The organism is Chryseobacterium sp. Leaf394, from assembly GCF_001424105.1.
In the GTDB taxonomy this organism is placed as follows: Bacteria; Bacteroidota; Bacteroidia; order Flavobacteriales; family Weeksellaceae; genus Chryseobacterium.
Genome location: NZ_LMQH01000002.1, coordinates 62,005 through 158,373, shown reverse-complemented (window position 1 = coordinate 158,373; position 96,369 = coordinate 62,005). Strand labels below are relative to the sequence as shown.

The window sequence follows — 96,369 nt, the reverse complement described above, 5'->3', positions numbered from 1 at the left end:
TCAAGATTAATAATTGGTACGGGATGCGGAATAAGAGGTTAAGGTTAAGGTTAAGGTTAAGGTGGGATTTGAGGGATACGGGTTTCGGGATGCGGACAATTGTGTAGATCTGTTTCGTAGCGAACTGCTATTACATGGGTAGCGAGAATGCTAATAAGGCTTACATTAAATATCATTTATCAATCATCAATCATCATTTATCAATTATTACCTATTGCTCATTACTGATTACCCATTACCCATATTTTGGCTATACCTTGTTTTCAAATACATTTTTCCGGCATACAAAATCCCATAGCCCTGATAGCAANTTCTAAATTTTTATAAAGAGCCGGCGACAAAAAAGATACAGCGGATAGCAGGAAAAAGCTCCTACTAATACATCTTTTCTGTATTTAAATTAGAGCAGTTTCTGAAAATAATCATTCTTTTAGAATCTTGTTGCATCTCTGGCACCGAGTCCGCTCATTTTTAGGCCGTATTTCCATTGAACGTATGCGAAGACCTGGTAAAGCCTGTACTCGAACTTGATGCCGTATTTTTCGGTCGGATCATATTGTATTGATGATTCTATGATGTTTCTGTAGCGGCCTGATGTGAAATATGAATTCCATTCTGTGACAAGGAAGGTGTTTCTGTTTTTCAGGTAACTTTCAGAATACTGCGAAATGGGTTGAGCAATTGCATTGAGAAAGTAGTCATACTGTGTATCTATGACTGTAAGTTCCCATTCGCCATCATCGTTTTTTTCAGGTTTCATCACTGCTTCATCTTCGTTTTTCTGCGGCTTGTTCTGGGAGTAAGAAAACATCGGAAAAAGTGTGAGCGTAATTATTATAATTAAGTTTTTCATTTTGACTGTATTAAATAAGGAAGGCACTCCAATAAGAGTGCCCTTTATGCTTTAAATTATGTTTTTGTTACGGTTCCTTCTGCAAAACTACAAAAGCGGGGAAGTGATCACTGTAACCGCCTGTAAACTGGTCGCCGTTCCATGAGCGGAAAGGATAACCGCGGTAGTTGCCTTCTTTATTGACTAAGTAAGGTGGTGCAAAAACCTCTGCCTTGTACACAGAATACTCTTTGGTTACCTCTTTTGATGTGACATTTTGCGACACGATTATTTGGTCAAAAAGGTTTGGAGCGTCCTGATAAGCCAATGAAGCTACTCCTTTTTTGTAAAGCGGATACATCAAGTTCAGATAAGGCGTTGCCTCACTTAGGTCTTTTGAATTTGCCTGGGCTTTAAGGTGATTTTTTAAACTTGAACTTACGGGGTCATCATTGAAGTCACCCATTGCAAACAGTTTCACAGTTGGATCTTCAGCTCTTACACTGTCCATCTGCTTTTTGAGTAGTTGTGCTGCTGCAATTCTTTTTGGAAGAGAAGCTGCCTCGCCACCTCTTCTTGATGGCCAGTGATTCATGAAAACGGTAATTTTTTCGTTGTCAAGAAGTCCGCTCACTACAAGGATGTCTCTGGTGTATTCTCTTTTTCCCTGTTCGTTAAAAACTTTAAGTTCTTTTTTGAGTGAATTCGTTACCTTAAATCTTTTTTTCTGGTAAATAAGTGCCACATCAATTCCTCTGTAGTCATAAGAGTTGTAATGCACGATTCCGTAATCGTACTTGGCTAAAGTAGGATGTTTTACCAAATCTTCGATGACCTGACGGTTTTCTACTTCGATAAGTCCTACAACTGCCGGAGCTGTCTTGGTATATTGCGCTCCCAGTTCTGAGATTACCTTGGCTTCGTTGGCTAATTTCTGCCTATATACCTTTGTGTTGTAATTTTTTCCGCTTGAAGGAGTAAATTCTTCTGCACCACTTTGGTAGCGGACTGCTTTTTTTCCTTTTAGTGATTCATCATTCCATACTCCCTCATATTTTTCTGATTCAAGAAATTTTATACTGTCTAAAGGGATGCTGCGATGAAAAGCAGGGTTTTTTATATCTTTCGTTCCGTCTATATAATCCGCAGATTTTATGGTGTCCCAAAGATTTTCTACGTTTAAAAATCCTACTGTCGCAACTTTTCTAAGCTTTCCCTGCTGTGCAAAACTCCATGTTGTAATTACAAGCATCAGTATGCTCAATGATTTTTTCATTTCTGATATTACGTTTAATTAATGTGCAAATTTAAATTATTTTAAAACACTGCGTTTTAAATATTTGTAAATTTATATCGCTAATTTTTATGACAAGGTATACTGTATTATCAAAATTTAACAATGTTAATAAAAAGTAACATTAAAATAATTTTTAAATAAATAATTTAATTAAATTTGTGCCCCAAAAAGTTTTTAACTTCTTGAGAATTAAGCTAAAAAGTATTAAAAAAGTATATACATGTTTAAAAAGCTATCATTAGTCTCTTTATTTACATTACTTCCCGCATCATACTATTATGCGCAGACTACAGTCTATGCATATCTGAAAGATGCCGATGGTAAGCCCATCGAAAAAGCGGAGGTAGATCTTAAAGGGAGCGAAAATGATGTAACGGCAGATAAGATTGGATATTTCCAGTTTGTGGATCTTCAGCCGGGCCATTATCAGATGGTAATCACAAAACCTAACTACGAAACTAAGGTGGTAGATTTTGATGTAACCAGCGATGAAAAAAGAAAAGATTTAGGTGTGATGGTTCTTGGTTCTGCTCTTACCGGTGCAGATCAGGGATTGGCAATCATCGACAGTGATGACGATGAGGATTCAGGCAGCCAGGCATCTACAGTAGGACTTTTACAGTCTTCGCAGGATGTTTTCAGCAGAATTGCTTCTTTCGACTTAGGTTTCTATTGGTTCAGACCAAGAGGGATCGATGGCAGAATGGGTGAAAATATGCTGAATGGTGTTTCCATGGTAAAATCTGACAACGGAAATGTTGATTTCGGAAACTGGGGCGGTCTGAATGAAATTACAAGATATCCTGAAATTTCCCAGAATCACGCTCCGTCAGAATATGCTTTCGGTGGAAACTCCTCGGTAATCTACAAGAATACCAAAGCCAGCGAGTACAGAAAAGGATTCCAGGGAACATATTCTATTACCAACAGAAACTACAGAAACCGTTTTTCTTTGCGATATACTTCAGGGATGAGCAAGAAAGGTTGGGCTTTCACGATAATGGGAGCAAGAAGATGGGCAGAAGAAGGAATTCAGGAAGGTACTTTCTATGATGCTTACGGAGCTTATCTCGGAATTGAAAAGAAATTTAATGACAAGCACACCATGACGTTTAACTTCATTGGTGCGCCGTACAGAAGATCTACTGCGAGCCCAAGTACACAGGAAGTTTATAATTATAGAGGTGTACATTACAATTCTTACTGGGGTTATCAGAATGGCGAACAGAGAAGTGAAAGAGTGAGAAGGGGATTCCAGCCAATTTTACAGCTTCAGGATTTCTGGAAGATCAATCCTAAAACCAATCTCTGGACATCAGTTTCCTATCAGTTTGGAAAAGATAAAGGTTCGCGTTTAGACTGGCAGAATGTTCAGAATCCATCGCCGACTTATTACAGAAACCTTCCGAGCTATTATGATTTCCTGAATCCGGATGCATCTGTTGTTAATCCTGATGGTAGTCAGACTACTGCTCAGGAGGCTTATCAGACGTCATTGGCTGCATGGCAGAATGGTGATGCGAATGTTACTCAGCTCAACTGGGACAGACTTTACAGAAGAAATATGTCTCAGGCGCCGGGCAATTATTACGGTCAGACAGGCAGAAGAGCTTTGTATTACATGGTGAATGATGTAAGTGATGATAAAATCTTTAACGCATCTACTCACCTGACGCATAATTTTAATGATACTTCAAAGCTGATTTTAAACGTATCTTATCAGAATTACCGTACTGAGCAGTACAGAGAGGTGAATGACCTTTTGGGAGCAGATTTTGTTTTAAACAGAGATCCTTTCGCAGCAACCAATCAGCCTGGAAAATCAGGATTGTTTAACGAGCTTGATGATAATGTTACGAAAAAAGTAGGTGATAAAATGACCTATGACTATATTTTCAGAAGACAGGAATTTAAAGTGAATCCTGGTTTTAAATTTACTTCAGGAAAGTTTGATGTTTTTGTTTCTGCACTGGCAGGATACTCATCTTCAAGCAGAGAAGGTCTTTTCAAACATTATTTATACAACGATTCTTACGGAAAAGGTAAAAATTACAATTTCCTGAATTTTGGTCTGAAGGCTCAGGCTATCTACAGAATGAACGGAAGAAACTTCTTCGTTTATAACGGTGCAATGTACAATCAGGCTCCTTTCCTTGAAGATTTGTTCTTCAACCCGAGGGTAAATGGCTCTGTAGCTCCGAATATCAAAAGTACTGTTGTAAATGCGAATGATTTAAGCTACGTAGTTTCTACACCTTTCGTGAAAATGAGACTGACAGGTTTCCTCGTTAATACCGAAAATGAAACAACAGTACAGAGATTTTTTGCAGATGGAATTCCTTTGGCGGGTGTGGATGCAGACGGTAATGCTACCAACGTGCAGAGTGCATTCGTAACGCAGGTAATGACTGATGTGAAAAGAAGAAATATGGGTGGAGAATTGGGTGTTGATGTAAAAGTTTTACCAACATTATCTTTGCAGGGTGTGGCCAGTTATGGGGAATACACTTACCAAAACAATCCTACAACATATTTTGCATCTGATGCAGTAGGTGCTTTCTCAAACGGACTTTCTTATACCAATTTAGGAAAATCTTATATCAAAAATTACAGACAGGGAGGAACTCCTCAGCAAGCGTATTCATTAGGTTTAAGATACAATTCACCTAAATATTACTGGATTGGTGCCAACTGGAATTACCTGGATGATAATTTCATAGACCCTGCAGCTTTGGTTCGTACAGAATCTTTCGTTCAGGGAGATTTTGGAACTCCTTTCAGCGGTCTTACACAGGATCAGTTGAGAACTGTTCTGCAGCCCAACAAATTGCTTTCAGCACATTTCTTTAATGTAAATGCAGGTAAATCCTGGATTATCGGAAAATACTACGTGCTTATTTCAGCATCGGTTAACAACGTTTTTGACAACACTAAATACATTACCGGTGGTTTTGAGCAGGTTCGATATTCTAAATACAACACTTTCCAGCAGGATTACAGCAGAGAATTCACATTATTTGCACCAAAATACTGGTACACTCAGGGAAGATCATATTTTGTAAATTTACAGTTTAGATTCTAACATAAATTATCTTTAAAAATTACGACAATGAATATAAAAAAATACTTAAGTCTGGTAACAGGAGTTGCATTATCTGCAATTGCTATTACTTCCTGTACGCAAAAAGATGAGTGGGAAACTCCACCAATCAACTGTGAAAACAGATTTCCTAATACAAATACTACACTGGCTGATTTTAAAGCTATGACTCCATCTACAGGTTTTTTACTGATTACGGACGAAAAAATCTTTGATGGATACGTAGTATCATCTGACGAAAACGGAAATTTTTATAAGACGATTTCCATTCAGGATAAGCCTGAAAATCCTACTGCTGCAATTCAGATGGAAGTAGACAGAGCGAGCAACTACGCAGATTTTCCTGTTGGTGCTCATGTACGAATCAGTGCAAAAGGTCTGAGATTGGCATTGGACAGAGGTACGGTAAAAATTGGTTCTGTTGATCCAAGTTTCACAGTGGGAAGAATCCCAGCGTCTCTTCTTAGCAGATATATTGCGGGAGTCTGTAACGGAAACGGTCTTGAAGTGGCTACAATCAAACCGTTAGATTTGCCAAATCTTGCTGCAGCGAAAAATGATCAGTACCTTAATATGTTGGTAAAAGTTCCTGCATCACAGTTTGCCGATGGTGAACTGGAACCCACTGTGAAAAACTTCATCGACTATGTTGCCGGTGCCGGTGTAGATACAGACAGAACTATTGAAGATGCGTTCGGAAATACAGTTGCAATTAGAAACTCTGGTTTCTTTGCTCAGGGTTCATCAAAACTGCCTACTGGAAGTGGTTCTGCAACTTTTGTAGTTAGCAAATACAATTCTACATGGCAAATGTTGATCAGAAATACGGCTGATCTTAATTTTACCGCTACAAGAGTAGACCCAGCTCCTCCGAAAGGAGGGACGGCAATCACTTATTCAGGTGCATTCCTTGAGAATTTTGAGAGCTACCCAACAAATCCTACTAATCTGGAAGTTTATCCTAAATATGTAAATGATCCTGCAAAAGGTAACCGTTACTGGCAGTTGAAGACTTTCAGCAACAATAAATATATTCAGTTGGGAGCAAATGGCGGTTCTGGTAACTATATAACTTATTTTGCAGTTCCTATCGACTTTACAGCGGCAAGCCAGTTTAAATTTAACGTAAATGTTGGATTCTGGAATGCGAATGTACTGAAAGTTTATACTACTACAAATTACACTCCGCTAAGTGATATTACTACGGCTACAAAAACAGATATTACTTCTGCGTTCACAATTCCTCAGGCTCCATCAGGTGGTTACGGTACATTGGCTCCAGCCGGTACATACGATATTCCTGCAACACTTACAGGAAATGGATTTATCATCTTCGAATATTCGGGTAATGCAGCTACTGCGTCTACTACAATTCAGTTAGATAATATTCAGGCTTTGTAAAAGAAGTTTTTCTAAAAATATCTAAAGGAGCTATTCGTAAGAGTAGCTCCTTTTTTTTGGTACATTATTTAATTGTCTTTCATGAATTTTAAATCTGAGAACAACTCCAAACATCATGATCACATTAAATCGGTTTAAAGAGCTGAGTAATTTTAAAATGAATCTCATCAAACCTACAGACACAAAAAAACCACTGAACATTCAATGGTTTTATAGTATTAAAAAGTAAATTTAAATTTAGAAATCAACTTCGTTAACCTCTTTGCCACGCTGGAAATTCATTGTTTTCTGGCTACCTTTATAGGCTATGTTTACAAGATTGATCTGCTTCGGAAATGCTCCGAGTAATATTGTATTTTTAATTTTTAATGAGTTGATATCTGAAACACCGTTTGTTTCAAAATACACCCAAACTGTTTCTCCGCTCACCTGGCTTCCTGTAAAAGTCAATGTTTTTGGTGATCCGTTTACGTACACATCGAAATTGTTATTTACATATTTCTTTACTTCAGCTTCAAACCCTGCGGTGTTTCTGTTGATTTTAATAGCATCAGAAATGTGGCCGGTATTTATTTTTGTGGTAAATTTTAATGTTTTACTGCCTTCGATATAATCTGCCTTAGTCATTGAAGAGTAAAAGTCAAAGACTGCGAAACTCATCAGAGAGACCAAAGCTAAAACTCCTGTTAAATATAAAATTTTTCTCATTTTATCTGATCATTTTTTTCGATCATTTGTGTTCGGGTTAAATTCTCAAATTATGTGCCAATCAGAAGTTTACGGCCACCGAATACTTGTCGTAAAATGCTTTGATATGTTCAACGGCTTCATCAGCAGTATCTACCACACGGTACAGATCGAGATCCGGCTCAGAAATCATTTTTTCTTTCAGCAAAGTTTCTTTAAACCAATCCAGAAGGCCGCCCCAAAATTCAGAGCCCACGAGTACAATCGGAAATTTACCGATCTTATTGGTTTGAATTAAAGTTAAAGCTTCTGTAAGCTCGTCCAAAGTGCCAAAACCTCCCGGCATCACAATAAATCCCTGAGAATATTTAATAAACATCACTTTCCGGACAAAGAAATAATCGAAATTCAGAGAATACATTTTGTTGATATACGGGTTGAAATGCTGCTCAAAAGGCAGATCGATATTCAGACCGATGGATTTTCCCTGAGCGGTGAAAGCACCTTTGTTTCCAGCTTCCATAATTCCGGGACCACCGCCGGTGATGACGCCAAAACCGATTTTTGTAATCTTCGCAGCAATATCTACCGCCATATTATAATATTTGGAGTCCGGCTGCAGCCTTGCTGACCCAAAAATAGAAACACAGGGCCCTATTCTCGCCATTCTCTCGTAGCCGTCTACAAATTCTGCCATTACCTTGAAAACCATCCAGCTGTCTTTGGTGATGGTTTCATCCCATGTTTTCTGTTTTAGGCTGTTGTGTAATTTTTCTTCGTTGATATCTAATTCAGGATTCTGTAAACTTTCATCCCTGCTCCCTTCAATTCCCATTTATTTTATCTCAAATTATAGTTAAAATTCCTTTTTTTCTTTTTAGTGCCTGTTTAAAAATGATTAAAAAACAAATTTTCAAGTCATTTTTCTTTTTCCCAACCCTAAAGAGTGTAAAAATGCCTCGAAGATTTCATCAAAATTAACTCCCTTTAGGATCGGGGAAAATTAATTCTGATGAAATTTAAACAGGCTCTTAAATCCCATCTACAAACACATTTTTTTAATTTAAATTGTTGCGATACACTGTTTGAATATTTTTTTATTTAAAATATTTCTCTGCTTCAATTACAGATTCCGGTCTTCCGACATCGATCAGAATGCGGTCGTGTAAAAATCCGTGGATCTGCTCTGTCTGCATCAGATCAAGATACTCTTCCATCACCGAAAACTTTCCTGTCCTTTTAATTTTGTCGAAAATAACAGGATTGATACAGTGAACTCCACTGAATGCAAAAGGTTTGAACCCTTTGTTGAATTCTGCAAGTCTCTGTTCGCCCGTCTGTACATTTAGCCATCCTTTCAGCACAAAATCGTCATTGAAAAGCAGTTTTCGTGAGCTTTCCCGATCTGATACTGCTAAAGTAGCAAAATCTTTCATCTTTTTGTGATATTCCACCAAATCATTGATGTTGATTTCTGTAAGAATGTCGGCGTTCATAATAATAAAATCTTCACCGTGATCCAAAAATCTTTTGGCAAAGACCAATCCACCGCCGGTTTCGAGAAGTTCTTCAGACTCGTCGGAGATTTCGATTTTAGCATTAAAATTATTATTTGATTTTAAAAAATCCACGATCTGATCACCAAAATGATGAACGTTGATTACAAAATCACTGATTCCGAAACTCTGCAGATATCTGATATTTCTTTCTAAAAGCGGTACATCATTCACCTTTGCCAAAGCCTTTGGATGATGATCTGTAAAGGGTTTCAAACGGGTGCCTTTTCCTGCTGCAAAAATAAGTGCCTTCATGTAATATAGGTAATGAGTAATTGGTAATGAGTAATGTAAAAAATATAAGTAATAACAGCGAAGCTAAAGATATTACTTATTGCACATTACAAATTACTTATAATTAAGTTGGTGCTGCTCATCATGGTGCAGGCTGATTTCTACCTGTTCGCCGTATTTTTCTTCGATAAAATGAGCAATTTTAATGGCTGAATATACAGATCTGTGCTGTCCGCCGGTACAACCGAAATTGATCTGTAGATTTTCAAAACCTCTGCCTAGATAATTGTCGATGTTGATAGAAACCATGCTTTTTATAAGTTCTAAAAACTTAGGCATGTCTGTTTTTGTTTCGAGATATTCCTGTACACCGATATCGTTGCCGGTCTGAATTTTATATTCTTCCACTCTTCCGGGGTTTAAAATTCCGCGGCAATCGAAGGTAAAACCTCCGCCGTTACCAGATTCGTCTTTTGGAATTCCTCCTTTTTTGTATGAAAAACTGTGAATGTCTATGTGTAACATAATTTATATTTAAAATTAACCATTAAGGCTTAGTTAAGTTGTTAAGGTTCATTAAGGGTTCTGATAAATCAAAACTTTAGTCTGGAAGCATTTTGAAATATTCGTTTATAAATGGTTTTAATGATTTGGTAATATTTGTAGTGAAAAAATTTATCAATAAACCTTGAGGTTTTTTAAGTACCTTCATGTAAGTAAGTAATTGTGCTTCATGGATTGGTAAAACTTCTTCAATTGCTTTCAGTTCCAAAATGATACAGTCATTTACCAGTAAATCGACAATTAATTTCGTATTTATTTCTACGCCCTCATAGTTGATCGGAACATATAACTGCTGTTTAACATCGAAACCGTTTTTAAGAAGTTCAATTTTTAGGCATTCTTCGTAAACACTTTCCAGTAATCCCGGCCCAAGATTCTTATGAACTTTAATCGCCAAGCCGGTGATTTCATAAGATAATTGAGTAACACTTTTCTTTGTCATCATCTTAATATTCTTAACTTCTTAATTAAGGCTTAAAGGTTCAAAATCTCTTCAATTTTTAATCTTGTCTTTTCAGAATTGAGTTGTATAATTACATTTTTCAACTCAGGATATTTTGTCATCTCTTCCCAGTTTTCTGAGAATTCTGTGATGTTTTGAATCCCCTTTTCTAAACTTGAGATGAAATGTGCTTTTCTCTGAACCAATCCCCTTAAACCGTAAGCACCCAAAACCTGTAAAAATCTCATCAGCTGAATTGGTTTTACCGAATTCTTTAGTTGAGCTTTTATTTCTTCGTTATCACACTGTTTGATGTAGAAATCAAGCATTTCATTTTTAAAACTCTCAGGGAAATTGGCTTTTGCCTGAAATAAAAATGAAATCACATCATACATCAACGGCCCTTTCATTGCCGATTGGTAATCTATAAATGAAACTTTATCTTCATCATTCACCATAATATTTCTTGCCTGAAAATCGCGGATCATCAGACCTTTTGGCTCCAGATTTTCGATGAGTTTCACAATCTCTTTAAACTCTTTCAGCAAAGTTGACTTATGATATTCCAGGTCAAGAACATCTGCGATAAAGTTTTTGAAATAGTACAGATCGTGTGTTACAGGAAGCTCATCATAACTTTCATATTCGAAAGTTTGGGTGTAGTCGATTTTTTCTGCAGTTTTAATTTGGAGTGTGAAAAGCTTTTCAAGGGTTTGTTTTACCAGACTTTGTACTCTTTCCGAAAGTCCTTCCTCTGCAATAATGTCGGATAAAGTTTTTGTTCCTAAAAACTCCTGAATGTAAAACTTTCTGTCTTTTGAAATGGCAAAAATCTCAGGTGTATTTAAATTAAAATTCCCGAATACGTCAGAGAAATATAGAAAAGCTTCGTTTTCCCTAAGATTTTCGTTGAAGGTAATAATGTAATCTCCAGTTGGGTTTGAAGCCTTGAAATTAACCCTTGCAGAACCGCTTTGAGCTAAAACTGTAAACGCATCTGCGGGTTGGCCGAAATGGTTTTCGAAAAAATATTTTGCTTGTTCCTGAGTCATAATAAGGTAACAAATATAACGATTTACCACCGAATATTTTATCTTTGTGCTATGCTAAAGGACTTTAAACCTGTACTCGGGATTCTGCTGCGTTTCATCATCATTTATGTGGTGTTTATTTTGGCGTATCAGTTTTACCTGAACAGTTTTCAGGCGGAAGGGCTTGATCCTTATTCCCGAATGGTGGCAGATCAGGCGGCTTTTTTACAGAATCGGTTTGGGTATGTGACGCAGTTGTACAATGATGTCCCGAATGAACAAGTTTGGTTTTATGTGAAAGAAAAATACGTCAGCAGAATGGTGGAAGGCTGCAATGCGATTTCCGTGATTATTCTGTTTATGGCGTTTGTGTTTGCTTTTTATAAAGGTGCTAAAACTTTTTTGTTTACGCTGGCCGGTTTTGTTTTCCTGTACATCATGAATGTTTTGAGAATTGTCGGACTTAATGTTGTGGTGAGAGATCATCCACAATACAGCAAGATTGGGCATGACTACGTTTTTCCGGCGATCATTTACGGATCAGTTGTTGTGCTTTGGCTGGTCTGGATTAAATTTTTTGCTTTAAAGAAATGAAAATTGTAAGCTGGTTTTTGGTTTTGGTCGGAATGGCGGGAATTGTTTCTGTGAGAATTTTCGAAGATTCATTATTCTATGATCCTTTTCTGAACTACTTTCACGATGCTACAAAAAATGCCCAATTTCCCGAGTTTGACTGGTTAAAATTGATTTTGAGTCATCTTTTCAGATTTATTTTAAATCTAATATCATCCTGTATTATCATTCATTTTATATTTAAAAATAAGAGCTGGACGGTGCAGGGAGCGATTTTAATTGCGATTATTTTTTCCATTACTTTTCCGATTTATCTTTACTGTGTTTCAGACAGATTTGAAGTCGGATATCTTTTTTCTTTTTACATAAGAAGGTTTGTGATACAGCCTTTGATTTTACTTTTGATTATCCCTCTTTTCTATTACCGGAGACAGCTGCAGATGAGAAACGATGATTAAACAACTGAGTTCGGGTTAAGTTATAAGTTTAAATTTTACAGAGTTAAATTAATAGCGTCGGGCTTTAGCCCGACATTTAATATGATGAGCGTTATATGGCTTCAGTCAAAACTTGAAGTTAAATTTTAGCTGAAGCCAAATGTGTATCTCTTCACACAAGCCCAATCTTTTGATTGATAGAAGCGGTATTTATCCTGAACGCAGATTTAATAAAGTAAAAAAGGACTTCCGTGTTCCTAGCCCAGATCGCAGCGGATACCCCACAGCAGGCGTTGGGCAAGTGGAGGGATTCAGCGGTGGCATGTGGTGGCGCGAGGAGTATGAGCGGAGAGCTGGAAATAGCTCCTAAAAAAATCATTGCTGATTGCGGGTTGTTTTAAATGTTTTAAACTAAATGACCGTGTGTTTATCTACACTTGTCACATTTTCCGGTGTCCATTTTACACGCTGAACGAAAGGTAATTCTCTCACGGGGCAGTCGAAAATCTGACAAACCGGACACGAGATCGTCTTGCAGTCATCCATGTGAAAATTAAATTCAACGGTTCTTTTGGTGTTTTTGGCCAGGAGAAGAATCACTTTTTCCATTTCCTGATGGGCTTCGCGGAGGCTGTAGTAGTAGGGAAGGGTGATGTGCGCATCGATGTGGAGTGAGGAACCGAACTGCTGGATTTTCATGTTGTGAATGTCGATCCACTCGGTGTGTCTGTTTTTTTCTAAAAGGTCGATGATGTTTTGGAGAAGTTCAGGATTCTGTTCATCCATAATCCCGCTCAGAGATTTTCGCACAATTTTGTAGCCTACAAAAATAATGTAGAGCCCGAAAATAAGGGCAACTACGGAATCAATCCAGTAAATTTTAGTGAAGTAAACGATAATCAAACTGATGACAACCCCTAAAGTCGTGATCGTGTCGGACTGCAAATGTTTTCCGGACGAAATGAGAACCAGGGAATTTACTTTTTCTCCTTTTTTAATGGAAATATACCCTAAAATATAGTTGATAACAGCAGTGGCAGCGATAATGGCGATTCCCCAGTCGATGCTCTTCAGAATTCTGCCGGTCACCAAACTGTTGATGCCTTCGTAAATGATCATGATTCCGGCAATGGCGATAAGGGCACCTTCAATTCCAGCAGTGACGAACTCTACTTTCCCGTGGCCGTAAGGATGATCTTCGTCCTTCGGTTTTGAAGCTAAGTACAGGGAATACAGACCCATGAAAGCACTGATCACATTGACGATACTTTCCATTGCATCAGAAAAAACAGCATCGGAATCTGTGAGTTTCCAAGCAACAATTTTTCCCACAAAAAGTATAATCCCAAAAGTCGCGATGAGTTTTTGGAAACCTATTTTGTCTTTGTTGATTTTTTTTGTAATCATTATTATAACGGTAATTTGTTATAAAAAGATTTTTTAAATTATTTCCCCGACCCTAAAGGGAGTAATTTTAAAAACCTTTTCAGAAAAATTTGCTTCTTAATAAAGAAGAAGCCATAATTTCAAATTAGTAGCCAACAGCTTTAATATTCGATAAAAAAAAGAATCTCTTTTGGAGACTCTTTTTTGTTTTGTTAGCTTATACTAAGTTGTTTTTAACCAGGTATTCTGCAATCTGCACTGCGTTGGTAGCAGCTCCTTTTCGGAGGTTGTCTGCGACAATCCAGCAGTTGAGCGTTTTGGGTTGTGATGAGTCTCTTCGGATTCTTCCGACGAAAACTTCATCTTTTCCTTCTGAGTAGAGTGGCATTGGGTATTCGTTGTTCTTTACATTATCCATTACAACTACTCCAGGTGTTTCAGATAAGATTTTTCTTACTTCGTCGAGATCAAATTCGTTTTCAAATTCGATGTTTACGCTTTCAGAATGGCCTCCCTGTACCGGAACTCTTACTGCAGTTGCCGTTAAATTGAATGTATCATCACCTAAAATTTTCTTAGGCTCTTTCATTAATTTAATTTCTTCTTTAGTATAATCATCATCTGAAAATACATCGCAGTGTGGCAATGCATTTTTGAAGATCTGGTAAGGGTAAACTTTCGCAACAGAATCATCTCCTTCTATTTCTCCGTTCAATTGATCAACAGCAGCTTTACCTGTTCCTGTTACCGATTGATAAGTAGAAACGATCACTCTTTTCAGGTCGTACTTTTTATTTAAAGGTCCCAATACCATCACCAGCTGAATGGTAGAGCAGTTTGGATTTGCAATAATCTTATCTTCTTTAGTCAAAACATCAGCATTGATTTCCGGAACCACTAATTTTTTAGTTGGATCCATTCTCCATGCAGAAGAATTGTCGATGACGGTGATTCCGGCTTCGGCAAACTTTGGAGCGTATTCCAGAGAAGTTGATCCACCGGCTGAGAAAATTGCGATATCAGGTTTGGCAGCTATAGCGTCGTCGATGCTTACGATAGTATAATCTACCTGTTTATACTTCACCTGTTTTCCAATAGACCTCTCGGAAGCTACGGGAATTAATTCTGTTACAGGGAAGTTTCTCTCTTCGAGAACTTTAAGCATCACTTGTCCAACCATTCCTGTTGAACCTACTACAGCTACTTTCATTGTTGTTTAAATAAAATTTAAGTTAATATAATTATGCACCGAAGACTCTCGCCCACGGAAATGCGTATCCAAATAATGCTACAGCAATTAGCCCCATTACCACAACCGGTACTGAAATTCTGTCGCTAGTTTTTACTTTTTTGTTTACTATTGTCATTAAAACTGCCGCTACCAACATAGAAAACGGATGTTCTACATACTGAAATCTAAGTTCTGCATTTTTCATCACTCCGCCCATATCTAAACCTTTGCTAAAGTTGATGATCAGCATAACAATTCCAATCAAAAACTGAACGTGGAAAAAGATCATTGTGAAAAGAGTCGTTTTCTTTAGAAACTTGTTTACCTTTCCGCTAAATCCGAACATTGTTGCCAAAAATGCGATCATGAAAAGTGCCACCAAAAGCAGTTCCAGATAGGCAAAACCTTTGTGTGCGCTGAGTAAAATTTTGTAAAAGTCCATTGTTTATTTATTTCTAATTTTTCAAGCACAAAGATAACAAAAAAACCCGGCTGTGAAGCCGGGTTTTGTATGTAATAAAAGTGAATTTATTAGAAGTTGAAAGATAGAGTTGCAGACCAAGTTCTACCGTATCCAAAGTATACTTGGTTTTGCTGACTGATACCGTTCCAATTACCTGCAGCTTTGTACGTGTTGTAACTGTTTGTTAAAGTTGTAACCTGAGCAGCTGTCAAAGGTGTAGTCTGGATAGGCTTATTGATTTCAATATATTCATTTAAACCAAGGTCTGCATGAATATTTGAGTTAGATTCAGCAATGTAAGTTTTATCTAACAAGTTGTAAACATTTCCTCTCAAAGTAAAGAATTGAGATGGGTTTTTCAGTTTAACTTTAAATGAAATTCCTAAGTCTACTAATCCAAATGAAGGTAATAATAGAGATCCTCTGTTTTGAGATGCCTCATTTGAGAAGTTCAATACATTTAAGTTTGCATAAAGTTTATCTGCTCCTCTGTAAGTAGCATCAAATGAGAACCACTCAACTGGTTTGATTGTAAATCCTCCAGCGATTGTCGTCTGTGCAGAACTTCCTACTTTTACACCGTCCAAATAAAGTATCTGAGAATCAGATCCAATCTGTTCGTTGTTTTCAGTGAAGATATTTCCTTCCGCATTACCTTTATAATAGTAATCATTGAAAGAAACCATACCAAATAGTTCAAGCATTCTGTGAGGTCTTGCAGTAAGTTCTAATTCAACACCCTGATGGATTTCAGTGATTCCCTGAATGTTTGAGTATGCCTGAGTTGTTGTAATAGTATTTCCTGGATTTGTTGGATCTGGGTAAGTTTGAGTAAGACCTCCTCTTCTTTGGAATCTGTCTCTCCATTCAGTTCTGTAAACATTTAAGTTTGCATTAAAAATTGATGAACGGAAACCATAACCCCCTTCGATACCGAAGATTTTTTCGTTAGTCAAATTAGGATTCAGGAAATTCTTGTTATTTGGATAAACTGCATTTAAAAATGGCTGTTTAGAATAATATCCTACGTTTGCGTAAACGTTGTGATGATCATCAATATTGTAGTTAGCACCGGCTTTCACATTGTATCCTAAAATGTCTTTAAATCCTGTCTTAGTATTTAATGCTGGATTTGCAGCTGTAGGTTGAGCAATTGTTGCAGCAGATGTGTTTCTGAATCCAGCTTGTTGACCATTCAGCAAAGTTACTCCATCGATAATAAAGTGATCGATTCTTTGGAATGATTGGTTTGAAACAGCTCCCTGTACAAAAGCAGAAAGCTTATCATTAGAATATTCAATCTGACCAAAGCCTCCGTACCATAGTACTTCTCCGTCGTTATCGTAACCGATTTTGTCTTCTCCATTATTTAATTTACCACCGAACGGGTTTCCTGTAGCTCTAGGAGCAAATACATTTGAAACAACTCTAGGAGTTACAGTGTAAAGGTTACCTGGCGCTGTATAGAAGTTTTTGTTGGTATTATCTTTATATCCAGAAGCTCCGTATAGATCTGATATAATCTGGTAATGGTAGCCATAATAATATCTGTTATCAGTACCGATGGTAAAGTTAATATTATCATTAATCTTGTGATTAAAACTGATAATTGCACCAAACCAGTTGTGAGAGTTGATAGATGATCTTCTGATAAGCGTACTTTGAGTTGCTGTTGCAGGATTATTTACATCTACTGCAGCATTCCCAGTGAAAATTGCATTGTAATCAATCTGACCTTCTGGAGTTACAAACCCAGTTACACCAGCAGTAGCTGTTCCAACACCAGTACGGATTCTACCTAAATCACCAGTACCACCACCTCTACCGAAAGAAGCATAAAATACTGAGTTTAATTTAGATTTTTCATTAAATTTCCAATCCCAGTTAAGAGACATTACTGGCTTATGATAGTAGTTTACTCTATTAGATAATTGGTCACCGTTTCTATCAAATCCCCAATCTGCATTATATCTTCTGTTAGGCGTTCCATCCTGATCAGCATTGTATCTGATGTAATTTTGAATCGTTGAAGAAGTGGATCTTTGGTTGTGCCATTGTGGAGCACCAGTGATTGTAAACTGTAAATCATGCTTTTTATTTGGCTGATATCCTAAAGCAAAATAATAGTTATATCCTTCAAAGTCAGTTCCGTTAGCATACATCGCTCCTGCTGCTCTCCCCATTAAAAATGATGAAGACCAACCTTTTTCAGATTTTCCTGTGTTGTATGAAAATACCGTTTTTAAATAACCCTCATTCGCTACCCCTACTGATACTTTACCACCTTGTCTTTTATCAGCAGCTCTTGTAATATAGTTGATTGTTCCTCCAACTGATGCGATTGCCAGTTTAGAAGATCCAAGACCTCTCTGAACCTGCATTGCTGAAGTAACATCAGATAGACCTGCCCAGTTAGACCAGTAAACGGCCCCATTCTCCATGTCATTTACAGGCATACCATTTACCATTACGGCAATGTTTTCCTGCGCGAAACCACGAATGTTGATTTTTGAATCTCCAAAACCACCACCAGACTTTGTAGCATATACAGAAGGTGTAGTGTTTAAAAGCTCAGGAAGCTCCTGGTTTCCTATTCTTTCCTGAATTTGTGCTTCTTTAATTGTTGAAACAGCAACCGGTGTTTTTCTATCTTTTGCGATATCTGCAACACCTGCAATTACAACAGTTTCGATATCTCTGGACTTATCGTCTTTCAAAGTATCCTTTACCTGTTGTGAATAATAAACACTAGCCGTTGATAAAGTAATCAGGACAGTTAATGTCGATCTGTTGATTAATTTCATAATCGTTGTAATAGTTAGAATTAATTTGGTGCAAAATTCATAAAATAATTCCTAACTATTGTTAACGCAATGTTAATTTTTAATCAGTCAAAATACTATGCAAGTCATTGTTTTTCAGGTTAATATAAAGTTTTTGAATTTGGACGTGAAAAAAATCATATTATTTAATTTTTAACAAAATAGCGTTGTTTTTATTAAAAATGTAATGTTCTATTTAACCGCTTTCAAGCTTAAATCTATATTGGAAGCCGAGTGGGTAAGGGCCCCCGCAGAGATATACGTTACTCCGGTCGACGCAATTTCCTTAAGCTGATCTCTCGTAATTCCACCTGAAGCTTCGCTTTCGCAAACTCCGTTGATCAGCTTCACAGCTTTCTTCATTGTCGCAACATCCATGTTATCAAGCATAATTCTGTCAACTTTTGCACTGATGGCTTCTTTTACTTCTTCAAGATTACGGGTTTCGACTTCTATTTTAAGTTTTTTCTTTGATTTTTTCACGTAATCTTTTGCCATTTTCACTGCATTGGTAATGCTTCCGTTATAATCGATGTGATTATCTTTGAGCATGATCATATCATAAAGGCCGTATCTGTGATTGGTTCCGCCACCGATTGCAACTGCCCATTTTTCACAAACTCTGAAATTCGGCGTTGTTTTTCTTGTATCTAAAAGCTTTGTTTTTGAACCCACCAATCTGGAATCCCAATCCTGCGTTAAAGTCGCAATTCCGCTCATCCGCTGCATGCAGTTCAGTACCAGTCTTTCAGTGGAGAGAATGGATCTTGCGCTTCCGGTTACAATAAAAGCTGTATCACCAACTTTTGCCACCTCGCCATCTCTGATGAATCTTTCTACTTTTAAATTTTTATCAAACGTTTTAAAAATAATTTCTGCCAGTTCAACTCCGGCCAGAATGCAGTTTTCTTTTACCAAAAGTTTGGCGCTCTGCTGAAGATCTTTGGGAATAGTAGACAATGTAGAATGGTCACCATCCTGAATATCTTCTTCCAAAGCATTTTTGATGAATTGTTTTAAAACTTTATCTGTTGCGTATTCTGGTCTTTTCATTATTGTAATTTTTTTAGTTCGTTTTCAACCTCTTCAATTGATGGAAGATGAGATTTGAAATTTTCGGGTAATATTTTTTTGAGTTCGTAAGAAGATATTCCTAACGGTTTGTGAAGATCTGTAAGCGAATATTCGGCAATAATCTCATTTTTGTCTTTACAGATAATCATTCCTACGGTGGCGTTGTCGTTTTCATCCCTCATCTTTTTATCGACAGCAGTAACGTAGAAATTGAGTTTTCCGGCAAATTCGGGCTCGAAATGTCCTGTTTTAAGTTCTATGACAACGTATCTCTTTAATTTGATATGATAAAAAAGCAAATCTATGAAAAATGACTGATTGCCTACAGTGATTTCCACCTGTTTACCAACAAATGCAAAACCGCTTCCCAGCTCGATTAAAAATTTTGAAATATTTTCTGTCAAAGCATTTTCAAGTTCTCTCTCTTTATAATTTTCTGTAACATTTATAAAGTCGAAAATGTGTGGGTCTTTTAATGTTTCCCGGATAAGATCACTTTCGTAATCGGGAAGAGTGTTTGAAAAATTATTGATCGCTTTTCCTTGACTATCAATTAGTTTTCCTGAAATCATATTCAGCAAAACTGAGCGACTCCAGCCATTTTCTATTGCTTTTTTGATGTAAAAATGAGCCTCTTCTGATGTGGAGCATTTGGTCATTAAAGTAATATGATGACCCCATGGAATTTGAAAAATTTTATTTCTCAAATCGTCAACAGCTTGTTGACGATTTTGTTTGTCATCATTCCTGAATTCGTCAGAAACTTGTTGACGAATTATATTTGATTCATTATAAAAGAGATAGAATCTTTTACAGTATTTTAAATTGCTTTCAGAAAAACCCTTTATTTCGGGAAATTCTAAACGTAAATCTTTGCTTAGCTGAGAAAAAAAGCCTGAACCATAGGTGTTTTCAAAATTTCTTTCTGTGATTTCCTTTCCCAAATCCCAATACATTTCTATCAAAGCAGAATTCACCTGAATGGCCGCTTTGATCTGGCTTTGCTGAATTTTCTGTTTTAAATCTAAAATCCAGCTGATGTACTGTTCATTGCTTTTTTGCAGCATGTCTAAAATTTAATGAAAATTCTAAATTTCGATTTGAGAATTCTAAATAATAATCAATTATGCCTGCACTAAATCTTTATTGTAAAATGCTCCTTTATTTTGAGTCATTTCCATAGATTGGATGATAATCAAATGGGCAACTGTTGTTAAGTTTCTTAATTCTGAAAGTTGAGGTGATAAAATAGAGTAGTGGTAAATTTCATCAACAGCGGCAGCGATTTCTGCATGTTTCTGTAATGCCATTTTTAATCTCCGGTTGCTTCTCACGATTCCAACTAAGTCACTCATCATTTCTTGGAGCTGTTTTCTGAGGTAAGAAACAATCACCATTTCATCGATAATCTTCATTCCTTCTTCATTCCATTCCGGAACAGCTTTTAAATCATCAAAATCAAAATTGTTCTCTTTTAATAATTCTATGGTTTTGATGGCTGCGTTGTGTCCAAAAACCAAACCTTCAAGTAAAGAATTTGAAGCAAGCCTGTTCGCCCCGTGAAGTCCGGAATTGGTGCATTCTCCAACGGCGAATAAATTATTTAAAGAAGATTGTCCGTCCTTATCTACATCAATTCCGCCCATTAAGTAATGACAAGCAGGAACTACCGGAATTAACTGTGTGAAAGGATCAATTCCTTCATCTTTGCATTTTTTATAGATATTTGGGAAGTGTTCCAGAAATTTTTCCTGACTCATGTGGCGACAATCCAAACCTACAAATTCATCTCCCGTAACTTTCATTTCGGCATCAATAGCTCTCGCAACGATGTCTCTGGAAGCCAGTTCTTCACGCTCATCATATTTGTGCATGAATTTTTCGCCTTTTTTGGTTCTCAGTTTTGCTCCGTCCCCGCGAACTGCTTCGGAAATTAAAAACAACATTCCGTCGAGTTTGCTGTACAAAGCTGTCGGGTGAAACTGGTAGTATTGCATATTGCTTACTTTTCCCTTGGCACGGGCAACAAAAGCAATTCCGTCTCCGGTTGCGATGACAGGATTTGTGGTGTTTTTGTAAACATGTCCTGCTCCGCCAGTGGCAACTAAAGTGATTTTCGAAGTAATTTTTTTTATAGATTTCGATTTTTCATCTAAAATATAGGCACCGTAGCAATTGATTTCACCTTCATTCAGTTCTTTTCCGGGAACGTGATGTTGGGTGATGATGTCGATAACGTAATGATGATCAAGAATCTCAATATTCGGACTGCTTTTAGCGGTTTGAAGTAAAGCTCTTTCAATTTCAAAACCTGTAATGTCTTTGTGATGTACGATTCTGTTTTCGGTGTGACCACCTTCTCTGCCTAAAGCAAATTCTCCGTTTTTCATATCGAAATTAGCGCCCCATTCCACGATTTCGTTGAATCTTGCAGGTGCCTCTCTCACGACCATTTCCACAACGTCTCTTTTATTTTCTCCATCTCCGGCACGCATGGTGTCTTCGATGTGTTTTTCGAAATTATCATTTTTAGAATCGGTAACTACTGCCAGACCGCCCTGAGCGTACTTTGTGTTGCTTTCATCTTCATCAGATTTGGTAACGATGATTATTTTGGCGTCGGGAAACTGCTCTGAAACTTTTATGGCATAAGAAAGTCCGGAAATTCCCGAACCGATCACTAATACATCCGCTTTTATCATATTCTTGCTTTAAGACAGTCGTCTAAAATAATTAAATAAATTTAAACAATTTATCGTTGGGTTTTCTTACTTTTTTCATGTGCTGGAACTCATCTTCCTCTGATCGGTAGCCTAAAGCCAGCGTCACGGTTACTTTTTCGTTTTCAGAATCAATATTTAAAATTTCTTCAATCAAATCCTGTCTGAAACCTTCCATGGGGCAAGTATCGATCTTTTCAATGGCAGCTGCATACATCAGATTGGCTAAAACAATGTAAGATTGCTTTTCTGCCCAGTTGAGAATATCATCATGCTCCTGTGTGTTGAAATGTTTAGTAATGCTTTTTCTGAAAAGATCTAAATTTTCCACCGGATGCTCACGGACTTCTGAAATATGCTTAAAATATCCATCCAAGTACCCTTCTTCAACATTTTTTTTTGAAACTAAAACAATAATATGCGAACAGGTAGAAATCTGTGAAGGATTGTAAAAGGCGGGAATGAGTTTTTCTTTCATCACGCTGCTTTCCACTACAAATATTCTGTAAGGCTGAAGTCCCTGTGAGCTTGCTGCAAGTTTGCCGGACTCGAGTATATTTAAAAGCACATCCTGAGGAATGCGCATTTCTGGGTTGAATTTTTTTACAGAATATCTTCTGCTTAAAGCTTCCAAATAATTCATATAACAAATTTAAGAATTGAATATGAATAAACTGTCTTTTAAACGAATTATCTATTTGGAAATTGTCTAAACAAAAAAGCCGCTCCTTTTTATAGGAGCGACTTCGCTAATTAAGTATGAAAAAAAAATTATTCTCTGTTTTTCACCACGATCCATCCTGAGAATTTCACCGGTGTTCTGTTTTTATTGTTTTCTGTCCATGTTACAGAGTACCAGTAGCTGCCGGTAGGAACTTTTCTTCCGTTGGCGGTACCGTCCCATTTGTACTGATTGGTTTTGTCGCCCTGATGAATTTTGGCTCCATATCTGTCATAAACATTGAAGATGAGATTAATCTTATTTCCTAAAGCTGAATAATCAATATAATCATTCATTCCATCTGCATTCGGAGTGATTACATTTACCAGATTCGGTACAGTTACCACAACCTGAATTGGCTCACACTTATAAGCATCTCTTACATAAACTGTGTATTCTCCACGTGCGATATTTTTAAACTCGTTAGAATCCTGCCAATTATTGATATTGTCTAATGAATATTGATACGCTGGTGTTCCTCCTGCAGCATTTACAATAATTGTATTGTTTGAAATTTCAATATAATTAATCACCGGCTGATCTGATGGTAAAATTTTCACTGTCTGAGTAGCCCAGCAGTCACCAGACTTCAGTTTCACCCAATAAGTTCCTACGCCAACTCCACTGATGGTCTGTGTAGTTTCGCCGTTGCTCCATTCATATCCGTCGAAACCAGAGCCAGCATCTAATGTTGTTTTATCTTCAAAACAGATTACTTTATCCTGTAGGACTGTAGAATAAACCGGAGGGATTACCTGTAAAGTGATTTTGGCAACTCCATAGCATTGGTTGTTGCTGTCGCTTACTCTCACATAAACTACACCTGTAGGAGCCACGTAACTGTTAATCAGTGTAATCTCATTGGTATTGTTGACAGCATCAGTAAGTGATGGATAGAATTTTTTTTCAGTTCCCGGCTGCAAAGTTACAGATGCTGAAGTCAGATTAAACAGTCCCATTGAAGGATTGTCCTGTATAGAGCATGCTCTGAGAATGGCATCATTTACCGTAACGACAGGGTAGTGATTTAAGGTTATTTTTGCATTATCAATACATCCCTGCGGAGTAATTACTTTCGCAAAAACTGTGGCTCCGTTCGCTGCAGGATATGCAGGCCAGTTCATAATCTCATTGGTTCCGGCATTAAGGGCTGCAAGCGTTGGATAATAATGTTTTGTTACACCAGGTACGGCAGTTACTGCAGCATCATCAAGGTTAAAAATACCGACGCCGGCATTGTTATTATTACATTCTGTAAGTGTAGCATCCGCAGCATCAAAAGGTTGTGGGTCTAAAACAATTCTTCCGTCGCCGTTGTCGCAGAGCGTTGATGAAGGGTCACTTACAATGACAGTAATATTTGTTGGGCCTGTGTAGGTGAAATTCGAAGGGTTGACAATCGGTGTTCCGCTTCCGGTTACAAAATAAGTAATGGTGTAGTTCCCGGGATTGTTTACAAACTGTGGCGCATAGGTTGTAAGGTCTATTGAGCCGTTTCCTGTAACAGGATTGATACAGACGTAAGGCGTAACAGTATTGGTGAAGATTGGAACTTTATCTACAAATATTTTTACATTTTTAATAGATTGTCTAGCACTGGCGGCACCGGTCGCTGATGAGAAACCAAAATATCCGGTAGTCATTCCTATAGCACCCCCTGACGGAGCAAAGGACTGATTTGTAATCGTCACACCATCAATTCTGATGTGAATAAGCCAGTTATTTGGATTGTTGGGATCAGTTTCACCGTTTACTTCAACATGCTTATAGTTAGCTCCTACAAAAGGTTGAGTAGGATTTAGATCAGCTGAGTGATAGGTGCTGTTAGCGGTTGTATTGTATTCAATATTAGGATTTCCTGCAGGTAGATTATTGGTTCCGTAAAGCAGGTGTACTTTACTCATCTGTCCTTCTGTGGAGTTGTTGAAAATATCAAATGCAACCATTAATCCGTTGGCATTGGCAGGAATTCCGAGTCCACCTCCGGAGGTAAATCCAGTTGGAGGATTTGAAAGGTACCAAAATGTCAATCCGTCTCCTCTTCCGTAAGAGGTCGTTCCGTTTCCGTCGATTCTGAAATCAAATTCAACTTTCCATTTATCGCAGTATTTCAAATTGATTGGATCTGAAAGTTTGATAGCCCCAAACTGACTCGTCTGGTCAGGAGTTAATCTGATAAAGTCTGTGCTCACAGCTGCTGCAGAAACAAGATCCCATCCGGTAGTTACCACGGGATTTCCCGTCAGCTGATACGTCTGAGCTTTGTTTAAATTAAAGAGAAAGCATAAAGTGATACTAAAAAATAATAAAGTTTTTTTCATTTAATTATTAGATTTTTGATTAGGTAAATGTATAGGTTTTGTCAAACAATAAATTGCCTGAAATAACTTTAAAGTATCAAATGTGTAGCTGAAAAGCTTCTTTCTGCGGTAGAGAAGCGTTAATAAAAATCACTCCTTTTGTTGAGGAGTGATTTTTTTCAGGAATTACTCCCTGTTTTTTAATAAAACCCAGCCGTTGTAAACAGTCTGCGTATTGTTTTTATCATTTTCGTTCCAGGTGATAGTGTACCAATATGTTCCTGTAGGAAGTTTTTTGTTGCCGGAAGTTCCGTCCCATTTGAAGTTTCTTATTTTGTCTGCTTCAAACTTTTTGTTACCATATCTGTCAAACACAGTAAAGACAAGATTCTTTTTATATGCAAGCGCTGTATAATCAATCACATCATTTACATTGTCTCCGTTTGGCGTGATGGCATTTACAAGATTCGGTACAGTAACCTGAATCTGAACTGGCTCACAATCGTAAGAATCTTTAACGAAAATCTTGTTTTCGCCTCTTGGTAAACCGGTAAATACATTAGAAGTCTGCCAAGTAGTACCATTTACAGAATACTGATACGCAGGAGTTCCTCCCGTCACATTTACAGTGATTGTATTGTTTGTAATGTCTAAACTTGAAATTGTAGGGTTTCCGGCTGCTTTTACGTTTACCATCTGCATGGTGAAGCAAGTTCCGGTCTGAAGTCTTACCCAGTAGTTTCCTACAGGAACTCCTGTGATAGATTGCGTTGTAGCACCAGTGCTCCACTCGTAACTCGCAAAGCCAGGTCCTGCATCCAGGGTCGTTCTGTCTTCAATACAGATAATCTTATCTTTTAAAACCGCAGATCTTGTAGGCGGAATCACAGTCAGTGTAATTTTTCGGATGACCCAACAAGAATTTGTTCCTGTAATTTTCACATAAACTACCGAATTGGATGCATCGTGAGCAGTGGGATCTGCAATAGGGTTTGTATTGTTTACAGCATTGTCTAATGTTGTATAATATACTTTTGTAACCCCCGGTTGTGAAGAAACATTTGCTGTGGTAAGGTTAAATGTTCCCACTAAACCTACCTCTGTTTTAAAACACGTTTGCAAAGTGGCGTCTGTGGCTACAGGGAGAGGGGAGAAGCTCAGTGTTATCTCAGCGTTTCCTGTACAGCCCTGTGGAGTGGTTACTTTTACATAAACTTTTCCGGGAGCAGAAACGTAAGCTGCAGGATTCGTGATTTCGTTTGCGTTGTTATTCAGATCCTGTAGTGTTTTGTAGTATTTTTTTGTAGCTCCGGGAGTAGAAGTTACTGCGGCAGATGTAAGATTAAATGTAGCTGTCGTTGCATAATTATTATTACACGTTGTCAGTGTCACATTGCTGGCAGTGAAATCGCCAAGGGTTAATTGAATTCTTCCGTCCGCATTGTCGCAGAGAAGCCCGGCATTATCTTTAACTCTAACGATAATAGTCGTATTGGCGTTATACTGAAATGTCGCAGGAGCAGCAATCGGTGTAGGATTTCCCTGAACGAAATAAGTAAATGTAAAGTTCGCCGGATTGGCTACAAACTGATTGTTAAATGATGTTAAATTCACTGTTGCAAAACCAGTCGTTGGATTCGGACAGTTGGATTGTGTAATCGTCGGCTGAAGAAGTGGAACTTTATCTGTATAGATTTTTACATTTTTAATAGAATGTCTTGATCTGTTCCCTCCTGTTGAGGCTGAAAAACCAAAGTATCCCTGCGTCATAGTTGCCGCTGTTCCGGATGGTACAAAAGGTTGGTTACAGATTACGGTATTGTCAATTTTAATCTGAATCGTCCATCCCGTCGGACTTGCGGTGCTTACTTCGGCAGTTACTTCTACATGCTTGTATGTAGTTCCCTGGAAAGGCAATGTTGTATTGAGATCCGGTGAGTGAAATGAACTTCCGGCAACGTTGAAATACTCAACATTATTCTGGTCGGTGGTATTGGCAACCTGCCCGTAAGCCACGTGAACTTTACTCATCACAGCTGTCGTGGTATTATTGTACGTATCAAAACCAACAATTAAACCTACAGCATTTTGCGAAACGCCTAATCCTGAGCCTAAAACACTTGCCACAGGTGGATTCTGAAGATACCAGAATGCAAGTCCGTCACCGTTCGCAGTTTGATTAGAATCCATTCTGAAATCAAATTCTACCCTCCACTTGTCACAAAATTTAAGGTTGATGGGATCGTTTAGCCTGATTGAACCTGATTGGTTATTGGTATCTGGTGTGAGCTGTACAAATGCGTCTGTGCCGTTAACCTGTGTTGTTGTAGGAGCTACGATAGTCCATCCTGTTGTGTTTACAGGGTTTCCGGCGAGCTGATATGTTTGGGATTTGAATAAGGCACTGAAACAAATGAGAAAAAGCGCTATATAAGACAATAGATTTTTATTCATATACAAGGGAACTTTGGAATTGAGCCGTAAAGATATAAATAAAAAGTGTATATAATGGAAATATATTATTAATTTTATGATAATTGGTGGTTATTTTTCAAAGAATATCAAAGAAGATGGCGAAATGAATAACAATATATTTTTTCATTTTGATTCATTAAAAATAACAGAATTTGATTTCTTATCTAAATTACTGTAAATCAGTATTAATCAAAATTTAGAAGAGTCCGCTGTTTTCAGGATTTTCAAAATGATGATCTTTTTCAAGGTTTGCGCCTGCAGCTGCAGCAACAGCTAATTTATCGCAAAGCTCGTTTTCAAAATGTCCCGCATGACCTTTAATCCAGTGGAATTTTGGCTGATAAGTATTGTAAAGTGGGATCATCCTTTTCCAAAGATCAGGATTTTTTACATTTTTCCATCCCCGTTTTACCCATCCTGAAATCCAGTTTTTATTGATGGCATCTGAAACGTATTTGCTGTCTGTGAAAATATGAATATCATTTTCTGCTGATTTCAGCTTTTCGAGCGCAACGATCACGGCAAGAAGTTCCATCCTGTTGTTGGTGGTTTTTCTGAAACCTTTGGAGAATGTTTTCTGATAATTTTTTTCGGGAACGCGCATTAGAATTCCGTAACCTCCTTTTCCGGGGTTTCCGCTGCATGCACCGTCAGTGTAGATTTCGATTCTCAAAGTATCAGGTTGAGGTTAAGGCGAGGGTTGAGGTTGAAAGTTATGAGTTTGATTTTCAATTTTGGATTAATTTTAAATTAGATTTAAAAAGGAAAATCTTCTTCATCATCAAAATCATTCATTGAAGAACCTGAAAGTTTGGAATTATCTGGTAAATCAAATGCTGCACCCGGCTGAATAGTGGTTTTGATTTTTTCGAAACCGCTTGGTTCATTAAAATTACCTCCTCCATGCATATTGAACGCCTCTTCAACATCTCCAAATTTTGCAAAATGCTTCAGGAACGACAATCTTACGTCTGCCGTGGCACCATTTCTGTGTTTTGCAATGATCAATTCCGCCTGATTTTCGGTTGATGTTTCTGCGCCTTCCTCATCATTATCCCAGGTTGTAATTTTGTAATACTCCGGTCTGAAAATGAAAGATACGATATCTGCATCCTGCTCAATAGCTCCTGATTCCCTCAAATCTGAAAGCTGAGGTCTTTTCCCCGGACGTGTTTCCACACTTCTTGAAAGCTGTGAAAGTGCAATCACAGGTATGTTGAGTTCTTTTGCGATGGCTTTTAAAGATCGGGAAATCATTGAGATTTCCTGCTCACGGTTTCCACTTCCTTTTCCGCTGCCTCCACCGGCGGTCATCAGCTGAAGATAATCGACCATCACCATCTTTACGCCATGCTGCATTACCAGTCTCCGGCATTTTGCACGGAAATCGAATATAGAAAGCGATGGGGTTTCGTCTATATAGAGCGGTGCATTTTCAAGTTCAGAAACGTTGGAGAATAATCTCTGCCATTCCTCATCATCAAGTGTTCCTTTCCTTAATTTTTCTGAAGAAATTCTGGTTTCTGAGGCAATCATCCTGGTAATTAACTGTACAGACGCCATCTCCAGAGAGAATAATGCCATCGGAATTTTATGACCTACCGCAATATTTCTTGCCATTGATAGAATAAACGCCGTTTTCCCCATCGCCGGACGTGCCGCAATGATAATAAGGTCAGAATTTTGCCAGCCACCGGTTTCTTTGTCAATATCCCGGAAACCTGAAGGCACACCTGAAAGTCCTTCTTTGTCTTTTAAAGATTTAATGGTTTCGATCGCCTGTTTTACTAAAGAGTTCGCCGTATCAAATCCTTTTTTAATTGTACCGTTGGTGATTTCAAAAAATGACTGTTCTGCTTTGTCTAAAAGTTCGAAAACATCGGTAGATTCTTTGTATGAGGAATCGATAACATTGGCTGAAACATTGATGAGGCTTCGGAGAATATATTTTTCAAGAATTACTCTTACGTGATATTCGATGTGTGCGCTTGAACTTACTCCCATCGTCAGTTCGATGATGTAATGATCACCGCCTGCCAGATTCAGTTTTTCTTCTTTTTTAAGTTCCTGAATAATGGTCATAATGTCAACCGGATGGTTTCCTTCGTAAAGCTTAAGAATAGCTCTGAAAATCACCTGATGTCTGGGATCGTAAAAAACATCGGGCGTCAGTAGGTCAATAGAATGATCCAATCCTTTTTTATCAATAAGAAAAGTTCCGATTACCAATCTCTCAAATTCTAATGCATTAGGAGGCATTTTCCCATCTGAAATGGAAAGCTCTCTGGCAAAGTTGCCCTGGGTAAGTGATGATAATGTTTCTTTCTGCGCCATGATGCAAAGATAATTTTTTTAGCAATGAAATAATAAATACTAATCCCCAATTTGCAATGATAATATTCATAAAGCCTTTTGTTACCGTGTTTTTGATGTTAATAAAAAAATCACCTTCAAACTTGAAGGTGATTTTAAAAATCATTTCAGATCAATTTATTCTCTGTTTTTAACAAGAATCCATCCGTCGTATTTAATCTGGGTCTTGCTTCTGTTATCCTCAGTCCATGTGATGCTGTACCAATAAGTTCCCGTCGGGATTTTTTTACCTCCCGAAGTTCCGTCCCATTTATAGTTCCGGATCTTATCTCCTACATATATTTTATTTCCGTAACGATTGTAAACTGTAAATATTAAGTCTTTCTTGTAAGCTAAAGCGGAATAATCTACTGCATCATTTATGTTATCTCCATTTGGTGTTATTGCGTTCACCAAATTTGGAACTGTAATTGTGACAGTTACAGGATCGCAGTCGTAAGAATCTTTTAAATAGAAGGTGTTTTCACCCCGAGGTAGTCCTGCGAAAACATTGGAGGTTTGCCAGTTCGTACCATCAGTCGAATACTGGTAAGCCGGGACTCCGCCGTTAGCAGTTATTGTTACAGTATTATTGGCAATATCAAGAGAAGAGACAACAGGCTGGTCACTTGCGTAAACATTAACATCCTGAATAGTATAACATTTTCCTGTCTGAAGTTTTACCCAGTAAGCTCCTACAGCAACTCCCGAGATACTCTGTGTAGTCGCACCAGTACTCCATTCGTAGCTTAGGAAACCAGGACCCGCATCTAAAGTTGTTCTGTCTTCCATGCAGATGGTTTTATCTTTCAGAACAGTAGATTTTACAGGTGGTAGTACAATTAGTGTGATCTTTGTAATAGCCCAGCATTGGTTTGTGTCAAAAACTTTAACGTATACATCAGTACTTGCTGTTATAAAATTATCAGCAGGGATAATTTCATTCACGCCATTATTGGCATCCGCTAATGTTCTGTAAAACTTTTTAGTTAATCCTGACTGAGATGTCACTACAGCCGAAGTAAGATCGAATTTAGCTGTTGTAATTGCGGTTTCTATAAAACAAGATTCTAATGTTGCCGGATTTACAACAATCGTAGGATAAAATTTGAGTTGAATCTGCGTAATAAATGAACAGTCATATTGATTTGTAGCCTTTACATAGACTGTCTTTTCTGCTGAAGTGTAGTTCCCAGGATTCAAAATCTCATTCGTACCGGCATTAAGATCTGCCATAGACGGGTAATATTTCAGAACGAGATTTGGAATTGAAGTTGGATTTATAGCTGCTGCAGTAAGGTTATAAACTGCAGTACCTTTATTATTGTTGTTGCACTCTGTAAGTGTTGCAGTACTCAGTTTAAATGATCTGTCGACAAATGTTACTGTTCCGTATTCCCTGCATTGGTTGAGGAAACTGACAGGATTTATCGGATCAATATAGCTTACCGCATAATAATAAGTAGTATTTGCACTGACAGCAATAGGTGTTGTAATTGGGTTTTGTTCATCCAATGCATTGGAAGCATTCAGATAATACTTAACTTGAAAATTGGCATTTCCGTTGATTATACCTGGGGAAAGTGTGTTAAAGTTAAATATTGTAGGGTCTATACAAATTTTAATAGGCAATGGTGCTACAAAAGGGTTCGGTTGATAAACATTTGCGAACTGATGATCAAAAGGTGTAAGCAAAGAGGCTGTACCACCAAAAGACAGTGAAAATCCATTTGCGGTACTCTGAAAGTTATCTACTAACAAATAGTAAACTTCACCGGCAAGTACATTAAGTTCTGCTTCAAAATAAGTATTTGTCTGTGCGGCAAGACCGGTATTTCCTGTTGGAGATGATCCCGCGTAGTTGCATCTTATCGGATTAAGCAATTCGCTGCAGACAGGATTAGGTCCATATACTGCAAAATCGTAGTCATTAGAATCAACATTAGCATCAATGACAAAATTCAATGTACCTGGTGTTGCAATTGTAAACTTATACCAAACGGAAAAATGTTCGCCGCTTTTTAAGCATAGACTTGGTGGAACATTACTCGTAGGCAATTCTTGTGAACCATGACCATTTGGGGTATAAGAAATATCCAAATTACCACAGATCGGTATCGCTGAAGTACAATCTGATTGCGAATAAAATAATTGTGATGATATTAAAATAAAAAGGAGTAGTAATTTTTTCATTTTAAAATAAATTTTAACAAAGTTAATTAATTTTTACTTAAAGAGTTGTGATTGCAAAAAAGAAAATAAAAGCCGCATAAATATGCGGCTTTATATGTTGTCCTCAGCAAATTATTCTCTGTTCTTCAGCATTACCCAGCCTGAGAATTTTACAGGTGTGCTGTTTCTGTTGTTTTCGTTCCAGGTTACAGAATACCAATAGGTTCCTGTAGGTACTTTTTTCCCACCAACGGTTCCGTCCCATTTGTAGTTATTCAGTTTATCTGCCTGGTGAATTTTCGTTCCGTATCTGTCGTAGATATTCAGAATTAAATTCTTTTTATTCGATAGTGCAGAATAGTCTACAACATCGTTTACGCCATCACCATTAGGTGTGATTACATTGATAATATTTGGAACCACTATATTCACTACAATCGGCTCGCAGTCATAGGCGTCTTTTACATAAACTGTATGATCACCTCTACTCAGATCTTTAAAGATATTTGAATCCTGCCAGTTGTTATTATCCAGTGAATAGCTGTATGCAGGCGTTCCTCCCACTGCAATTACTGTAATCGTATTGTTTGAAATTTCAATATTTGAAACTACCGGTTGATCTGATGGGAATATTTTTACTTCCTGTCTTGCCCAGCAGTCACCTGTCTGTAATTTTACCCAATAGGTTCCGACACCCACACCAGAAATTGATTGAGTAGTTTCGCCGTTGCTCCATTCGTATCCGTTGAATCCAGGTCCTGCGTCGAGCGTGGTTTTGTCTTCCATACAGATTACTTTATCAACCAAAACTGTTGAATAAACAGGAGGAATTACAATTAAAGTCACTTTAGCAACAGTGTAACACCCGTTTCCGTTCATTACTCTCACGTAAATAACACCATTTGGAGCTGTGTAAGTTCCGAAATTAAGAATTTCGTTGGTCTGATTAATTGCATCTGTTTCTGAAGGATAATACTCTTTTGTCATTCCCGGATCTAAGTTGACTACAGCATCTTCCAGATCGAACAGTCCTGTTGATGGATTTCCTTCAATAAAACATGATCTCAGTGTAGCCTCCGTTACAGTTACTGTTGGGTGGAATGTAAGTTTTATTTCAACAATCGTTACACAATTAAACTCATTCGTCGCTTTTACAAAAACAGATCCGGCTGCAGATGTGTAAGCATAAGGAACTGCTATCTGACTGGTACCAGCATTTAGCGCTGCCATCGATGGATAGTACTGTAATGTAAGGTTAGGCGTAGCACCTATTGCTGCCGCAGTAAGGTCGTAGGTCGCTGTTCCTGTATTATTGTTACTGCATTCTGTAAGTGTAACAGGAGTCAACTGGAAGGATTTGTCTAAAAAATTAATCGTGTTAAATTCCCGACATTGGTTCAGGAAGCTTGTAGGCTGTGTAGGATCTACGTACGAAATTGCATAAGTGTAAGTATTAGCAGCATCCACAACAATAGGAGTTGTGATAGGATTGAAATCATCTAGTGCATCTGTTGCAGATCTGTAATATTTAACAATAAAATTGGTATTATTATTTAAAATCTGAGCTGACAAAGTAGAAAAATCAAATGTTGCCGGATTGCTGCAGATTGTAATTTCACCATCCTGATTCGCACCTGGTTCCAAAAACGGATATGGCTGATAAACCTGTGCAGAGCTGTTATCAAAAGGCGTAAGCAAAGTTGCTGTACCTCCGAATGATAAAGAAAATGGCGCTATGGTAGGAGAGAAATTATTCAGTAGTAAATAATAAACCTGCCCTGGCAATACATCAATATATTTTACAAAACCGTCACCAGTTGCATTTTCTGTAGTGTCTGTAGCGGTCATATTCAGTCCGGTGAGTGGGAAGAAAGCACTTCCGGATCCTGCGTATGAACATCTCAGAGGTGTTGCGTTTACGTTGGCGCAATTGTGATTGGGGCCATATAATGCCCAGTCATAATCAATATTGTTTGCACCTGGTCCTGTAGGAGTAATTACAAAAGTTAAAGTACCTGCAGTTTCGACACTGAAAGTTAACCAGAGAGAATTACTTTCTCCGAAAAGACAGCCACCCGACTCCGCTTCTTCCACATTTCCCACTCCTCCAGGTGTAAGAGCGATATCAGAATCTCTACATACCGGAATTGCCGTTGCGCAGTCTTGCTGTGCAAACATCAGTTGAGTAACGAGAAAGGTGAAAATAAATAGATATTTTTTCATTTTTGTTAACGTTTTAATGTTAATCCAAAGATTATTTAGTTAAATAAATCAGCTGTTTGCCCCAGTTGGGAGAAGTTTCAGCTTCAAAATCATTTACGGCTTTCGCATACAGCTGAGCAGAGTTCAGATTGTTGAATTTCAGGTCAGAAAATTTTGCTGTCATTCCTGCTTTCAACAAAGTAAGTCTGGGGTTGTTAGGTGACAAAGCTTCAGATTCTGTAATAATTTTTATGATAAGATCTTTGTCTTTCTGAACATCTGGTGAATTATTAAGATGAATTCTCTGCAATCTCGCAAGCCCTACCAGAACTTTTACATCAGCATTGTTTGGTTGTGTCGCCAAGATGCTTCCTGCGTATTTTAACGCCAGAGCATTAGATTCAAGGAGGGATTGGCCAGAAGATTTTTTAAGCTGACTCTCAGTTTTTAAGTATTGAGCAACCCCTGAATAATAGTGAGCCTGCCACCTTTCAAGAGTTGTAGATTTTGAAAATTTTGCAAACAGAGCATCATAATCCGAAATGTTTTGTGCAGCATTGATCTGTTCAATTTCGTTTCCGGGCTTATTATTTTTTATGCTTTGTGCAGACATCCCTGTGTACGCCACAAACGTACAGAGAATGAGTAAAAATCTATTCATAATTTCCGTATATATCAAAAACAAAGTTATATAAATTGTTAAGACTGAACAAATTTTCAATCTGTTATTTAAGAAATTGTTAATGAAAAGGGCCTGTAATTGAAAAAAATAAATTTTACTGAATTAATATTGCATTTTTCTCAATTTCGGATTTGTGCTTCCAACCAAAACAGCAATCAGCACTGTCAGGCTTCCTCCAACAACTACAGATCTTACTGCGCCAAGAAGTTTTGCTGCAAGTCCGCTTTCAAACTGTCCCATTTCATTGCTCGACATGATGAAGATTGAATTTACACTCAGCACCCGTCCGCGGATATGATCTGGAGTCTTCAGCTGTACAATTGTCCCACGGATAACCACCGAAATTCCGTCAAGCATTCCGCTCATCACCAAAAACAAAAACGACAGCCAGTAATAATTCGAAAGTCCGAAACCGATGATGCAAAGACCAAATCCCGCCACGGCAACCAGCAATATTTTACCCTGATTTTTACGTAAAGGTACCAATGCCAGAGTCGTAATAATAATCATGGAGCCAATATCTGAAGCAGCATTCAGAAGACCCAAACCGTCAGCTCCCGATTTTAGAATATCGGTTGCAAATACAGGAATCATCGCCACTGCACCTCCAAAAAGTACTGCAAACATATCCAGATAAAGTGCTCCCAGAATTTCTTTGGTTTTGTAAATGTAAGAAACGCCTTCCCGAATGCTGTCCATCACTTTCACGCTTCCCTTTTTCTGTTCAGAAAACTGTTTGTTGAGCTGCCAGAAGAAAATGGATGAAACTGTGATTAGAATGACTACCGTTAAAACCGTCCATTTAATTCCGTAAAATTCAATTAAAAATCCGCCGGCTGCGTGTCCGCAAACTGATGATATCAAAAATGTTGCCTGATTTAATGTGATTGCGTTAGGCAGATTGATTTGCTTCACAATTTTTGGAATCATCGATGGGACGATGGGGCCGATAAATGCTCGGGCAATACCTGTAAAGAAAATGACAGCATAAATGAAATAAGTAATCTGATGACCTGTGAAATGCAGTTCGGCATTAAAAAATGCTGGAATCAGCAGGAGTCCGATAAGGAAAACGTAAGCGTATGTACAGATAAGAAGAAGTTTCTTTTTCTCATTGGTATCAATCACATGACCGGCGTACAAAGCGCAACTCACCGCAGGAATTACTTCAGAAAGTCCGATAAGTCCGATGGAAAAAGGATCTTTCGTGAGCTGATACACCCACCATCCCAATAATGTAGCAAGCATTCTAAAAGCCAAAACAATAAAAAATCTTCCGGTAAGAAGATTTCTGAACTCAACATTTTTCAATGTCTGCAGCGGAGAAAGTGAAATCATATGCAAAAGTAGCCCTAAAAATTAATTTAGAGCTACTTATCATTTATTTTAATAAAAATTAAATCATTTTTAATCTGCTCTGTTCGAACTGATCACGATTGCTGCCGCTGCTGCTGCACCAATTACGATGGCACCACCGGTTACTCTCGCTGTAGAGCGGTCTTTCACAGAGGCAACAGCACTTTTCGGAATAGTAACTTCTGTACTGTCTTTTTTACCTTTTGTACCTACGATGTTATCGCCAACAATGTTTTTGAAAAGGATTTTTTCTTTTGGCGAACCGTCTTTTTTCTCAACAATGTAGATTTTCCCGGTTTTAAGATTAGAATAATTGTTTTGAGAAATATCTTCACTATACTTTGTAGTCGCACATGACGAAATCACGAATAATGATGTAAGCAGAGAAGATTTTATTAGTACAGATGCTCTCATTTTAATTTTTTAGTTTTTCAAATTTATAATTTTTTTCGAATATATCTTTTCATTAAAGCGAAAATATCATATTTTTTGAAATATTTAAACGTAAATCAATAAATTCTATATTTTAAAAACAATATTCTTAAGTTTTCACACAATTAATTTGTTCCACTTCCTACAGCGGCAAAAGTATCTACCAGATCCTCTGAGGCTTTAACAGTTGCAGAAATAATTACCGCTGCTCCCGCAATTCCTCCGGCTGCAATAATTATTGCTAACCCAGAATTGTCTTTTCTGATTTCTTGAATGTCGTTCTTTGCGATAGAAATTCTGTCTTTCCTGCTGGTTCCGATAATGCTGTCTCTTGCAATAGAAGTAATTGTAATTTTTGTTTTGCTGCCATTATTCTGGTGAAAGATATATTTATTTCCTGCTTTTACATTTTTATAATCGTCAGGATTTTCTACTGCACTATATTTTAACGAAGTACATGATGCGCAGAAAATAAAAACGGAAAAAAGGATAGTATTCTTCATGTGTAAAATTGATTTGTTGGTTTTATTTCCTGTAAATTTCTATCTTCTCTGCCAGTTTTCTGTCATTTGCAAGTCTCGGAATTTTATTTTGTCCACCCAGTTTACCCTGAGATTTGGCATATTCATTAAAAGCATTCTTTCTGAGTTTCGAGATTTTAAGCTTCTGCAAAATATTTCCTGTAATCAAATCATCGTAATAGGTATTTCTGCTTCTGAGCTGAACGTCAAGTTCTTCTGTAAATAAATTTAAATCTGAAGGCTCTTCTTCAAACTCTACAAACCACTCATGATAAGGAAGTTCGCCTTCTGCATTTACCTGCGGTGCAAGATGAAATTCCGTAATTTTTGCAGGATATTTCTGAACGGTAGATTTAAGAGCTTCTTCCACCTCAAAAGCAATTACGTGCTCGCCAAATGCTGAAGTGAAATGCTTTGTTCTTCCGCTCACCAGAATTCTGTGGGGTTTTTTATCAGTAAATCTCACTACATCACCGATCGAATAAGCCCAAAGTCCTGAATTGGTAGTCAAAATTAAAGCGTAATCTTTATTCACTTCTACATCCTTTAAAGTTAGTCTTTCTGCATCAGGTTTTCCATATTGTTCTAAAGGAATAAACTCATAAAAAATACCGTGATTGGTTAAAAGTAAAAGTCCGTCTTTAGTGTAATCATCCTGAAAGGCAAAAAATCCTTCCGAGGCTGGAAAAGTCTGCACAATATCTACCTGTCCTCCAAGCAGAAATTCCATTTTATCTTTGTACGGTTCGTAGTTTACACCGCCGGTTACAATCAGTTGAAGATTTGGGAAAAGTTGTTTGATTTTTTTGCCGTGTTTCTCTGTCAGTTTTTCGAAGTACATTACCAGCCACGGTGGAATACCGGAAATCAGCGTCATGTTTTCATGCTCAGTTTCCTCTACAATTTTATCTATTTTGGTTTCCCAGTCTTCGATGAGGTTGGTTTCCCAGCTTGGCAGTCTGTTTTTCTGAAGATAATTTGGGATATGATGCGCAACAATTCCCGAAAGCCTGCCGGTTTTAATGCCGAAAACTTCCTCCAGTTCCGGACTTCCCTGCAGAAAAATCATTTTTCCGTTGACGAAATCTGCGTTGTTTTTTTTCGCAATGTAATGAAAAAGCGCACTCTGAGCACCCTTCACCTGAAAAGGCATTCCTTCTTTTGAAATCGGAATATATTTCGATCCTGACGTAGTGCCCGATGTTTTTGCAAAATATTCCGGAGTTTCAGGCCAGAGAATACTGCGCTGACCCTTCTTCACCTTTTCGATATAGGGTTTCAGATCTTCGTAATCGTTGATTTTAACTTTATCCTGAAAATCTTTTACTGTTTTGATCTCTTCAAAGTTGTGGCTCCGTCCAAAAAGGGTTTTTTCTGCAGTTTTAATGAGAGAAAACAAAAGCTCTTCCTGCAGCTGAGGTGCATTTTTTTTAAAACTTTCAGTTTGGGCAACATGTTTTTTGGCCCAGGCAACAGCGATATTTTTCTTGAGGAAATTTAGCATGGTTCAAATTTATAAATAAAGCCGTTTCGTTGCATCAAAAAACCGATGAATATCACCGGTTGTGTTTTATTTATTTAAAATGTAAGTGATTATTTATTCACTTTATATCTTTTGTCTGGCGTACCGTCCTTTTTCAGTTTCTGATTTTCCTTGTATCTTTTGTCAGGAGTTCCGTCTTTTTTAAGCTTTACGGCAGGTTTTGCAGCGGGCTTGGGTGCGGCAGCTTTTGTTGTTTTTGCGGTTTTAGGTGCTGCTTTTGTTGCAGGAGCAACCTGTTGTGCCTGAGCAATTCCCAATCCGATGATGAGGAACAGGGCTGTAATTAAATTCTTCATGTATATTTTTTTAAATTTTAAATCAAATATAAAAATAAATATTCATCATAACAAACACGACATCAAAAGTTTATGAAGTCTTCTAATCAAAAAAAACCTGCATCAATGATTTGAAGCAGGTTTTTGAGTTACATTTTTTTTAAATCTATCTGACGCAGTTGGCTGTCCAGGTTTTACCATCCTTCAGGTATGCGATTTTGAGGTCGTTGTTGTCGATTCTCACATACATCGTTCCATTAGAACCAACCATTACCAGGGTGTTATCTCCCTGTTTCTGAAATTCAAGACCGTTAAGATCAGGAATTCCATTGCTGAATGTAAAGTTGTATTTTGTTCCGCTTGCGATTTTGGTTACGAAAACACTTCCGTCGTTGGTGTTGATATTTGTGCTTCCGTCATTATACGAAATACTTCCTTTGTAAGTTCCTGCGAAGAAATCGTTGTCTGCCGGATCGTCGTCGTCCTTGCAAGAAGATAAACTTATCGCTGTGAACATCACAAGCACTAAAACACCGAAAATTTTCATTAAATTTTTCATAATACTTAAACTGTTTGGTTAGGTTATGGTCTTTTCCAAACGACGTGCCGAAGAAGAAAATATCAGAGGTTTTTTAACGAACTTTATAGTATTTGGGATAATTTTTAGAATACAAAACATACTGCAATATTGATACATTTCGCTGAGATGATAGACGCAGTAATATGTTGGTAAATTACCTTCTCTCTTTTTAGAATCAAATATTTAATTCCAGTATTTCGCAATAAAATTCAGTTCCATCTCAATGTTGATGTATTGCAATGTGCCGTCTCAAATATAAATTTGCGTATTTTTGCAGCAGATTACGGTTTCAGGAACAATTCTTGAAATCGCTTTTGTCGTTGATACCAAAATAATTTATGCAGCTAAAAAATATAGATAAAACACTTCTTCCTTCTTTCTTAAAGAAAGAATTCGGAAAAGATATTTTTACGGTTCTTGAAAAGGAAAATCACGTTTCTGTAAAGGGTTTTGCCGGCTCTGCACCAACGGTTTTTGTAGCCGAACTTTTTCTCACAAACAAAAAAACAATTCTTTATATTATTGATGATAAAGAAGATGCTCTGTACGTAAGTACCGAGATGGAAGATCTTTTGGGGAAAGAAAAAGTACTTTATTTTCCTGCAACACATCTGGAGCCTTATCAGGTGGAGAAAACACAGAACGCCAATCTTGTTCTCCGAACAGAGGTTTTAAATAAAATCAATGCAGGCAAATATCCGAAAGTGATTGTTGCCTACGCCGGAGCTTTATCTGAAAAAGTTTTGAAAAAGGAAGATTTTAAAGCTATTTCGCATAACATCAAGGTCTGCGATCAGCTTGATTTTGATTTTGTGGATGAACTTTTAAACCATTATCAGTTTAATCAGACTGATTTTGTTTCCGAGCCGGGCGAATTTTCTGTGCGTGGAGGAATTGTAGATGTGTATTCCTATTCCAACGAGAAGCCGTACAGAATTACTTTCTTCGGAAATGAAGTGGAAAACATCAAAACATTTGATATTGAGACGCAGCTTTCGGTTTCAAAAGTAGACAGTTTTCAGCTGGTTTCCAATATGAATTTTTCTGTTTCGGGAACAAAGGTTTCTCTTCTCGAAATTTTGCCTAAAGAATCTCTGATTGTTTCCAAAGATCTGGAATCTTCAAAATCAAAAATCAGAAGTTTCTACGAAAAAGCCCTGGAAAAATTTGACGGTCTAAATAAAGATATTGCCCACAGATCGCCACAGGAATTATTTATTTCTGATGAAGATTTCCTGTTTGAGTATAAAAAGTTTAAAAGAGTAGATTTTTCAGGTGCTTTGGCATCCGACATCCCTCATCAGGCTTCCGTTGTTTACAATCAGACTTCACAGCCGTCATTCCACAAAAACTTTGAATTGCTGGTGGAAGATCTCGAAGAGAAAGAGGCTGCAGGTTACGAAATGTGGATCTCATTTTCCGGCGAAAAGCAGAAAGAACGACTCGAATCTATCTTCGAAGATGTAGGCAGAGGTGATTCCGGCAAGCGTGAAATTAAATTTAAAAGTTTTAAATCTGAACTTCATGAAGGTTTCGTAGATCCCGACAGTAAAATAATCGTTTATACAGATCATCAGATTTTCGACCGCTACCAACGTTATAAGGCCAAAAATTCGTTTGCCAAATCTGAACAGCTGACTTTAAAAGATTTAATGTCTTTAAAAGTTGGAGATTACATCGCCCATATCGATCACGGTATCGGAAAATTCATGGGTCTTGTAAAAGTAAACAACGACGGAAAAGTACAGGAATGTTTCAAACTGGTCTATAAAAACGGAGATCTTTTATATGTAAGCATCCACTCGCTTCATAAAATTTCAAAATACAACGGTCCAGACGGAAAAGAAATCGTTTTAAGTAAATTGGGATCACCGGCATGGAAATCTTTAAAACAGAAAACAAAAGCCAAGGTTAAACAGATTGCTTTTGATCTAATTAAATTATACGCCCAGCGAAAAATGGCAAAAGGATTTTCCTATTCGCCCGACTCTTACCTTCAGAACGAGTTGGAAGCCAGTTTCGTTTATGAAGATACGCCCGATCAGGAAAAAGCGACCATCGATGTTAAAAAAGACATGGAAGCAGAAACGGTGATGGACCGTCTGGTCTGCGGAGACGTAGGTTTCGGGAAAACTGAAGTTGCTATTCGTGCCGCTTTCAAAGCAGCTACTGACGGAAAGCAGGTGGCTATTCTTGTGCCGACTACGATTCTTGCATTTCAGCATTACAGAAGTTTTAAAGACAGACTGAAAGATTTCCCGGTGAATATTTCGTATCTAAACCGTTTCAGAACGGCAAAACAGAAATCTGAAACTCTCGCCGGACTTAAAGAAGGAAAAGTTGACATCGTTATCGGAACACATCAGCTGGTTTCAGATAAAGTGAAATTTAAAGATTTAGGTCTGCTTGTAATCGACGAAGAGCACAAATTTGGAGTTGCTGTAAAAGATAAACTCAAAACTTTCAAATCAAATGTCGATACTCTGACGCTAACAGCTACGCCGATTCCGAGAACATTACAGTTTTCTCTGATGGCCGCGCGCGACCTTTCCGTAATAAAAACTCCACCACCCAACAGACAGCCTGTGGAAACACACATGGTTGGTTTTGATGAAGAACTTTTAAGGGATGCCATTTCATACGAGTTGCAACGTGACGGGCAGGTTTATTTTATCAACAACAGAATCGAAAATCTGAAAGATATTGCAGGTTTAATTCAAAGGCTTGTTCCGGATGCGAAAGTGATTACGGGACACGGTCAGATGGACGGAAAACAGCTTGAGCAGAATATTCTCGATTTCATGGAAGGAAAATACGACGTTTTGGTCTCAACCACAATCATTGAAAGTGGGGTGGATGTACCGAACGCCAACACGATTTTCATCAATGATGCACAGCGTTTCGGGATGGCAGATGTGCACCAGATGAGAGGACGGGTAGGGCGAAGTAACAGAAAAGCCTTCTGTTATCTCATCACGCCTCCTTTAGATATGATTACATCTGATGCAAAAAAAAGACTGGAAGCGATTGAGCAGTTTTCAGATTTGGGAAGTGGTTTTCAGATTGCCATGAAAGATTTGGAAATTCGTGGTGCCGGCGATCTTCTAGGTGGAGAGCAGAGTGGATTCATCAATGAAATGGGTTTTGAAACGTATCAGAAAATGATGCAGGAAGCTTTGGAAGAGCTGAAAGACGATGAGGAATTCGGAAGTTTATTTGAAAATGAAGAAGACCGCCAGAAATTATTTAAATCCGTAAAAGAAGTCAACATCGACACAGATCTTGAACTGATGTTGCCTGATTCGTATGTTTCAAGCACCGAAGAAAGATTGTTGCTGTATCAGAAATTAGCTGAGATAGATAATGAAAATGACCTGCAGAAATTTGAAGCAGAATTAAAAGACCGGTTTGGGGAACTGCCTGAAGAGGTAGTCAATCTTCTTAAAAGTGTTGCCCTTAAATGGCTTGCTGCCGAAATTGGCTTCGAAAAGATTGTGATGAAAAACAGTGTTTTCCTCGGTTATTTCCCATCCAATCCGCAGGATAAATTTTATCAGACCGAAAAATTCAGAAATATAATTTCTTATTTGACTCAGAATCCGGCGCAGGCACAGCTGAAAGAAAAAGCAGGAAAAGAAGGCAATAATCTCATGATGCGGAAAGATAAAGTTAAAAATGTGGATGAGGTGAATAAATTACTTAAAGCAATTCTCGGTTAAAATAATCCCAGCAAGAAAAAATCTAAAAACACGTTTTTAGATTTTTTTTTGTTAATTAGATAATATAAGTCCTTTAATGTTGAAAATAATTTATATTTGTTTCAAATTAATTAAAAACTTATGACCAAAAACAATTTTATTACAGGAGTTTCAGCATTATTTTTAGGTTTTCTGTCTTCATGTGACAATACAACTGCAGATCCCATCAACAACAGCCTTAACAATCCGAATAATCCCCCGGGAAGTGGCGGGAGCACAACTACAATCCTGGGTCCGCGGATTTTACACAAAATTACTGTAAATACGGATGTCAATCAGGAATATGTCACTACAGGAACCACCCTGGAGAAAGCAATTTTCAAGGAATCAGGCGGTCCCAATTCATATCTTATCGGAAGAGTTACTTATACAGCAGGGAAGATTTCCAGGGTGAAATTTGAGCAGGAAGTCAACGGTTCTGTACCAGCGAACGGACTGTCGTATGATTACAACATTACGTACGATTCCAGCGGAAAGATTAATTACACCACTTGTACGACGATGGCAGGCACTATGCCAAGTTTCAACAGTGAATACACCTACACCTACGATGGCGCGGGCAAAATGACCAAAATTGTTGAGAAGAAAAAATCAGGAAGCACTTATACTCATTTCACCAATTATACAATTACAAATACAGGAGATAATATCACAAAAGTGGCTACGGAAATGGGAATAACAAGTCCCACAGGTGTTCCGGATATGTCTTCGGTTGTTGCAAACATCTCGTATAATTTTGATGGTTATGATTCAAAAATTAACCCTTACACCACATTGCCAAAATCATTTTTTGTAGCCTGGAGTCTGTTGCACCCTGCTAATTTTTCTTCGCTGTCAGCAAACAACGTAACTAATTTTACGGTTATTAATCCTTCACCGATACCAGCAATTCCGGGAGCTTATACTTATCTGTATGATTCACAGAATTATCCTGTATCTGACCAGAGTCAATTTCAAAAATATATTTATAAGGCTCTTTGATGTTTTATATGAATAAAACTTTCAAGTAGATTAAGATTAATTGCTTTTAAAAAAGCTATCTGAGTTAGTTGAAAGTGTCGGAAAAAATTATCCTTTTAAACTGAAAACTGCCTCGCAAAGGCAGTTTTTTTATTGCTTTTTTTAGAAGCATTTTAATGTGTTTTTTAAACTGAAAATGAAAGTTATTTCAGAAAATTCCGGGAAATTAAGCAGAGCATTTTTGTGTAATCGATAACAATATTGCGATATTGCCTGCCATTTTGGGAAAAATTATGAGATTATTTTAGTAAAAAACTGATAAAAATCATGTTTTATTTCAAATATGAAGTAAAAATAAATTATTGAAAATCAGTTTTTTAAAAAATAATTCGTTCTCAATGTTAAAAATTATTAAAATTATATTAAAAAAAGTTTAATATAGAAAACAGAAAAATCAAACGCAAACGTGCAATCGATTACGCAGAGGTTTTTCATAATTTTTATGATAAGAAATTTGTGAAGTAGCTAAGCTCAAATTACTTGTCGGAAACAGCAAATTTAAACTCACAAAAAACACTAATCAATTATGTCATTTGAAAAACTAACAGGTTCCGGCTTTGTTCGCAAAAAGCTCGCTGTCTTGTTTCTCTTTTCTTCCGCAGTAGTATTTGCACAGCAGGGGAAAGAAGTGAGCGGAAAAATCACAAACGACAAACAGGCGGCCATGCCTAATGTCAAAGTAACTGAGGAAGGAACCGAAAACACTGTAACTACAGACGCAGAAGGGAACTTCATTATTACGCTTCTTAAAGATCAGTCAGCTCTTTCTGTTACAACAGACGGTTTCCAGACACAGACTATACCAGTAGATAACCGAAGCTTCATTGCCATTCCTCTGCAGGAAGATAAAACAAAAAATATTGAACAGGTTGTAATTGTAGGATACGGATCTGTAAAAAAGACCGATCTTACAGGCTCAGTGAACACACTGAGTGCCGAAAGAATCGTAGAAAGAAATACAACAAGTCCACTGGAAGCGATCCAGGGAAGTATGGCGGGTGTGAATATATCTGCAAACTCAGGAAGAGTGGGGGATGGTTTTAAAATGACTATCAGAGGAAACAACTCTTTGATCTCTTCAGGAAACCCTTTGTACGTCGTAGACGGTGTTCCCACAGATAATATTGACTTTCTGAATCCTCAGGATATCGCAAGAATGGATGTTTTGAAAGATGCATCTTCAGCGGCAATTTACGGTTCAAGGGGAGCAAGTGGTGTCGTAATCGTTACCACAAAAAGTGGTGCAACAGTAAAATCAGGCGTTAATGTTTCTCTTGAAACATCCTACGGTATCAGAACCGCGGCACGTCTTCCCCAGATGATGACAGGAGCGGAATGGTGGAAGTTTCATCAGGCAGCCTATTTGAGCGCAACTCCACTTACGCAGACTCCTGCAAACCTTGCATCTCTGGCCGGAAATCAAAGTCCACTCTTGGTGCAGAGAGCGAATAACGGATACAACTTCGATTGGTATGATGCTGTACTTCAGCCGGGTACTATGCAGAATCACTATTTAAATATTGCAGGGAGATCAGATGGTGGAATGGCCTATAATCTTTCATTCGGTGTTCAGGGAAATGAGGGACTTATAGAAAATGATTCAAACAAGAAATATACTTTCAAACTCGGAGTAAATCATAAAATTAATTCTAAGTTTACCACGGGTGCTAATATAACCCTGGCCAGAATAATCACTGACTATGGCAGTGATACGGCGATGCAGTCGGCATTCAGTTTTAGCCCTCTTATTTCTCCTTATGCGGTAGATGCTCAGGGTAATGACATTGTTGGAAAATTATTTACTTTACCGGGAAAACTCTTGTATCCTGACGGTTCATGGGCTATTAACAAAACGAGTACTATAAATCCTTTGGTAGAAATCGCGAACTCTCAACAGAATGAAAAAAGCTGGCAGGTCGTTGGGAATGTATTTTTACAGTATCAACCGGTGAAATGGATGTCATTCAAGACAACTTTCTCGGGTGGATTTAATCAGTCAGCTTTAGGAATTTCAAATGCTGCAGAAACTAATATTGGTATTGCTACAAATAACCAAAACTCAGCATCGCTTTACAAAACAGAAAACTTCAACTACACATGGGATAATCAAATTGATTTAAAACATACATTCAATGATATTCATGATGTGAGCTTACTGCTTCTTCAGAGTATTTATTCCAGTACAGATCAGTGGAGCTACGGTTATTCTTATGGGATGCCTTTTGGTACAGGATATTATAATTTGGGAGCCGGTTTACCTGCCAGTTTCCAGTTGGATAACAGAGGTGAAATACCTCCTTATATGAAAAGAACATTGAGTTCATTTGCTGCACGGTTAAATTACAGTTTTAAAGACAAATACCTGCTTACAGCTTCATCAAGATGGGATGGATCTTCTGTTTTAGCATCCGGTAACCAGTGGACTGTTTTCCCGTCGCTTGCTTTAGGCTGGAAACTGAAGAAAGAATCATTTTTGGAAAATGTAAAAGCAATTTCAGATTTAAAACTGAGAGCCAGTATAGGATATACCGGAAATGATAATGTAAACCCTTACCAAACTCTGGCATTGCTTAATCAGCAGACTTTTTACGCAAATGGCGGCGTATTGGTTCCAGGTTGGCAAAGTGCCAATTTGGCAAACAGAACTTTAACGTGGGAAAAAACCAGAGAATTAAACTTTGGGGTTGATTTTGGATTATTGAGAAATCGAATTACAGGTACTGTAGATGTATACGACAGACTTTCCGAAGATTTGATTTATCCTCAGCAACCACCAGCTGAAAACGGATATAGACGTACCTATTCAAATGTTGGATCCGTACGGAACAAGGGTGTTGAAGTATTGCTTACCACAAAAAATATCAAAACCAATTTTATAACCTGGGAAACGACGTTTACCTTTACTAAAAATGTAAACGAATTAGAGTCTATCTACGGTCAGAACAGGGTAAGTGATATAGGTAATAATTTGATTTTAGGAGCTCACCTTAATCCTAATTATAATTATGTTTTCGACGGAGTATGGCAGGAAAGTGAAGCAGCTCAGGCAGCTTCTTACGGAATGGCACCCGGGCAGGCCAGGCCAAAAGATTTAAATGGGGATGGAAAATTTAATGCTGACGACAGAACGGTAATCGGAAGTGCTGTACCAAAATGGCAGGGGAGTTTTTACTCAAGGCTTACTGTAGGGAAATTTGATTTCAATTTCTCTGTAATAACCAACCAGGGACAGACTGTCTTAAGTACATTCCATCAAATGTTTGCTGATGTTTCAGACAGAGGAAGACAAAAAATGGCTATGGAATATTTTGTTCCCAGTAATTCTGCCGGTTTGGAGGCAAATGCTAATAATTCCAACCCAAGACCCGGTGCAATCGGTACTGGTGCAGGTACATTCTGGCAAAGCGGATTTGGATACTACAGAGATGTCTCTTTTGTTAAGGTGAAAAATATTTCATTGGGATATACTTTTGATGCAGACTTTTTGAAGAGAATCAAAATGAATAATTTAAGATTATATGTAAATGTGCTGGATCCATTTGTATTTACAAAGTTTGACGGATACGATCCTGAATGGGCTGCTGCCGGCAGAGGTATCAACAGGCCTGCGGCAATCACAACGCAACTGGGTTTAAGTGCTAAATTTTAATTGAGAAAAACATGAAAAAAATAATATTAACATTAGTTTTTGCTACAGCGGTTTTTAACTCCTGTAACGATTTTATTGTAGAAGAAAGTTTATCATACGTGGAAGCAGATGAAACGTACAAAACAGCTTCTGGTTTTCAGTTGCTTGTAAATTCAAATTATGCATGGCTTAAAGGGATGTATGGCGGCGATCCATGGCTTTTCGTGGCGGGAACCGATATGTATGCGGAGGGAAGAACTCCAGAACCTGCAGGTTTGAGCCAGTATACGCAGCTGATTCCATCGTCAGAAGGCGTTGATCAATTGTACATGTCTTCTTATCAGCTTATCCAGTCAGTAAACAAAACGATTTATTATTCTACACTTACAGAACAGACGGCTAATGTGCCGGTGTTGGTTGGTGAAGCAAGATTTTTAAGAGCAAATGCATATTTTCTTTTAGTGCAAACCTACGGAGGAGTGCCAATTGTTGAGCAGAACTTTACAGCTCCGGTATTGCAGTTTGACAGAAATACAGCTCAGGAAGTGTACACGTATATAATCAAAGAACTAGAGGCATCACTACCTGCGGTTGGAAATACAGCTTATGTAAGCAGTGGAAGAGTAAATAAAAAAGCAGTTAATGATCTTCTTGCAAAAGTATATCTTACCAGAGGCTATGAAACTTTTGGTTCTGCTTCAGATTTTACGACTGCAGCAACTTACGCAGATGCTGCTATTGGAGGTCAGGCACTTACTCTCACTCCAGCTCAGTTGTATGCTCCTGCTACCGAATTGAATGCAGAAACCATTTTCTCAGTTCAGTATGATAAAAGCTCTACGGCAACTTCCCCTACAACATTGGGAAACAAACAGTTCTACTATTTCAGTTCCTATCTGGGAGGTGCAGAAACGCAGGGGAGTGCGCCTTTGAGAAGTTACAATCTCTGTCCGACAAAATATGCTCTGGAGTTATTTAAACAGGGCGATTCAAGATGGGAAGCTACCTTTATGAATGTAGTTTACGAAAGATACTATGACTTCTTTAGAGTATCCGATCATTCATCACTTAAAATCAAGCATTTCTATGAGCCGTTGTGGTACACAGCAGCAGATAAAACATCGTGGATGACTGCTAATGCAGCAAAACTGGCAAACGGATTTATCTACCACGATAAAGGAACATATGATGCAGCATATACTCTTGTTAAAAATTTAGATTACCAGACGATTCCTGTGAAGAAGTTTGACGATCCAGCGTTAACTACACCGGCAAGTACAGGGCCGGTAAGTACAAGAGATATTACCATTGCGAGGTTGGCAGATACCTATCTTATTGCTGCCGAAGCTTATTTAAAAGCAGGAAACCCAGGCCTAGGTCTGACCAGACTGAATGCTGTAAGAGCAAGAGCGGGCGTTACCGCTGCGACACCTGCAGAATTCAACATCAGCTATATTCTTGATGAAAGAGGAAGAGAAATGCTGGGAGAATACAACAGATGGTTTGACCTTAAACGTACCGGAACTTTGGTTGCCAGAGCTGTTCAGTATAATTATAAAATTACAAGCGCATCTCAGTTTAACGGAAATGGCGGTAATCTGAAAATACTAAGACCGATTCCGCAAACGGTGTTGGATTTAAATCAAAATAAAAATTTCCCGCAGAACCCTGCATATTAAAAAAAACTTCATTATTTTATTGATTATTAGGAGACTGTCCCCGGTGGCAGTCTCTTTTTCTTTTAAATCTTAAAATTTTTTAGGTATCTGAAGTAATTATGATACTTATATATTTAAATCGTTAAATTTTTAATATTATTTTGCCACATTCTTCGTAAGAAAGTGTTTCTTATGTAAAAAAAAATTATATTTGTGGAAAAATAAGTAATCTCTTTGAAAATGAAACAACTTTTCTATTTTATATTGCTGGTTGCAGGTTTGTCTTCTATACACTCTTGTAAAGATTTGGTGGATGAAGAAGGAAATCCGCTGAACGATCTTAACGAAAACACGGGTCTTAACGGACCGAGATCTTTATTTAGAGAAATTACAGATTCTGATACCATTGCAGAATACCGTTACAACGGGCTCTTACTTTCTAAAGTTCTTACAAAAGGAAAATCTACCAGATCTGTAACAGATTTGATGTGGAGTGGTGATAAAGTAAGCAAAATTACATTTTACGGATTTTTAGATGAAGATAAAGACGGTTCTCTGGATGCTGACAGTGTAGCCTACACTCAATTACTTACGTACGGAGCAGGAGGCAGACTGACGATTATCGCAGAAAACAGAATTACCTACGTGAAGAAAATTCCTCCAGGAGGTACTGTACCTGCTTTACCTTGGATAGTGGATAAAAAGTATAAAAAAATCTACAATCTTGAGTACGCAACCGGTACAGACAAACTGAATAAAATCACCATGAGAAATGGTGAAGAAGTTACAGGAGTGCCATTTGACTATACCCTGTATTCAGTTTCAAACTATGCTTATTCCGGTGACAATATTGCTACAGTTGAAAGAAACTACGGAGCAATTAATGCAGGAACATTCGGAACACCAACGGAGAAATACAAGTATGAATATTTCACTTTAGATACTCAGATTAATCCTCACACTTTGTTGCCATTTGCTTATAAAATTTCTCATTTGCTTTCTACAAGAGTGAATGATGAAAAAAGCCACAGCTTGTCGATCAACAATCCAAAAAGAATGACGATTACAGATCTAATGACTCCTATACCGGCACCAATTGTATTTACAACCAATTACTCATACGATCCTCAAACGTATATGACGAGAGGTTTTGGTATCAATTACCTTTATAAGCCGCAATAAATTAAAAGTTTTCTTTAACATAAATGCCCGATCTTTACTGAGATTGGGCTTTTTTATTTTTAAAAATTTAATTTTGCAAAAAGATTTAGAATGAAATACCTTATCGTAGGATTAGGAAATAAAGGAGCTGAATACGAAAACACCCGCCATAACATAGGATTTAAGGTAGCAGAAAAAATCGCTGAAACTTTGGAATCACCATTCAGTACAACCAATTTTGGATGGATGGCAGAAGGGAAATACAAAGGCAGAAAAGTCTTTGTACTTAAACCTGATACGTACATGAATCTCTCCGGAAATGCAGTGAAATACTGGATGCAGAAAGAAAATATTCCTCTGGAAAATGTATTGATTGTAACAGATGATCTTGCTTTACCTTTTGGAACTTTACGAATGAAAATGAAAGGATCTGATGCCGGACACAACGGTCTTAAAAGCATTCAGGAACAACTGCAGACGCAAAATTACGCACGCCTCAGATTCGGTATTTCTGCTGAGTTTTCAGAAGGCAGACAGGTAGATTACGTTTTAGGAACCTGGAATGAAGAAGAATCTGAAAAACTTTCTGAAAGAATAGAAAAATTCTCGAAAGCATGTCTGTCATTTGTTTTTGCAGGAATAGGCAATACCATGTCTGCATTCAACGGAAAATAAAAAAAGACCATTTCACAAAACGGAAATGGTCTTTTTACTTTAAACTTTTACCGGTCGAAAATTTTCATCATCAGCCGTCATCGAACATCAATCACCAAACATCCGTCATCACACATCCAACACCACTACATCGCCCTTGTATGCGTAATCACAATATGAGAATTTTCATCGGTTTCATAATCTTTATAAGATGTTTTAAAACCTAATAATTCAACTTCAATATCTTCTTCCACTGCTCTCACATTGGCAAATTCCTGTATCATTTCAAGAACGTCTGTAGCAATATATGCGGTTTGTCTTGCGTCAAAAATAACTTTAGAATTGGGTTTGATATTTTTTAAGGTCTTTTTAATGGCAGCTTTATTCAGAAAAGAAACTTCCTCTGCCAGCTTCATGGTGATTTCGTCCGCATTGGTCAGTTTTTCTTTGCTTAAATAATAGGCACGCTTCATATTTCCCTGCAGAATATAAAAAATGGAAATGGCCAGACCAATTCCTACTCCTTTCAGCAAATCGGTGAATACAATGGCTACAACCGTTGCTACAAAAGGAATGAACTGGAATTTACCCAGCGACCAGAAATGTTTGAAAGTTGCTGGTTTTGCCAGACGGTATCCTACAATAATCAATACTGCGGCAAGTGTTGCCAGCGGTATTTTATTTAAAACCATAGGAATCGAAAGTACACAGATCAAAAGAAGCACACCATGAATAATTGTAGATGCCTTGGTGGTAGCTCCTGCATTGGCATTTGCCGAACTTCGCACTACAACTGAAGTCATCGGAAGTCCACCAATGAATGAACTTACAAGATTTCCAATTCCCTGTGCTTTGAGCTCAAGATTGGTATCTGTGATTCTTTTCTGCATATCAAGACGGTCAGATGCTTCTATGCACAACAATGTTTCAATTGAAGCAACAATAGCAATCGTGGCGCCTGCAAGCCAGACATTATAATTGGTAAATCCGGAAAAATCCGGAAAAGTAATCAGGTTTTTAAAATCAGCAAGATTCTGAGGAACGGGTAGAGAAACCAAATGCTGCTTTTCAATGGTAAGGCTGCTGCCGCTCATTTTAAAGAATTCATTTATAAGAATTCCGGCAGCTACAGCTACCAGGGCGGCGGGAAGTATTTTCAGTCTTTTGAGTGTAGGGATTTTGTCCCATAAAATTAAAATTCCCACCGAAATCAAAGTGATTAAAACTGCGCCAGGCTGTATTGCCGAAAGAGCTTCCGTAAAATAATTAAAATTGATTCCTTTATCAAAGAGGGTTTCGTTTCCTTCAAAATCTTTATCGAAACCAACAGCGTGTGGAAGCTGCTTAAGGATAATGATAATTCCGATGGCTGCGAGCATTCCTTCAATAACGTTGTTGGGGAAATAATTGGAAATGCTTCCTGCTCTCACAAAACCAAGAACAAGCTGCATGACACCTGCAATAATACCTGCACAGAGAAAAAGATCAAAAGCACCAAGATCTGTAATGGCATTGAGGACAATCGTGGTAAGCCCTGCTGCAGGACCTGAAACTGATATATTGGAGTTACTGATAAAGCCAACTATAATACCGCCGACAATACCTGCGATAATTCCGGAAAGGGCAGGAGCTCCGGATGCTGATGCAATACCAAGACAAAGAGGCAGTGCAACGAGGAATACCACCAAACCTGAAGGCAGGTTTTCTTTGATCCCTCCCATTAAAGTTTTCGTTTTTTTCATGGTTGAAAAAATGTTTTTGTAGATGCTGGAAATATGGAATGCCGGTTCAGTATAAAACGGCAGTATAAAAGGAAAGCAGTGCATTAAATAGAATTAATACACTGCAAATTTATTTATGCCTCCGGAGGCGGAGAAAATATGTTGAGGTAAGGAGACAGATGACAGCGGTCATCGGTCTGCACAAAAGAGCTGCCTTCACTGTCAGGCTCAAAAAACTTCAGGTGATCGTACACATTCAGAGTTTTTGGAAGCGTCTTTTCTACAACAGATAAGAAAGAGGAATAAGGAGAATGATTTTCTTCTTCGTTCACCACTACATTCGTTTTCACCAAATCCCATCCCAAAACCGAAGCAATACTTGGTAAAGCTGTGAAGTTGAGTACGAATAATAATGTAATAATGCTCCAGATTTTCATTGCTCTCAGATCTCTTTTAGACTATCTTCTAGTCATGGTCCATTTGTCTTCGCTCAGGTTATAAATCTTTTGAATGTCTTTCAGTTCTTTTTCGAAATCGATTTCAAGATCAATAATGTTTCCTGATCTCATGTCAAAAACCCATCCATGTACAATAGGATACTCTTCTGCAATGTATCTTTCCTGTACACATGCCATTTTGATAACGTTGATGCACTGTTCAAGTACATTCAGCTCTACCAGCCTGTCATAGCGCTTATCAGCATCTTCGATGCCGTCAAGCTCTGTCTGATGTATTCTGTATACATCACGGATGTTTCTCAGCCATGGATTAAGAATTCCCAAATCCTGAGGGGTCATTGCCGCTTTCACGCCACCGCAGTTGTAATGTCCGCACACAATAATGTGTTTTACTTTCAGGTGAGAAACAGCGTATTCCACTACAGATGCTGCACTCATATCCAGCGCGTTCACAACATTGGCAATGTTTCTGTGTACAAAAACTTCCCCTGGTTTTGCTCCCATCAATTCTTCAGCTGTTGCTCTGCTGTCTGAACATCCGATGTAAAGATACTCCGGCGTCTGACCGCTTGCTAATTCACTAAAAAAATTCGGGTTGTCTCCTATCTTAGACTCTACCCACTTTCTGTTGTTTTCGAAAATAACTTCGTACGAATTTGACATAAAATAATATTTAAAGGTTATAATTATCGTTTCTCGTTTAAATTATTTTCTATTTTGATAGTTTCTGTCAATAATTATACAAATCTATAATATTTGGCAATATCTCAACTATTTTTAACATTGTTTAATATTTTTAAATCCTGTTGTTGATATAGCCAGCCGTTGCTTCTTCGGTAGGATATATTTTTGCGGGATTTCCTGCCACTACAGAATTTTCAGGGACATCAAAATTTACATAGGCATTTGGTGCTACCAAAACGTTGTTGCCAATTTTAATTCTTCCCACCAGAACGGCATTTGGGCCAATCCATACTTCATCACCTATTTCCGGATAGCCTTCATTTTTTCCTCTGTTCTGCTGTCCAATCGTTACACCCTGAGCAATATTACAGTTTTTACCGATTTTAGCTTTCGGATTTACCACCAGACTTCCCCAGTGTCCGAGATAAAGACCTTCCCCAATCTGCGTTTCCGGATAAATCTGAAACCCGTATTTAATCTGAAAATGTCTCAGAACAAGTCTCCAGTAAAATCCCAGAAGAGGAGTTTTATTAAATCTCTGAGTTTTCCTCAAAACATAAATAAAATGCAGATTCGGATTGATACATTTCAAAAGAATCTGTAAAGGGGAGAGCCATTTCCCGCTTTCCCGGTAAAAATCTTTCTGTATCGTGGAATATTTTCTCGACATGTAACAAATTTAAGAAATCTCTTATTTATTTTGTGATTAAATTTTAATTATACTTCATCCAGAACAGCCGAAATTGCAGTCACTGATTTTTCTAAACTGAAAGGCATTTCTGCATTTTCTAATCGTGAAATATAAGGCTGAAAAAAGTTCTGATCTGAAATGGCTTTTTTCATTCCATCATAAATTCCTGTTTCAGAATTTTCAACAATCAATCCCAGCTGACCATCTTTAAGCATTTCCCGTACGCCTGAAACGTCGGTGGCAATGATTTTCTTTTTTAACGTAATCGCTTCAAACAAAACCGTAGGAAAACCTTCATATCTCGAACTTAAAATATAAAAATCTGCCTTTTTAAAATAAGGATAAGGATTGTCTGTAAAGCCGTATAGAGTAGCTGTTTCATCAACGTTGAGTTCAGTTTTCAGCCTTTTAATGTTTTCGAAGTCATAGCCGTCACCAACGATAAGAATCTTATGCTGGAATCCTTCATCCAAAAGTTTTTTATGTACTTTCAGAAGCCTGTCGAAACCTTTCTGTGGAAAAACTGTTCCTACCGAAATAAACGTGGGAACTTTCACGTCAAACTTGTAGTTGATAACATTTTTTTCCGCTTTCGTTAAAATTTCTTCGGTGTCTAAAGGATTGTAGATCTTTACGATCTTATTTTTTTCAGTTTCATTTTGAGCCAGATCTTTAAAAAGCTGCTCAATCTTTTCGGAAATGACCATGATTCTGTCAAAACCAAAAAACTTTCTGATCTCAACTTCAGAATAACCTTTTACCTTAGAAAGATCGTTGTGAATCCAGACAATTTTTTTGGATGCCCGTAAAGGAGAATTTAAAATTTCATCCCGCATTCCGTGAATGGCTGCAAACTCAATGTCGTATTTCCTGCCCTTTAATTTTCCATTATAAAGCAAGCCTGGGAATTGGTTCAAAAGGTTCTGATAGACAACCCGGAAAGCCTTTTTCGGAATATCCTGAACACGGTTGGTGGTGATCATTTCACCTTTGTTAAGATAAATAATATTGATCCATTCAGGGACATCTTTCAGATATTTTCCTGAATACAAATTTAAAAGAAGATCAATTTCATATTTGTCCTGTGGGAGATTTTTAAGAAAAGTAACCAGAACTTTTTCCGCTCCGCCGTGACGGAGTGAGCCAATTCTGATGAGTATTTTTTTCTTTTTCATTTCTTCGTGTGTGTTTTTGGATTTTCTTCACATATACTTCAGGTCATGCTGAATTTCGGTCTCTTTTACAATTTCTTCACAGGTTTGTAAGTGTGAGGAAGATTGGCCTTGATATGCGCTTCAAGAAGATGTCTTGTGGGCTCCAGTTCCCTCGGATACATCACATTATTGGCGAGCAGTTTGTCACCGTATTCCTCAACTGTACATATAAATTTTGCAGGAACACCGGCAAATACAGTTCCTTTGGGCATGGATGTTGTCAGGATTGAGCCTGCTCCCAAAATACAGTTGTCCTGCATTTCAACGCCCGGCATAATGATGGTGTCGGCGCCAATGAGGCACTGTTTCCCGATTTTAATTCTGCCGAAAGTTCTTACATCTTTATATTTCTCAAAAAAGTGTAGAGCGTTTTGTCCGCCGTCGTGGTTTACAAACCGTACGTTATTAGAGAATGTCGTTTCATCTCCGATTTCTATTAAAAAAGGCTCTGTACCAAATTCCGGAACTTCTACAAATCTCACATTTTTACCTACCTTCAGTCCTTTCGCGATACATACTTTTAAATATATCCTCTGAATCATAAACTGATATGATGTGTGGAGTTTGAGAATTAAACGGTATAAAAAAAGCATTTCTAATTTTTTGTTAAGTTAAGAATGATATTTTCAACGGCATCAAAAATCTTCTGATTGTCAAATTGTTTTTCAATATCGACCAAATTTTCTTTTATTTTTTCGATGTATTGAGGTTCGGTCATAAATTTTTTCATTGCAGCGTACATTTCATCAGTTTCGTAATTGATGAGGTAACCGGTTCTGTCGTGCACGATCATTTCGGGGATTCCGCCAACGTTGGTTGATATAATGGGCTTCTTTAAAATCAGCGAATCGGCGATAATCAAAGGCCAGCTTTCAGATTCTGAAGGTAAAATAAAAAAATCTGCATTTTTCACGTAAGGATAAGGGTTTAATAGTGATCCTAAAAATTCAAAACTCTCAGTAACACCTAATTCAGTTGCCTGTTTCTTTAAATTGGTCATTTCTTCGCCATCACCAATCACGAAAATATGATGATCAAAACCGTCCTTTAAAAGTTTTGCATGAGCTTCCATTAATTTATGAAAACCTTTTCTGCTGTGAAGCCTTGCTACCGAAACAAAAACAGGTTTTTCAGGAAATTTAGGTGTGAATTCCAGTGCTTTTTTCTTCAATTCTTCAATGGGAATAGCATTCCGGACTACCTGATTTTCGGGAATATTAAGTTTTGGATAGGTTCCAATTAAAATATCTTTGGTCTGCTGAGATCCGAAAATGAAATAATCAAACTGAGGAATCTGTTTCAAAATTTCAGGAACGAGAGGCTGAAGTTTCGGTAAAGTAATATCTGAGTGAAACCAGCCAATTTTCTTTGAATTTTTATTAGATGAATTTAGAACCGAAGAAAAAGTGGCATAAGTTGGTGCAATTTCCACATCGAAATCAGCATTCAAAATTTTTGCTGTGATCTTCGGATTTTTGTGAGCTTTGTCAAGTTTAATTTTCCGTTTAGCCAGCTGTAATTTGTGAATCAGAGAATTTTTTGAAAAGTTCTCCCGTCCTTCACCAATAAAAACTTTTCTTACATGCGCCGGGATCTCGTTTCGCAATTCTCCCTGATTGATATTCAGGCAGATGGTCATGTTGAATTTTTCTCTGTCGAGACCGTTCAGCATGCTGAGGATTACTTTTTCAACACCACCCATTTCCATAGATCGCTGTCTGAAAAGTACTTTTATTTTTTGAGTTTCTTTCATCATTAATGCGTTTACTGGAACATAATTTTCAGTTTTTTCATAATTCTGAATGGGATGGAATTCTGGTATTCCAGAAGATCATAAATTTCTTTGGGTTGACTGTACTCGGACGGGATTTTTTTTCCGTTAATGGTTTTCAGACCGCGTCTTTTCATCGTGTTGAAAATAACTCTTGCAAAATATTCTCTTGATTTCGGGAGGTTTTCATTTTGTGAAATTCCACCGGAATGCGTTCTGTACAGATAATTCGGTTCATCAATATACTTTACCTTTCCTTTTTCATACATTTTAAGATAGAGATCCTGATCTTCGGCGATTCTCATCTCAGAATTCATCTTTTCTGTCTGCTCGTAAACATCTTTTCTGAAACACACGAAATGCACGATGTGCACAGGACAGTTAAAAAAATAAGGATCATTATTCACCACCTGCATACCCGATCTGAACTGCTCCAAAGGTTTTAAATCTTTATCACATTTCATAAAACTGGAGTAGGTGAGAACGGTTTTTGAATCTTTTAAAAAAACATCCGCTGCAGACTGCAGAGCATTCGGTGTAATCGCGTCATCGGGATCTACAAATCCGCAGATATTGCCGTTGGCAAGTTCTATCAGTTTGCTTTTTGTAATTCCGACACCGCTGTTTTTTTCATTTTTAAAAATATTAAAGCGCGAATCGTCTTTTACCAACTCAGAAATTATTTCCAGAGAATCATCTGTTGACGCATCGTCCAGAATTACCGCTTCCCAATCTGTAAAAGTCTGATCCATAATGGAGTGGTAGCAGTCTTCAAAGAACTTTCCGTTATTGTAATTGGCAATTAAGATTGAAAACTTCATGAGGAGGGAGGCGTCTTTGTATTAATAAATTTTCACAAAGATAAATAATCTGCTCAATCTGATAAAAATCTTTATTTTTGCACCATTAATAATAACACTGTGAGCGAAATAACCCGAGTTCTCAAGACTTTTATAGGCTATGCGAAACGTCCTGATCTGTATCCCGAATTAGGAAGAAAAATAATCAAGAATATTTTTAACCGGAACAGCGCGTTTAAAGGCAAGGAAAAGACGAATCTTTGGGCTTCCCAAATTGCCGTTAGTCAGAAAGATGCGGTAAAGAAACTTTTTAATCTTGATTTTCAGTCTTTCTCAGAAAAATATCCTCAGGAATTTCAAAAAGCTCTGGATACCCAAAACGCCTGCCCGATAAAAATGGGTGGTGCCGGTGCTCTGGAACTTTTATACAGTGCCTGCGAATATACTCAGGCAAAAGCGGTGATTGAAACAGGAGTAGCTTATGGCTGGAGTTCTTTTGCTACATTGACCTCATTACAAAAACGAAACGGAACTTTGTACAGTTCAGATATGCCGTATTTAGGGCAAAATGGAGATCAGTACGTTGGCTGTGTGGTTCCCGAAAATTTAAGATCCAACTGGAAACTCTTCCGTCACGCAGACCGTGAATCTTTACCTAAAATTTTAAAGGAAAGCGGCGAAATCGATGTTGTACATTATGATTCCGATAAATCTTATGAAGGTATGAAGTGGGCGTACGAAACACTTTATCCAAGATTAAGAAAAGGAGGTGTTTTTATTTCGGATGACATTAATGATAATTCTGCTTTTCAGGATTTTTGTGAACAGGAAAAAATTACGCCGACGGTTGTGGAGTTTGAAGGGAAATATGTTGGGGTTTTTGTGAAGTAAAACTTTTTATAAGCTGCTATTGTTGTCTAAAAAAAGAAATTGTTTAATATGAAAAAAGTTTACCTGATTATATCTGCCTACAACGAAGAAGAGAATCTTGCGGTGCTTCATGCTGGCCTTCAGGAAGAATTAAATGAAATTTCTTTTGGAGATTACGAACTGGTTTTTGTAAATGACGGCTCCCGGGATCAGACGCTTCAGATTTTGAAAGATCTCCAGAAAAATGATTCTCATATTACCATTATCAATCAGTCGAAAAATTTTGGTCACGAAATGGCAATGACTGCTGGGTTGAATTATGTAGCTCAACACAATCAGGAGAAAGAATTCGCCATTCTCTTCATGGATGCCGATCTGCAGCATCCGCCGGCAATGGCCGCAGAAATGATTCAGAAGTGGCTTCAAGGGTATAAACTCGTTCTGACGCAACGTACTGATAATGAAGATAAAGGTCTTAAGTATCGTATACTTGGAAACATTTACTACAAAATACTCAATTTTCTTTCTGATGTGAAAATTCCGAGAAACATGCCCGATTTCAGGCTGTTAGATAAAAAATATGTAGTCTGGATCAACCAACTAAATGAAACCGACAGAATGTTCCGTGGAATGCTTTCGCTGGTGGGGCTTCAGGATGCTTTAATCTTAGAGTTTACAGCTCCCAAAAGATTTGCAGGAACTTCAAAATATAATTTTCTGAAACTGTATAAATTGGCGATTGACAGTGTAATTCAGTTTTCTGTAAAACCACTGAGACTGGCAACATTACTTGGTTTTTTCGGTATTTTTGGTTCTGTTTTATTTTTGGCATTTTCTATTTATCAAAGTCATATCAATCATGAACCGAAGACAGGATTTCTTACCCTTTTATCGGTGATGATTTTTTTCTGCTCTCTGATCATGCTTTTCTTAGGAATTTTAGGAGAATATATCGGCAGAATTCACATCGAAGTAAAAAACAGACCTCTGTATTTTAACGAAATTATTAAGAATGAAGACTAAGTTTTTACCTTCATTTTTACTTGTTTTTATTAATATCGGATTTCTCTTGAGTCTGTATTGGTTTCCCGTAACCCGTGATGAATTTTATTATCTCGATAGATCACAATTGCCGCACTTTCTTTCTGAGTACTGGACCAGCTATAATTATGTAAACCCCAGAAGTGGACAGTTTTTTCTGAATATTGTAGCACGCAGTAAATTTTTAAAACTCGTTTTAGGTTTTCTGGTTTTCAATGGTTTCCTTTGGGCTTTATTCGCCAATATTTTCCGGAGATTTCCAAAAATTACCCAGAAAGAAGATGTCTGGAAGCTCTTGATTTTGGCAGCAGCATTCATTTTTCTGATCAACTATTTTGGTGAACTGTTTTACTACAGCCCTTTTGCAACCAACTATACCTTTACCCATGTTCTGTATCTCCTGTATCTGTATGTAATGACAGAATACTTTATTTTTAAGAAGAATGTGCTTGCAAGGTCTCCTCTGAAAATTATCCTTCTGTGTGTCGGAGCTTTTATCATGGGAATGGGCAATGAGCATGTACCACCGGTTTTACTTTTGTTTTCCGGAATTTGTGGTTTAAGATATTTAATTAAAAACAAAAAGCTACCTGATTTCAATATTATAGCCGTTAATCTTTCTGTCGCAGCTGGCTATCTGGCACTATTTTTTGCTCCTGCCAATGCCGTAAAATACAAAACGGTTGGGAAGACGCAGTATGGATTTAATTTTGGGGATTATATAGGAACGTTTACGAAAATATTAAAGTTTTACTACTACTATAACCTAGAACTGATTTTATTTCTAATAGTAGCAGGGCTGGCTTGTTTTTATTTACTGAAAACTAAAAAAATTAACAGAAAGGAAGTAACTCTTTTGGGATGCTATCTGCTCATGGGAATTTTAGCGGTGTGTATTATTTCTTACTCTCCTCTTACGGGCACAAGACTGATGTTTTTTTCGACGCTTACCGTTTTTATTTTCTCATTATTCGTTGCCCGAAAGATATATATACCGTTTCAGTATAAAACTGAAATTTTTAAAATTATTTCTTCTTTATGGCTGGTTGTTTTCTTTGTTTTCAGTACTGTTATCTGCCAAAAGTCAGACCTTATTTTTAAACATCTTTGTGCTGAAATTCAGGAGAAAAAGAAAATCAGTAAAGATGTTATTTTAGATGAGAGACTTGATTATTCTAAAGATAATTATCCAGGATTCAGCCGGAGAATACTTTTCGAATATGGCACTGAATATATAGACAGAAATCCCGATGAAAATCTTTCAGAAGAGAAAAATCTGATAAAATTTTTTAAACTGAAAACAATCTCACACCACTAGAATGAAGAACAGACTGATTACCAATGCCGACGATTTGGGTTTGTCTAAAGGCATAAATCTTGCCATACTAAGAGCGGGCAATGAAGGATTCCTGTCTCATGCGAGTCTGATGGCGAACACCGATTTTTTTATTCACGCTATACAGGATGTTATTCCTCATGCACCCAAACTTAAAATAGGTCTGCACATCAATCTTACCTGTTGTAAAGCAATATCAGGAAAAAGCAGCATTACCGATGCTGAGGGTTTTTTATCCAATAACTTTGTAAAACTTCTCTTTATGAGAAAATCTGACAATGTATTGAATGATCTTGAAAAAGAAATAGAACTTCAGTTGCAGAAGCTTTTGAAAAATAATATAGAAATTACGCATATCGACGGCCACGAGCATGTACATGTTATTCCGTCAATCAACAGGATTGTAAGAAAACTTGCAAAGAAATATAATATAGACCGCATAAGAGAAATTAATGAAAATTTTGTGACAACTTTCAGGTATAATTTCAGAACAGCAAGTGTTGCAAACTTAATTAAACTCTTTCTGCTGAAGTTTCTTTCATCCTTCAATCATAATAAAAAAGAGATTGAGTTTTACACCATTTTAAATACCTGTGAAATTAACGCTCAAAACTTATTCAGTTATCTGGAATCTGAAAAGGGTAAAACGGTTGAGGTGATGCTACATCCTTCTGTCAGAGAAATGGACGGAGATAATTCAAATCTTGATATGCGTTTCAGAGAATTCCTGCAATCCGACTTCAGGAAGCAGGAATATGAACTTTGTTTTAATGGAAAATTTAAAGAATATGAATTTTTGGACTAACTTTTCTGAATCTAATGAATGGAAAAGTATTGTTCTCAATACATATCCGTTAAAAGAAAAAACTGTAGATTTTCAAAATAAAAAGCTAAACCTTTTCGGAAATGGAAGTTATTTTTCAAATGCACCGTACCTGTCGTATGGCGGACATTTTTCTGAAAATGAGAGGCTTAATGCTGATTTTCTTAAAATTACAGATCAGCCGGTTCTTATAAAATCTAAGGAATTGCTGAGCTTTGAAGATTCAGTCCGGCCAATAATGGTTACTGATTACAAAACTTTTTTACTTGATTTATCAGGTGGAATAGATGTAGTCTGGAATCAACGCATCAAATCCAAAACCAGAAATCAGGTTCGGAAGGCAGAGAAAAATAAATTTCAGATAAAAACCGGTGGAGAGGAACTGTTAAATGATTTTTACCAAGTAATAGCTGAGGCATGGCGTGATCTGGGAACACCTACTCATTCAAAGGAGTTTTACAGAAATATTGTTAATTATTTTGATGACCCATCAAAATTTCATGGTCAGTTTATGATTATATATATTGAAGATAAACCTGTCTCTGCGGCATGTATTATATTTAGTGACGATTATATTTGCCATCCGTACGCTGCAACTTTAAAAGAATTTAATAAATATTCTGTAAATAATATTCTGTATTGGAACATTATTAAATTTGCAGTAGAAAAGAAGATTGCGGTTTTTGATATGGGGAGAAGCAGAAACGGACAGAGTACAGTGAAATATAAGCTTTCTTGGGGTGCAGAGCCTGTGCAGCTTTATTATTACTATTTCAATAAAAAATCTCATACGAACGATGAAGATGGAAAACTAGTCAGGTTTCTTATCAATATGTGGAAAAAATTACCATTATCTATAGCTAATTTTCTGGGACCAAAACTGATTTATAAAGTATTAAAATGATTGTTAATTTAGTAAAAGAAGATCTGACTGATGTTGTAAGAGTTCATAGAAACAATCTGCCAAGTCTTATAAATTTTTATAGCGGTGATTTTATACGGAAATTTTATTTACATCATTTGAACAAAGGCGGTGATACTGTTCTAGTTGGATATAAGCAAGCTGGAGAATTGTGTGGTTTTGTATTTGGAACATCAGACATTGAAGATATGTTTGGAAGTTTTACAGCTCAGAATAAACTTTATTTTATTAAAAACACAGTTCTGGCTTTGCTGAAACATCCTAAATATCTGCTTTATATATTTCAGAGTTTCGTGTCAAAAGGATTTCAAAAAGGCGACTCAAAAAACCAACTTGTTTATATTGCAGTAGACGAAAAGCATAAAGGGTCTGGGATCGGAAAAAAACTTCTGGAAGGTTTTGAAAATGAGATGGGCAAATCACAGGACTATTATGAACTTGAAGTTGAGCAGAATAATCCTGCACTTGCCTTTTATAAAAGCAAAAACTTCAAAATTATCAGGGAGATTAATAATATTCTCGAAAAAAAATATCTGATGGGTAAATCCCTAAAATAGTTCATTCCTGAAGTTAATATTATACAGTCCCGACTTCACACTCTGAAAATCTGTAACAGCATATTTTGCAATCATTCCCCATTTTTTAAAAAATGGAGCCTGTGCAATTTCCCAGCTTCTGTGGGTTCTTTTAATGTGAAGTTTGATGTTGGCTGGCATTGTCCTTTCACTTTGAGCCCATTCATTTACCGCACGCCACAAAAGCACTCTTGTGTTGGATGGTTTTAATTTTTTTGAATCTACCTGCGTAATCCTGTTGCTCTCATGAACGCCTCTCATTGCCACAGCCTTGTCCAGAATTCCCGGATAAAACTTGAGGTAATATGAACTTCTGAACAGTAATTCTGTATCCTGATGCAGTCTTAAATGAGTTTTAAATAAAGGCTTTACCTTTTCAGTCAACGGTTTTTTTCTGACGGTTAAAGCATCAATGCTGAAAAGCCCAAAACTACCAAGCATATTGAGTTGTCCCGGGAAAACATCTTCGGGTGCGTGCTTCTTATACACAGTCGTGAGCCTGTCACCAAACAGAGAATAGTACTGCTCCTTAGCTTTTTCAGAGTAGTAATGCACACCCAAAGCACCGTAAACAGCATCAACTTGTGGGTTTTTAAACAGTTCTCTTTCGGCATCAAAACGGTTCGGAAGATAGTAGTCATCCGCATCCAAAAAGGCGATGAAATCTCCGGCAGCTTTTTCTATTCCTAAATTGCGGCTGGCTCCGGCACCGTGGTTTTTTCTGTCCGGATGTTGATACAGTTTTACCCTGGCATGCTGTTCAGCCAGTTTTTTACAGACTTCCAGTGCATTGTCGGGAGACTGATCTTCTACCAGAATAATTTCGTAAACTTCCTCAAACTGAAGAGCGGATTCTACAGCCTGTGTGATATAATTTTCGGCGTTGTAAACGGGTGTGATGACGGAGATTTTCATTAGCTTAATTGTTAAATTTCACACTTCTGTGTTCGGCCTGCAGATATATTTTTTTTCCACGAGCTATGCTTTGGTTTAGATTGTTGATCATTCCTTTCGGACTTAGAAATTCCTGATAATAGTCTAAAACATTTTTTCTTATTGCTTCTATGTCCTGTTTCGGGATAGTGAACAGTTTTTCATTTAAAAGCAATTCCAAATCTTCTAAATCATGAAAGATAATTGCATTTTTTTGATGTTCCAAATGAGGATACATTACCTCAGCGTATTCTTTTTCAATAACTGGAATAGTTCCTACAGACATCGCTTCTACCACATTATGACAGAGCGGCATCACAACGCCCGGACAGCAGAGAAAGAAATTAAAAAGAGATAGATGCGATCTGATATCATCCATATCAATTTGATAGTTTTCTTTAATAGCAAAAACAAATTTTTCACTAAAATAGTTGGTATCAGCTGAAATCAGTTCCTTTTTACTGCGTACAGGAAGAAAATTGCTTTTATCACTGAAAAAACTTAGTAGCTTTGTTCGTGGAATTACGTTAAAGCCTGTGTGTTCGATATCTAAATAGGCTTTAGCATCAAAATTTCCATAACAGAAAATAGAATTAAATCTTTCTTTGGCACAGTGTATATTTTGGTTCCATAGGTTTTGATGATACATATAAGGATGAAAACTCATCGGAATATGAAAACTTTGATCTGTATCATTATTATTTTCAAAATAATCTTTAAAATAATCGGCACTGAATATCGAATCGGTCAACGTTATAATTTCTTCAGGCTTATTTTGAGAGTTGATGCTCAGAAGATTTTTTTCCTGCAACAGCAAGGCCATATAACGATCTTTGTTTCTCAGGTTTCTGTACAAAGAAAAGCTCATCGGAAAATAAACAGTATAACCTGCAAGATGGTAAAATTTTAAAAGCAGATAAAAAAAGCGATGGTACAACTGAGGATTTTGAAACTGTACCAGCACTGCTTTTTCCGGATTGTCTGGTAATAATTTCTTATGATTTCTATATGCTGTGAGATCTGAAAATAAAGTTTTCAGTTGTTCTATCTTTTTAAAAATCATTGTTTTTGCGGATTTAAAGCGTGAAACCGATATCTTGTTTTGAGCAATTCAGGATTTTGAAGTGCAGAAATTACATAAAATAAATACTTTCCCGCGCCTCTTTTGTTGGCTATTTTAAAACTGATAAAATCCAGTTTTATTTTTTGCAAATATTTTTTATCGAGATTATTCGCATTTGCCCATAGGTATAATGAGTTATAGAACTGAAACTGATTGGCATAAAACTTCGGCGAATATTGTTTGATTTTCGTAATTCTGTTGTCGTCATGTACACCCCGAATGGCGACCGGCTTATCGATGATTCCCGTTTTCAGATAACAGTGATAGGCAAGTTTGATAATAAAGTCCGAATCCTGATGCACCCTGAGATCTTTATTAAAAAGCAGATTTTTTTTAAGTAAAGAATCTCTTCTTACCGTCAGAGTATTCAGATGAAAAAACGAACCGAAAGTTTTCGTTGAAAGTCCCAAAAGACCTTCGAAAATATCAATTCCTTCTGCCTGATACTGTACAGTAGTGAGTCTGTTATTCTTAAATTTTTCCTGAAATTCAATTTTCCCTTTATCAGTGATAAATTCTGTACCCAAAGCACCGAATACACCCTCAATCTTTTCATCATCCAGTAAAATTTTTTCTACATCAAAACGGTTGGGAAGATAATAGTCGTCAGCATCCAGAAAAGCAATAAACTCCGAACCAGATTTTCTGATTCCCAGATTTCTTGTTTCTGCAGCACCATGATTTCTTCTGTCTTCATGCTGAAATAACATAACACGCTCATATTCATGCTCCAGTTTTCTGCAAAGTATCAGCGAACTGTCGCTGGAAGCATCTTCCGCCAGAATCACCTCAGTTACTTCGTCAAATTGCAGAGCAGATTCAACCGCCTTTTTTAGAAAGGTCTCAGCGTTGTAGACGGGAATTATGACAGAAATTTTCATTAATTATTTATTTCTAAAACAATGCTGTTCAAATACTTTTCTCTGAACTCTGTAGGGATTTCGAGCGATTCCTGTTCGTGGGCTTCGTTTACATGACGTCCTTTTACAGGCATTTTGTCTTGAGCTTTCATTAAAAACCACATGTATTCTATATCGATGTGACCTACGTCCAAAGCCCAATAGCCATTTTTTGCAAGATCATAAGACAGGATGGTGGCTGTGGGGCCAAGGGCCAAAAGAATTAATTTGTCTTTGCCATATTTATTCGCTGCTGCAAAAATTTCATCATATCTTTCAAAAGCATTTTTGGGCGGACAAACGATTCGTTGCAGTGATTTTGCGTTGTCAAAAAGATTGTTCCCAACACCCAAACGTGAAAACTGACCCTCAATGATGAGAATATCCTGTTGCTCCCAGATTTTTTTAAGATGAGAAACAACTTTTGTTATTCTTTTTTCTGATTTATCTGAAAAACCGATGTAATATCTGCTGATAAAAGTTGTTCCGTAATTCTTGTCTGCCGGAATAAAATTCTGAATTCTACTTCCATATATATTTAAAAATTTATACCACCAATATTTCGTCGGCAGATCAAAATCTCTGAAATGTCCAAAAGGAAGACAAACGATATGGTTCTTTATATCAGATTGCAGAACGTTCTGTAGTTTTTTGCGGATTTTCTCTCCTCCGTCCTGGAATACCAAAGCATACTCAGGCAGAGTCAATCTGAATTCGCCGTCACCGAAGCGACTGATTGAAGTTCTTTCGCTGATGATTTTTTCAGTAGTAGATTCAATATTAAGCACATTATATTCGGGGAAACCTTTTCTCAGATTTCGGGTCTTCCAAAGCCATTGAAGGAAGTAGAATTTAGATGATAGTTTTTTCTTAATATTCATTACTTTATTTTTTCAGTCCACAAAGCCAGTTGCAGGAGATTCCAGTGTTTTTGTCCTTTGTCTAAAAATTTTTGGGTAGCGTTGAAATCAATATGATTAAAAACCTGATGGTTTTTGTTTTTCAGCATGTCATCAGAAAATTTCATCAGACTTTCTTCCTCAAACCAGTTTTCTATATTTGAACCAAAACCTTGCTTATTACGGTTTCGGATGGTTTCTGTCCAATACGAATTCATTGATTCTCTTAAAATAATTTTATCCCGCTCAGAATTGATTTTCAGTTGACCAGGAAGTTGAATACAAAATTCCGCAAAATCTACATCTAAAAACGGTGTTCGAACCTCTAAAGAATTGGCCATCGCCATACGGTCGGATTTTAACATCATGTTCCCTGGAACAAATTTCTCCAAATCAGTTCTCATAATGTCATTCAGTGAGTTTTTATCAGCCTTGAAACTGTAGGGTTGAGAATAATTTTCTGTAATGCCAAGTTGCTTTCTCTGATCTTCATCAAAGAAATTTCTTACTTCATTCTGATGGAAATCATATATCGATGCGTACTGCACATTTTTCTGAGAAATAAATGAAGTCTGTCTTACACTTTGATATAATTTTAAACCAAACTGTGCAATAATATTCTGATAGCTGAAATGTTTTTTAAGATCATTTTCGACCTTGTAAAAGCTGTAGCCACCAAATAATTCATCGCCGACATCGCCTGAAAGCACTACGGTAAGATTTTTTCTTGCCGCCTGGCAGATTTCAAATTGAGGAAAAGTAGATGAGTCGGCGAAAGGTTCATCCAGATAAGGACTGATTTTCAGTATTCCTGATACAAGATCTTCCTTTTTTTCATGGATTTCTATATGCCTGGTATTGTATTTCTCTGCAATTTCTCTGGCATACTTCAGTTCGCTGTCTTCATGGTCATAACCGAAACTTATCGTGGTTTGGTAAGGTAAAAACTCATTCACAATGGCGACAATCGATGACGAATCCAGTCCGCCACTCAGGAAACTTCCGACTTCCACATCAGCAATCAGTTGTTTTTCCACTGCATTTTTCAGAAGGAAGGTGAATTCTTCTTTGGCATCAGAGAGGCTGATTTTTCTGTCTTTTTCAGGAAGACTGTAATATCTTGAAACTTTCACATCTCCGTTTTTCCAAATCAGCTGATGAGCCGGAGGCAGCGAATGAATATGCTTATAAATACTCTGATAGGTACTCACATAACCGTACTGCAGATAATGCGAAAGCGCATCATAATTGATTTCTGTGTTAGCAAGACCGCTTGCCAGAATGGCTTTGATTTCGCTGGCGAAAATAAATTCACCGTTTTTTCCCGTGGTATAATAAAATGGTTTCTCGCCAAACCGGTCGCGTGCGCAGAAAAGCTGCTGCTGTTCTTCATCCCAGATGGCAAAAGCAAACATGCCCGGAAGATCATGGATAAGCTTTTCCTTTTTACGCTGATACATGGCAAGTATCACTTCCGTATCGGAACCTCCACGGTAAGGATATTCTGAAAGCTGTTTTTTGATGGTTTGGTAACCGTAAATTTCGCCATTCAGAACAATGCACTCATTTTTGGTATTCGAAAACATAGGCTGTTTTCCGTTTTCCGACAGATCGATTATGGACAGGCGGCGGTGACCCAGTGCAGCATTTCCGTAAAACTCATGATGGGCAGAATCGGGACCGCGGTGCGCAATGGCATCGGTCATATTCTGCAGTTCGTGACTGTAGTTTCTGGCGTTTTTAGTGATGATTCCGGCAATTCCGCACATAGTTGTTACAGTAGTTTAATGATTTGAATTTAAAACCTGGTATATATAAATTTTTGACCAATGTTTTGACTCTATTGATTTTATTTCTTTCAGATAAAAATTGTTTAGAGGAATTGAGGAGAGCACATAATTCACATGCAAAGCTCTCAACCCATTTTCATCTACAGGTAAGCTTCTTCTTTCTTTTGAATATTTTTGTAATACCTGTTCTCCAACCGTGAAATTGTCTGTAAACACAAAATTCTGATGCATCCAGCTGTTATGTTTTTCTTTAAGTACTTTATTGTCTTCCAGAAGTGGAACTATAAGTTTACCAAATTTTTTCTTTTGGTTGCCTTCATAAAAGTTGAGATAGCCGTCAGCTGTGAAATAACCGTTGTATTGCGACGCCGCAGGATCAAAGCCATAACTTATTACCCTGTAATCCGATTTATTTTCAGGCAGAATTTTATCAATTTCCTTAAACTCAGAAATCATATAATAGTCTTTAAAGGAGTAATAATATTCTCTGAAAGAATGCCGGATATTCTGGTAGGGAGTATTAATTCTTAAAACAGTGTAAAAGTTGACCGTTAACCCTAAAATCAAGAGAGGGATGACCGTTTTTCTGTAAGCAGTATTCCCAAAATCTTCAGTTATAAAAATTAAAATGATGTACCAGAGAACTCCGTTGTAGAAAAAGAAGCGGTATAAAGTAAGCCCATAGATAAAGTCAAGATGCAGAGCTTTAATTACTCCCGGGAGCAAATTAAAATTAATGTAGGAGAACAGTACAAAGAAGACTATAAGCCCAAAAATCAGTAAAACTTTTTTGAGATGTTTAAATTTGATAAAGAATGCAGACAGACAATATATTATAAATATAATTAAAATGCCATGCTGCCTGGAGACAGCGTGAGAGCCATGCCCATCCACAAATCTCTCTAATAATATCTTCCAGTCTCTCATCAGGGCAATTTCAGCAGGCAAACCCGAAGGGCGGTTAGATACAAAAGACGGACTCAATGTTTCTGTTATAAATCTGTAGTTGATCAGCAGATAACCAACAGTTATGATGGCGATGTAGATGATCAGATTAAAATTAATCTTCCGTGTTTTAATAAACAGATATGCAGCACAAACCAAAATCAGAAAAATCAGAAACATTCCGTAAATGATAAAACTGGAGTACAGCAAGAAAAAGAGACTGAATATATAGAATGATAAAGGAACTTTTTGTTTTTGAACAAGGAGAATGCAGACTAAAATAATTATTGGAGATCCTGCAATGCTGATTCCTCCAAACTGCCAGTGATTGAGCAGTGCGAATGTAAGAGAGATTATCAGCAGTAAAATCTTATTAATCTGGGGCGTTATATTTTTTGCCAGTACAGAAAGTGAAATGAATGCCGTTAACGAAATAATCAGACTGTTGATTACAAGAGCGTAATAGGGAGTGAAAATTTTAAAAAGTAAATAAATAAAATCGAGCTCATTCCCATAGCTTACGCGGAACTGATTTTCTATATTGGGTAGAGGAGTGTTATTTGGCGCAAAAGATAATCCGCTTTCAGAGAGTATTTTCAGCCAGACTGCATTCGAATCCAGATAATCAGCAGGAGATCCCAGATAAGAATTCTCCCCAAAAATAAAAAAGGGTAGATATAAAGAAATTATTATGATGAAGCCGATAAGAAAATATAAATTTTTCTTGATCCAGGTGCTGTCTGTTTTCATTATTTAAGTGGAATCTTTACAGTGTATTATAATTTCCAACAGTCTTCTCGACGATGCTGTGCGGTCTGTTTCTCACTTCATTATAAATTCGGTAAATATATTCACCGATAATTCCCAAACTGATTAAAAGTATAGAATTGAAGAAAAGCATCAGAATAATGATTGTGGTATATCCTGCCACCTCAATCTGATTATTGAAGTACCTGAAGAAAGTTACAATAGTAAAACCAATCGAGATCAATAATCCAATATTACCGAGAAGACTGATAATCTGTAAAGGAAGTGACGAGAAAGAAAAGATTCCGTCTTTAGCAATTTTAATCAGCTTTTTCAGAGAATAACCAGATTCACCCTCAATTCTTCCGTCTCTTTCGTATTCCAACCCGATCTGTTTATATCCAACCCAGGCACGTATGCCTCTGAGATATGGATTCTGCTCATCTAAAGTGAGCATCTTGTCCTTCACTGTTTTAGTCATTACACAGAAATCTCCAGAATCCAGGGGGATTTTTGTATCGCTGATTGAGCTCAATATTCTGTAAAAACTGCTGTAGGCAAACTTTTTTGCTCGATCTTCCTTTCTTTTTTTACGGACTCCATATGCCACCTCATATCCAAGATCGAGCTGCTCGAAAAATCTTGGAAGTAATGATGGTGGGTCTTGCAAATCATCATCAATAATTGCGATGTAGTCGCCCGTAGCGTATCCCAAACCTGTTTTTACAGCGATCTGGTGACCAAAATTTCTGGAAAGCTTTATACCTTTGATGTAGGAGTATATTTTGCTGAGTTCTTCAACAGCCAAAAAACTGTTATCGGGGCTGCCGTCTTCCACGAGAATAAGTTCTAGATTCCAGCAAGATTTTAATCTCTCATTGTCGACAGCTTCTACAGTTTTATGTAAAAACTTTGATGAATTATAGACAGGTATTATAATACTAATTTTATTTGCCATTACAGTATATTCTTTTTGAATACGAAATTCATTTTATGGAATAGTTTCAGAATTTTAGTGATTCAAATTTTATTTGTCAATCGGTGAAATGTATATTTTAAAATTTTAAATAATTGAAAGGAAAATGTTTTTATATTACCGGAGATCATAAAACGCTCAAATATAGAAGAGTATAGATTTAAATTGAATAAGGGAATTGTAAATTCTTTTTTGTAATAGTACTTAGATATCAGTAAATCTAAATCTTTTAATATTTGTGTATTTGCTCGCTTGTCATCATTTATATTTCGTATGCTTTTAAAAATCTCGATAGATGTCCGCATTTTTTTTTCTGTTTCTAATGAACTGTACACACCGCCATCATGTAATCTGTAAACGCCCACAACCTTATTATAAGCTCTTCCTTTTCCAAAGGACAGCAGATGATAAAAATAGTATAAATCCCGATAATTGGGATAGATATCAATCCACTTCAAATCCAAATATATTTTCCTAATGAGATAAGTGAAGGTCTGTGTAGGTCTTTCCGAAAAGAAACTGGTTTGATTGTAGTCAATATATTCTTGATTTTTAAACATTTCTTCTTTACCATCATCAGACAGCGCATTTTCATTTTGATTCAAAAGAAGATTTCTGGCGGTCACCATAACATAATCTTTGTTAGATTCTAAAAAATCAAACTGAAACTGAAGTTTGTGATCATCAGTCCAATAGTCATCACCCTCGCAGTAAGCAAGATACTCACCTTTAGCTGAACTGAATGCAAATCTTTGGTTTTCTATAAAACCTATATTTTTTTCATGTCTGTAATATCTGATGATTTTAGGATATTTCTCTGTGAATTGAGCCATCATCTCATCAGTATGATCAGGCGAATTATCATTACACACAATTAGCTCAAAGGGGAAATTGGTTTTTTGAGATAAAACCCCTTCAATGGCCTGATGGAGGTATGGACCATGATTATAGGTCAACATGATGACAGATATTTTAGGACTCATGATGGATGCAGGTTCTTTTTAGTGGTTTAAATTTATTTATTTGATATTTAAAAAAGAAGCACCCTTATTTTTAAGAATTTCTTTAGAGCTGACAATTTCGTCATATTTTGAACTTTGATATTGATATTCTTTCCATGTTTTGTAAGCAGATGAAAACTTTAATGTAAGAAGTTGCTTTATGATATCTGGAAGAAACTCTTGTTTTAAGATGCTTTTGCTGAAACTGATGGCAGGGTTTAGGAAGCGTTGTTCACGCTGAACCCGTTTTGCATTGATTTGAGCAGTTTTATTAAAGTCCTGTTTACCATCATGTACTACCAGGCTTCCAGGGCAAATAATAATTTTTTTTCTGAAAAATGTAATCCGCTGTACATATTCATAATCTTCTGAATAATGGAAAAAATAAGGATTAAATCCACCAATTTCATTAATGGTGTTCTTTGGTAAAAGCCAGTGTGCAGCGTTTACAAAGTCTGCTTCATAAAAATCTTTTACACTGCTGTTAAAAATATCAGATAAAAATCTGTTGTTAGAGGTGTTTCTCGCCAAATATCGTTCAAAGAAGATATCCAGATATTTTTCCGAACCATCCAGATGCATCGGGCTGAGAATGCCGATCTCTTCCTGTTTCGGATGATTTTCAAAAACATCCAGAAGTTTTTGCATGCTGTCTTCAAAAAGCCAGGCATCCTGATTCATCAGATAGAAAAAGTCCGCTCCGTTTTTATAGGCTTTCTCAATGCCGATATTGTTGGCTTTTCCGAAGCCCAGGTTTTCCGGGGACTGGATAAAGCTGACTTCAGGATAATTTTCTGTAATGAAATCCTGACTGCCGTCTGTAGAACCGTTGTCTACTACAATGCAGTCCAGAGGCACCGAAGAATGCCTCAGGCTACTGAAACATCTTTCAGCCCATTTCATGGCATTGTAAGTGACGATTATTACGGCTGTTTTCGGCATTTTATTTCTGATAGTATTTTGATATTAAGTTTCTGAGGTACTGCTCTTTATCAGTCAGATTGTTTTGTTTAAAATAATGTTCAATTTTAGAAACTTCAATTTGGTAACCTGAACCTTCATTCTGCAGCTGTAAAAGCGGTTCCGTTTTTAATACATCAGAAATAGTCTCTGTAATTTCGATAATAGAGAAGTTCTGAAGATAGGCCAGATTGATGATTTGATTGGCATTAAAACTTTCAATAATTTCTTTTGTAATGCGGCTTATATCCTGCACGTCGATGAGGTTTCTTGTTGCTTTGGTGTGAACCGTAATTTTTGTTTCGCTTTCAATTGCTCTTACAAGATAGTTGACCAGCAGATTGGGATTTCCCCCTTTTCCCACGGCATTGCTTACTCTCAAAATAAAATACCGCTCAGATAAATCGGCGATCACCTGTTCCATCTTAAGCTTGTGCAGAACGTATTGGCTGTTATTTTTGGAAGAATCGTAGATGCTGCAGGTCGAGTAGTAGACAAAGGTTTTCCCGGGATGATTTTCAAGGGTGTTTTTTAAAAGAGCGTGTTCTCTTTCAAATTCCAAATCTCTCGTTTCAAGAGAATTGGAAACACCCGATGCGAAAAACAGTACATTTTCCGAATCTATTGAGTGAAGGGATTTTGCGATAAGTCCGTTGCCTGTGATCATTTGCTGTTATATAAAACTGTTGTTTCCTTTTTTGATCTCATACTTCTGCATCACGGTGTGACGCGTCCATTTTACGATATTGTAGAGTCTGAAAGGACGGAGTGTAAATTTAGAGAAAATATTATAAAAAGCATACCCTGCAGCAGCACGGTAAAAGTTGGTTTTACTCACTTTTTTCGGATAGGTCATCAGCGTATAGTAAAAATAAGCCATCAGTTTAGATCTGCGGTAGCCTGAGCCCTGCTTTAAAATAAAAGGGACAATTGCAAAATCTTTTTTCATAACCTCATAGGGAACATTCTTGGATATGCTGCCCTGAAACTGCCTGTAAATCGCAGTCTCTTCCGATAAAAACTTCACATCACCATGGCATCCTGCAAGCAGATAAAGACCGCGGTCAGCAGAAATAATGTCTGTAGGAAAATCAGGTTGTAAGATTTCTTTTCTGAAAAAGAATGTTGAGGTCTGAAAGATTGATAAATCGGTAAGGTCATCTTTTTTCAGAATTCTTTCAGTGCGGTCACTGTAGCTGTGGCTCTCAATATCTACATCTTCGTAAACTACTTTTGAATTAGTACCTGCAGCCGAGAGGTCAGGATTGTTTTCAAGAAGATCAAACTGTTTCTGAAGTTTAAAACGGTCTATCCAGTAATCATCTCCGTCGAGCACAGCGATATATTTTCCCTGAGCCTGCGAAAAAGTAAAAAGGGTATTTTTTACATATCCCAGATTTGGATTGTTTTTGAAGTAGCGGATTGTTCCGCCTTTAGGATGAGTTTCCATGATTTGACGGATGATATCTTCGGTATCGTCCGATGAGTTATCATTCCCGATGATAATTTCACAGATACCCGAAAAATCCTGAGCAAAGATGCTCATCAAACACTCTTCAATATATTTCCCGTGGTTGTAGGTGGTGATGCAGATGCTGACGTCCATTGTTTCGATAGTATATTTAATGTTTGAACAGATCCGTCAGTTGTAAATCTAAATACCGGTGACGGACACACTGCAGGATGTATTTTTTTCTTTGGAAAAAGGAGAGTTCAGACAGGTATGTGTTTCTGTTTTCAATAAAAAAGCTGTATACAGGTGTTTTCTTTACATCCTCATCGGGATATAACTGCTGATATTTTTTAACTGCTAACAGTGACGGACCAACGATCTGATGAAAAGCGGATGCCACGCTCTTCTGTGAATCCTTCTCTTCAGGATTTCTGAATGCTTCGCGCAGGCCGCACACCTGTTCGTCATGCTGCCGGTAAGAGGAGAGCGTTGCCGGGATGAAACCAAGTTTCCCTTTTGAAGCCAGCTTCTGGGCTATAAAATAATCGTGGGCGATTTCAAAATTACTGAGCCCGTACTGCTTCAGGGCAGAGCGTTTAACAGCCAGTGCACAACCCAACACAAAACTTCCCAGCATTTGCTGATGTAAAAACAGTGTGTTGTTTTTGATATTTTCTTCTATAAATGAATAGGAAATATGTTTCCAGTTGAGATAAGAAGGTTCGAGTATTTTTTTACCGTTATTAATAATTTCCAGATCATTAAAAACACCTTCAAATTCGGGGTTTTCAAGAAAAAAACTTTGGGTGGCTTCAATCTTATTCAGTTTCCAGATATCATCCTGATCACTGGTGATAATAGTATCTCCCGTACAGGAATAGATGGCTTTCTCAAAATTTTTAAAATATCCCAGATTCGTTTCGTTGATCATAATTTTAAATAATGCGGGATGTTGCCTCTGATACTGCTGCAGCATTTCCACAGTGCCGTCCTTTGATCCATCGTCGCAGATTACGATTTCGTCTGCTTTCACAGTCTGGCTGAGAATACTGTCCAGCTGTTCAGCAAGATATTTTTCTCCGTTGTAGGTGCAGATGGCTACAGATATTTTCATATTTTCAGGAGATTAAAAATTTTATCGACAAACTGGTGTCTTTTGCTGGTGAGGATCTTTTTCAATTGCTGATTTTGCTTATCTAATTTTCTTTTCTCAAAAAAAATATCTGCAAATGATTTTATATTGTCAAGATAGAGTTCAGGGTATTTTTTACAAAGATATTTTCTGATGTTGAGGTCTTCTTCCTGCATAGCCACAGTATTTCTTGAAGTACTTTTTATTCTGTACTTAAAACCTGAGTAGTTGATTTTTTTTACTTTAAGACCTGCGTGTTTCAGGTTGAGTATTCCTAACCAAAAATCCCAGTCTTCATAGCCTTTTTGCATGGATTCATCGAAACCTTCGGTGTTTTTCCAGTCCTGTTTTTTAAAGAAGGCGGTACAGAAAATCTGGTTTTCTAAAAGGATTTCGACAGCGTTGAAATGATCAACTATAATCTCACCCTGTTTTTCTCCAAAGTATTCTCCTTTACAGTAAACAATGTCGTTGTCTGAAAATTCTTTTGATGCCAAATCTAAATATTGGTTGGAGATACTGTCGTCCCCATCCAATGGTAAAATCCATTCTCCCTCAGCCTTTTCAATCCCAAAATTTCTTGCTGCAGAGACACCGCCGTTTTCTTTTCTGAAATATTTGAAGCGGGAATTCCGTTCAGCCCAGCTTTTTGCGATTTCTCCTGTGTGATCAGGCGAACCGTCATCAATAATAATGCACTCCCAGTTTTGATAGGTCTGGTCAATGACAGACTGCAGACATTCGTCAAGATACTGTGCCTGATTGTAGCAGGGAACGATGATAGAAATAAGTGGTTGGGACATACCGTGTTTTTCAACCGCAAAGATATTAAAATTAGGGTATTAACGTGACTTATTAAGGGGTTTTAATCTGATTTGGCATGGTTTCATCGGATTTGTTCTGCTTAATTTAGCTCAGTCAGTAAATTGTTACGTGCCATAAAGAGATATTTTGATTGTTAGTTTACCGAAACTAATAAAAAAAATACGATGTACATCATGTTTTAGGGAATATTATTTTATGTTAAGTTGAAGTCTTAGTGACGTTTCGCTAGTGTAAAACATTAGTACTGATCTGTAATGAAGCATATAAAATTATGATTTAACAGATGAAAAAAATATTCAGATTATTTTGAATAATCTGCATACAAAATTTTTTTAGTTTGGTATTTTGATGAGCCTCAAACTGTGTAGAAGTTTTACCAGTCTGTACTTTAAGATGATTGATTTTTATGAATTTTTTTTATATAGAAAATTTTACGAAGGGTTTTCAGAAATGCAATAATCCCGTTTCTTTTTAAGACCTGGAAAGCAATCAGATATTTTACAGGAAAGTTCTCGACGTGTGCTTTGTATAGGTATTGATCTATGATCTCGTTGATAAAAATTGGTGGAAATATTGAAGTGTTTTCTAAAATAATTTTTTCACGAAAAATCTGGATGGCAAATTCTTTGTCTCGATCGAATTTTGACGAACCTGATATGCTGGATGTAGAAATACGAACCAACACCTTTGTATTCATATTGTAAAAGATTCTTTTGTATCCGGAAAACTGAAGCAGTGCCAGATCGTCACTTCCCCATGCTAGAGGCAATTGCTGAAATCTAAATTTTCTCCACATCTTTGTTGCAAAAATGTTTTCTGAAAGGCTGCTTTTTACTTCACCAGAATATTTTTTCATGATGAAATGTACAGATTCTAAAAAATCTTCTTTATAATTAAAAGATTCCAACAGATTATTATTTTTATCAATCCAATTATGTGTAGTTTTAAATGCAGTAATATTCTCTTTTTCTAAAACTGGTAAACTTTTGTAAAATTCACCAACAAAATTATTTGCAATCATATCATCATCGCCCAAAATCTGAAACCATTCTTCCTGTACATTGTCGAGAATACGTTCCCATTGAAGAGCAAGATTTTTATTTCCTAAATTATCATTATACTCAAAATAGATAAACTGATCTGAATTGAAGTATTTTGTGATCAGAGGAAGAGGATTATGCGGGCTTGCATCGTTCCCGATATATAAGACAAAATTTTTATTACTCTGTCGAGCGACAGACTTCAGTGTTTCTTCAAAGAAATCAATCTTGTAGTAAGGTATTACGATGGCGAGTTTCCGTTTCATGGAAAAATTTTATAACGAAGTAAAATCAGTTTTCTTAGCAGTGGATATTTTTTTACAAGATAATATTTTGCTTTTTTTCTGTCAATGTAGAGGATATGTTTAGTGTACAAAAGATTCAAAATAATGTCTCCTTCGTATAATTTTGATTGTGTATTTACATTAGATGCCTGCTCGTCATGATGCCTGAATTTCATTAATTTTTCTGGTATAATTCCAATATCATAGAAAGCGAGTACCCGAAGCCAGTATTCATAATCTAAAATCTGTTTAGACTTGATATTAAAGGGGCCTACACGGCTGTAAAGTTTTCTTGTAAATAGACTTACGCACGGCTCGCCAATAATATTGTCAATGGAGTATCTTTCAAAATTCAGAGTTCTTAAATTCTTTCTTTTTAATATGACAAATTTATTAATCTCCATACCTGCGGGTTTCTGCAGATCGTTAAAGTTTTCATACCAACTCCCTTCAGTAATTTCATTTGAATTCTGATCTATGATTTTCCTTTTAGAAACAACAATTTCGAGCTTATGATTTATTAGATGTTGCACCATTGATTCTAAACATTCAGGTACCATCACATCGTCTTGAAAGAGTATTTTGACATAAAAACCATTAGATTTTTCAATAGAATTATTCCAATTCGCACCAATACCAGATGGAATATGAGAATGTATATGAACTGGAAAATTTACTTCGCGTTTAAATTGCTCACAGATTTCGAGGGTGCGGTCTTTTGATTGGTCATCGGAAATGATAACTTCAATGTTTTTATAGGTCTGTTGTTTGATGGAATCTAAACTTTCTTGAAGGTACTTTTCGCCGTTATACGTTGGAATGCATATGGATATTAATTTGTCTTCCATATTTTACTAAGAATTTTTATTTTTAAAAGTTGAAGGATGTTTCCTATATACATTTTTTTAGAAATAAGATACAAATCTTTATAATCGGCATCAAGAATAATTTTTTTAGTTACTGTCGCTTCTTCTAAAAGTAATCTTACTTGATTTTCAAGATTTTGTTTTACAACTGCATTGTTTTTGAAATACATTATCAAATAAGTAATTGTGTACACAGTTTTCAATATCTGTGTTTTCACATCCTGTTTGCTCCAAATCCCGCTTCCAATTCTGTAGCAAGCCATTTTATCAGGGAAATATTTTATTTTTCCATACTGTGCATTGATTAGATGCAGAGGATAATCGCCAATCGGGCAGAACTCGAAAAATTCTGGAAGTTGAGAATAATTTTTTCTAAAAACCACAGAAGGGGTATGAATAAAATTTACTTTTGAAAGATCTTCTATTGTATATACTTTTTCTGAAAATTCCGACTTTAGAATTCTCTCACTTCTTATATTTCCTTCTATATCAATTTCTTCTACATTGTGAAAGCAGATGCTAAAGTCTTTATTATCCTCCAAAAAGTTTATTTGCTTTTGAAGTTTCAATGGATCAGTCCAATAATCATCACCTTCGCAGACTGCAATATATTCTCCACTACAGTTCTTAAAAGTTAATTCTTGGTTTTTATGCGCACCAATATTTTCATTGTGTAGTAACAAATTAAATTTCCCTGGAAACTTGTAATTATAGTCTTGTAAAATAATCCTAGAATTATCTGTCGAAAAATCTTCACCTATCACAATTTCATAAGTGAAATTACATTTTTGCATTAATATCCCATCCAAACTTTTCTTTAAATATTCCGCATGATTGTAGACCATCATAAAAACACTAACTTTCGCAGGTTTTAGATTTGACAAATTACAATACATCTTCAGCCAGCCATCTTTTTCCTGATGTGTAGTTGAAACAAAATTATTTTTTTTGTAGGATTTAATAGCCGATAGATTATCAGAATTAACTAATAAATAGATCTCTTCAAGCTTTAATGTATATTTTGCGTAATGCAATATTTTATAGGTAGCGAGCGAGGCAATTCCTTTATTCCAATAATTTTTATCTCCAATGAAAATATGAAATTGTGCATTTGTATCTGTGATGTCAGTCAATTGCACATTTCCAACATATTTATTATCACATAAAATTGCAAATCTTTTGCTTGACTTCTCACTCAAAATCTTTTTTATCCAATCTAACTCAATTTCCGGCGTGACTTTATGCATAGGTCTTTTGCCAGTATATTTCCATATTTCTGAATCATTTCTCCAGAGATAAGAGGTTTCTGCGTCCTCCTCAATTAATGGTCTTATTAAAATATTATACATATTGAAGAATTTTTTCCATGTCCTCAACTGAATATCTTTGATCTATAGGCAATGCTACAATCTCTTTTGCAAGAATATGGGAGTTTTGTTCTGCACTGCACCAATCTATAACATTCGGCCAGTAAGAAGCGCAATAAATTTTTTGATTGATCAGCTTTTCTTTCACAAGCGGATCTTTAGTCCGGAATGGATATACCATAGGAATGCTATCATGGTTATATGAAATGGATAAAAGATTCTTTTTTTTAAGTTTGTCATGAAGGAATTGGAAGTTTCTCTGTCTTTGTTCTTTTACAAAATGAAAGTCAATATTCATCAAAAGTAGTTTTGTAAGATCAGACATCAGTTTAATGGGTTGATTCTCTAGAGATTTATCATTTCTCTTAAAATCTCCATAGCCTGATTCAGCTGAAGTGTCTATTCTTTTTAAGAGATGTGACATCCTTTCATAACTTGAATCCTTACCGAATGTGATACTAGGATCTAAGTTACAAGTTACAAATCCTCCGTCAGGTACACCAACGAATTTTCGTGGAGAATAGAAAGTAGGAATATTTTTAACAGGTTCTGCAAATAGAGCTTGTGCATTGTCAATGATGATGTTACCTGGAATTTTAGCTGATAAGTTTTTTACAAAGGTATTTTTCAGACCAAAATAGTTTGTGTATAAAAAAGCATCTTCTTTTTTAAGAAGAGAAAAATCAAATATTGGTTCTAAATTGAAGTCAACATCATAGAATTCATATGTGATGTTTAATTTTTGTAGAGGTTCGAGCAAGACATCACATGTATAGTATGGAATGAATATATTATTATAGATTGATAATCTTAAAATGTACTCAAGACAGTTTCTTGCTGAATTAAGGGCTAAATAATCTGGGAATAAATTGCTTTTTTTTGAAAGTTCCAATTCAAAATAACCTCCTATAGCCATATCCATTACAATAATTCAAAATTATTTAACATATCATTTATTTCATCAGGGGAGTTGAACATCATTACGTCAATGATAGATAATCCGTTTTCAAAAGTGTTTCTTTTCTGATCATAATTTGATAGATTCATTTTTTGAAATGAAATATCTATATCCATTTCATGATATTTTTGTGTATCAAAGAAATCAAGCCCACCAATAGGATTAATGTAGTGAATTTCTCCGTCTAATTTTTTACAAATATTTAATGCCCATTCGTCCCCTGAATTTGGCTCATCTATTTTCAGGTTCATTTCTGAAAAAACATGAAGAGTCTTATAGATTCCTAAGTATGCACATATTTTTTCTAAAGAAACTTTGTTAAGTGCAACTATATCATTATACTCTTGTGAAAAAATATCATTTATAATACTGATTGTTTTATAATAGTAGGGTGCCTTTTTTTTGTAGATTTCTAATTGTGATAATATCTTAGTCTTCCAATTTTTTGAGTTATCAATAACACAATCCTTTATCAAAATATCTCTGCCATGTTTTTTTAACGGAACTTGTAAGTACAACCACCCATCATTCTGTTTAAGTACTCTATTTCGTTCAATCCAACCGTGTTTTATGAATTGCACGACGTCAAATAATATAAATTTGTCAGTATGTTTTATCAAACTGATATAACCGATGTACGGCATAAAATAGGGTTGCATTATAGCTACTTTCATCTTAGTTATTTTGTGCCCTTAGTAATAAGCGACAAATTAAATCAACCTCTTCAAGCGTTAGGTCATAATATAGGGGTAGGCACAAGACTCTTTTTGCAATATCGTCTGCAATCTCCAAACTTTTCGCCTCAATATAAGGAAGTGCCGAAGCTAAAGAAGGATAAAAATATCTTCTTGAGAAAATGCCGTAACTCTGTAGATGATTGATACTCTTCAGGAGAAGTTCTTCGTCTTCAAAAACTATTGGATAGTATGAATTGTTATTTTCAGATTGTGGATGCCAAATTGGTCTTCTGGCTTTTAAAGTCGATAATTTTTCATCGTATTGTTTTACTAAGATTGCTCTTTTCTCCTGAATTAATTTTATATATTTTAAATTCGCCAATCCCATTGCTGCATGAAATTCGGAGTTTTTGCCATTAAGTCCCAATTCCGCAAAATTTTCAGGGCCGTCAAAACCAAAATTTCTAATGTATGCCAATTTCTTAAGTAATTCTGCATCTGTAGAAATCAGTAAGCCACCTTCAACAGAATGGTATAGCTTTGTTGCATGTAGCGAGCATGTAGAAATATCCCCGAATTCAAATATTGATTTTCCGTCTATTTCCACGCCAAAAGCATGTGCAGCATCGTATACAACTTTTAAATTATGCTTTTTTGCAATCTTTTCAATTTGTGCAACATCACAAGGATTGCCATAGACATGTGTAGCTAAAATAGCTGAGGTTTTTTCTGTAATGGCTGCTTCAATTTTTGAGGCATCAATATTTAAAGAATTTTGGTCAATATCAACAAATATTGGTTGACAACTTTCCCATACAATACAACTCGTAGTTGCGACAAAAGAAAAAGGGGTAGTAATAATTTCACCTTTTAGATCAAGTGCTTTGATTGCCATTTGAAGTGCAACAGTTCCGTTCGACACAAACAGCAAATGAGGAACCTGCAAATGGTCTTTCAGTTCCATTTCTAATTGGCTCGAAAGAGGCCCCATATTGGTGAGCCACTTTCTTGTCCAGATACCAGCAATATATTTTTCATATTCTTCTTGAGGTGGAAGAAATGGTTTTGTTACAGGAATCATAATTATTTTACTTTAGCAAAAATGATTGTTTCTTCTGCGTTAATTGTATAATGTCCCAATGAGAGTTCATATCCACAATTTAGATCAATAATCCATTTCGGTATGTTTACAAAGTCTTCCATGCTGTGATAGATAGCTATAGCAAGTTTAGGACGGAATTTTTTTATAGTATCTATAGCTCCTTGTAAAGCTAAAGGCTCTGCTCCCTCGATGTCCATTTTTATGAAATTTACTTTGTCAATCTTATTTCTATTAACAAAGTCATCTATTGAAATAGTAGTTGTAGTACCGGTTCTATTTTCAAAGTCTTCGGAGGAAATCTGACTTGATGGTCCATTGTCTACATAATAAATTTTTTCATCTGAGATATCTGATACAGGATTTTCTACAAGTTTGATGATTGAGTTTAATTCTGGATTCAATTGAGTATTCTTTTTGTGAATTTGAATATTATTTGGTATAAACTCAAATGAATAAACTTTTCCTGTTTTACCAGTTTTTGCCGCAAAATATAAAGCAGTATCTCCCCAACAGCCACCGATATCTAAAACTACATCTCCTTTTTCGACACCAACTATCGTTTTGCCATTTTCTTTGTAAGCATATTGCTCTAAAATAAAATCTATGACAATTCCTATTTCTACAAAGAAAAAAGCAATTTTATAACCCAAGGGATTTAAGTCAAATTTTTCCAATACATAATGTAGAAAATTTGGGTTTATGGTTTCACCCTTGATTTTAAGATCTTTTACTTTTTCTAAAGCACTCCAATACTCCTTATTGTTGCGTGGGAGTTTTACTTTTGTATAGCCAAGTAATCTATATGAAACTAAACTGACGAGCAAATTTTTGCCATTTCTGTTTAAATTTTTATATAGAAAATCTAATCTTTCAGCGTATTCAACTAATAAGGGATATGGGCTGGGAGTTTTGGGTTTTGATTTTCGGTAAATAACATTTTTTATAAGGTTTTTTACTGATTGTTTAAGCCCTATTGATTTCGTTGTTTTTTTGGAAACTCTGTCAACTTCACTCGTAATCTCTGGAATATATTCACCAAATCTTTCTTCATCAAAGTTTTCTCTCCCGTAATTGTTATTTAAAGACCTTTTAAGATTGTCTGTAAGTGCTTTTTCAAAATTGTTCATGATCTGTATATGTTTTGTAATTTGGTAAGTATTATCTTACCAAGAAAATTTAGTCATCAACTCTTACCATACTGGAATCGAGTAAAATAGGGGTCCAATTCTGCTCTGTATTGGATATTGTAATATTAATAACCCTATGTTCTTTATAAAGAATATCAGAATTTGGGGACTTGCTAAAGGTCACGGTAACTGAATATAATCCCTTTGAGAAGTTGAAATTGTTAACTTGGAAACGAATTTTAATAGCACTATCATTGTCGAACCTATCCTCAAAAAATTGATTTTCTGGTAGTATTTCGGCTATTGCACGTTGTTCCTTATCATATATTGCAAATACAGTATAAGGAATATTTTTGAGGTTTGTATTTTTAATTTCTAATTCAATGGTAAAATTACTATTCCATTCAATATTATAAAAATTGTCTTTTTTTTCTTTGTCAATAATTTTTGTATTTAATAAAAGAATTTCTCCAGTATCAAAAACGATTTCGCTATCCTCCTCCGTTTTAAACATGTCATAATACAGATCAATTCCTTTTCCCGTATTAGCCCCTTGATATATCACAGCACCATGATCCATTAAAATTATTTCATTACAAATTCTGGATACCATGGGCATACTGTGAGAAACAAATATTAATGCTGTATTTGGTAATAATTCATCTATTTTTTTGAAACATTTTAAAACAAATCCCAAATCACCTACGGCAAGTACTTCATCTATAATCAGAACATCTGGTTGGAGGTGGGACGCTATTGCAAAACCAAGTCTTACTTTCATTCCAGAAGAGTAGTTTTGAATAGGCATGTCAATGAACTCCCCAATTTCAGAGAACTCTACGATAGAATCCATTCTGTCTTCAACCTCTTTTTTGGTAAAGCCTAAAATAGACGCATTGCTGTAAATATTTTCTCTTCCTGTCAAAATAGGATTAAAGCCTGCTCCCAATTCAATGAGTGCCCCAATCTTGCCTTTCATTACAATCTGCCCTTTGTCTGGAGCATAGAGACCGTTAAGTACTTTTAGTAATGTGCTTTTTCCTGCACCGTTGTGGCCGATTAAACCGATGCATTCGCCTCTGCGAAGTTCGAAGCTGATGTCTTTTACTGCCCAGAATTCTTTAGGACGGAGATCTTTGTTGATCTTTATTCCTAATGTACTTTTAATAATATCTGATGCTCCGTATTTCAGAGAGGATTTCAGATCCATAGAAAATTTCTTGGATACATTCTGTACTGAAACTAAAACTTCTTTTTCTTCATTCTTCATCTCATCCACCGATTTTTTCGATTATAATAGGCATTGATTTTCGGAAAATTACCATTCCTACCAACATCAGAATAAAACTAATCCCTGCCAATACCAATGAAAATGTGATGTTTTGAAGGTTCATATTGGTGAGACTACTTCTGGCATCATTAAATAAAAACGTAAGCGGATTAAGTTCAAAAAGTTTTTTAAAAAGACCCTGTTTAGGAACCGCATAAACGACTGGGGTAATGTACATCATAAAGGATACTCCCGTTGTTACTATTTTACTGATATCTGTATAAATAAGGCCAATAGGTGTAAACAGTAAACCTACGCTGAGGGAAAACACGATGATTACTGCTAAAATTAATGGGAAATAGAGAATGCCAACACCAGGATTGATTCCATACACCACAAGTACTCCGACAATTAATATGAGTTTTAGAATGAGATTAAATATCATTTTATAAAGCCCGGACATCAGAAGTGCTTCTTTCGGAAAATTGATTTTGGAAAGCAAACCTCTGGCACCATTCACTGACGTCAGAGGAATAAAGAGTGTCTCACTGAAGATACTCCATAGCGTTGTTCCTATAACAACAAACGCAATGTAGGGGAGGCTTTGATCTGCATTAATATTCACAGTTCCTGAACTGCTTAGAAAAATCCATACTAAAGAATTGGTGATAATTGGCATAAATGCCCAGAAGAACCCTAAAAAAGATTGTCGGTACTGAGATTGTAAATCCCGTTTAGCCATTTGATAAGCCAAAAAATTAGATGACTTGGTATCCTGAAAAATTGATTTCAGTTCCTGGAAAAAGTGGGTCTTCTTATCAGATGTGTATACTGTGGTTTTCAAAGAGGGAATTTTTGTTGCAAATTTAGTGTTTTTAAAAGTATAGAGACGGAGGAGGAAAAGAGCCAGGTAAAAAGTGAAAAGAGCCAGGTGGAATTGTGTTTTGAAGATTTGGGATCAGTACTAAAAAGTTTACCGCTAAATCACTAAACAACTATACCACCCTGTTTCCTGCTACTTTATCAGTTTCTTCAGATACTCTCCGTAGCCGCTTTTACCATATTTAGCAGCGGTTTCCAACAGTTTTTCTTCATTGATAAAACCGTTTCTGAAAGCAATCTCCTCAATGCATCCGATTTTGAAATCCTGCCTTTTTTCAATGACTCTTACGAATTCTGACGCGTCATTTAGGGAATCAAAAGTTCCGGTATCAAGCCACGCCGTTCCTCTGTCGAGTACACCTACTTCAAGTTTGCCTTTTTGTAGATAAACGTTGTTGATATCAGTGATTTCCAGTTCGCCACGTGGGGATGGCTGGATGTTTTTGGCAATTTCTACAACTTCGTTATCGTAAAAATATAATCCCGGAACAGCGTAATTTGACTTTGGCTGAGTCGGTTTTTCTTCAATAGAAACAGCTTTCAGATTTTCATCAAATTCTACCACACCATATCGCTCAGGATCGGCAACGTGGTAAGCGAAAACAACACCTCCGTCCGGGTTGGTTTTGTTTTGAAGCAATGTTCCCATTTCAGAACCGTAAAAGATGTTATCTCCCAAAACCAAAGCAGCAGCATCGTTTCCGATAAACTGTTCGCCAAGGATAAATGCCTGTGCCAGTCCGTCCGGACTTGGCTGAACCTTATATTCAATATTACACCCGATCTGCGAACCGTCACCCAAAAGTTTGATAAATCCTGCCTGATCATGAGGAGTAGTGATGATTAAAATATCTTTTATCCCAGCCAGCAGTAATGTTGACAGCGGATAGTAAATCATTGGCTTATCGTACACCGGCATCAGCTGCTTGCTTACAGCGATCGTCAGTGGATAAAGTCTTGTTCCGGAACCTCCGGCTAATATGATACCTTTCATTTTAAATACGAATTACACGAATTTTTTCGAATTACACTAATTCTACTTAGATTCTGTTTTGGTTACAAATTAATTATTCTTTTGTGTTTTAAGGATTTCTCGCCAAAATTGATGAGTAAACCTAGTTTTTTATGAGTCGCTTTTAGATAGTTTAATGTCTGTTTAGTGAAATTGTCGTGCAGAAATGATACAGATTTTATCTCTAAAATGATATCATCGTAACAGACAAAATCAGCATTGTACTTTTTATCTAATTTCTCACCGTTGAAAAATAAATTTAGCTTTACTTCTCGCTGATAAGGAATATTGTTTTTAATAAATTCCTTTTCTAATAACTCTGCATATACCGCCTCTAAAAAACCAAATCCCATAATGGAATGAATATTCATACAAATTCCGATAATCTTATAACTTTCGTCCTTGTAGATGATTTTCTCTTCCATCAATTTGTGAAATTCGTTTTAATTCGAGTCATTTGTATATTGCGAAGCATAGTATTTCTGATAATCACCCGAAGTGATATTTTCTAACCACTCTTTGTTTTCTAAGAACCAATCGATTGTTTTTCCTAATCCTTGCTCAAATGTTACTGAAGGTTTCCATCCAAGGTCTTTATTTAGTTTTGTAGCATCAATAGCATAACGCTTATCATGACCTGGCCTGTCTTTTACGTAAGTGATCAGTTTTTCAGAATGTCCTGCAGGATTTCCAAGCTTTTCATCCATTTGTTTGATGAGTTCTTTCACCAAATCAATATTCTGCCACTCGTTGAAACCTCCGATGTTGTATGTTTCTCCCGTTTTTGATTCGTTGAAAATCTGGTGGATGGCTTTGGCGTGGTCGATTACAAATAACCAGTCTCTTGTATATTTTCCGTCACCGTAAATTGGTAATGGTTTTTCATTGATGATATTTGAAATACAAAGTGGGATCAACTTCTCAGGGAAATGGTTCGGCCCGTAATTGTTTGAACAGTTGGACAGGATAAACGGCATTCCATAGGTGTTTCCGTAAGCTCTTACCAAGTGGTCTGAAGCAGCTTTGGAAGCTGAATACGGAGATTGAGGATCGTAAGGTGTGGTTTCTAAAAAGAATCCTGTTTCACCTAAGCTTCCGTAAACCTCATCGGTTGACACGTGATAGAATAAATTTTTTCTCGGCTCGTTTGGAAATCTTCCGTGCGTGTGATCTGGGTTTAGCGTCCAGAATTCGATGCAGAGGTTCAGCAGGTTTGCAGTTCCGTTCACATTCGTATTGATGAATGCATTGGGATCTGTAATACTTCTGTCAACATGAGATTCGGCAGCCAGGTGCACTACCGCGTCCGGATTGTATTTTTCAAAAACCTTTCTTAATTCTTCAGGTTTTGTGATATCTGCTTTTTCGAAAACATAATTGGGTTCGTTTTCGATATCTTTCAGGTTTTCTAAATTTCCGGCGTATGTTAAAGCATCAAGATTGATGATAGTAGAATCCGGATTGTTTTTTACAAATTCACGGACAACGTGTGAACCAATGAAACCGGCACCTCCGGTGATGATAATGTTTTTCATAGTGTGTATGCATTTCCTGCAGATTTCAGCTGCAGTTATTCATATTGAACCCTGCCGGGTTCCGAATTGATTTTTAACTTTGATCCATGGGTTTCACCCACGGTTATTATTGTTGAACCCTGCCGGGTTCCGGATTTTTTTTATCCCAGATCCAAAGGCTATTATTTTTGAAACCTATCGGGTTCTGAATATTTTTTGCCAATTACCATAGGTTTCACCTGCAGATATTAATATTGAAACCCTTTGTGGCTTCCAAACTTCCGGTTTCCGGTATCAAAATATTCATTCGCCCCTGGCTCTTTTTACTTTTACCCTGGCTCTTCTGAATGACTCTTCTTACTTTTGCTCTGGCTCCTGACCCACAGTTTTCCTTCCTATAGATTTATAGAAAAATCCATTCTGCTCAGGAATTTCCAGCGGGAACATGTTTCTTCCGTCAAATATCGCTTTACCGGTCATTTTTTTAGCCATCAGATTAAAATTCGGATTTTTAAATTCCGGCCATTCTGTTGCGATAAATAATGCGTCTGCGCCTTCCAGTGCATCATACATGGTGTTGCCGTAGGATATTTTGTCACCTAATATTTTTCTTACATTTTCTTCTGCGATAAGGTCATAGGCAACGATCTGTGCACCTTTCTCAAGAAGAAGTTTTATATTGTCTAAAGAAGAGGCTTCTCTGATGTCGTCTGTATTGGCTTTAAAAGCCAGTCCCCACACCGCAATTTTCTTTCCTTCAAGGTTACCTCCGAAATATTTTTCAATTTCAGATACCAGGATTACTTTTTGTGAAGTGTTTACATTTTCGGTAGCCTCTAAAATCTGGAAATTAAATCCATCATCTTTCCCTGATTTAATCAGTGCCTTCACATCTTTTGGAAAACAGCTTCCGCCATATCCGATCCCCGGGAAAAGGAAACGGTGGCCAATTCTGTCGTCGCTGCCCATACCAAGTCTTACTTTGTCGACATCGGCACCTACTATTTCACAGTAGTTGGCAATCTCGTTCATAAAAGTGATTTTTACCGCTAAAAATGAGTTGGATGCATATTTCGTGAGTTCGGATGATTTCTCATCCATAAATATAATAGGAATTCCGGTATTGGTAAATGGTTGGTAGATCTGAGCCATAATATCTTTTGCTCTATCCGAACCTGAACCTACAACCACTCTCGCAGGGTTCATAGAATCTTCTACAGCAAAACCTTCTCGTAAGAATTCAGGGTTGGAAACTACATCAAAGCTGATATTGGTCTTTGCAGAAATAGTTTCCCGTACTTTATCTGCGGTGCCTACGGGAACGGTACTTTTATTAACGATCACTTTGTATTCCGTCATCATTTCACCAATATCATTGGCAACTCTCAGAACGTAGGAAAGATCTGCAGATCCGTCTTCACCAGGTGGAGTAGGAAGGGCAAGGTAGATGACCTCGCTTTTATCTAAAGCTTCTTTTAGATTGGTAGTAAAAAACAGTCTTTCAGACTGAATGTTTCTGAGGAACATTTCTTCAAGATTCGGCTCATAGATCGGGACAATGCCCTGCTTCATGCCTTCTACTTTTTTTTCATCGATATCTACACAGTACACCGAGTTTCCAAGTTCTGCAAGTGTGGTTCCGGTAACCAGACCTACGTAGCCAGTTCCTACAATAGTAATATTCAAAATTGTATGTTTTTAATAAATTTTCGACAAAAATACTAAAAATTGTAGAACGGTCTTTTAAATAAGTGATAAGTTAGTTCAGAATGATATGAAAAACTGTTTATACAATTATTAACATTAGTAAAGTTGGAAGAAGTTTTTAAGACTCACTAAAGTATTATTTTTAATATCTGGGAAGGTACAGTAAAAAAACTGGTTGATTATTTTTTAACTTCATTTCTGATATTGTATACTTCAAAATAAAGCCAAACAAAATAGTTTTTGTGTGGCTGTATACATAATCTCTGTGTCAAAATGTTTTATTTAAATAATACAAGATTTTTACATATTTTTTTCTTTTGTACACTTCTGTCTTGGTACGTTAAAGTATAATCTACAGTATCCTTGCCTATAAAGCAACTTCCTCCTACAATATTATAATTTCCAATACAAATATTTTCTTTGACGGCAGAATTCAATCCTAAAAAACACTCTTTTCCAATTTTTACATTACCTGCTATAGAAGTTCCCGAAAGCAACGAATCACTTCCAATAGAACAGTGGTGACCTATACCAGCTTTAATTAGAATGCAGTTGTTCTCTATAGTGACAAAAGGTTGTATTACGCTTGCCTGATCGATAAAGACATTTTTTCCAATTACAAGATCAGGCCACACGTTAGCTTTTGAACATATATAGTTGGCAAATTGATAACCAGCCTGTTCTACTTTGTGATAAAGAAAAGATCTTGCACTGTTTCTTCCTACAGCAATATGCATTAAATAACTGTCCGGAGGGAATTTTAAGAGAACATCATTAAAACTGAGAATGGGAAGACCGAAAACTGATTCTCCGGCAGCCTGAAGAAAATCCTCATCTACACAAAATGCGGAAACTTCATACTTACTATCATGCGTAAAAGAGTAGTAAATAAATTCAGCAAGTTTACCTACTCCATAAATAATAATTTTATTCATGAGTATAGCATATTATATGTTTTAGATTTTTGCTTGTAATTTTCATTTAGTAAGTAGTTTTTAAGGTTGAGTTTAGTTTTTATAGATATGAATAAACGGTGGTAAATATATAAACAATCTATTAATCATAATGTGATTCTACGCTTAATTTGTCTGCCTTTTACTAATTTATTAATAGAAGTGATAAGATTGCCATCCTTATAGGAATAAAACTTAATACGTTTTTAAGAAGTTGATATCTTTTGTGACGTTTTGTTAAGTAGAGTATTTTGAATATAATCTTTAAAATGAAAGGTTATAGAATAATATCGGTAATCACATCTTTTTAAAAAATTAATTTGCCAAAGATACTTTTAGTATCAGTTGCTCCGAAGCTTATAACAATCACGATAAGTATTTGATTTTACAGCGGCACTGCAATTTTTTAAGTACCTTCTCGTTATCTTATGTGAGTCATCGTTTTGAGGAACTTCATTAATTCTTCTATCTGGGCCTTACAGATTTCTTTTTGCTGAGATCTTAAAATCTAATTTCTTGTGAAAGATTCAAAGGTTTGTATTTATTTGCTTTTCAGTACTCTGATACACTATTTGTCACAACGGTTTTTATTTGAAGATTGATAATTTATATTGATATTTAACTCACCTCATCATTCTGTCTTTTGTTAATGATTATAATTTGTCTCAAAGTCATCTAATAATTTACTCCCTATCACACTTTCCCTGAGTTCGTTCATGAGCTTTTCCACAATCATTTTCATTTGATCTGCTTTTTCTTTATTGATTTTTGTAAGTTGATGGTGTACTTTCATATTATAGTCGATGTAAGGGAATATGTTTGTAAAAAACTGCTCAAATAGATGGTTGTGCCTGTATATGTCCTTATCAGCATAAATACACAACTTCCAAAGGGCTTCGCTTGTAAGATAGTTTGGCAGATAATAGGTTTTCACAAAAATATAGGATCTGCAAAATGACAGGAAAAATAAGGAGAAGATATTAGGTAATCCCTGATAGATTTCTGTACCGCTATCTAATAATCTGTTAAGTTGCAAGGCGGTTTCAAGGGTAATCTTATAGTGAAAATACAGGTCATTATGTTGTGGATGATATGGCATTTGCCAGTGCAGTTCCGGATGAAATTGATCTGAAGAATAGACCAGATATTTAGCCTGCATAATGTAAGAGAAGAAATTCTGGTATTGATATAGATTCTTTTGGATCCAGTATCGGTCGTGACCAAGAATTAAAAATCCGTATTGATCTCCGGACATGCTCTTCAGGGATTGATTGATGGATTTCAGTTTCTCATTATTCAAATTTTTACCAATCAATAGCAGATAGAAAGTTGTTATTTCTCCATATACTGTTTTATGAAAAGAGTAGATCTGTTCCGGTTCGGTAAAAGTCAGAATTTTGTTGATAGCAAGATCAAGTATTTCATCTTTCGGATACTCTTCGGGTAAAATTACATTTTGCTCAGCATTGCAGATCTTTTCATATTGTTTTTTGATCAGATGTTTCAATTCATGAAAGCGGCCTTCGATGAATGTAAACAGCGAATCTTCAATATTACGTAATGATGCAAACATTTCTGTATCATAAATAATATCACCTTCTTCAATTGCCTTTTTTGCTTTGTAAAAGAGTTCAGTAATAAAGTATTCCTGCTGATTTTTTCTAACAAAACAGGATTTGAGTTCCGGAATGTAAATAATCAAATTGTTTATTCTTTGGTTCAGATCAATATCACTCATCCTGCTTCCGGTGTACAAATCTTCCAGATATTCGAGATCATACTCAATCAGTTCTTCGAAAGTGGTGAAAACACTGTTACATGAATCCTCTGCTATAAGCCTTTCCAGCTGCACCCGACGAATTTCGTGGTCGTGATGAAATAAATCCTCGTACCGGCAGAACAACTTACGGTATTTCTTCCATAATCGATGACGCAACAGTGAATATCTTGAATCTTCATTCTGGTAGATCACTGATGATTGTTGGCATTGGTATTCGATGAACGGATGACCTTTTGAGAATTGATATTTGAGTCTGGAATAATCAATAAAATAAATATAGACCTGATATTGTTCTCTGACTTCCGCAACCCATTTTTTTGACTGTAATTTTACAGCATCTGCATTTTTAGAAACGGAGATCAGCAGGTGTGATTTCTTTGAGTTCTTTTCCTGCTTGTAGAATATCTGAACAATTGAATAGTCGTGTACAAGCTGATCCAATGTATTTTCCAGGAACTCGTTGGCGAGAACTGAAAACGGAGATTTATTTGGAGTTTTCATAGCTGATCGTTTTAAGTTTCATAATTACTGTCGTAGTATATAAAGATGGCCTCAACAAATAAGCGGACCAAGACAAACCATACCATCATATCGATATGTAAATCCATTTCGGGATTGCTGTCAAATCCCAAAGTCAGTTTCAAAACAAAATCAGGGTCTTTCATGTTTTCTTGATATTTCTTAAAGTAATCAGTTCCTACTATTGATAATATTAGTAGGAATAGCTCATTAATACATTCCTCGGAAGTGATTGCATTCATTATATAATTGATGCTATCAAATTGAGTCACATCATCGACCTTGCATTTGCTCAAATTCCCTTTATCCTTGTCAAAGTAAAAATGAATGAGTAATAGCAGACAGGACAGCAGTCCTGCCGTCTTGACATCCTGGACGCTTGCATCTTTGATATCAATCTTTCCTGATAGTAATTTCTCCAATTCGTATGCTTGAATCAAATCCGGATAGCTGTCGAGCAGTTCTGAAAGTCTGGGATTATTCAATTCGTCAAGCAGTTTAAATGTCCCAATTTCCAGATCTTCTCCTAGAGAATTCTGAACCAAAATACTTAATGCGATCTCAGCTTGCTCTCTTGTTTGTACAAGCTGTTTCTCTTTACTAAAGGGTGTGTTCTTTTTCATGTCAATAATTTTGCTTTAGTAAAGTTGACGAAGAAGTGAAGGATATTCTATTCTAGAAAGGGATATATTATTCAGAATTACCCTTCATGTATTTTTGATCTTTTCTATTCCACGCTCGCGCATCAACTGTGCTGCATCAAGCATTTTGACCATATGGATATACGGTGTTATTAGATCAATGTCAACAAACTCTTCTACGAAAGGAGATGCTGAAAGATGGAAGATCTCACAGAGAAAGAAATCAAATTCGGCAATGGTCTTTTCGGCAAATGCTCTTTGGAAAACAAGGAAAGGATTAAGATATTCGTCCTTTAATAGAGAAGCTTGATGCAGATAAGACCAGCTTTCGGGTGCTTTTTTGATCTTCCATTTTTTGTCTTTGCGCTGTATCCTTACACAGGCTTTCAGGAAAGAGCGGAAAGCAGTGTAAAAAACAAATAACTGTCCCGGATAATCACTATTGTAAACTTCTTTCTTTTGGACAAACAACATTGCGCCTGTCAGGATTTGCTTGTGTGAATCCAGATCTGCATAATCAAAAAAGGAGTCGATCAGTGCAAAAGGATTCTCAATCTCTTCTGCTGACCAGAAAAAAGATTCCAAGGATATTTTAGACTTTTTCATAGGAAAAGGATTAATATGATGGAACTAAATTCTGCTGTTGCCGATGACTAATCTATTCTTTTAGCGAATAAAATATCCGCTGGAAGGGATATTTTACAGGATAATTTTTTAACTTTACAATTCAGACGAATTACC

Annotated in this window: 83 protein-coding genes; 16 read left to right on the top strand and 67 right to left on the bottom strand. The window is 36.6% G+C overall.

The window, feature by feature from the left end; all coding sequences use genetic code 11:
* Positions 1-430 precede the first annotated feature (430 nt).
* Together ASG21_RS00685 and ASG21_RS00680 are read right to left on the bottom strand one after the other, a co-directional pair.
* A complete protein-coding gene (locus tag ASG21_RS00685; RefSeq protein ID WP_056074615.1) occupies positions 431-853 on the bottom strand; it encodes a DUF6146 family protein in 423 nt (140 codons plus the stop codon).
* Between the two features lie 67 nt (positions 854-920).
* Positions 921-2,108, bottom strand: a complete 1,188-nt coding sequence (locus ASG21_RS00680) for an endonuclease (protein WP_056074613.1) — start codon at positions 2,106-2,108, stop codon at positions 921-923.
* Between the two features lie 241 nt (positions 2,109-2,349).
* Here ASG21_RS00680 and ASG21_RS00675 point away from each other — a divergent pair, with 241 nt between their 5' ends.
* The gene (locus tag ASG21_RS00675) at positions 2,350-5,211 is read left to right on the top strand and encodes a carboxypeptidase-like regulatory domain-containing protein (protein WP_056074611.1); all 2,862 of its coding nucleotides are present in this window, start codon (positions 2,350-2,352) and stop codon (positions 5,209-5,211) included.
* A 27-nt stretch (positions 5,212-5,238) separates the two neighbouring features.
* Positions 5,239-6,630: a DUF5689 domain-containing protein gene (locus tag ASG21_RS00670; RefSeq protein WP_056074609.1), complete on the top strand. Its 1,392-nt coding sequence runs from the start codon at positions 5,239-5,241 to the stop codon at positions 6,628-6,630.
* Between the two features lie 237 nt (positions 6,631-6,867).
* Here ASG21_RS00670 and ASG21_RS00665 read toward each other — a convergent pair whose 3' ends face one another.
* The 6 genes from ASG21_RS00665 to ASG21_RS00640 all read right to left on the bottom strand — a co-directional run bounded on the left by ASG21_RS00665 (position 6,868) and on the right by ASG21_RS00640 (position 11,165).
* Positions 6,868-7,338, bottom strand: a complete 471-nt coding sequence (locus ASG21_RS00665) for a DUF6702 family protein (RefSeq protein ID WP_056074607.1) — start codon at positions 7,336-7,338, stop codon at positions 6,868-6,870.
* Positions 7,339-7,399: 61 nt separating this feature from the next.
* Positions 7,400-8,152, bottom strand: a complete 753-nt coding sequence (locus ASG21_RS00660) for a TIGR00730 family Rossman fold protein (protein ID WP_056074605.1) — start codon at positions 8,150-8,152, stop codon at positions 7,400-7,402.
* A gap of 262 nt (positions 8,153-8,414) precedes the next feature.
* Positions 8,415-9,128: a nucleotidyltransferase family protein gene (locus ASG21_RS00655; protein WP_056074603.1), complete on the bottom strand. Its 714-nt coding sequence runs from the start codon at positions 9,126-9,128 to the stop codon at positions 8,415-8,417.
* Between the two features lie 93 nt (positions 9,129-9,221).
* Positions 9,222-9,632 (bottom strand): RNase adapter RapZ, encoded by a 411-nt coding sequence (locus ASG21_RS00650; protein ID WP_056074601.1) that lies wholly within the window; start codon positions 9,630-9,632, stop codon positions 9,222-9,224.
* 76 nt (positions 9,633-9,708) lie between these two features.
* Positions 9,709-10,113, bottom strand: coding sequence for a GxxExxY protein (locus ASG21_RS00645; protein WP_056074627.1), 405 nt, complete (start codon positions 10,111-10,113; stop codon positions 9,709-9,711).
* A gap of 32 nt (positions 10,114-10,145) precedes the next feature.
* Positions 10,146-11,165 carry a phosphotransferase gene (locus tag ASG21_RS00640; protein ID WP_056074599.1) on the bottom strand — a complete coding sequence of 340 codons (1,020 nt, stop codon included), beginning with the start codon at positions 11,163-11,165 and terminating at the stop codon, positions 10,146-10,148.
* Positions 11,166-11,216: 51 nt separating this feature from the next.
* Between ASG21_RS00640 and xrtF the strand changes: the two genes are divergently transcribed.
* A complete protein-coding gene (gene xrtF, locus ASG21_RS00635; protein WP_056074597.1) occupies positions 11,217-11,738 on the top strand; it encodes an exosortase family protein XrtF in 522 nt (173 codons plus the stop codon).
* Positions 11,735-12,175, top strand: a complete 441-nt coding sequence (locus tag ASG21_RS00630) for an exosortase F system-associated protein (protein ID WP_056074595.1) — start codon at positions 11,735-11,737, stop codon at positions 12,173-12,175. Before xrtF ends, ASG21_RS00630 begins: the two co-directional genes overlap by 4 nt.
* A 390-nt stretch (positions 12,176-12,565) precedes the next feature.
* Here ASG21_RS00630 and ASG21_RS00625 read toward each other — a convergent pair whose 3' ends face one another.
* From ASG21_RS00625 to ASG21_RS00525, 21 genes are all read right to left on the bottom strand, one after another.
* The gene (locus ASG21_RS00625) at positions 12,566-13,561 is read right to left on the bottom strand and encodes a cation diffusion facilitator family transporter (protein WP_056074593.1); all 996 of its coding nucleotides are present in this window, start codon (positions 13,559-13,561) and stop codon (positions 12,566-12,568) included.
* Positions 13,562-13,757: 196 nt separating this feature from the next.
* Positions 13,758-14,750: an aspartate-semialdehyde dehydrogenase gene (locus ASG21_RS00620; protein ID WP_056074592.1), complete on the bottom strand. Its 993-nt coding sequence runs from the start codon at positions 14,748-14,750 to the stop codon at positions 13,758-13,760.
* Between the two features lie 31 nt (positions 14,751-14,781).
* Positions 14,782-15,213, bottom strand: coding sequence for a hypothetical protein (locus ASG21_RS00615; protein WP_056074591.1), 432 nt, complete (start codon positions 15,211-15,213; stop codon positions 14,782-14,784).
* A gap of 89 nt (positions 15,214-15,302) precedes the next feature.
* Positions 15,303-18,038, bottom strand: a complete 2,736-nt coding sequence (locus tag ASG21_RS00610; protein ID WP_056074590.1) for a TonB-dependent receptor — start codon at positions 18,036-18,038, stop codon at positions 15,303-15,305.
* A 210-nt stretch (positions 18,039-18,248) separates the two neighbouring features.
* Entirely contained in the window at positions 18,249-19,109 is an 861-nt protein-coding gene (gene nadC / locus ASG21_RS00605; RefSeq protein WP_056074589.1) for a carboxylating nicotinate-nucleotide diphosphorylase, read from the bottom strand.
* Positions 19,109-20,197 (bottom strand): PDDEXK nuclease domain-containing protein, encoded by a 1,089-nt coding sequence (locus ASG21_RS00600; protein ID WP_056074587.1) that lies wholly within the window; start codon positions 20,195-20,197, stop codon positions 19,109-19,111. The genes nadC and ASG21_RS00600 overlap by 1 nt, the downstream gene beginning before the upstream one ends.
* A 57-nt stretch (positions 20,198-20,254) precedes the next feature.
* Positions 20,255-21,832: an L-aspartate oxidase gene (gene nadB / locus ASG21_RS00595; protein ID WP_056074585.1), complete on the bottom strand. Its 1,578-nt coding sequence runs from the start codon at positions 21,830-21,832 to the stop codon at positions 20,255-20,257.
* Positions 21,833-21,863: 31 nt separating this feature from the next.
* Complete coding sequence (locus tag ASG21_RS00590; RefSeq protein ID WP_056074583.1) at positions 21,864-22,493, bottom strand: NAD(P)H-dependent oxidoreductase; 630 nt, start codon at positions 22,491-22,493, stop codon at positions 21,864-21,866.
* A gap of 128 nt (positions 22,494-22,621) precedes the next feature.
* Positions 22,622-24,892 carry a T9SS type B sorting domain-containing protein gene (locus tag ASG21_RS00585; protein ID WP_056074581.1) on the bottom strand — a complete coding sequence of 757 codons (2,271 nt, stop codon included), beginning with the start codon at positions 24,890-24,892 and terminating at the stop codon, positions 22,622-22,624.
* Between the two features lie 165 nt (positions 24,893-25,057).
* Positions 25,058-27,325 carry a T9SS type B sorting domain-containing protein gene (locus ASG21_RS00580; RefSeq protein WP_056074579.1) on the bottom strand — a complete coding sequence of 756 codons (2,268 nt, stop codon included), beginning with the start codon at positions 27,323-27,325 and terminating at the stop codon, positions 25,058-25,060.
* Between the two features lie 217 nt (positions 27,326-27,542).
* Positions 27,543-28,019: a ribonuclease HI gene (rnhA, locus tag ASG21_RS00575; RefSeq protein ID WP_056074577.1), complete on the bottom strand. Its 477-nt coding sequence runs from the start codon at positions 28,017-28,019 to the stop codon at positions 27,543-27,545.
* Between the two features lie 83 nt (positions 28,020-28,102).
* A complete protein-coding gene (dnaB, locus tag ASG21_RS00570; RefSeq protein WP_056074575.1) occupies positions 28,103-29,680 on the bottom strand; it encodes a replicative DNA helicase in 1,578 nt (525 codons plus the stop codon).
* A 156-nt stretch (positions 29,681-29,836) separates the two neighbouring features.
* Positions 29,837-31,891, bottom strand: coding sequence for a T9SS type B sorting domain-containing protein (locus ASG21_RS00565; RefSeq protein WP_056074574.1), 2,055 nt, complete (start codon positions 31,889-31,891; stop codon positions 29,837-29,839).
* Between the two features lie 111 nt (positions 31,892-32,002).
* The gene (locus ASG21_RS00560; protein ID WP_056074571.1) at positions 32,003-34,093 is read right to left on the bottom strand and encodes a T9SS type B sorting domain-containing protein; all 2,091 of its coding nucleotides are present in this window, start codon (positions 34,091-34,093) and stop codon (positions 32,003-32,005) included.
* Between the two features lie 31 nt (positions 34,094-34,124).
* Positions 34,125-34,733 (bottom strand): hypothetical protein, encoded by a 609-nt coding sequence (locus tag ASG21_RS00555; RefSeq protein ID WP_128414172.1) that lies wholly within the window; start codon positions 34,731-34,733, stop codon positions 34,125-34,127.
* Positions 34,734-34,856: 123 nt separating this feature from the next.
* Positions 34,857-36,092, bottom strand: a complete 1,236-nt coding sequence (locus tag ASG21_RS00550; protein WP_056074567.1) for an MFS transporter — start codon at positions 36,090-36,092, stop codon at positions 34,857-34,859.
* A gap of 69 nt (positions 36,093-36,161) precedes the next feature.
* Positions 36,162-36,524: a hypothetical protein gene (locus ASG21_RS00545; protein ID WP_056074565.1), complete on the bottom strand. Its 363-nt coding sequence runs from the start codon at positions 36,522-36,524 to the stop codon at positions 36,162-36,164.
* A 143-nt stretch (positions 36,525-36,667) separates the two neighbouring features.
* The gene (locus tag ASG21_RS00540; RefSeq protein ID WP_056074563.1) at positions 36,668-37,045 is read right to left on the bottom strand and encodes a hypothetical protein; all 378 of its coding nucleotides are present in this window, start codon (positions 37,043-37,045) and stop codon (positions 36,668-36,670) included.
* Between the two features lie 22 nt (positions 37,046-37,067).
* Positions 37,068-38,567, bottom strand: a complete 1,500-nt coding sequence (locus ASG21_RS00535) for a GH3 auxin-responsive promoter family protein (protein WP_056074561.1) — start codon at positions 38,565-38,567, stop codon at positions 37,068-37,070.
* Positions 38,568-38,656: 89 nt separating this feature from the next.
* A complete protein-coding gene (locus tag ASG21_RS00530) occupies positions 38,657-38,902 on the bottom strand; it encodes a hypothetical protein (RefSeq protein WP_082482314.1) in 246 nt (81 codons plus the stop codon).
* Positions 38,903-39,047: 145 nt separating this feature from the next.
* Positions 39,048-39,440: a hypothetical protein gene (locus ASG21_RS00525; RefSeq protein ID WP_056074558.1), complete on the bottom strand. Its 393-nt coding sequence runs from the start codon at positions 39,438-39,440 to the stop codon at positions 39,048-39,050.
* 359 nt (positions 39,441-39,799) lie between these two features.
* On the opposite strand from ASG21_RS00525, the gene mfd reads away from it, so the two are divergent.
* The 6 genes from mfd (at position 39,800) to pth (ending at position 51,361) form a co-directional block, all read left to right on the top strand.
* Positions 39,800-43,180 (top strand): transcription-repair coupling factor, encoded by a 3,381-nt coding sequence (gene mfd / locus ASG21_RS00520; protein WP_056074556.1) that lies wholly within the window; start codon positions 39,800-39,802, stop codon positions 43,178-43,180.
* Positions 43,181-43,300: 120 nt separating this feature from the next.
* Positions 43,301-44,200, top strand: coding sequence for a hypothetical protein (locus tag ASG21_RS00515; protein ID WP_056074554.1), 900 nt, complete (start codon positions 43,301-43,303; stop codon positions 44,198-44,200).
* Between the two features lie 565 nt (positions 44,201-44,765).
* A complete protein-coding gene (locus ASG21_RS00510; RefSeq protein ID WP_056074552.1) occupies positions 44,766-47,888 on the top strand; it encodes a SusC/RagA family TonB-linked outer membrane protein in 3,123 nt (1,040 codons plus the stop codon).
* An 11-nt stretch (positions 47,889-47,899) separates the two neighbouring features.
* Positions 47,900-49,546 carry a RagB/SusD family nutrient uptake outer membrane protein gene (locus tag ASG21_RS00505; RefSeq protein WP_056074551.1) on the top strand — a complete coding sequence of 549 codons (1,647 nt, stop codon included), beginning with the start codon at positions 47,900-47,902 and terminating at the stop codon, positions 49,544-49,546.
* A gap of 219 nt (positions 49,547-49,765) precedes the next feature.
* Positions 49,766-50,707, top strand: a complete 942-nt coding sequence (locus tag ASG21_RS00500; RefSeq protein WP_056074549.1) for a hypothetical protein — start codon at positions 49,766-49,768, stop codon at positions 50,705-50,707.
* Between the two features lie 90 nt (positions 50,708-50,797).
* On the top strand, positions 50,798-51,361 hold the full coding sequence (gene pth, locus ASG21_RS00495; protein WP_056074546.1) for an aminoacyl-tRNA hydrolase: 564 nt from the start codon (positions 50,798-50,800) through the stop codon (positions 51,359-51,361).
* Positions 51,362-51,486: 125 nt separating this feature from the next.
* Here pth and ASG21_RS00490 read toward each other — a convergent pair whose 3' ends face one another.
* From ASG21_RS00490 to ASG21_RS00455, 8 genes are all read right to left on the bottom strand, one after another.
* Positions 51,487-53,082, bottom strand: coding sequence for a SulP family inorganic anion transporter (locus ASG21_RS00490; protein ID WP_056074624.1), 1,596 nt, complete (start codon positions 53,080-53,082; stop codon positions 51,487-51,489).
* 113 nt (positions 53,083-53,195) lie between these two features.
* On the bottom strand, positions 53,196-53,498 hold the full coding sequence (locus ASG21_RS00485; protein WP_056074544.1) for a hypothetical protein: 303 nt from the start codon (positions 53,496-53,498) through the stop codon (positions 53,196-53,198).
* Positions 53,499-53,519: 21 nt separating this feature from the next.
* A complete protein-coding gene (locus tag ASG21_RS00480; protein ID WP_056074541.1) occupies positions 53,520-54,182 on the bottom strand; it encodes a carbonic anhydrase in 663 nt (220 codons plus the stop codon).
* Positions 54,183-54,315: 133 nt separating this feature from the next.
* Positions 54,316-54,873 carry a serine acetyltransferase gene (locus tag ASG21_RS00475; protein ID WP_056074539.1) on the bottom strand — a complete coding sequence of 186 codons (558 nt, stop codon included), beginning with the start codon at positions 54,871-54,873 and terminating at the stop codon, positions 54,316-54,318.
* Between the two features lie 47 nt (positions 54,874-54,920).
* Complete coding sequence (locus tag ASG21_RS00470; RefSeq protein WP_056074538.1) at positions 54,921-56,069, bottom strand: glycosyltransferase; 1,149 nt, start codon at positions 56,067-56,069, stop codon at positions 54,921-54,923.
* Positions 56,070-56,134: 65 nt separating this feature from the next.
* Positions 56,135-56,701, bottom strand: coding sequence for an acyltransferase (locus ASG21_RS00465; RefSeq protein ID WP_056074536.1), 567 nt, complete (start codon positions 56,699-56,701; stop codon positions 56,135-56,137).
* A 2-nt stretch (positions 56,702-56,703) separates the two neighbouring features.
* Complete coding sequence (locus tag ASG21_RS00460) at positions 56,704-57,864, bottom strand: glycosyltransferase (protein ID WP_241773428.1); 1,161 nt, start codon at positions 57,862-57,864, stop codon at positions 56,704-56,706.
* A gap of 8 nt (positions 57,865-57,872) precedes the next feature.
* Positions 57,873-58,700 carry a glycosyltransferase gene (locus ASG21_RS00455; protein ID WP_056074533.1) on the bottom strand — a complete coding sequence of 276 codons (828 nt, stop codon included), beginning with the start codon at positions 58,698-58,700 and terminating at the stop codon, positions 57,873-57,875.
* A 99-nt stretch (positions 58,701-58,799) separates the two neighbouring features.
* On the opposite strand from ASG21_RS00455, the gene ASG21_RS00450 reads away from it, so the two are divergent.
* From ASG21_RS00450 to ASG21_RS00425, 6 genes are read left to right on the top strand one after another with little or no spacing between them, the layout of a single operon-like run.
* Positions 58,800-59,570, top strand: a complete 771-nt coding sequence (locus ASG21_RS00450) for a class I SAM-dependent methyltransferase (protein ID WP_056074531.1) — start codon at positions 58,800-58,802, stop codon at positions 59,568-59,570.
* A gap of 48 nt (positions 59,571-59,618) precedes the next feature.
* Positions 59,619-60,572: a glycosyltransferase family 2 protein gene (locus ASG21_RS00445; RefSeq protein WP_056074529.1), complete on the top strand. Its 954-nt coding sequence runs from the start codon at positions 59,619-59,621 to the stop codon at positions 60,570-60,572.
* Positions 60,562-61,908, top strand: coding sequence for a DUF6056 family protein (locus ASG21_RS00440; RefSeq protein ID WP_056074527.1), 1,347 nt, complete (start codon positions 60,562-60,564; stop codon positions 61,906-61,908). Before ASG21_RS00445 ends, ASG21_RS00440 begins: the two co-directional genes overlap by 11 nt.
* 1 nt (position 61,909) lies before the next feature.
* The gene (locus ASG21_RS00435; RefSeq protein WP_056074525.1) at positions 61,910-62,731 is read left to right on the top strand and encodes a ChbG/HpnK family deacetylase; all 822 of its coding nucleotides are present in this window, start codon (positions 61,910-61,912) and stop codon (positions 62,729-62,731) included.
* The gene (locus ASG21_RS00430; RefSeq protein WP_157844495.1) at positions 62,715-63,653 is read left to right on the top strand and encodes a GNAT family N-acetyltransferase; all 939 of its coding nucleotides are present in this window, start codon (positions 62,715-62,717) and stop codon (positions 63,651-63,653) included. The genes ASG21_RS00435 and ASG21_RS00430 overlap by 17 nt, the downstream gene beginning before the upstream one ends.
* Entirely contained in the window at positions 63,650-64,228 is a 579-nt protein-coding gene (locus ASG21_RS00425; protein WP_056074521.1) for a GNAT family N-acetyltransferase, read from the top strand. Before ASG21_RS00430 ends, ASG21_RS00425 begins: the two co-directional genes overlap by 4 nt.
* Here the strand turns inward: ASG21_RS00425 and ASG21_RS00420 are convergent.
* From ASG21_RS00420 to ASG21_RS00275, 30 genes are all read right to left on the bottom strand, one after another.
* On the bottom strand, positions 64,220-65,161 hold the full coding sequence (locus ASG21_RS00420; RefSeq protein WP_056074519.1) for a glycosyltransferase family 2 protein: 942 nt from the start codon (positions 65,159-65,161) through the stop codon (positions 64,220-64,222). The genes ASG21_RS00425 and ASG21_RS00420 overlap by 9 nt on opposite strands.
* 4 nt (positions 65,162-65,165) lie before the next feature.
* Positions 65,166-66,242 carry a hypothetical protein gene (locus ASG21_RS00415; RefSeq protein ID WP_056074517.1) on the bottom strand — a complete coding sequence of 359 codons (1,077 nt, stop codon included), beginning with the start codon at positions 66,240-66,242 and terminating at the stop codon, positions 65,166-65,168.
* On the bottom strand, positions 66,239-67,183 hold the full coding sequence (locus ASG21_RS00410) for a glycosyltransferase family 2 protein (RefSeq protein WP_056074515.1): 945 nt from the start codon (positions 67,181-67,183) through the stop codon (positions 66,239-66,241). The genes ASG21_RS00415 and ASG21_RS00410 overlap by 4 nt, the downstream gene beginning before the upstream one ends.
* A complete protein-coding gene (locus ASG21_RS00405; RefSeq protein ID WP_056074513.1) occupies positions 67,183-68,082 on the bottom strand; it encodes a GT-D fold domain-containing glycosyltransferase in 900 nt (299 codons plus the stop codon). Before ASG21_RS00405 ends, ASG21_RS00410 begins: the two co-directional genes overlap by 1 nt.
* Positions 68,082-69,869, bottom strand: coding sequence for an asparagine synthase (glutamine-hydrolyzing) (gene asnB, locus ASG21_RS00400; protein WP_056074511.1), 1,788 nt, complete (start codon positions 69,867-69,869; stop codon positions 68,082-68,084). Before asnB ends, ASG21_RS00405 begins: the two co-directional genes overlap by 1 nt.
* Before the next feature lie 15 nt (positions 69,870-69,884).
* Positions 69,885-71,585, bottom strand: a complete 1,701-nt coding sequence (locus ASG21_RS00395) for a DUF6044 family protein (protein ID WP_056074509.1) — start codon at positions 71,583-71,585, stop codon at positions 69,885-69,887.
* 16 nt (positions 71,586-71,601) lie between these two features.
* Complete coding sequence (locus ASG21_RS00390) at positions 71,602-72,540, bottom strand: glycosyltransferase family 2 protein (protein WP_056074507.1); 939 nt, start codon at positions 72,538-72,540, stop codon at positions 71,602-71,604.
* Positions 72,541-72,602: 62 nt separating this feature from the next.
* Positions 72,603-73,541: a glycosyltransferase gene (locus tag ASG21_RS00385; RefSeq protein ID WP_082482309.1), complete on the bottom strand. Its 939-nt coding sequence runs from the start codon at positions 73,539-73,541 to the stop codon at positions 72,603-72,605.
* Between the two features lie 36 nt (positions 73,542-73,577).
* Entirely contained in the window at positions 73,578-74,501 is a 924-nt protein-coding gene (locus ASG21_RS00380; protein ID WP_056074504.1) for a glycosyltransferase family 2 protein, read from the bottom strand.
* Between the two features lies 1 nt (position 74,502).
* Positions 74,503-75,186 (bottom strand): NAD-dependent epimerase/dehydratase family protein, encoded by a 684-nt coding sequence (locus tag ASG21_RS00375; protein WP_056074502.1) that lies wholly within the window; start codon positions 75,184-75,186, stop codon positions 74,503-74,505.
* A 6-nt stretch (positions 75,187-75,192) separates the two neighbouring features.
* Positions 75,193-76,125: a glycosyltransferase gene (locus tag ASG21_RS00370; protein ID WP_056074500.1), complete on the bottom strand. Its 933-nt coding sequence runs from the start codon at positions 76,123-76,125 to the stop codon at positions 75,193-75,195.
* A 16-nt stretch (positions 76,126-76,141) separates the two neighbouring features.
* Positions 76,142-77,086, bottom strand: a complete 945-nt coding sequence (locus ASG21_RS00365) for a glycosyltransferase (RefSeq protein WP_056074498.1) — start codon at positions 77,084-77,086, stop codon at positions 76,142-76,144.
* Positions 77,083-77,907, bottom strand: a complete 825-nt coding sequence (locus ASG21_RS00360; protein ID WP_056074496.1) for a glycosyltransferase family A protein — start codon at positions 77,905-77,907, stop codon at positions 77,083-77,085. The genes ASG21_RS00365 and ASG21_RS00360 overlap by 4 nt, the downstream gene beginning before the upstream one ends.
* A gap of 410 nt (positions 77,908-78,317) precedes the next feature.
* Positions 78,318-79,235, bottom strand: a complete 918-nt coding sequence (locus tag ASG21_RS00355; protein ID WP_056074494.1) for a glycosyltransferase family A protein — start codon at positions 79,233-79,235, stop codon at positions 78,318-78,320.
* Positions 79,232-80,101, bottom strand: a complete 870-nt coding sequence (locus tag ASG21_RS00350; protein ID WP_056074492.1) for a glycosyltransferase — start codon at positions 80,099-80,101, stop codon at positions 79,232-79,234. The genes ASG21_RS00355 and ASG21_RS00350 overlap by 4 nt, the downstream gene beginning before the upstream one ends.
* Positions 80,086-81,468, bottom strand: coding sequence for a GNAT family N-acetyltransferase (locus tag ASG21_RS00345; protein WP_056074490.1), 1,383 nt, complete (start codon positions 81,466-81,468; stop codon positions 80,086-80,088). Before ASG21_RS00345 ends, ASG21_RS00350 begins: the two co-directional genes overlap by 16 nt.
* On the bottom strand, positions 81,461-82,408 hold the full coding sequence (locus ASG21_RS00340; RefSeq protein WP_056074488.1) for a hypothetical protein: 948 nt from the start codon (positions 82,406-82,408) through the stop codon (positions 81,461-81,463). Before ASG21_RS00340 ends, ASG21_RS00345 begins: the two co-directional genes overlap by 8 nt.
* The gene (locus tag ASG21_RS00335) at positions 82,408-83,118 is read right to left on the bottom strand and encodes a WbqC family protein (protein ID WP_056074486.1); all 711 of its coding nucleotides are present in this window, start codon (positions 83,116-83,118) and stop codon (positions 82,408-82,410) included. The genes ASG21_RS00340 and ASG21_RS00335 overlap by 1 nt, the downstream gene beginning before the upstream one ends.
* A gap of 1 nt (position 83,119) precedes the next feature.
* Entirely contained in the window at positions 83,120-84,202 is a 1,083-nt protein-coding gene (locus tag ASG21_RS00330; RefSeq protein WP_056074479.1) for a DegT/DnrJ/EryC1/StrS family aminotransferase, read from the bottom strand.
* A 2-nt stretch (positions 84,203-84,204) separates the two neighbouring features.
* Positions 84,205-85,350, bottom strand: coding sequence for an FkbM family methyltransferase (locus ASG21_RS00325; protein ID WP_056074477.1), 1,146 nt, complete (start codon positions 85,348-85,350; stop codon positions 84,205-84,207).
* Positions 85,351-85,399: 49 nt separating this feature from the next.
* Positions 85,400-86,620 carry an ABC transporter ATP-binding protein gene (locus ASG21_RS00320; RefSeq protein WP_056074474.1) on the bottom strand — a complete coding sequence of 407 codons (1,221 nt, stop codon included), beginning with the start codon at positions 86,618-86,620 and terminating at the stop codon, positions 85,400-85,402.
* A gap of 1 nt (position 86,621) precedes the next feature.
* Complete coding sequence (locus ASG21_RS00315) at positions 86,622-87,464, bottom strand: ABC transporter permease (protein WP_056074472.1); 843 nt, start codon at positions 87,462-87,464, stop codon at positions 86,622-86,624.
* Positions 87,465-87,635: 171 nt separating this feature from the next.
* Positions 87,636-88,496, bottom strand: coding sequence for a glucose-1-phosphate thymidylyltransferase RfbA (gene rfbA / locus ASG21_RS00310; protein ID WP_056074469.1), 861 nt, complete (start codon positions 88,494-88,496; stop codon positions 87,636-87,638).
* A gap of 62 nt (positions 88,497-88,558) precedes the next feature.
* Positions 88,559-88,939 (bottom strand): GxxExxY protein, encoded by a 381-nt coding sequence (locus ASG21_RS00305; protein WP_056074467.1) that lies wholly within the window; start codon positions 88,937-88,939, stop codon positions 88,559-88,561.
* An 18-nt stretch (positions 88,940-88,957) separates the two neighbouring features.
* The gene (gene rfbB, locus ASG21_RS00300; RefSeq protein WP_056074465.1) at positions 88,958-90,049 is read right to left on the bottom strand and encodes a dTDP-glucose 4,6-dehydratase; all 1,092 of its coding nucleotides are present in this window, start codon (positions 90,047-90,049) and stop codon (positions 88,958-88,960) included.
* A gap of 336 nt (positions 90,050-90,385) precedes the next feature.
* The gene (locus tag ASG21_RS00295; RefSeq protein WP_056074464.1) at positions 90,386-91,714 is read right to left on the bottom strand and encodes a UDP-glucose/GDP-mannose dehydrogenase family protein; all 1,329 of its coding nucleotides are present in this window, start codon (positions 91,712-91,714) and stop codon (positions 90,386-90,388) included.
* Between the two features lie 299 nt (positions 91,715-92,013).
* A complete protein-coding gene (locus ASG21_RS00290) occupies positions 92,014-92,670 on the bottom strand; it encodes an acetyltransferase (RefSeq protein WP_056074462.1) in 657 nt (218 codons plus the stop codon).
* 664 nt (positions 92,671-93,334) lie between these two features.
* Positions 93,335-94,969, bottom strand: a complete 1,635-nt coding sequence (locus ASG21_RS00285; protein ID WP_056074461.1) for a hypothetical protein — start codon at positions 94,967-94,969, stop codon at positions 93,335-93,337.
* An 11-nt stretch (positions 94,970-94,980) separates the two neighbouring features.
* The gene (locus ASG21_RS00280) at positions 94,981-95,610 is read right to left on the bottom strand and encodes a hypothetical protein (RefSeq protein WP_056074458.1); all 630 of its coding nucleotides are present in this window, start codon (positions 95,608-95,610) and stop codon (positions 94,981-94,983) included.
* 84 nt (positions 95,611-95,694) lie between these two features.
* Positions 95,695-96,234, bottom strand: coding sequence for a hypothetical protein (locus ASG21_RS00275; protein ID WP_056074457.1), 540 nt, complete (start codon positions 96,232-96,234; stop codon positions 95,695-95,697).
* Positions 96,235-96,369: the final 135 nt, after the last annotated feature.

Coding starts and splice junctions, on each gene's coding strand:
- ASG21_RS00660 (WP_056074605.1), bottom strand. CDS start 8,152: ATGGGAATTGAAGGGAGCAGGGATGAAAGTTTACAGAATCCTGAATTA.
- ASG21_RS00345 (WP_056074490.1), bottom strand. CDS start 81,468: ATGTATAATATTTTAATAAGACCATTAATTGAGGAGGACGCAGAAACC.
- ASG21_RS00600 (WP_056074587.1), bottom strand. CDS start 20,197: ATGCTGCAAAAAAGCAATGAACAGTACATCAGCTGGATTTTAGATTTA.
- ASG21_RS00420 (WP_056074519.1), bottom strand. CDS start 65,161: ATGAAAATCTCCGTCATCACACCCGTTTACAACGCCGAAAATTATATC.
- ASG21_RS00325 (WP_056074477.1), bottom strand. CDS start 85,350: ATGAACAATTTTGAAAAAGCACTTACAGACAATCTTAAAAGGTCTTTA.
- ASG21_RS00545 (WP_056074565.1), bottom strand. CDS start 36,524: ATGAGAGCATCTGTACTAATAAAATCTTCTCTGCTTACATCATTATTC.
- ASG21_RS00640 (WP_056074599.1), bottom strand. CDS start 11,165: ATGACTCAGGAACAAGCAAAATATTTTTTCGAAAACCATTTCGGCCAA.
- ASG21_RS00440 (WP_056074527.1), top strand. CDS start 60,562: ATGAAGACTAAGTTTTTACCTTCATTTTTACTTGTTTTTATTAATATC.
- ASG21_RS00490 (WP_056074624.1), bottom strand. CDS start 53,082: ATGAAAAAAACGAAAACTTTAATGGGAGGGATCAAAGAAAACCTGCCT.
- ASG21_RS00480 (WP_056074541.1), bottom strand. CDS start 54,182: ATGTCAAATTCGTACGAAGTTATTTTCGAAAACAACAGAAAGTGGGTA.
- ASG21_RS00645 (WP_056074627.1), bottom strand. CDS start 10,113: ATGACAAAGAAAAGTGTTACTCAATTATCTTATGAAATCACCGGCTTG.
- ASG21_RS00340 (WP_056074488.1), bottom strand. CDS start 82,408: ATGGATATGGCTATAGGAGGTTATTTTGAATTGGAACTTTCAAAAAAA.
- rfbB (WP_056074465.1), bottom strand. CDS start 90,049: ATGAAAAACATTATCATCACCGGAGGTGCCGGTTTCATTGGTTCACAC.
- mfd (WP_056074556.1), top strand. CDS start 39,800: ATGCAGCTAAAAAATATAGATAAAACACTTCTTCCTTCTTTCTTAAAG.
- ASG21_RS00580 (WP_056074579.1), bottom strand. CDS start 27,325: ATGAATAAAAATCTATTGTCTTATATAGCGCTTTTTCTCATTTGTTTC.
- ASG21_RS00395 (WP_056074509.1), bottom strand. CDS start 71,585: ATGAAAACAGACAGCACCTGGATCAAGAAAAATTTATATTTTCTTATC.
- ASG21_RS00670 (WP_056074609.1), top strand. CDS start 5,239: ATGAATATAAAAAAATACTTAAGTCTGGTAACAGGAGTTGCATTATCT.
- ASG21_RS00430 (WP_157844495.1), top strand. CDS start 62,715: ATGAATTTTTGGACTAACTTTTCTGAATCTAATGAATGGAAAAGTATT.
- ASG21_RS00630 (WP_056074595.1), top strand. CDS start 11,735: ATGAAAATTGTAAGCTGGTTTTTGGTTTTGGTCGGAATGGCGGGAATT.
- xrtF (WP_056074597.1), top strand. CDS start 11,217: ATGCTAAAGGACTTTAAACCTGTACTCGGGATTCTGCTGCGTTTCATC.
- ASG21_RS00560 (WP_056074571.1), bottom strand. CDS start 34,093: ATGAAAAAATATCTATTTATTTTCACCTTTCTCGTTACTCAACTGATG.
- ASG21_RS00625 (WP_056074593.1), bottom strand. CDS start 13,561: ATGATTACAAAAAAAATCAACAAAGACAAAATAGGTTTCCAAAAACTC.
- ASG21_RS00485 (WP_056074544.1), bottom strand. CDS start 53,498: ATGAAAATCTGGAGCATTATTACATTATTATTCGTACTCAACTTCACA.
- ASG21_RS00550 (WP_056074567.1), bottom strand. CDS start 36,092: ATGATTTCACTTTCTCCGCTGCAGACATTGAAAAATGTTGAGTTCAGA.
- ASG21_RS00370 (WP_056074500.1), bottom strand. CDS start 76,125: ATGGACGTCAGCATCTGCATCACCACCTACAACCACGGGAAATATATT.
- ASG21_RS00355 (WP_056074494.1), bottom strand. CDS start 79,235: ATGAAACGGAAACTCGCCATCGTAATACCTTACTACAAGATTGATTTC.
- ASG21_RS00405 (WP_056074513.1), bottom strand. CDS start 68,082: ATGAATATTAAGAAAAAACTATCATCTAAATTCTACTTCCTTCAATGG.
- ASG21_RS00445 (WP_056074529.1), top strand. CDS start 59,619: ATGAAAAAAGTTTACCTGATTATATCTGCCTACAACGAAGAAGAGAAT.
- ASG21_RS00620 (WP_056074592.1), bottom strand. CDS start 14,750: ATGAAAGTAGCTGTAGTAGGTTCAACAGGAATGGTTGGACAAGTGATG.
- ASG21_RS00330 (WP_056074479.1), bottom strand. CDS start 84,202: ATGATTCCTGTAACAAAACCATTTCTTCCACCTCAAGAAGAATATGAA.
- ASG21_RS00555 (WP_128414172.1), bottom strand. CDS start 34,733: ATGAATAGATTTTTACTCATTCTCTGTACGTTTGTGGCGTACACAGGG.
- ASG21_RS00425 (WP_056074521.1), top strand. CDS start 63,650: ATGATTGTTAATTTAGTAAAAGAAGATCTGACTGATGTTGTAAGAGTT.
- ASG21_RS00655 (WP_056074603.1), bottom strand. CDS start 9,128: ATGAAGGCACTTATTTTTGCAGCAGGAAAAGGCACCCGTTTGAAACCC.
- ASG21_RS00565 (WP_056074574.1), bottom strand. CDS start 31,891: ATGAAAAAATTACTACTCCTTTTTATTTTAATATCATCACAATTATTT.
- ASG21_RS00540 (WP_056074563.1), bottom strand. CDS start 37,045: ATGAAGAATACTATCCTTTTTTCCGTTTTTATTTTCTGCGCATCATGT.
- ASG21_RS00675 (WP_056074611.1), top strand. CDS start 2,350: ATGTTTAAAAAGCTATCATTAGTCTCTTTATTTACATTACTTCCCGCA.
- ASG21_RS00435 (WP_056074525.1), top strand. CDS start 61,910: ATGAAGAACAGACTGATTACCAATGCCGACGATTTGGGTTTGTCTAAA.
- ASG21_RS00475 (WP_056074539.1), bottom strand. CDS start 54,873: ATGTCGAGAAAATATTCCACGATACAGAAAGATTTTTACCGGGAAAGC.
- ASG21_RS00380 (WP_056074504.1), bottom strand. CDS start 74,501: ATGCCGAAAACAGCCGTAATAATCGTCACTTACAATGCCATGAAATGG.
- ASG21_RS00510 (WP_056074552.1), top strand. CDS start 44,766: ATGTCATTTGAAAAACTAACAGGTTCCGGCTTTGTTCGCAAAAAGCTC.
- ASG21_RS00530 (WP_082482314.1), bottom strand. CDS start 38,902: ATGAAGAATTTAATTACAGCCCTGTTCCTCATCATCGGATTGGGAATT.
- nadC (WP_056074589.1), bottom strand. CDS start 19,109: ATGAAAAGACCAGAATACGCAACAGATAAAGTTTTAAAACAATTCATC.
- ASG21_RS00415 (WP_056074517.1), bottom strand. CDS start 66,242: ATGATTTTTAAAAAGATAGAACAACTGAAAACTTTATTTTCAGATCTC.
- ASG21_RS00585 (WP_056074581.1), bottom strand. CDS start 24,892: ATGAAAAAAACTTTATTATTTTTTAGTATCACTTTATGCTTTCTCTTT.
- ASG21_RS00455 (WP_056074533.1), bottom strand. CDS start 58,700: ATGAAGTTTTCAATCTTAATTGCCAATTACAATAACGGAAAGTTCTTT.
- ASG21_RS00390 (WP_056074507.1), bottom strand. CDS start 72,540: ATGGCAAATAAAATTAGTATTATAATACCTGTCTATAATTCATCAAAG.
- pth (WP_056074546.1), top strand. CDS start 50,798: ATGAAATACCTTATCGTAGGATTAGGAAATAAAGGAGCTGAATACGAA.
- ASG21_RS00275 (WP_056074457.1), bottom strand. CDS start 96,234: ATGAAAAAGTCTAAAATATCCTTGGAATCTTTTTTCTGGTCAGCAGAA.
- ASG21_RS00525 (WP_056074558.1), bottom strand. CDS start 39,440: ATGAAAAATTTAATGAAAATTTTCGGTGTTTTAGTGCTTGTGATGTTC.
- ASG21_RS00360 (WP_056074496.1), bottom strand. CDS start 77,907: ATGTCCCAACCACTTATTTCTATCATCGTTCCCTGCTACAATCAGGCA.
- ASG21_RS00285 (WP_056074461.1), bottom strand. CDS start 94,969: ATGAAAACTCCAAATAAATCTCCGTTTTCAGTTCTCGCCAACGAGTTC.
- nadB (WP_056074585.1), bottom strand. CDS start 21,832: ATGATAAAAGCGGATGTATTAGTGATCGGTTCGGGAATTTCCGGACTT.
- ASG21_RS00375 (WP_056074502.1), bottom strand. CDS start 75,186: ATGATCACAGGCAACGGACTTATCGCAAAATCCCTTCACTCAATAGAT.
- asnB (WP_056074511.1), bottom strand. CDS start 69,869: ATGTGCGGAATTGCCGGAATCATCACTAAAAACGCCAGAAACTACAGT.
- ASG21_RS00385 (WP_082482309.1), bottom strand. CDS start 73,541: ATGAGTCCTAAAATATCTGTCATCATGTTGACCTATAATCATGGTCCA.
- ASG21_RS00290 (WP_056074462.1), bottom strand. CDS start 92,670: ATGAATAAAATTATTATTTATGGAGTAGGTAAACTTGCTGAATTTATT.
- ASG21_RS00650 (WP_056074601.1), bottom strand. CDS start 9,632: ATGTTACACATAGACATTCACAGTTTTTCATACAAAAAAGGAGGAATT.
- ASG21_RS00410 (WP_056074515.1), bottom strand. CDS start 67,183: ATGAAAATTTCTGTCATAATTCCCGTCTACAACGCTGAGACCTTTCTA.
- ASG21_RS00505 (WP_056074551.1), top strand. CDS start 47,900: ATGAAAAAAATAATATTAACATTAGTTTTTGCTACAGCGGTTTTTAAC.
- ASG21_RS00350 (WP_056074492.1), bottom strand. CDS start 80,101: ATGGAAGACAAATTAATATCCATATGCATTCCAACGTATAACGGCGAA.
- ASG21_RS00335 (WP_056074486.1), bottom strand. CDS start 83,118: ATGAAAGTAGCTATAATGCAACCCTATTTTATGCCGTACATCGGTTAT.
- ASG21_RS00610 (WP_056074590.1), bottom strand. CDS start 18,038: ATGAAATTAATCAACAGATCGACATTAACTGTCCTGATTACTTTATCA.
- ASG21_RS00685 (WP_056074615.1), bottom strand. CDS start 853: ATGAAAAACTTAATTATAATAATTACGCTCACACTTTTTCCGATGTTT.
- ASG21_RS00615 (WP_056074591.1), bottom strand. CDS start 15,213: ATGGACTTTTACAAAATTTTACTCAGCGCACACAAAGGTTTTGCCTAT.
- ASG21_RS00680 (WP_056074613.1), bottom strand. CDS start 2,108: ATGAAAAAATCATTGAGCATACTGATGCTTGTAATTACAACATGGAGT.
- ASG21_RS00665 (WP_056074607.1), bottom strand. CDS start 7,338: ATGAGAAAAATTTTATATTTAACAGGAGTTTTAGCTTTGGTCTCTCTG.
- ASG21_RS00305 (WP_056074467.1), bottom strand. CDS start 88,939: ATGGAAGAGAAAATCATCTACAAGGACGAAAGTTATAAGATTATCGGA.
- ASG21_RS00460 (WP_241773428.1), bottom strand. CDS start 57,864: ATGATGAAAGAAACTCAAAAAATAAAAGTACTTTTCAGACAGCGATCT.
- dnaB (WP_056074575.1), bottom strand. CDS start 29,680: ATGGCGCAGAAAGAAACATTATCATCACTTACCCAGGGCAACTTTGCC.
- rfbA (WP_056074469.1), bottom strand. CDS start 88,496: ATGAAAGGTATCATATTAGCCGGAGGTTCCGGAACAAGACTTTATCCA.
- ASG21_RS00470 (WP_056074538.1), bottom strand. CDS start 56,069: ATGAAAAAGAAAAAAATACTCATCAGAATTGGCTCACTCCGTCACGGC.
- ASG21_RS00500 (WP_056074549.1), top strand. CDS start 49,766: ATGAAACAACTTTTCTATTTTATATTGCTGGTTGCAGGTTTGTCTTCT.
- ASG21_RS00320 (WP_056074474.1), bottom strand. CDS start 86,620: ATGAAGAATGAAGAAAAAGAAGTTTTAGTTTCAGTACAGAATGTATCC.
- ASG21_RS00280 (WP_056074458.1), bottom strand. CDS start 95,610: ATGAAAAAGAACACACCCTTTAGTAAAGAGAAACAGCTTGTACAAACA.
- ASG21_RS00535 (WP_056074561.1), bottom strand. CDS start 38,567: ATGCTAAATTTCCTCAAGAAAAATATCGCTGTTGCCTGGGCCAAAAAA.
- ASG21_RS00465 (WP_056074536.1), bottom strand. CDS start 56,701: ATGCTTTTTTTATACCGTTTAATTCTCAAACTCCACACATCATATCAG.
- ASG21_RS00590 (WP_056074583.1), bottom strand. CDS start 22,493: ATGAATTATTTGGAAGCTTTAAGCAGAAGATATTCTGTAAAAAAATTC.
- ASG21_RS00365 (WP_056074498.1), bottom strand. CDS start 77,086: ATGAAAATATCTGTAGCCATCTGCACCTACAACGGAGAAAAATATCTT.
- ASG21_RS00515 (WP_056074554.1), top strand. CDS start 43,301: ATGACCAAAAACAATTTTATTACAGGAGTTTCAGCATTATTTTTAGGT.